Raw genomic sequence first — 113,866 nt, forward strand, 5'->3', positions numbered from 1 at the left:
CGTCGTGCCGTCGTACAGGAGCGCGGTGGTCATCAGGTCTCCTCCGGAAGGGAGTCGGGGTCGGTGAGCGGAGCGGTCATGCGACGAGTTCCCGGCCGCCGGTGAGGCGCAGGAACGCCTCGTCCAGGGTCGGCGGGCGCAGGGTCGCATCCACGATCGGGACGCCGGACGCGTCCAGTTCGCGGACGATGCGGGGGAGGGTCAGGGTCTGGTCGAGGGTGACGACGCCGACCGCCCTGCGGTCCGGGTCGAGGGTCGGCTCGGCTCCGGTGAGCTGGTCGAGGACGACGGCCGCGGCGTGCAGGGCCGCGTCCTCGGCGACCACCACTTCCGCGTAACTGCCGGTCTGCGCCTTGAGTTCGGCGGGGGTGCCCCGGTGGGCGGCGCGGCCCCCGTCGATCAGGACCACGGAGTCGGCGAGCTGGTCGGCCTCCTCGAGGTACTGCGTGGTGAGCAGCACGGTCGTGCCCTGGCCGGTCAGCTCGCGGACCGCGTCCCAGATGGCGTTCCTGCTGTGCGGGTCGAGACCGGTCGTCGGCTCGTCGAGGAAGAGCACGGCGGGCCGGGTGAGCAGGCTCGCCGCGAGGTCGAGGCGGCGCCGCATGCCGCCGGAGTACGTACGGGCCGTGCGGTCGGCCGCCGCCGTGAGGCCGAAGCGGTCGAGCAGTTCGTCGGCGCGGGTACGCGGCAGCCGCAGGAGACGGGCGAACAGGCGCAGGTTCTCGCGCCCGGTGAGCTCGCCGTCGACCGACGCGTACTGCCCGGTGACGCCGATCCGGCGGCGTACGGCCGCGGACTCGGTCAGGACGTCGTGGCCCGCGACACGCGCGGACCCCGCGTCGGGCCGCAGCAGGGTGGTGAGCACCCGGACGGCCGTCGTCTTGCCCGCGCCGTTCGGCCCGAGCAGCCCGCAGACCGTGCCCTCCTCGACGGCGAGATCGAGGCCCCGCAGGGCGTGGACCACCTGGTCCCCTGAGCCGTAACGCTTCTCCAGACCTTCACTAAGTACAGCGTACGTAGAAGTCATGGTGCCACCGTAGCGCACTACGTACGGTGTACGTAACTACGATGGTGGGCGAGGTGATGATCGATGACGGGCCGAGCGGCCGAACCCGAAGTGATCTGGGCGCGCCCCGAGCGCGCGGGACGTGGCCCGAAACCCGCCTACGGCAGGGGTGACATCGCGGCCGCCGCCGTGCGCGTCGCGGACGCGGACGGGATCGACGCGGTGTCGATGCGGCGGGTCGCGGGGGAGCTCGGCCTCGGCACGATGTCGCTCTACAACTACGTGCCGAGGAAGGACGACCTCTACGAGCTGATGGTCGACGCGGTGAGCGCCGAGTACGACCTGTCCGAGCCGACCGGCGACTGGCGCGCCGACCTGCTCGGTGTCGCCCGGCAGGCCCGCGCCCTGATGATCCGGCATCCGTGGATGCCCCGGCTCATGTCACCCGTCTACGGCTACAGTCCCAACGCCCTGCGGTATCTGGAGTACTGCATGGCCTGCCTCGCACCGGTCGACCTGCCGGCCGGGACGAAGATGGAACTCGTCGCGTCCCTCACCGGCGTCGTGACCTTCTATGTCGCCAACGAGATCTCCGCCGCCGAGCGGACCCGTTCGCTGCCCTGGTCGCAGGAGCGGGAGTTCGCCATGCGGACGGCCTACCTGGTGAGCCGGATCTCGACCGGCGAGTATCCGCACCTGGCCGCCGCGTTCACGCAAGGCGCCGAACCCGTCGACATGGAGGCGGCCTTCGAGCGGGCCCTCGCGCGCACACTCGACGGGTTCGTGCCCTCCTGAGTCCGACAGGAGCACTGAGCTTCAGAGCAGCGCGAACTGGCCGCCCGGGCCCTCCTCGTGATGGTCGAGGACCGAGGCCGGCCTGCGAGTGGCCGGCGCCGGCGGCAGGACGCGCGCCCTGAGCAGGTCCGTCGCCGTGATGAGCGAGACGGCGGCAGTCATCAGCTCCTCTTGCTGCGTGCGCAGCTCGGCCAGCAGCGCCAGTACCGTGACGATCTCCAGGAGCTCCGACGTCCACGGCTGCGGCCAGGTCCTGGGGCGGATCCCGGCCAGCGTCCCCGGCTCGGGGGCCGTGGTCCTGCGGGCGAACCACTGCTCGATCACCCGTACCCCGCTGACCTGGAAGTCCCAGGCCTCGGCGGGGACCGGGGAGATGCGGCCGTCGCCGATGAGCAGGGCCTGCTCCTCGCGGTCGTAGAGCAGCTCGGCGAACGGGGTCTCCCCTGCTCGAACGGAGTTGAGAGCTTGGGGACGGTCCGGGAGCGGGGCGCGCACGTACGGGCGGCGGCCGCCGGGAAGTTTGGGCCGGTCGCCGTCGGCGCCGCGGCGCAGCAGCCACAGGATCCGCTCGCCGAGGGCCGTGCCGGAGGCCCAGAGTCCGGCGTCGTCCGGGAGCGGGACCCGCGGCCCCTGCGGGGAGGGCCGCGCCGCAGCGAGGGTCCAGGCGAGCAGGTCCCGCGCCCCGACCTCGTGCCCGAACCGGCCGGACAGCTCGGTGAGCAGACCGGGCGTGACGTTCGGTTCAAGGCCCCCAGGGCGCCGGTACAGCGGGCGGATGCGGCCGGGGCGTCCTGCGGGGGAGCGGCCCTCGGGCAGGATCGCGCAGGCGAGCACCGCGGGTCCGCCCGCCCCGGGCACGAACCCCTGCTCGACGAGGAACAGCTGGCTCTCGTCGGCCACCCGCCACAGTTCCGGGCGGGCCGCGTCGATCAGCCGGTGGTCCGGTATCAGCCACTGCTCGTCGAAGGGGGCGTGCAGCACCCGGACGGGTTCGGGGCAGGGGCCGGCGGCGTGGGTCAGGTCGTCCGTCGCGGTGCGCCGGCCGGGGAGTTGGGCGAGGGCCGTGCGCAGGGTGCGCGCCCGGCTCGGTTCGAGCAGCCTCTCGCGCTCCGCCTCCTCGGCCTTCACGAACGCGGACCAACGGGCCTTCAGGGAGGCCGGGTCCGGGGCCAGTGGCCAGGCGCGACCGAGGCGCAGGGGCGCGACGGACCACGGCATGAGGTCCGCGAGCAGCGGCGCGTCAACAAGGCTTTCGAGGCTGTCGGGCGTCACGTTCGGCATCGTACGACGCGGTCAGTGCGCGTCGAGAGTGACCGTGAACGAGAACCGGTCGCCGCGGTAGTGGATGACGGCGACGTCCAGCGGCCGGCCGTCCTCGTCGTAGGTGATGCCCGTGTAGTGCAGGATCGGGCTGAGCAGCGGGACTTGGAGGAGCCGGGCCGTCTCCGGGTCCGCGAGCCGGGCCTCGACGGTGTCGGTGATCCGGCTGATGCGCACGCCGACGACGTCGCGCAGGACCTTCGTCATCGGCCAGCGCACCAGGTCGGCCAGGTCGACGCGGTCGGCGAGGTCGGCCCTGATGTAGTTGCGGGCGTGGTTCGTGGGCTCGCCGGTCTTCTCGTCGCAGCGCAGCCGGTGGTACGTCGCCACGGTCTCGGCCCCAGGGAAGTGCTCGGCGAGCGCGCCGGGCACCGGCACCGTTCCGTGGTCCAGCAGTTCGGTCGTCATGCCGGACTGCTGGGCCACGATGGCGTCGACCGAACCGAGGAGGCGCACCGGCGCTCCCCGCAGTGCGGCCGGTTCGATGAAGGTGCCGCGCCTGCGGTGCCGGGTGATGAGTCCCTCGTCCTCCAACTCCTTGAGCGCCTGCCGCATGGTCAGGACGCTCACCCCGTAGTGCCCCGCGAGCTGTTCCTCGGTGGGCAGGCGCAGCGGGTCGTCGGGGGAGCGCCCGAGTATCGAGGCGCGCAGGGACTGCGACACCTGATACCAGAGCGGCAGCTTGCGGTTCAGGACGATCGAGTCCGGGGCGAAAGAGGTCACGGGGCTATCCGTATCGGTCGGGCGCGTTCAGTGCAACGGCTCAGTCCGACGTCCTGAAGTGCCGCTCGAGCCCGCTCCACACGTCGTCGTAGCCGCGCTGGAGGTGATCGGCCTGCGCCGCCTGAGCCGTCGCGGTCACCGGCCACCGGGTCTCGAACATGAAGGCGAGCCCGTCATCGACCTTCTGCGGCCTGAGCTCGGCCGCCGACGCCTTGTCGAAGGTCTCACGGTCGGGGCCGTGCGCCGACATCATGTTGTGCAGCGAACCACCGCCCGGAACGAAGCCTTCGGCCTTGGCGTCGTAAGCCCCCTCGATCAGGCCCATGTACTCGCTCATCACGTTCCGGTGGAAGTACGGCGGCCGGAACGTGTCCTCGCCGACCAGCCAGCGCGGCGCGAACACGACGAAGTCCACGCCCGCGAGTCCCGGGGTGTCGCTCGGCGAGGTGAGGACCGTGAAGATCGACGGATCCGGGTGGTCGTAGCTGAGCGACCCGATGACATTGAAACGGCGCAGGTCGTAGACGTACGGGACATGGTTGCCGTGCCAGGCGACGACATCGAGCGGCGAGTGGCCGTACGTGGCGCGCCAGAGGTTTCCGCAGAACTTGTTCACCACCTCCACCGGCCCTTCGGTGTCCTCGTACGCGGCGACGGGGACCATGAAGTCCCGGGCGTTCGCGAGGCCGTTGGCGCCGATCGGGCCCAGGTCGGGCAGGCGGAAGGGGGAACCGTAGTTCTCGCAGACGTAGCCGCGGGCATAGCCGTCGAGGAGTTCGACGCGGAAACGGACCCCGCGCGGGATCAGCGCGACGTGGCCGGGCTCCGCGTGCAGCAGGCCGAACTCGGTGCGCAGCAGCAGCCCGCCGCGCTCCGGGACGATCAGGAGCTCGCCGTCCGCGTCGCTGAACACCCGTTCCGTCATGGAGGAGTTGGCGTGGTAGAGGTGCACGGCCATACCGGTGCGCTGGGTCGCGTCGCCGTTCCCGCCGAGCGTCCACAGGCCCGCCAGGAAGTCCGTGCCGGGGGCCGGCTCGGGCAGCGGGTTCCAGCGCAGCCGGTTCGGGTCGGGGACGGACTCGGTGAAGGGGGCGGTGCGCAGCGCGCCGTTGTCCGCCCGTACGAACGCCGGGTGCGCGGCCGACGGGCGGATCCGGTACAGCCACGAACGCCGGTTGTACGCCCTCGGCTCGGTGAACGCGGTGCCGCTCAGCTGCTCCGCGTACAGACCGAGCGGGGCGCGCTGCGGCGAATTGCGTCCGTGGGGCAGAGCGCCGGGCACCGCCTCCGAGCTGTGCTCGTTGCCGAAGCCCGAGAGGTAGGCAAGTCCCTCGGCGGTCTTCCTCGCGTCACGCATGTCGCTCCCTCGTCCATGATTCCTATGCTTAACCGTAGGATTCCCTTTTTCCTCGCGCAAGAGCACCCCGCGAAGCTGAACAGTCCTCTACTCTCCGGGGCATGCCGTGGACGACGCCGGGACTGCCGTGGACGCGGGTGGCCCTGTACGCCGCCGCGCACCGCGGGGTACTCGTGAGCGCCGGCACCGGGAGCGGGTGACAGCCGTGGACCCCGTGCCCCGCACCGCCTCCCTGCGCCGTGCCCCCGTCCAGCAGCGCAGCGCCGAACGCCTGAGCCGGATACTCGACTCCTGCGCGCAACTGCTCGACGAAGGCGGCTACGAGGAGCTCAGCACCCGGGCCGTGGCGGTCCGCGCCGGGGTGCCCATCGGCTCCGTCTACCGCTTCTTCGGCAACAAGCGCGCCCTCGTCGACGCCCTCGCCGAACGCAACCTCCAGCGCTACGCCGAGCGCGTCGCCGGGCGCCTCACGGAGGTCCCCACGGCCGACTGGCGTGCCGCGATGGACGCCGTCCTCGACGAGTACCTCGCCATGAAGCGCACCGCTCCCGGCTTCTCCCTCGTCGACTTCGGCAACCAGATCCCCGTCGGCGCCGACGCCGGCCCCAACCACCGCCTCACCGACCGCCTCACCGAGCTGCTCGCCGCCCACCTCGATCGCACGCCCGACGACACTCTGCGGCGCACGTTCCTGATCGCCGTCGAATCGGCGGACGCCCTGGTCAGCCTCGCGTTCCGGCTCGACCCGTCGGGCGACGAGAACGTCATCGCGGAGACGCGGGAGCTTCTGCGGGCGTATTTGGCCCGGGCGCTGGACTGATCCGGGGGCCTGTCGGGCTGCGGGCACCGGGGTGCTGAACGTCCCCGCCGGCGCCCTCGCTCGCCACCCAACCCCGTGACCTGGAGTTTTGCGCTTATTGCTCGCACGTCAACATCTTGTTAACGCTGATGTGCGCGCCCTAACGTCTCGCTGACTGCAAGGCCCCGGTGGAAGTTCAAGGGCGAACGTTAGGTATCCACATGTTGACCATCCTCGGCTTCGGCATGATTGCCACCTTCCTGGTGCTGATCATGATGAAGAAGGTGTCGCCGATCGCGGCGCTCGTGCTCATCCCGGCTCTGTTCTGCGTCTTCGTGGGCAAGGGAGCCAAGCTCGGCGACTACGTCGTCGCGGGCATCGGTGACCTCGCGCCCACCGCGGCGATGCTGATGTTTGCCATCGTCTACTTCGGTCTGATGATCGACGTCGGCCTCTTCGACCCGATCGTGCGCGGCATCCTGAAGTTCGCGAAGGCGGACCCGGTCCGCATCGTCGTCGGCACCGCCGTCCTCGCGGCGATCGTCTCCCTCGACGGCGACGGCTCCACCACCTTCATGATCACCGTCTCGGCGATGTACCCGCTGTACAAGCGCCTCAAGATGAGCCTGATCGTGATGACGGGCGTCGCCGCGACCGCCAACGGCGTCATGAACACGCTGCCCTGGGGCGGCCCCACCGCCCGCGCCGCGACCGCGCTGAAGCTCGACGCCAGCGACATCTTCGTGCCGATGATCCCGGCGCTCGCCGTCGGCCTGCTCTTCGTCTTCGCCCTCGCCTACGTCCTCGGCCGCCGCGAGCGCAAGCGCCTCGGCTACCTCTCCCTCGACGAGGTCGCCGAGACTGTCACGGAGAACTCCGACGAGAAGGTGCTCGTGGGCGCCGGCGCCACCGGCGGTAAGGCTTCCGGCTCCGGCAAGCAGTCCTCCGGCGCCGCCGCCGGTACGGGTTCCGGCTCCGCGGCGCCCTCGTACGAGAACGAGGACGGCGAGACCTTCGGGGCCCTCGACCCGAACCGCGCCACCCTGCGCCCCAAGCTCTACTGGTTCAACGCGCTCATGACGGTGACCCTGCTCACCGCGATGATCATGGAGTGGCTGCCGATCCCGGTGCTGTTCATCCTGGGCGCCGCGCTCGCCCTCACGGTGAACTTCCCGCACATGCCCGACCAGAGGGCCCGCCTCGCCGCCCACGCCGAGAACGTCCTGAACGTCTCCGGCATGGTCTTCGCCGCCGCCGTCTTCACCGGCGTCCTCCAGGGCACCGGCATGGTCGACCACATGGCCAAGTGGGTCGTCGGCGGCATCCCCGACTGGATGGGCCCGCACATGGCCCTCGTCACCGGCGTCCTGTCCATCCCGTTCACGTACTTCATGTCGAACGACGGCTTCTACTTCGGCATCCTGCCCGTCCTCGCCGAGGCCGGGAACGCGCACGGCGTCTCCACCCTCGAGATCGCCCGCGCCTCCCTCATCGGCCAGCCGCTGCACATGTCGAGCCCGCTCGTCCCCGCCGTCTTCGTCCTCGTCGGCATGGCCAAGGTCGAGTTCGGCGACCACACGAAATTCACGGTCAAATGGGCCGCGCTCACCGCGCTGGTGATGCTCGGCGCCGGATTCCTCTTCGGGATCCTCTGACCTCGATGAGCCTCACTACAGAGCCCGGCAGGAGAAGCTGGCTGCTCCGCCTCGTCATCGCCTTCAGCTTTGCGCAGGGGGCGGTGTCGATGGCGCGGCCCGCCGTCTCCTACCGGGCTCTCGCGCTCGGCGCGGACGAGCGTGCGATCGGTGTGATCGCGGGTGTGTACGCGCTCCTTCCGCTGTTCGCGGCGGTACCGCTGGGCCGGCGCACCGACCACGGCCGGTGCGCGCCCCTGCTGCCCGTCGGCGTCGTCCTCATCGCCGGCGGCTGCGCGCTCAGCGGCACGGCCGACTCCCTGGCCGCGATGGCCGCGTGGAGCGGGGTGATGGGTCTTGGCCATCTGTCGTTCGTGATCGGCGCGCAGTCGATCGTCGCCCGGCAGTCGGCTCCGGCGGAACAGGACCGCAACTTCGGTCACTTCACGATCGGCGCGTCCCTCGGCCAGCTCGTCGGGCCGATCGCCGCGGGCGCGCTCATCGGCGGGCCCGATCTGGGGGCCACGAGTGCGCTCGCGCTGCTCGTCGCGGCTGCCGTCGCCGCGGTCTCCTTCACCTCGCTGTGGCGCATCGAGCACCCCCGTACGACGACGAGTGCGGCCGCATCCGCCGGGCCACGTGTGCCGGTCGGCCGGATCCTGCGTACCCGGGGTGTGCCCGGCGGCATCTTCATCTCGCTCGCCGTGCTGTCCGCGACGGACATCCTCACGGCGTATCTGCCGGTCGTCGGCGAGCACCGGGGGATCGCGCCGTCCGTCGTCGGTCTGCTGCTGAGCCTGCGGGCTGCCGCCACGATTGCCTGCCGGCTGGTCATGACGCCGATGCTGCGGCGCCTCGGCCGTGCGGCGCTCCTCACGATCACCTGTCTGGTAGGCGGGGTCATGTGTGCGGGGATGGCGCTGCCTGTACCGGTGTGGGCGCTCGCTCTGATGCTTGCCGTGCTCGGGTTCTGCCTGGGCGTCGGACAGCCGCTGTCGATGACCACGGTCGTCCAGGCTGCGCCTGAGGAGGCCCGGTCGACGGCGCTTGCGTTGCGGCTCACCGGTAATCGGCTGGGGCAGGTGGCAGCGCCGGCCGCCGCCGGTCTTGTCGCGGGTGTCGCTGGGGTTGCGGCGCCGTTCCTGATGCTGGGTGTGTTGCTGGTGGGGGCGGCGGGGGTTGGTCTGCGGAGTGGGGGTGGGGGGTCCTCCGGGCGGGGTCTCTTCCCCGAGCCCGCCCCTTCCCGAACCGGGGCTCCGCCCCGGGCCCCGCTCCTCAAACGCCGGAGGGGCTAGCTACGCCCCAGGGCTGCTTGCGCGCGGCCGTGTATGGCCCTGGCCTCCGCCTCCGCCAGGCGTTCGCCTGCCTCGTGGGCGCGGGTGGCCTCGGCCTCGGCAAGCGTTGCTGCCTGGGCCGGGCGGCCCGCCTCCAGGTGGGCCCAGGCCGTGAGATGTCCCGCGTCCGTCGCGCCCGCCAGCAGGGCCAGTGCCTCCTCGGGGCGGCCCCGGCGCACGCCCAACTCGGCCCGGGCCAGCCGTACTTCCTGCTGGGCCTGCCGGTCGCCCTGCGCATCGGCGGTCCGGCCCGCGCGGTCGAGGAGGGCGGCGCAGGACTCCGCGTCACCCGACCGCATCCGTACCCGTGCCAGCGCGGCCAGCGCATACGGCGCGCACCAGCCCGTGTGCGGCTCCGACTCGCGTACGGCGTCCTGCGCGAGGTCGTGCGCCGCGTCGTACTCCTCCAGGAGCAGATGGAGTTCGGCGAGGTTGGCCCGTTCGAAGGCCGCCGCCGTCGGGTCGCCGGAGCGCTCGGCCAGCGCGAGGGCGCGCTCGCCCGTGGCGATGGCCTCCCGCAGCCGACCCGACCGGCGCGCGTGCTCCCGCAGGACGGAGAGGACCGAGCCGAGCAACTGCGGATCCCCGTAGGCCTCCGCGTGCGGCAGCGCACGGTCCGCGACCGGTCTGGCCTGCGCGAAGTGGCCGGCGAGTGCCAGCGACGTGGCTTGCGTGGCGAGCGAACGCGCGAGCAGGCCGCGCTGCTCGGGCCCCGTCACCCGCAGTGCCGCCGCGTGCGCCGCCTCTCCCGCGGTGACGGCTTGCGGGTAGCGCCCGGTGACGAAGCACAGGATCGAGCGGGCGAGATGGTGCGCGGTGGCCGCCTCGGGCGCGGTGCCGGCGGCGGGCGGCGCCGCGTCGAGGAGAGCGAGCCCCTCCTCCGTGGACCGGGTCTTCGCGAGGACCTCGCCGAGCCTGGCCGAGGCAAGGACGCGCCCGTCCGCATCGCCGCGGCGCGTCACGTCGTCGAGTGCCTCGCGCAGCACCCGCGCCGCGTCCTCGTACCGTGCCATGCGGCGCAGTACGGCCGCCCGGTCGATCCTGGCCCGCGCCGACTCGGCGGCGAACGCGTCGAGACGGTCGGTGAGCTGGGCGTAGTAGTGGTCCGCGGTGTCGTTCGCGCACAGGGCGGCGGCCCGCTCGGCGGCCTGCCGGAGGTAGCCGGTGGCGCGCGGGTCGTCGGCGCGCGTCAGATGGGCGGCGAGCGTGTCCACGGCGTCGGGCCTGCGCCGCAGCACGGCCTCCGCGTACGCCGAGTGGAGGAGGCGGCGGCGGGCGGCGGAGAGGCGCTCGTAGCAGGTGAGGCGTACGAGGGGGTGGCGGAAGGTGAGGCCGGGCACGGTGCGCCCGTCGGCGACGACGTCCCGTTCGGCAAGGACCGAGGCGGCGACCGCCGCGTCGGCGCCCGATGTCGCCTCGGCCACGGAGAGCAGCGGGTGCAGCCCGGCGCTCGCGACGTCGAGCACTTCGGCGAGCGACGCGTCCCCGCCGGCCACCGCCACGGCCTCCACGACCCGGCGCGCGCCGGGCCCGAGCCGCGCGAGCCGGGCGGCCACCAACTGCCGTACGCCGTAAGGAGTCTGCGGTTCGAAGCCGTCGCCCCTCGCATCCGCGCCCGCATCCGTCCCGAGCCCGCTGCCGCGTCCGTCCCGGTTCGTCCCGGGTCCGCCCCCACGCCCGCCCGCGTCCGCGCCGAGCCCGACACCACTCCCGCGCCCGCCCGCGCCCAGCCCACCCCCGCGTCCGTCTCCAAATGCGCGTGCCAGTTCCAGGGCGAAGAGGGGGTTGCCCAGTGAGAGGTCCCATACCCGTTCGGGCACGTCGGATCCGGTCGGCAGGCCCAGTGCGTCCGCCGCCAGGGTCAGGCAGGCGTCGCGGCCCAGGCGGGGCAGGTCCACGTGGCGCGCGAGTCGTTGGCGTACGAGGGATTCGAGGCCCGTGCGGCGCGGGTCGGTCTCGGTGAGTTCCTCGGACCGGTACGTCGCCACGAAGCGGACGGGGCCGCGGGCCGTCCGGGCGCGGCGGGCCAGATGGCCGAGCAGCTGGAACGAGCCCGCGTCGGCCGCGTGCAGGTCGTCGAGGACGACCAGGACGGGCGCCGTCTCCGCGAGGTCGCCGAGCAGCCCGGCCGCCGCCCTGAACAGCCGCTCCCGCTCCTCCTCCGGACTGCGCTCCGCTCCCCCGCCCGCCTGCCCCAACGACGGGAGCAGCGAGGCAAGTTCGGGGTACTCGGCACCGGCCCTGGCGCGTTCCGCGGGCGGCCGGTCGGCGAGCCAGCCGTCGAGCGCCTCCACGAATGCGCCGAACGGCGTGTGTCCTTCCGCGTCGTGGCCCGCGCCCCACAGCACGGCGGTGCCCTCGCCGAGAGCGCGTCGTGCCGCCTCGCTCACCAGGCGCGTCTTGCCGAGCCCCGCCTCGCCGCAGATCAGCTGTACGGCGGGCGCGTCCGGCGCGAGCAGCCGGTCGAGGACCGCGTCACGCCCCCGCAGCGGCGCCGGCGCGGGCCCCCGCACCGCGCTCGGCGGCGTGAATCCCGCGGCGGGCCGCGCCACCCGGGACGCCGCTCCGCCCGCGTCGAGTGCGAGCAGATGGAGCCGCTGCGTCTCCGGCCCCGGCCGTACTCCGAGTTCGGAGTCGAGCGCCTCGCGGCACGCGTGGAACTGCCGTACGGCCTGCCGCCGCAGCCCTTGGCGCAGATAGGCGCTCATGAGGAGCTGATGGGCGCGCTCGTCCGCCGGGTTCTCGTCGAGCGCCGACCGGGCCACCGTCCCGGCCTCGTCGGCGGAACCCTCGTCGAGCAGCGCCTCGGCGAGCGCGATCCGCAGCCGCTCGCACACCACGGCGAGCCGTTCGCGCCGCGACTCGGTCCACGGCGCGTACCTGTCCTCCGGCAGCAGTTCCCCCGTGAACGTGCCGAGAGCTGTGGCGAGTTGAGAGGAGGAGCCTGAATCGAGCGCCGCTTCCGTCAGTCGCTCCGCGTGGTCGGCGTCGATCCAGACCGTCCGGGGATCGAGGCGCAGAAGCGTGCCGTCCGCGATGAGGTACGAGGAGGCCGCGCGCGGCGCGAGCTCCGGTTCCAGGGCGCGGCGCGCGGCGTGCAGGGCGACGCGCAGGCTGCCGAGCGCGGCGGACGCGTCGGCGTCGGGCCAGCAGACGTCCATGGCCTGTTCGCGGTGCAGGCTGTGGCCGGGGGAGACCGCGAGGAGTTTGACGAGGGCGCGGGCGCTGGGGCGCGGCCAGCGTTCGGCGAGTTCGGGCCCGCCGTCGCGAGTCACCCGGAACCCGCCGAAAAGGTGCAGGCGCAGCAGCGGAGGAGTGGACTCCGTGCCGTGGTCCGTGCCGTCCGCGCCCATAAGGGCGCACTTTAACCCCCATCTCCGGACACACAGCAGGCCCCCCGAACGGAGTCCGGGAGGCCTGCGGGGTTGAGGTGCCCGTCAGGAGAGCGTGGACACCTTCATCTGGGAGAGGGCGGTGAACTGGTTCAGATAACGACCGCCGAGCAGCTCGGTCATGCGGTCGAAGCCGGTCTCGTCGAAGCCCAGGTTCACGATCTCGTCGACACCGTCACTGTCGAGGTCGCCGGAGAAGTACTCCCGGGCGCCGATGAAGGTGGTGCCGCCCACGTCGGCGGGGTAGTTGTTGCCCGCCTTCAGGACGGACGGGTCCCACAGGTCGAGGCCGCCCTGGACGCCGCCCACGAGGAGGCGCCGACCGCCGGGGCCGGTGAGGAACCCGCCGGTCTCCGTCGACGGCAGCGTGTAGATCGAGTAGTCCTGGCCGTCGGCCGCGTAGGTGCGGAAGGACGCCGTCCCCGCGAGGACGAGTCCCTCGGGTCCGGTGAAGTAGCTGCCTACGCTCCAGGGGCCTCCGGCGATGCCGTGGTGGAGGACCTCACCGGTGCGGCTGTCACGGATCTCGACCACCGCGCGCAGGCTGGAACCGTCCGGCGTGCCCTCCGCCGTCGTCGAGGTGGCGGCGATCCAGGTGTAGACGACCGCGTGACCGCCGGCGTACGGGATCTCCGGCGAGGTGAAGACACCGTGGTTCAGGACGGCTCCGTACAGCTTGCCGTCCACGCTCTCGGCCGGGGCCTTCGGCGCGGCGGTCCAGCGCGGGGTGCCCTTCTTGGCATCGAGTGCGACACCGTCGACCGCGGGTGACTCCTTGTCGAGGGAGCCGGTGTTCGTGTACTGCGCGTACACCCTCCCCTCGCCCACCGCGAGGTCGCCGAAGACGACGCTGCCCGCGCTGTCGGGCGCCCCGTACGTCCACAGCTTCGAACCGTCGCCGCGGTAGGCCCGCAGCTTGTCGGTCGGCACGACGATGTCGGCGCGCTTGTCGCCGTCGAGGTCGGCGACCGTCGCGGAGCGGACGAACTGCCCGTTCCCGTCGATGCGTTCCATGACCTTGCCGGTGCGCCCGTCCAGGACCGCGACGGCCGTGTCGGCGGCCACCACGAAGTCGGCGTGGCCGTCGCCGTTGACGTCGCCCTTCTCGATCCGGTGCACCTGCCCCGGGACGGTGGCCTTCCACAGCAGTTCGGGCTTGCCTGCCGTCAGCGACGGACCCGAGTACGCCCACACGCCGTCGGACTTGCCGCCGACGACCAGGTCGTTCTTCTTGTCGCCGTCGATGTCGGCCGACTGCGCGGACCACAGGTCGCCCTGGAGCGGCAGGATGCCCTGCTGCTTGCCGTTGCCGAGCCCGTAGGTGTGGACGTTCTGGTTCTGGTCGACGGTGCGCACGTGCTGCCCGCCGCCGTCGCGGTAGACCTGGGCGAACATCGGTGAGGCGCCGATGCCCTTCTCCCGCCAGCGCACGTCGCCGCTGCCGGAGAACACGGTGAGCGAGGCGTACTGCCCGCCCCCGGGGTTCTCCGCCGAGTTCATGCCGGTGTCGTCCTGGGCGGTCGTCACGAGGCTGCCGTCGACGACGTCCAGGCTCCACGCGCTCGGGCCGTCATGGCCGTTGTCGGCGGCTCGCTTGACGGTCGAGGACCACAGAAGGGCGGCCGGGTCGGTGCCGTCCACGACCCTGACGGTATTGGCGTTGATCCACAGGTACGGGTCGAGAGTGGACTCGCTGACCACGTACTCGGGCTTCCGGTCGCCCCGCAGGTCACCGATCGTCATGTCGGTGGGCAGCGCGTTGGTCCGTGTGTCGAGCGTGGTCCGCTCGCCCTCGGCCAGGGAGTAGGAGTCGATCTCGTACTTCATGCCGTCGTTCGGGTCGGACTGCTCCAGGGCCACGAGCCGTCCGCGCGCGCTGTCGAGGTGCAGCTGGCGGGAGTAAAGGGCACTGTCGGTCTGCCACTTGACCTTCCCGTCGGCGGTGTCGAGCACAAGGGTGCGCCCGCGGCCCGCCGCCGTGGCGGTCTTGCGCTGGTTGTACGACGCGGCGACCAGGCCGCCGCCGAGATCCTCCAGGGCGCCCCACGCGGTCCCTGCGCGCACCCCCGTGTCGTACGTCCACGTGTCGGTGGGCTTGAGCGCCCCGTCGGCGTACGAGAAGCGGATGCCGGAGACAGTGGCGGTGGCGTCGGCCGGGGAGTTGAGGTTGTAGTACGGCGCGTCCGTCACGACGAGCGTCTTGCCGGCGAGCTTCACGTTGTAGGCGTACGCGTACAGCTTCGACCACAGCGTCTTGCCGGTCTTCCCGTCGAGGACCGTGACGAAGGTGCCGTTGGCGAGGGTGGAGCCGGGCGAGGTGAAGGGGCGGTACGGGTTCACGCCGACGCTCGCCGAGAACACCACGTCGTCGACGCCGTCACCGGTCAGGTCGCCGGTGACGTACCCCTGGTCGGAGGCGGGCGTGAACGGGCTGACCGCGTTGTAGCCCATCACGATGCGCGCCGGGTACGGCTCGGTCTGCCAGGGCCGGGAGTTCTTGACGCCCCAGTCCGCGTACAGCGAGGCGTTGTCGCGCCGCCACAGGGCGGTGCCGTCGGCCTTGCTGCGCTGGACGCTGCCGAGGCTGTGCAGGGTGAAGTAGTCGCCGCCCTTGCCCCCGGCGGGGACGGTCGCTGCCAGACCGCGCACACCCTCCAGCGTGGACTTGGTGGAGATGGTGACGGCGCCGTCGGTGCCGGTGCCTTCGTCGAGGTGGGAGCCGGAACCCTGGTCGTCCGTACCGGAGTCGGAGCCCTTGGTCGCGCCCTGCGGGTCGACCGTCGCGCGGTCGGCCTCCGCGTAGGCGTTGAGCTGGGCGTGGTCGGCCAGCTTCTCGGCCTGGCTGTCGGTCAGCGTGAGAAGGGAGCTGTCGTCGTCGGCGGCGAGGGCGGGCGGCGCGGCGCTCAGCGCCAGACCGGCCGCGACCAGCGCGGAGGCGAGACGCAGAGCCCGCCGGGAGTCATGTCTCATCACTTGGTCCCCTGCGCGATACGGATGGCGGAGTGGTCCTTGAGGACCGGCTCGTCGAAGGAGTACTGAAGGGCGTCGGTGCCGGACTGGTTCTCGATGCCGACGGTGGCGCTCGCGCCGCTGCCCGGCACGGTCAGGTACTGGAGGGTGACGGCGCCGGTGGCCTCGTCGAAGACGGCCTCGAAGGAGACGCGGCCGGAACTTCCGTCCGCGAAGGCGGCGTTGTTCCAGACGACGGCGAACTTCCGGCTGCCGGCGGTGCCCGTGATCGAGGTCTGCACGGTGGACTTCTTGTCCAGGGTCAGGTCGTCCCAGAAGGCGGCGACGGTGCCGTTCGGCCTGTTCACCGACGGGAGCGCGACGTTCTCGTAGTCGCCGAGCCGCGGCTCCATGAAGTTGATCAGGCCGTTCGTGGTGACGCTCGCGCTGGAGTAGGAGACGCCGTACAGCTTCACCGGGAAGGGCAGCGCGATCGTCTTCGCGTCCTCGTCGCCGCTGAGCGCGACCTTGGTGCTGCCGCCGATCCAGGAGTACGCCACCGGGGCGCAGTTGTTGCCGGCGCTGTCGGAGCGGGCGGGCAGCCGGGCCGTCAGCGTCTCGTCGCCGTCCACGGCGAGCTTGCCGCTGTACGTGCCGTTGCACAGGACGGGCGCGGTGGGCGTGGCGGTCAGGGTGTACGAACCTTCAGCCACCTTCGGCAGGTCGAAGCGGCCCGCGGAGTCGGTGGTGACGGTGGCGACCGGGGTGCCGGCGACCTGCACGGTTGCCTTGGCGAGGGGCTTTCCTGTGACGTCGAGGACCGTGCCGGACACGGCGTGCGAGGCGACCGCGGTCAGCGTGAAGTCCTCGGTGACCTGCTCGCCGGTCGTGACGGCGACGCCGGACCTGGCGCCGTCCGCGTATCCGTAACCGCCGAGGGCGAAGTCGTAGGTGCCGGCCGGCAGGGTGAGCCGGTAGGAGCCGTCCGCCGAGGTGGTGACGGTGCGGTTCGAGTCGCCGCCGGAGGCCTTCACCGTGACGCCGGAGAGCGCGGAGCCGGTCGCCTTGTCGGTGACCTTGCCGGTGACGACGGCCGCGGTGTGCGGGGCCTTGTCGACGGACGCGAAGATGTCGAGCTTGCCCTCGCCCCACACGTTGTTCGCGTCGGCGGTGCCGCCGCAGTGGGTGTCGTCCACGTTGCGCGCACCCTCGTCGAGCAGTGCGCGCGTCGCGTCGATGTTGCCGATGAGGGAGGGGGCCGACGACCAGAGCAGCGCGACGGCGCCCGCGACGTGCGGTGTCGCCATCGACGTACCGGAGATGGCCTTGTACGTGTTGCCCGGCCAGGTGGAGCGGACGTTGACGCCCGGGGCCGAGATGTTCGGCTTCATCGAGCCGTCCAGCCTGGAGGGGCCGAAGCCGGAGAAGTCGGCGATCTTGCCGTTGACGTCGTACGCGCCGACGCCGTAGGCCGGTGCCTGCGAGCCGGGTGCGTGGCCGGTCGAGCAGGTCACGCCGTCACCGTCGTTGCCGGAGGCGAACGCCTCGAAGATCCCGGCCGCGTTCCACGCCTCGACGATGTCCTGGTAGAACGTCGTGTCGCCGCCGCCCCACGAGTTGTTCACGATGTCGGGGGCGAGGTCGGGCCGCGGGTTCTGGCCGGTGTGGTCGGTCGGGGCGAGGATCCACTGGCCCGCGGCGAGCAGCGAGGAGTCCGAGCAGGAACTGGACTCGCAGCCCTTGGCGGCGATCCACTTCGCGCCGGGCGCGACACCGACCCCGCCCGCGCCGACCATGGTGCCCATGGTGTGCGTGCCGTGGCCGTTGTTGTCACAGGGCGCCGAGGTGGGGCACTGACCGGTCGGGTCGTACCAGTTGTAGTCGTGCGTGAAGGAGCCGTCGCCGTTGTTGCCGCGGTAGTTGGCCTTCAGCGCGGGGTGGTCGTACTGGACGCCCGAGTCGACGTTCGCGATGACGATGCCCTCGCCGCGGTCGTCGTACTGGTCCCAGACCTGGTCGGCCTTGATGTCCTTGACGCCCCACTCGGGGGTGACCGGGTCCGCGTCGGTGGCCGCGCCGGCCGTCGCGCGCTCCGTGGCGTCCAGCTTGTAATGCTGCTCCTTGACGATCGAGGCGACGTCGGAGCGCTTCGCGAGCTGCGCCACGAGCTTCTTGTCGCCGGTGACCTGGACGGCGTTGACGATCCAGTAGTCCTGGTGCCCGACCCGCTCCTTGTCGAGGAACGACGTCAGCGAGTCCTGGCTCTTGGCGGCTTTGCCGCGCAGGGCGGAGAAGGCGGCCTTGGCGCGCGAGGCGTGGGTGCGCTTGCCGCGGGCCGACGAGAGGTCTGCCTGGTCCTTGAGCACGACGAAGAACGAGGCTTCGCCGCCGTCGTCCACGGCGGCGCGCAGTGCGGAGTCCACCTTGGGCGACGGCGCGGAATCGGCGGCGGCCGCCGCTGAGGGCAGCGGTCCGGTCAGCAGGGCGGCCGCGGTCAGTGCGGCCGCCGCCCACACGGCAGGTCTGCGCCGGGGCGATCGTGACGGGTGCATCGGGGGTGATCCTCCGGGAACTCCGGGAACGGTACGGATGGACCGGACGCTAGAGAGGCGCCGTTACTGAGGAATTACTGGCAGGGTGACGGGCGTCTCTGGCGCCCAAAAACTAACGGCGCTAGTTTGGGGCGCGGACGACTACGCCGTAGCGGACGACTGTGCCGTGGACGCGGCACCCCGGGAGGAACAGCCATGAAGGCCCACGACGGGATGTACATCGGAGGCGAGTGGCGGGTCGCCGCCGGCACGGACACGATCGCGGTGGTCAACCCGGCCGACGAGCAGGTCATCGCGCATGTCCCGGCGGGCGTCGCCGAGGACGTCGACGCCGCCGTGTTCGCCGCCCACGAGGCGTTCCCCGCCTGGGCCGCGACCCCGCCCGCCGAACGCGCCGCGAGGATCGCCGCCCTGCGCGACGTCCTCGTCGCCCGCAAGGACGAGATCGCCGAGACGGTCACCGCCGAACTCGGCGCGCCCCTGCAGTTCTCGCAGATGGTGCACGCCGGCGTGCCGATCCTGGTGGCCGGCTCGTACGCCGAACTCGCCGCCTCGTACGCCTTCGAGGAGAAGGTCGGCAACTCCACCGTCTACGCCGAACCGGTCGGTGTCGTCGGCGCGATCACGCCCTGGAACTACCCGCTCCACCAGATCGTCGCCAAGGTCGCCCCCGCCCTCGCGGCGGGCTGCACCGTCGTGCTCAAGCCCGCCGAGGACACCCCGCTGACCGCCCAGCTCTTCGCCGAGGCCGTCCACGAAGCGGGCATCCCCGCAGGCGTGTTCAACCTCGTCACCGGCCTCGGCCCCGTCGCCGGCCAGGCGCTCGCCGGGCACCCGGGCGTCGACCTGGTCTCCTTCACCGGCTCCACCGCCGTCGGCAAGCAGATCGGCGCCACCGCGGGCGCGGCCGTCAAGCGCGTCGCCCTCGAACTCGGCGGCAAGTCCGCCAACGTCATCCTGCCGAGTGCCGACCTGGCCAAGGCCGTCGGCGTCGGCGTCGCCAACGTCATGGGCAACTCCGGCCAGACGTGCAGCGCCTGGACCCGCATGCTCGTCCACACCTCCCAGTACGACGAGGCGGTCGCGCTCGCCGCCGAGGCCGCCGCCAAGTACGGCGACCGCATCGGCCCGCTCGTCAACGCCAAGCAGCACACACGCGTGCGCGGCTACATCGAGAAGGGCGTCGCCGAGGGCGCCCGCCTCGTCGCCGGCGGCCCCGAGGCCCCGCGCGAGCAGGGCTACTTCGTCAGCCCGACCGTCTTCGCCGACGTCACCCCCGAGATGACCATCGCCCAGGAGGAGATCTTCGGCCCGGTCGTCTCGATCATCCGCTACGAGGACGAGGACGAGGCCCTGCGCATCGCCAACGGCACCGTGTACGGTCTCGCGGGCGCCGTCTGGGCGGCCGACGACGCCGAGGCGGTCGCGTTCGCGCGCCGCATGGACACCGGCCAGGTCGACATCAACGGCGGCCGCTTCAACCCTCTTGCCCCGTTCGGTGGTTACAAGCAGTCCGGCGTCGGCCGCGAGCTGGGCGCGCACGGCCTGTCCGAGTACCTCCAGACCAAGTCCCTCCAGTTCTAGGAGCTCCGCGCCTCATGGTCCGTGCCGCTGTACTGCCCGCCGTCGGCTCTCCCCTGGAGATCACGGAGATCGACCTGCCCGAGCCCGGCCCCGGCCAGGTCCGGGTCAGGCTCACCGCCGCCGGGGTCTGCCACTCCGACCTGTCCCTGACCAACGGCACGATGCGCGTGCCCGTCCCCGCCGTGCTCGGCCACGAGGGCGCCGGCACGGTCGTCTCCGTCGGCGAGGGCGTCACCCATGTCGCACCCGGCGACGGGGTCGTCCTCAACTGGGCGCCCGCGTGCGGAAAGTGCCACGCCTGCTCGCTCGGCGAGGTGTGGCTGTGCGCCGACGCCCTCACCGGCGCGGGCTCGGTGTACGCCCACCGCTCCGACGACGGCAGCGACCTCCACCCCGGCCTGAACGTCGCCGCGTTCGCCGAGGAGACGGTGGTCGCCGCGAACTGCGTCCTGCGCGCCCCCGAAGGCGTCCCCCTCACCGACGCGGCCCTCCTCGGCTGCGCCGTCCTGACCGGATACGGCGCCGTGCACCACTCGGCGCGGGTCCGCGAGGGCGAGACGGTCGCCGTGTTCGGCGTCGGCGGGGTCGGCCTCGCCACGCTCCAGGCGGCCCGGATCGCCGGCGCCTCGAAGATCATCGCGGTGGACGTCTCCCCGGAGAAGGAGGAGCTGGCCCGCAAGGCCGGGGCCACCGACTACGTCGTGGCCTCCGAGACCACCGCACGCGAGATCCGCGGCCTCACCGGCAAGCAGGGTGTGGACGTCGCGGTCGAGTGCGTGGGCCGCGCCGTGACCATCCGTACCGCGTGGGAGTCCACGCGGCGCGGCGGCCGCACCACGGTCGTCGGCATCGGCGGCAAGGACCAGCAGGTCACCTTCAACGCCCTGGAGCTCTTCCACTTCGGCCGCACGCTCTCGGGCTGCGTCTACGGCAACTCCGACCCGGCGAAGGACCTCCCGGTCCTGGCCGAGCACATCCGCGCGGGCCGCCTCGACCTGAGCGCGCTCGTCACCGAACACATCGCCCTCGACGGGATCCCCGCCGCCTTCGACAACATGGTCGCGGGCAAGGGCGGACGGGCGCTGGTCGTCTTCTAGACCCGGTGGGCCCGTGCCCCACGACCCCGGCCGCCCCCGCGCGGCCGGGGCCACGGGGCTGCCCGCACACGGACCGCGCTTTCCCATGCGCAGGCAAAAACTCCTGCTGCGCAACCCGTTGACCCGCGTACCGTCCGGTCAGTATGTTCCCGGGACCGCGGCGCCGCGGACCGTCCCCTCCCCGCAGTCACCGGAGTGTGCACGCATGGACACGGCACCATCCGCTCGTCCCGCAGCCACCGCTTCCCCCGAAGCCGAGACCCGCGCCCGAAGGAAGGTCGCCACCGCCGCCGCGCTCGCCTCGGCCGTCGAGTGGTACGACTACTTCGTCTTCGGCATCGCGGCCGCCCTCGTGCTCGGCGACCTCTATTTCCCCTCCGGCAGCTCGTCGGCGGGCGTGCTCGCCGCCTTCGCGACCTTCGCCGTCGGCTTCCTGGCCCGCCCGCTCGGCGGGGTCATCGCCGGCCAGCTCGGCGACAAGCGCGGCCGCAAGCCCATGCTGGTCCTCGCCCTGACCCTGATGGGCCTCGCCACCACGGGCATCGGCCTGCTCCCCACGTACGACACGATCGGCGTGGCCGCGCCGATCCTCCTCGTCGCCCTGCGGGTCGTGCAGGGCCTCGCCGTCGGCGCCCAGTGGGGCGGCGCGATGCTGATGGCCACCGAGTACGCCCCCGAGGGCAAGCGCGGCCTCTACGGCAGCCTCGTCCAACTCGGCGTCCCCATCGGCGTGGTGACCGCCAACACCGTGTTCCTCGTCGCCGGCGCCCTCACCAGCGACAGCGCCTTCACCGCGTGGGGCTGGCGGCTCCCGTTCCTGGTGGGCCTGCTCGTCCTGGCCCTTGCCTGGTACATCCACGCGAAGGTCGAGGAGACCCCCGAGTTCAAGGCCGCGGAAGCGGAACTGGCGAAGGCGGAGGCGGACCGCTCCCGCTCCCCGCTGCGCAGGATCCTGCGCGAACACCTCGGCACGGTCTTCCTCGCGGGCGGCTCCTTCGCCGTGAACACCGCGACGTTCTACATCATCATCACGGGAGTCCTCGACTACACGACCCGTGAACTCGGCATGGAGCGCGAGGCCGTCCTCACCGTCTCGCTCTGCATCAGCCTCACCCAGCTCGCCCTGATCCCCGCGTCGGCGGCCCTCTCCGACCGCATCGGACGGCTGCGGATCTACGCGCTCGGCGCCGCGGGCCTCGTCGTGTGGGCCGTGCCGATGTTCCTGCTCATCGACACCGGCTCACTGCTCTGGCTGGCCGTGGGCACCTTCGTCACCAGCTGCTTCCTGAGCATCATGTACGGGCCGCAGGCCGCGCTGTTCGCCGAGCTGTTCACCGCCGAGATGCGCTACACGGGAGCCTCGCTCGGCTACCAGATCGCGGCTGTGTTCGGCGGCGGACTCGCGCCGTTCGTGATGGTGCTGCTCCTGGAGGCGACCGGCACGTCGATGGCCGTCTCCGGCTACATCATCGGGCTCGGCGTGATCGCCCTGATCTCCATCAAGGTGCTTGCGGGGCGGGCGGCTGCGCGCTGAGCGTCCCCGCCGCCATCGGCTCCGGCACCGCAGGTGCCGGAGCCGAGGTGCGCAGCCCGGGGAAGGACCGGGCCGCCGCCAGGAAGGCGAATGTCGTCAGGACGAACGGCCAGGTGAACGTGTGCCCGCCCGACGGCGCGAACACCGCCGCCATGGCCGACGTCGCGGCCGTCGCGGTGAACGCGCCCACCACCGCGTACGCCAGAGTGCGCGGACCCGCCTCCAGGAACACCCCGCACAGGGCCAGCGCCACAAGGATCGCGTTGTAGCCCATGGTCCCGTCCGCGATCTGCGCGGTGGGAGCTCCCAGCGCCCACGCGGAGAGGATCCCGACGAGGCTGCCCACGCCCGCCACGGCGGCGGCCCTGCGGCTCGCGACGAGCAGCGCGGCGAGGATGAGCGCGCCGACGTACCACTGCGGCATGAAGAAGATCTCGGCGAAGCCCGTGAAGAACCCGTGCCACAGATCGGAGAAGCCGAGCGAAGTCGGCCCGGTCGCCGCGCTCGTGAGGGCCGCGAGGCCGTCGCCGTGGTGCCAGATCCGCTCGAACCCCGGTGCCGCGGTGGTCATCGCGCTCGCGAGGAGACAGTAGGGGAGCGTCAGCGACGGCAGGTTCCACACGCCGAGCAGATTGACGACGGCCGCGGTGACGACGGTGACGACGACGCAGCCGGCCGCGGCGAGCAGCGCGGTCGACAGATGGCCGGCGCCCAGGAACACCGCGAAACACAGCGCCGTCAGACAGGCGTTGAATCCTTCGAGGCCCGTCGAGACGCGCTCGCGGTCCGCGCCGAGCAGCCGCGAGGTGGCCGTGCCGAGCGCGGTTCCCGCGATCGCGTAGAGCCCGTACTCCCACCCCGCCGCGAACAGTGCCACGGCGAGGAGCGCGCCGGCCGGGACGCTGGACAGAAAGACGACCTGAGCCTGCCCGCGCAGGAGCTGAACGCCGAACTGTCTACAACCCGCTCCCCAATTAAGGGGTGATATGCCAGGAGTTGGGCCGTACTTGGCCTGCCGCATCCCGTGCCCCCGTGTTACGTCCCTGTTTCACCGAGCAGAACGGAGGCACTTTACCGACATCCCCTGAAGTCCGGAAGAACGGGCCTATCGCGGTAGGAAGCCCCCTCCCGGCGCAGAGCCACTGCCTCGATCCCCGGGCGCCGCTAGCGCAGCGCCTCCGCCTCGATCCCCAGGGCGTCCCCGAACGCCTGCTCCCCGGCCGGCGTGACCTTCACGGCCCGCTCCGACCCGATCCGCACGACCCAGCCCGCGTCGAACGCGTGGCTGCACAGGGCCGCGCCCGCCGTCCCCGCGAGATGCGGCCGGCGCTCGGTCCAGTCCAGGCACGCCCGCGCCAGGGGCCGGCGCCCCGACCGGTCGAGCCCGATCCCCAACGCGCCGAACAGGTCCACCCCCTGCGGGGTCAGCGCGAACCCCGTATCCGTGCGCAGGTCCCCGCGCCGGACCAGCGCGTCCGTGACCGCGATACCGAGACGGCCCGCGAGATGGTCGTAACAGGTACGCCCGCGCGCCATCGCGTCCCGCGCGCTCACGGCCTGAAGTGTTCGCGGCCGCTCCCCGCCGTCCGGCGCCGCGTACGCCGCGAGTTCCTCCACGAGCCCCGCCACCCGCGCGTCCGCGAGCCGCACATAGCGGTGGCGCCCCTGCCGCTCCTCGGAGAGGAGGCCGCCCGAGACGAGCTTGCCCAGATGCTCGCTCGCCGTCGACGCCGCGACCCCCGCGTGCCGCGCCAGCTCACCGGCGGTCCACGCCCGCCCGTCGAGCAGGGCGAGCAGACAGGCCGCGCGGGTCTCGTCGGCCATCAGTGCGGCGAGCGCGGCGAGGCGCGGTGCGCCGGGTTCCCTGGACTTCATGGGTCCAGGATGCGCCCGGCACGGTTCGGTGGCCGCCGAAACGTCAGTGCAGCGCTGCGACCTGCTCGTACTGCAGCGTGAGCCCGTCGAGGAGCGCCCGCAGGCCCGTCTCGAAGGCCCGCTCGTCGATCAGCTCCTGGCGGTCGGCGAGCAGGTGCGCCTGGCCGAGGTGGGGGTAGTCGGCGGGGTCGTACGCCGTCTCGTCGTCGACGAAGCCCCCGGCGAAGGAGCCGAGCGCGGAGCCCGTCACGAAGTACCGCATGAGTGCGCCGATCGACGTGGCCTGCGCCGGGGGCCAGCCCGCGTCCACCATCGAGCCGAACACGGCATCGGCGAGCCGGAGTCCCGCGGGCCTGCGCCCGGGCCCCTGGGCGAGCACCGGGACGATGTTGGGGTGCGCGAGCAGAGCCGCCCGGTAGGACACCGCCCAGTCGTGCAGGGCCGTGTGCCAGTCGCGCCCGTCCGCGGCGTCGAACATCGACAGGTCGACCTGCGCGCTCACCGAGTCGGCGACCGCCTCAAGGATCTGGTCCTTGGTGCGGAAGTGGTTGTACAGCGAGGGGCCGCTCACGCCCAGCTCGGCGGCGAGCCGCCGCGTGGAGACGGCCGCGAGGCCCTCGGCGTCGACGAGAGAGAGCGCTGCCGTGACGATGCGGTCTCTGCTCAGGAGGGGCTTGCGCGGTCGGGCCATGCGGCACATAGTAGGGCTGTCAACCAAAAACTAGCAGTGCTAATTTAGTGCTCATTCACTCATGCCTGGGGTGTGGTCCATGAATCTGGAGCTCAGCGAGGAGCAGACGGCTGTCCGTCAGCTCGCCAAGGACTTCGTGGCGCGCGAGATCACCCCGAACGTCGTCGGCTGGGACCGCGCCGAAGAGGTCGACCGCGGCATCGTCAAGAAGCTCGGCGACGTCGGCTTCCTGGGCCTGACCATCGACGAGGAGTACGGCGGCTCGGGCGGCGACCACCTGGCGTACTGCCTGGTCACGGAGGAGCTGGGGCGCGGCGACTCGTCCGTGCGCGGCATCGTCTCCGTCTCGCTGGGCCTGGTCACCAAGACGATCCAGTCCTACGGGACCGAGGAGCAGAAGCGGCAGTGGCTGCCGCGGCTCACGGCCGGCGAGGCCCTGGGCTGCTTCGGACTCACCGAACCCGGCACCGGCTCCGACGCCGGCAGCCTCACCACCCGGGCCGTCCGCGAAGGCGACGACTACGTGATCAACGGCTCCAAGATGTTCATCACGAACGGCACCTGGGCCGACGTCGTCCTCCTCTTCGCCCGCTCCACCGACGCCCCCGGACACAGGGGCGTCACCGCCTTCCTCGTCCCCACGGACACCCCCGGCCTCACCCGCCGCACCATCCACGGCAAGCTCGGCCTGCGCGGCCAGGCCACCGCCGAACTGGTCCTCGAGGACGTCCGCGTGCCCGCCTCCGCGATGCTCGGCCCGGAGGGCAAGGGCTTCTCCGTCGCCATGTCGGCGCTCGCCAAGGGGCGCATGTCGGTGGCCGCGGGCTGCGTCGGCATCGCGCAGGCCGCGCTCGACGCCGCCGTGGGATACGCGGCGGAGCGCGAGCAGTTCGGCAAGTCCATTGCCTCGTACCAGCTGGTGCAGGAGCTGATCAGCGACATATCCGTCGACGTGGACGCCGCGCGCCTGCTGACCTGGCGCGTCGCCGACCTCATCGACCGTGGCGAGGACTTCGCGACCGCCGCCTCCAAGGCCAAGCTCTTCGCCTCCGAGGCCGCGGTGCGCTGCGCGAACAACGCCCTCCAGGTCTTCGGCGGCTACGGCTACATCGACGAGTACCCGGTCGGCAAACTCCTGCGCGACGCCCGCGTCATGACCCTCTACGAGGGCACCAGCCAGATCCAGAAGCTCATCATCGGCCGCGCGCTCACCGGCGTATCGGCCTTCTGAGACCGGGCTGTCGAGTCAGACTTCCGAGTCCGGCTTCTCGGCCCGGCTTCTGAGTACGTTTCTGAGTACGCGAGCGGATGGGGGTGCGCCCCCGTCCGCTCCATGCTGTCGCCCATGAGTGACACACCGGTCAAGCACAGGACCACCAACGCCTTCTACGGACAGGCCGTCGCCTCCTTCGCGCTCGCGCTCGTTGCGACAGCCGTCGGGATCTACCGCATCGAGGCCAGCGGCTGGGTCCGCGGCTTCCTCGCCATCGCCGTCCTCTATCTGACGACCTCCGCGTTCACGCTCGCCAAGGTCATCCGGGACCGTCAGGAGGTCGATCAGGTCGTCAGCCGTATCGACCAGGCCCGCATCGACAAGATCCTCGCCGAGCACGATCCCTTCAAGCCCGTCGCCTGACATACGGAACTAAGCGCTCGCTCACCTCTAGGGGTATGGTGTTCGTCCTGTCCACGGGAGGATGTGAGCGAGCGATGAGCGCGGAGCGGCACGGCCAGAACGAGGCTGCCACGGACGACATGTCCTGGGCCGAGGTCACCCCGGACGCGGCCAGGCGGCTGCTGATCGCCGCCGTCCAGGCGTTCGCGGAGCGCGGCTACCACGCGACCACCACCAGGGACATCGCGAGCCGGGCCGGCATGAGCCCGGCCGCGCTCTACATCCACTACCGGACCAAGGAGGACCTGCTCCTCCGCATCAGCCGCATCGGCCACGAGAAGGCCCTGGAGATCCTCAAGGACGCGGCCGCCGAGGAGGGCACCGCCTCCGAGCGGCTCTCCGAGGCCGTACGGTCCTTCGTCCGCTGGCATGCGGCACGCCATCTGACGGCGCGCGTCGTGCAGTACGAGCTGGACTCGCTCGGCGAGGAGCACCGGCCCGAGATCGTGGCCCTGCGCCGCGAGAGCGACGCGACCGTGCGCGAGATCATCAACGACGGTGTGAAGGCGGGGGAATTCGACGTCCCGGACGTCCCGGGCACCACGCTGGCCGTGCTGTCGCTCTGCATCGACGTGGCGCGCTGGTTCAACACGGAGGGCCGCCGGACGCCCGACGAGGTCGGCGCGCTGTACGCCGACCTCGTCCTGCGGATGGTGGGGGTCCGGGTTTCCTGACCCCGGCGGAGCTCAGAGGTAGTAGCGGGACACCGACTCGGCGACACACACCGGCTTGTCGCCGCCGTCGCGCTCCACGGTGAAGGCGACCGAGACCTGGACGCCGCCGGGCACGTCGTCGACGCCGGTGATCTTCGCGGTGGCGCGCAGCCGGGAGCCGACCGGCACGGGGGCGGGGAAGCGGACCTTGTTCGTCCCGTAGTTCACGCCCATCTTCATGCCGTCGACCTGGATCAGCTGCGGCCCGAAGAGGGGGAGCAGCGACAGGGTCAGATAGCCGTGCGCGATCGTCGTGCCGAACGGCCCGTCCTTGGCGCGCTCGGGGTCGACGTGGATCCACTGGTGGTCACCCGTGGCGTCCGCGAACTGGTCGATCCGCTTTTGCTCGATCTCGACCCAGTCGCTGTACCCCAGCTGCTCGCCCACTGCCGCGCGCAGCTCGTCGACCGTCGCGAAAACCCTCGGCTCTGCCATGTCGTGGCCTCCCATGTATGCACCATGTGCGGATCTCTAAGGCGATGTCTAAGCGCTTGCTCAGCATGCTAGGGCGGGCGACCTCTGTCAACGATTTCAGGGTCCGCCCAGTAGGCTCGGCACAGTGCCCCAGATTTCAGTGAAGATCCACGAACTCACCGTCGGTCAGCTGTCGGCGCGCAGCGGAGCCGCCGTCTCGGCCCTGCACTTCTACGAGGCCAAGGGCCTGATCAGCAGCCGCCGCACGACGGGCAACCAGCGCCGCTACCAGCGCGACACCCTGCGCCGGGTCGCGTTCATCCGCGCCGCGCAGCGCGTCGGCATCCCGCTCGCCACGATCCGTGACGCGCTGTCCGAGCTGCCCGAGGGGCGCACCCCGACCCGCGAGGACTGGGCGCACCTCTCCGAGGCATGGCGCTCCGAACTGGACCAGCGCATCACCCAGCTGGGACGCCTGCGCGACCATCTGACCGACTGCATCGGGTGCGGCTGTCTGTCCCTGGACAACTGTGTGCTCTCGAACCCGGACGACGTGTTCGGTGAACGCCTCACCGGCTCCCGCCTGATGAAGGAGAACCGGGAGGGCGCCTGAGGCGCAGCCGCTCAGCGAGGTGTGGAGACGAGCCCCGACTCGTAGGCGATGATGACCAGTTGGACCCGGTCCCGGGCGCCCAGTTTGGTGAACAGGCGCGCCACGTGCGACTTGGTCGTGGCCACGGTGATGTAGAGCTCGTCCGCGATCTCGCTGTTCGACCGGCCGAGCCCCACCAGTGTCAGGACCTCGCGCTCCCGTTCGGTGATGCCCTCGACCCGCCGCGGTGTGCGGGCGGGCGACGGCTCGGGGCGGCCCACGAAGTCCGCGATGAGACGTCGGGTGATCCCCGGCGCGATGAGCGCGTCCCCGGCCGCGACGACCCGGATCGCGGCGAGGATGTCGTCGAGCGCCATGTCCTTGACCGCGAAACCGCTCGCGCCGGCGCGCAGCGCGCCGTAGACGTGGTCGTCCTCGTCGAAGGTGGTCAGGACGAGCACCCGGGTCGCCCCCGGGCCGGACGTGACCAGGCTCGTGGCCTCGATCCCGTTCATGCCCGGCATCCGGATGTCCATCACGATCACGTCGGGGCTGACCTCCTTCGTCAGCCGGACCGCCTCCTCGCCGTTCGCGGCCTCCCCGACGACCTCCAGGTCGGGGGTGTCGGCGATGAGGACGCGCAGCCCGGAGCGCACGAGCGGCTGGTCGTCGGCGAGCACCACGCGCACGGTCATCGGGCGTCCGCCCCGGCCACGGCGGTGTCCTCCGGCGGTGTGGCCGTCGGCTCCGGCAGCGGCAGCCGCGCCGCCACCCGGAAGCCGCCCCCGGGCACCGGCCCCGCGCTGAACTCCCCGTGCAGCAGCGCCACCCGCTCCCGCATCCCGGTGATCCCGAACCCCACGCCCGACCCCGCGCCCCGCATCCCGCGCCCCTCGTCGACTATCTCCACGGACAGTTCATCCTGCCCGAACCCGACGCTCACGTGGCACCGCCCGGCGCCCGAGTGCCGGACCACGTTGGTCAGCGCCTCCTGCACGATCCGGTACGCCGACAGGTCGATGTCGGGCGGCAGTTGACACCGCTGCCCGCTCCACCGCAGGTCGACCTCGACGCCCGCGTCCGTGGTCGTGGCCGCGAGGCGCTCCAGGTCACCGAGGCCCGGCGCGGGTCCGTACGGCGCCGCCCCCGACTCCGCCGAAGGACCCGACCTGCGCAGCGCGACGAGCGTGCGCCGCAGCCCCGACAGGGTCTCCCTGCTCGTGGCCTCGATGGCGCTCAGGGCGGCCCGCGCCTCCAGCGGCTGTGTCTCGATGACCCGGCTGCCGACACCGGCCTGGATCGCGATGATGCCGATGCTGTGCGCGACCTGGTCGTGCAACTCCCGGGCGATCCGCAGCCGTTCGGCGGTGATCGCCTCGGCGACCTCGTGCGACCGCAGCTCATTCGCGTACCGGCGGCGCTCGCTGCCGAGGAGGCCCACGACGCAGGCGGTGACCAGCGCCAGGAGGGCGATCGTCCCGATCACGATGAGGTCGGGGCCGTGCGTGAAGCCGAGGATCGTCAGGAACTGCGTGAGGAACGTGAGGCAGACGGCGACCACCGACGCCCGCAGGGTGCGCGTCGCGACGACGTACCCGAGCAGGATGTCGACCGCGACGAACGGCACGAACCACACAGGGCCGTGGTACTTGGCCACCGGCGGCAGGAGGGCGGTGACGAGCAGCGTCATGACAAGGGCCGCCATGGGCCTGCGCCGGATCAGGCCGACGAGCAGGACCGCGGCGAGCGCCGAGCCGCAGGCCGGGAGGATGCCGGGCGCCCACGGGTCGGCGCTGACCGCGGGGAGCAGCGCCATGATCGGGTACAGGACGGCCCCGGTCCAGGTCAGGCGGGAGCGGAGCGTCCTGTAAGTGCGCTCGGGCGGCGGGGGTGTCGAGGTGGCGTCCACACAGGGATCGTAGGTGCGCCGCCCGCCCGTGACATGAGCCCACGGGCTTCATCCCACGGGTGCACGGCGCCCCGGGGGAGGCCGCCGACGGGCCGATGCGCGCCCCTCACCTGCACCGGCACCGTTGCCCTCGTGATCGAAGTCAGCGAACTCACCAAGCGGTACGGCGACAAGACCGCCGTCGACCATCTCTCCTTCACCGTGCGGCCCGGGCAGGTCACCGGCTTCCTCGGCCCCAACGGGGCCGGCAAGACGACCACCATGAGGATGCTCCTCGGCCTGGACACGCCCACCGCCGGGACCGCCACCATCGGCGGCGTCCCCTTCCGCACCCACCCGCGCGGCCTGCGCCACGTCGGCGCGCTGCTCGACGCGCAGCAGGTCCACGGCGGGCGCAGCGCCACCGCGCACCTGGCCGCCCTGGCCCGCAGCAACCGCATCCCGGTGAGCCGCGTCGCCGAGGTGCTCGCCGAGGTGGGCCTGACCGAGGCGGCCGGGCGCCGCATCGGCGGGTTCTCGCTCGGCATGAAGCAGCGGCTCGGCATCGCGGCGGCTCTGCTCGGCGACCCTCCTGTCCTGATGTTCGACGAGCCGATCAACGGCATGGACCCGGAGGGCGTGCTCTGGGTACGCGGTCTCTTCCGCCGCCTGGCCGCCGAGGGACGCACCGTCTTCCTCTCCAGTCACCTCATGACGGAGATGGAGAGCACCGCGGACCAGCTCGTCGTGATCGGGCAGGGCCGTCTCATCGCCGCCGAGTCCGTACGGGAGTTCGCGGGGCGCAGCACCCGCTTCAGCGTGCTGGTCGCGACGCCGCAGGCCGGTGAGCTGACGGCCGTCCTCACGGCGGCCGGTGCGTCCGTCGCGCCGCACGGCCCGCCGGAGGCGGCCAGGCTCGCCGTGACCGGGCTGCCCGCCGAGCGGATCGGAGCGCTCGCGTTCGAGCACCGGATCAGGCTGCACGAGCTGACCAACCGGACGGCCTCGCTGGAGGAGGCGTTCATGGAACTCACCGCCGGCAGCGTCGAGTACCTGTCGGGAGACACAGGAAAGGCGGGTCAGGCCCGATGACGAGTCCGACGCCCCGCACCACCGCATCCCTGACGCCTCGCCCCACGACAACCGCGATCGCAGCCGCGGTGGACGAACCGCCCGCCCGCTTCCTCGACCTCGTCGCCGCCGAGTGGATCAAGGTGCGCTCGCTGCGTTCCACGCCCTGGGTGGTCGTCCTGGTCGTGCTGGTCGTGACAGTCGTCGCCGCGGGCCGGGCCCTCGCCGACTACAACAACTTCCCGTCCTACAGCGCCCTCGCGCAGCGGGAGCACTCGTTCTCGCTGGGCGATTCCTTTCCGGCGGAGGGGTATCTGACCCTGATGCTCGCCGCCGTGGCCGTCGGCGCGATCGCCACGGTCAGCGAGTACGGCAGCGGCCTCATCCGCACCACCACCGTGGCGGTCCCCGCGCGCGGCGCGGTGGTCCTCGCCAAGGCCGTCGTGCAGGTCGTCATGTGGACCGTGGTCGGGTCGGTCGTCGCCCTCTGCTCGTTCTTCGCCGCCCAGGCCGTCCTCAGCGGGCGGGACGCCGCGATCCCGATCGGCGACCCCGACGCACTGCGGGCGATCGCGGCGTCCGCGCTGCTCGCCCCGGTGTGCGCGCTCGTCGGCCTCGGCCTGGGCGTCCTGATCCGGCACAGCGCGACCACCGTGGTCGCCGGTTCCTTCGTCCTGCTCCTGCTGCCGGTGTTCTTCTCGTCCCGCAAGCCGCTGTCCGCCGCCTTCGCCAACGGCATGGTGCGCAACGCGTGGCAGCGCCTGGCCACGATCTACGGAGCGCCGGCCGAGGCGTACAACGGGGCCACGGTCAGCGGAAGCTGGACCGTGTACGTGCTCTGGCCGCTGGTCGCGCTCGTCCTGGCGCTGGTCGTCGTACGGCGCCGCGACGTGTGACAGCGTGCACCCGCACCCGGAACCGGCCGTCCAGATGTCTTCACGCGCGGGGGAGTTGGGGATGAATGAGGACATGAAGACATGACGGCACGACGGATCACGGGGACGGGGAGACGCGATGGGACTCGCCATCTGCTCGCTGAAGTACGAGGCCGCACGCTCGGGCCCGCAGAAGATCACCTATGACCGCGACGGCTACCACCTCGTCCGCTTCCCCTACGCGGCGGGCGAGGAGTCGTACGACCCCTGGAAGATGCACGACCCGCCGAAGGGGTCCAAGTACCCGGACACCCACTCGGGTCTGATCCGGCCGAGTCACGACGGATGGGGCACCCTGTCCGCGCTGGTCTTCTGGGAGCCGGACTCCGGACCGCGCGAGTTCAGGGCGCGCTTTGTGCGCGACCCGCTCGCCGCTTCGACCGGCTACGACTCGACCGCCACGACGGACTCCGCGCCGACCGGCGGCGGTCAGTACCGGTCGTACACCTGGCAGATGTTCGTGCACCCGGGAACCCCGCTCGGCCTGAAGATCTCGGTGCGCGGCGCGGGTGACGCGCTGGTCCGTACGCCGCTGGTCCTCGCCGAGTTCAAGCTGGCCGTCCAGACGGACGTGATCACACCGAGCGGCTGAGGCAGGTGAGTGGACCGGGGGTGCGGCTCATGGGCGGCACCCCCGTCGTGCTCACACAGCCGTGCTCGTGCCGATGCGCTCACGCCGAGACAAGGACCCGCGCCCGCCAGGCTCCGGCCAGGGACGCGGGGGTGAGGACGGGGCGCGGCACCACGATGCCGCAGTGGGTGCAGACCGGTCCTGACGACGGTTCGTGCGCCAGGTCGTGCTTCCAGAGGAGCGCCGTGCCGGTGCAGACGGGACAGGCCGTGCCGGGCTCGCGCTCCAGGGCCGCGATCAGTCGCCGCAGGACCTCCGCGAGGGGTCCGGAGGGGTGCACCATCGGGTCGTCGCACCAGGCGACGCCGAAGCCGCCCCAGGTCAGCCGATGCCAGTCGTCGACCGTGCCCGGCCTGCGCAGCCCGTCGTGCTTCTCCTTGCGGCGGCGCTCCGCGAACTGCGTCTCGTACGCGAGCCAGACCGCCCGCGCCTCCTCGAGCTCGTCGAGCGCGGCCGTCAGCCGCGCCGGCTCGGGGGAGCGGTCCTCGGGGTCGAACCCGGCCCGCGAGCACAGGTGGTCCCAGGTCGCACGGTGCCCGTAAGGGGCAAACCGCTCCAGGCACTTGCGCAGCGAGTACCGCCGCAGTGCCAGATCATTGCGCGGGTCGCGCGTTTGTCTCGCCAGACTCCGGAATCCGGCCATCGCCTGCACCTCCGTCACACGTACATGTACTTCGGCGTCGTCGTCGAACGGACGTCGCCGAATAGACGTATCGACACTCGATTCGGATCCATGCCGTTCCATCCGATTTCCGATGGACTCCATCAGCGGCACCCCCTGGGGCCGGTACGCCCCAGGGGGTCTCGTGTGGCGATTCCGAAAAAGTGACGCATGTTCATCTTCAGCCGGGGGTCTACCGCCGGTAACCTCCGGCGCACCATCGTCGGGAGGATCAGGCATGCGACGGCGCACCCCACGAACCACCCAGCACAGAAGCCTCCGCGGAACCCTCAAGCGCACGGCCGCCACAGCGGTGTTCGTCCTCACGGCGGGGTTGCTGTCCCCGGCCGGCGGGGCGTCCGCCGCGGAGCCGCCACCGGCGCCCGACTACTGCGCGGGCCGGTGCGCGGACATCCTGCCGCCCGGCGCGAACGGCAGCGCCACGCTGGCCGAGATTCTCGGCCACCGCGTCTTCGGCACCCAGCCCGCCCACGCCGACGATCAACTCGGCCCCTACGACGCGCTCTCCGCCGGGTATCCGTCCCTGACGGACGACACCCTCACCCAGTTCTTCAACGACTCCTCCTTCGGGGTCCCCGATGGTCAGGTCGGTTCCGTCACGCGCCCCCGCGACGATGTGACGATCACCCGTGACAAGAAGAACGGTGTACCCCACGTCAAAGGTTCCACGCGTTACGGAACAGAGTTCGGCGCCGGCTACGCCGCAGGTCAGGACCGGCTCTGGCTGATCGACCTGTTCCGGCACATCGGCCGCGGGGAGCTCACGTCGTTCGCGGGCGGCGCCCTCGCGAACCAGGGGCTCGAGCAGGAGTTCTGGCCGCAGGCCCCGTACACCGAGCAGGACCTGGAGCGGCAGGTCGAGTACATCAGGACCACGCAGGGCGAGCGCGGCAAGCAGGCCATGGACGACGCGCAGGCCTATATCGACGGGCTCAACGCCTATCGCGAGAAGTCGAAGAACGGCCGCTACTTCCCCGGCGAGTACGTCCTGACCGGCAAGATCGACGCGATCACGAACGTGGGCGAGATCCAGCCGTTCAAGGTGACCGACATGATCGCGCTGGCCTCGGTCGTCGGCGGCCTCTTCGGAGGCGGCGGCGGGGGAGAGGTCGGCCAGGCCCTCTCGCTCCTGTCGGCGCAGCAGAAGTACGGCGTCGAGCGGGGCACCGAGGTCTGGGAGTCCTTCCGCGGGCGCGACGACCCCGAGGCCGTGGCGACCATCCACGACGGCACGAGCTTCCCGTACGGGGCCAAGCCGAAGAACCCGCGAGGGGAGGCGCTGCCCGACAAGGGCACCGTCGAGAGCGAACCGCTCGTCTACGACCGAGAGGGCTCGGCCAAGCCGGCCGAGGCGGGGCGCAGGACCCCCGTCAAGGCACCGGCGAAGCTCAAGCCGCTCCAGGGCATGTACGACAAGGGCGTGCTGCCCGCGGACACGTTCCGGAACTCCGACTCGAAGAAGGGCATGTCCAACGCCCTCCTCGTCTCCGGCAGGCACACCGCGTCCGGCCATCCGGTCGCCGTGTTCGGCCCGCAGACCGGGTACTTCGCCCCGCAGTTGCTGATGATGCAGGAGATCCAGGGCCCGGGCATCAGCGCGCGCGGCGTCTCCTTCGCGGGCGTCGGCATGTACATCCAGCTCGGCCGCGGCCAGGACTACGCCTGGTCGGCGACCTCGGCGGGCCAGGACATCACGGACACGTACGCGGTGGAGCTGTGCGAGCCGGGCGGTGGCACCCCCACCAAGCAGTCCACCAACTACCTGTACCGCGGCACCTGCATGCCCATGGAGAAGCTGGAGAAGAAGAACGCCTGGAAGCCGACCCTCGCCGACTCCACGGCGGCCGGCTCCTACCGGATGCAGGTCTTCCGCACGAAGTACGGCATCGTCACGCACCGCGCGACGGTCGACGGCAAGCCCGTCGCCTACACCTCACTGCGTTCGACGTACCGGCACGAGGCCGACTCCATCATCGGCTTCCAGATGCTGAACGACCCGTCGTACGTGAAGGACGCCGCGACCTTCGAGAAGGCGGCGCAGCACATCAGCTACGCCTTCAACTGGTTCTACGCCGACTCGCGCGACATCGCGTACTACAACAGCGGCGCCAACCCGGTGCGCGCCGACGACGTCGACTCCTCCTTCCCGGTGAAGGCCGAAAAGGCCTACGAGTGGCGGGACTTCGACCCGAAGGACAACACGGCCGCGTACACGCCGCCGTCCGAGCACCCGAACTCCGTCGACCAGGACTACTACGTCTCCTGGAACAACAAGCAGGCCAAGGGGTTCGGTGCCGCCAACTTCAGCCTCGGCGCCGTGCACCGCGCCGATCTGCTCGACGGGCGCGTGAAGCGGCTCGTCGCCGACGGCGGCGTCACCAGGGCCTCGCTCACCCAGGCCATGGAGGAGGCCGCCCTCACGGATCTGCGGGGCGAGCAGGTGCTGCCCGAGATCCTCAAGGTCGTCCGCAGCAAGCCCGTCGACGACCCGGCCCTGAACAAGGCCGTGCAGCAGCTGGAGGCCTGGCGCAAGGGAGGCGCCCAGCGCAACCAGACCGCGGCCGGCTCGCACACCTACGCGCACCCGGATGCCGTACGCATCATGGACGCCTGGTGGCCGCTCCTGGTGAAGGCCGAGTTCGAACCCGGTCTCGGGGGTGACCTGTACGGGGCGCTCACCGGCCGGCTGACCGTCGACGAGTCGCCGTCCGCGGGCCACGGCCCGACCGGCGCGCACGCGGGATCGGCCTTCCAGTACGGCTGGTGGGGCTACGTCGACAAGGACCTGCGTACGGTCCTCGGGCAGCCGGTGAAGGGCAAGCTCGGCGCCGCCTACTGCGGCGGTGGCAAGCTCGACGCCTGCCGCGACGCCCTGCTAGCCACGCTCGCACAGGCCGCGGCCAAGCCCGCCGCCGAGGTCTACCCCGGCGACGACGCGTGCAAGGCCGGCGACCAGTGGTGCTCGGACACGATCATCCACCGGGCGCTCGGCGGCATCACGCACCGCGGGATCCAGTGGCAGAACCGTCCGACGTACCAGCAGGTCGTCGAATTTCCCTCACACCGGCCGTAGTTGACCGCTTCCATGGGGCACGCCCGTGCGCGCCCCATGGAAGGTCAGCCGAGTTCGCGCTCCCGTGTCTCCGGGAGGGCGAGGACGCAGAGCAGGGAGACGACGGCCATCGCGCTGACGTACCAGCCCACCGAGGACGAGCCGAACTCGCCCTGGAGCCGCGTCGCCACGAGCGGTGCCACCGCGCCGCCGAGCACCCCGCCCAGGTTGTACGCGAACGACGCCCCGGAGTAGCGCACGCGCACCCCGAACAGCTCCGGCAGATACGCGCCCATCGGCCCGTACACGACCCCCATGCAGAACAGCGCGCCGCCCAGGGCGAGCGCGATCAGCACGGGCTGCTCGGTGTCCATGAGCGGGAAGAGGACCAGACCCCAGACCACCGCGAGCCCGGCGCCGGCGAGCACCAGCTTGCGGCGCCCGCCCGCGTCGGAACGGGTCGCGGCCAGCCAGGTGCCCGCCGCGAGGAAGAGGCAGGCGACGAGCGAGACCGCGAGCATCGTGTTGCGCGGGACGCCGAGGGTCGTGGTGCCGTAGGCGAGGCAGTACGTGGTCGCCGTGTAGAAGAGCCCGTACGCGACAACCATGCCGCCCGCGCCGAGCAGGATCTCGCGTGGGTGCCGCTTGAAGACCTCCAGCGCAGGCGCCTTGCTCGCCTCCTGCTCCTTCATCACCTTGGCGAACACCGGCGTCTCACTGATCTTCAGCCGCACGAAGAGGCCGACGGCGACCAGCAGGAAGGAGAGCAGGAACGGCACGCGCCAGCCCCAGGAGTGGAACGCCTCGTCGTCGAGCGTCGTCGACAGGATCCAGAAGATGCCGGTCGCCGCGAAGAAGCCGACGGAAGGGCCGAGTTGGGGGAAGGCGGCGAAGAGACCGCGCTTGCCGCGCGGCGCGTGTTCCACGGCGAGCAGCGCGGCCCCGCCCCACTCGCCGCCGAGGCCCACGCCCTGGAGGAAGCGCAGCAGGACGAGCAGCAGCGGCGCCCACACGCCCAAGGTGCCGTACCCGGGCAGCAGGCCGACGCACGCCGTCGACAGGCCCATCAGGAGCAGCGAGGCGACGAGGACGGACTTGCGGCCGACGCGGTCGCCGAAGTGGCCGAACAGGAGCGAGCCGATGGGGCGGGCCGCGAAGGCCACCGCGTACGTGGAGAAGGATGCGAGGGTCGCGTTGAGGGAGGACAGGTTCGGGAAGAACGCCTCGTTGAGGACGAGGGCGGCGGCCGTTCCGTAGACGTAGAAGTCGTAGAACTCGATCGCGGTCCCGATGAAACTGGCGACGGCCACGCGGCGCAGGCTCTCGGGGCTGTCCCCGTCAGAATCCGCGCCGGTGACCGTGTTCTGCCTGGTGGAGTCGTCTTTGAGCACGTACTGCACTGTGGTTGTGCGTGTACATGGCAGTCAATACGCGAAACGGGTCGTCCCGTATCGCGAGACGTCAGGGGCTGCGCCCTACTTGTACGCCAGGTACCGGCCCCGCACCGCCCGGAACGCCGCCAGTTCGCCCTGCCAGGACGCGACCACGTCGTCCGTGGATGCCCCGGCGTCGATCATCGTCCGCACCTGGGTGGACCCGGTGAGCTTGTCGATCCAGTTGTCCGAGCGCCACGCGAAGCCGGCCCAGGACTTCTTCGCCGTCACCAGGAGCGCGATGCCGGTGCGTACGGGGTCGTACGCGGCCCGGTCCCTGACGTGGATCTGCACGCCGCCGATCGTCTTGCCCTGGAACTTGGAGAAGGTCGGCGCGAAGTACGCCTCGCGGAAGTCCACGCCGGGCAGGTGGAGTTCATTGGCGGCGGCCGCCCAGCGCCCGTCGACGTCCTCGGCGCCGAGCAGTTCGAAGGGGCGGGTCGTACCGCGGCCCTCGGAGAGGTTCGTGCCCTCGAACAGGCAGGTGCCCGAGTAGACCAGCGCGGTGTCGGGCGTCGGCATGTTCGGGCTCGGCGGCACCCACGGCAGCCCCGACGCGTCGTAGAAGTCGCGCCGCTTCCAGCCCGTCATCCGGACCGTCTCCAGCTCGACGGGGTGCGCGAGGTACTCGCCGTTGAACAGGCGCGCCAGCTCCGTGACCGTCATCCCGTGGGCCTGGGAGATCTCGCGGCGGCCGACGAACGTCGCGAACTCCTTGTGCAGGACGGGCCCGTAGGCGTTCCGGCCGGTCACCGGGTTCGGGCGGTCGAGCACCACGAACTTCTTGCCCGCGAGCTGCGCGGCCTCCATGCAGTCGTAGAGCGTCCAGATGTATGTGTAGAAGCGCGCTCCCGCGTCCTGGATGTCGAAGACGACCGTGTCGACACCGGACGCGGTGAAGATGTCCGCCAGCGCCTGCCCGCTCTTCAAGTAGGTGTCGTAGACCGGCAGTCCGGTCGCCGGGTCGTCGTAGCGCCCCTCCGAGCCGCCGGCCTGCGCCGTGCCGCGGAAGCCGTGCTCGGGCCCGAACACCGCGGTCAGCCTCACCCGTTCGTCGGCGTGCATCACGTCGACGATGTGCTTGACGTCGCGCGTGACGCCGGTCGGGTTGGTCACGAAGCCGACCTTCTGCCCGGCGAGGATCCGGTATCCGTCGGCCGCGAGGCGCTCGAAACCGGTGCGGAGCCGGCCGCCGTCCTTCTCCGCGGCGAGCGCGGGGGACGCGGCGCCCGCCGTGGCGGCCACCGCGGAGGCGGTGGTGGCGGCGAGCAGGCTCCGTCTGGACACGTTCATGTGGTGACCTCCGTGATCGCGGAAGGTGGCATGTGCACGCACGCTAGCGTGCGCCGCGCCCCCGCGGAACGAAGCCGACCGCCGACACCTCTTCCGTTGAGCTGACCGACTGCTTAGTCTGTGACGGAAAGTCGAGTCAAGGGAGACCGATGGTGGACAGCCTGCACGGCACGGGGGTCGTCGTCACCGGCGCGGGAGGCGGCATCGGAGCCGCGCTCGCCCGCCGCTTCGCCGCTTCGGGAGCGCGCGTCGTCGTGAACGACCTGGACGCGGGGAAGGCCAAGGCGGTCGCGGACGAGATCGGCGCCACGGCGGTGCCGGGCGACGCCTCCGAGATCGTGCCCGAGGCACTGGACGCCCTGGACGGCACCGTGGACGTCTACTGCGCCAACGCGGGGCTCGCCTCCGGCGGCACCGAGGACGCCGACGAGCAGATCTGGGCCGATGCCTGGGACGTCAACGTGATGGCCCACGTCCGCGCCGCGAAGGCCCTGCTGCCCGGCTGGCTGGAGCGCGGCAGCGGCCGCTTCGTCTCCACCGTCTCCGCGGCGGGACTGCTCACGATGGTCGGCGCCGCGCCGTACAGCGTCACCAAGCACGGCGCGTACGCCTTCGCCGAGTGGCTCTCCCTCACCTACCGGCACCGCGGGCTCAAGGTCCACGCGATCTGCCCGCAGGGCGTGCGTACGGACATGCTCACCGCCTCCGGATCGGCCGGGGAGCTCGTCCTCGCGCCGACCGCGATCGAGCCCGAGGACGTCGCCGACGCGCTCTTCGCGGGCATGGAGGAGGACCGCTTCCTGATCCTCCCGCACCCCGAGGTCGCCGGTTACTACGCGGCCAGGGCCGCGACGCCCGACCGCTGGCTGTCGAACATGAACCACATCCAGCAGAAGTGGGAGGCCGCACAGAAGTGAGCTCCTCCATCTACGCGGCCAAGCCATGGCTCGGCCGGCTCTCCGAGGCACAGCGGGCCCCGGTCACCCCGGCCGACTCCGTGCTGCACGCCTTCCGCGCCGCGGTCCGCACCGCTCCCGACCGCACCGCCGTCGCCTACTTCGACGGCCGCCTCAGCTACCGGGAGCTGGACGAGCTCAGCGACTCCGTCGCCGGGCACCTCGCCGCGCGCGGTCTCGGACGCGGCGACCGCGCCGCCCTCATGCTGCAGAACTCGCCGCACTTCGTGATCGGCCTCCTCGCCGCCTACAAGGCGGGCGCCACCGTCGTCCCGGTCAACCCGATGTACAAGTCGGGCGAGGTCACCCACGTCCTGCACGACGCCGACGTCACCGCCCTGATCTGCTCGGACCGGGCCTGGGAGACGTACCTGCGCGAGACCGCCGCGGACTCTCCCGTACGGATCGTGCTCACCGCCTGCGAGCTGGACCTCCAGACGCGGGGCGACGAGCGCGTCCTGAAGTTCGAACGCGTCGAGCCGCAGGCCGAGGACGCCGACGACCTCCTGACGGTCGCCCGCCAGGGCAACGCGGCGCCCGAGGACCGCGACCCGCGCCCGGACGACATCGCGCTCATCAGCTACACCTCCGGCACCAGTGGCACGCCCAAGGGCGCCACGAACCTGCACCGCAACATCACGTACAACGCCGAGCGCCAGCGCACCGGACTCGGCATCCCCGAAGGCGGCACGTACTTCGGGCTCGCGCCGCTCTTCCACATCACCGGCATGGTCTGCGAGCTGGTGTCCTCCTTCGCGAACACGGGCACCCTCGCCCTCGCGTACCGCTTCGAGGCCGGCGTCGTCCTGGACGCGTTCGCCGAGCACCGGCCCGCGTACACCGTGGGTCCCTCCACCGCGTTCATGGCGCTCGCCGCACACCCGGCCGCGACCCGCGAGCACTTCGCGTCCTTCCAGTCGATCTCGTCCGGCGGCGCGCCGGTGCCGCCCGCCCTCGTGGAGAAGTTCCGGGCCGGCTTCGGCCCCTACATCCACAACGGCTACGGCCTCACCGAGTGCACCGCCCCCTGCGCCTCCGTGCCGCCCGGCAAGGAAGCCCCCGTCGACCCCGTCTCCGGCACCCTCGCCGTCGGCGTCCCGGGACCCGAGAGCGTCGTCCGGATCGTGGACGACCTCGGCCAGGAGGTGCCCTTCGGCGAGCAGGGCGAGATAGCCGTCCGTGGCCCCCAGGTCGTGCCCGGCTACTGGAAGCGCCCCGACGCCACCGCCGAGTCCTTCCCGGACGGCGAACTGCGCACCGGAGACATCGGCTTCATGGACGCCGACGGCTGGCTCTACGTCGTCGACCGCAAGAAGGACATGATCAACGCCTCCGGCTTCAAGGTCTGGCCCCGCGAGGTGGAGGACGTCCTCTACACCCACGAGGCCGTGCGCGAGGCCGCCGTCGTGGGCGTCCCCGACCCCTATCGCGGGGAGACGGTCAGGGCGTACGTGAGCCTGCGCCCGGGCGCCTCGGTGGGCCCCGACGACCTGTCCGCCTACTGCAAGGAGCGGCTCGCCGCGTACAAGTACCCACGCGAAGTGGAGATCCTGCCCGAGCTGCCGAAGACGACAAGTGGGAAGATCCTCCGGCGGGAACTGCGTTCCCGTACACAGAACAGCTGATCGCAGGAGAAAGGCAGGTGGCGGCAGTGCCCAGGACGTCGGACGGAGACGGTACGCCCGTCCCTCAGAGGCTGCTCGCCGCCGCCACCCGGCTCTTCGCCGAGCGCGGTTTCGACCGCACCTCGGTCCAGGAGATCGTCGAGGCGGCCGGCGTCACCAAGGGCGCGCTCTACCACTACTTCGGCTCGAAGGACGACCTGCTGCACGAGGTGTACGCGCGCGTACTCCGCCTGCAGCAGGAACGCCTCGACGCGTTCGCGGACGCCGACGCGCCCGTGGAGCAGCGGCTGCGCGACGCCGCGGCCGACGTGGTCGTCACGACCATCGAGAACCTCGACGACGCGTCGATCTTCTTCCGCTCCATGCACCAGCTCGGCCCGGAGAAGAACAAGCAGGTGCGGGCCGAGCGGCGGCGCTACCACGAGCGGTTCAGGGCCCTCATCGAGGAGGGCCAGCAGGCCGGCGTGTTCTCCACGGCCACGCCCGCCGACCTGGTGGTCGACTACCACTTCGGCTCGGTGCACCACCTCTCCACCTGGTACCGCCCGGGCGGCCCGCTCGCCCCGCAGGAAGTCGCGGACCACCTGGCGGACCTGCTGCTGCGCGCACTGCGTCCCTGACGCCGCTCCGCGCTCTGATACACGGCGAAGGGCCCCCGCACTCGAGCCGAGTGCGGGGGCCCTTCGCCGTCACGGGGTCACCGCGTCACAGGTACTTCTTCAGCTCGCGCCGGGCCAGCGAGCGCTGGTGGACCTCGTCCGGGCCGTCCGCGAGGCGCAGGGTGCGCGCTCCCGCCCACAGCTCGGCCAGCGGGAAGTCCTGGCTGACGCCGCCCGCTCCGTGCAGCTGCACGGCCTGGTCGATGATGTCGACGACCGTGCGCGGCGTGGCGATCTTGATGGACTGGATCTCCGTGTGGGCGCCCTTGTTGCCGACGGTGTCCATCAGCCAGGCCGTCTTCAGAACGAGGAGACGCAGCTGCTCCACCGCGACCCGCGCGTCCGCGATCCACTCCTGTACGACGCCCTGCTGGGCCAGCGGCTTGCCGAACGCCGTACGGGCCACGGCCCGCTTGCACATCAGCTCGATGGCCCGCTCGGCCATGCCGATCAGCCGCATGCAGTGGTGGATGCGTCCCGGGCCGAGCCGCGCCTGGGCGATGGCGAAGCCGCCGCCCTCCTCGCCGATCAGGTTGCTCGCGGGGACGCGGACCTGGTCGAAGACGACCTCGGCGTGACCGCCGTGGTAGTGGTCCTCGTACCCGTACACCTGCATGGCGCGCCGGATCTCGAGGCCGGGAGTGTCGCGGGGGACGAGCACCATGGACTGCTGGCGGCGGATGTCGGAGCCGTCGGGGTCCGTCTTGCCCATCACGATGAAGATCTTGCAGTCCGGGTTCATCGCCCCGGAGATGTACCACTTGCGGCCGGTGATGACGTACTCGGAGCCGTCGGCGGAGCGCTCGATGAGCGTGGTGATGTTCGTGGCGTCCGAGGAGGCCACCTCGGGCTCGGTCATCGCGAACGCCGAACGGATCTCACCGGCGAGCAGCGGCTCCAGCCACTGCTTCTTCTGGTGCTCGTCGCCGAACTGGCTCAGCACCTCCATGTTGCCGGTGTCGGGGGCCGCGCAGTTCAGGGCCGTGGGCGCCAACTGCGGGCTGCGGCCGGTGATTTCGGCCAGCGGCGCGTACTGGAGGTTGGTCAGCCCGGCGCCGTACTCGGCGTCGGGCAGGAAGAGGTTCCACAGGCCCTGCCGCCTGGCCTCGGCCTTCAGCTCCTCGACGACGGCCGGGGTGTCCCACGGGGAGGCGAGCTGCGCGCGCTGCTCGTGCGCGACGGCCTCGGCCGGGTACACGTGCTCGTCCATGAAGCCGAGGAGTTTGGCCCGCAGTTCCTCGGTGCGCGCGTCGAATGCGAAGTCCATTGCGGGTCAGCCTTTCTGAAGGGTCGTCAGGCCGTGGTCGATGAAGACGGGCACGAGCTCACCGATGCGGTCGAAGCCGGCGCCGACGGTCTGGCCGAGGGTGTAGCGGTAGTGGATGCCTTCGAGGATCACGGCGAGCTTGAACCACGCGAAGGCCGTGTACCAGGAGACGGCGGACACGTCGCGCCCCGAGCGCGCGGCGTACCGCTCGACGATCTCGGCGGGGGTGGGGTGCCCGGCGGCCGTGGCGGTCGTGGAGATGGGGGAGTCGGCCAGGTCCAGCTTCGCGCTGTACATCACCAGCAGGCCCAGGTCGGTGAGCGGGTCGCCGAGCGTGGACATCTCCCAGTCGAGGACGGCCTTGATCCGGTCGACGCCGTCGGCGTCCTCGTTGATCAGGACGTTGTCGAGGCGGTAGTCGCCGTGCACGACCGTGGGCGCGGGCGAGGTGGGCAGCGAGCGGCCGAGCGCCGCGTGCAGCTCGTCGACGCCTGCCAGCTCGCGGTTCCTGGACGCGTCGAGCTGCTTGCCCCAGCGCCGCAGCTGCCGGTCGAGGAACCCCTCGGGTCGCCCGAAGTCCGCGAGGCCGACCTCGGCGGGGTCCACGGCGTGCAGGTCGACGAGGGTGTCCACGAGGGCGAGCACGGCGGCGCGGGTGCGCTCGGGGCCCAGCTGCGCGAGCTGGTCGGCCGTGCGGTACGGCGTGCCCGCCACGTACTCCATCACGTAGAACGGCGCGCCGAGCACGCTGTCGTCCTCGCACATGAGCAGCGCCTCGGGCACCGGTACGGACGTCGGGTGCAGGGCGCTGATCACCCGATGCTCGCGCTTCATGTCGTGCGCGGTGGCGAGCACATGGCCCAGCGGCGGACGCCGGACCACCCAGGTCGACGAGCCGTCGCCGACGAGGTACGTCAGGTTCGACCGGCCGCCCTCGACGAGACGCCCGGACAGCGGACCGGCCACGAGCCCCGGGCGCTCCCGGTCGAGGTGGCCGCGCAGCTGGTCGAGATCAAGACCTGGGGGGTGGCCGGCGCTCATCGATGTCCTCCGGAGGCAGAGTGAAGCGGTGTCGCGTCACATGATGCCGACCGGTCGGTATGTCGTCCAGGGCGGGGGCTTAATGTGATCCATCTCGTACGCTACTGCCCGCGGCCGGGCGGTGTAGGTGCGTCCGGCGAGAACGTCGGCCGCACCCCGCGCGGCTTGCGCACCGTCAGTGGTCGTCCCAGTGGCCGTCGTGCTGCGCGTGCCGGTGCCCGTCGTGGACGTAGTCGACGTGATCGCCGTGCGTGACGGCCTGATGCCCGCAGTTCTGGCCGTGCTGGTGCTCGTGGCCCTGGTGCGTGGCGTGGGAGCCGGGCTCGCACTCGTCCCAGTGGCCGTTGTGCTCCGCGTGCAGGTGCCCCTCGTGCGCGTAGTCGACGTGGTCGCCGTGCGGGACCGCCACGTGGCCGCAGCCCTCACCGTGGGTGTGCTCGTGGACGGGGTGTTCCTTGTGGAGAGTGGTCATGGATTCAGGCTAGCCGGAAATGCCCGGATCGCTCCGCTATGGAACCCTTGTGCTGTTCCTGTGCCTTTCGCGAGGAGTACGTCGGATGAAGGCGATCAGCTACAGCGGCTACGGCGGTCCCGAGGTACTCGAATACGGGGACGTGCCCGACCCGAAGGTCGGGCCCGACGCCGTCTTGGTGAAGGTCAGGGCGGCGGCGGTGAACCCCGTCGACTGGAAGGCCCGCGAGGGCTACCTCGACCCGGTGCTCGACGCCGTCTTCCCCGTGATCCCCGGCTGGGACGTGTCCGGCGTCGTGGTCCAACCCGGCTCCTCCGTCACCGAGTTCGTCACCGGCGACGAGGTGATCGGGTACGTACGCGAGGACTTCCTCTCCCGCGGGACCTTCGCCGAGTACGTCGCCGCGCCCGTGCGCACCCTGGCCCGCAAGCCCCGGAACCTCACCTACGAGGAGGCCGCAGGGCTGCCGCTCACCGGACTCACCGCCTACCAGGTGCTGACCGGAGCCCTCGCCGTGCAGGAGGGCGACGTGGTGCTCGTCCACGCGGCGGCCGGCGGCGTCGGGTCGATCGCGGTCCAGCTGTGCCGCCACCTCGGCGCCCGCGTCATCGGCACGGCGAGCGAACGCAACCACGACTTCCTGCGGGAGCTGGGCGCCGAACCGATCACGTACGGGGACGGCCTCGCCGAGCGCGTGCGGGCGCTCGCTCCGGAGGGCGTGGACGCCGCGTTCGACACGGTGGGCGGGGAGGCACTGAAGGTGTCCGCGGACCTGCTCGCGCCGGGCGGCCGGCTCGCGTCCATCGCCGACGCCTCGGTCGTCGACCTGGGCGGCCACTACGTCTTCGTGCGCCCCGACGCCGCCGACCTCGCGCGCCTCGTGGACCTCGCGGAACAGGACGTGGTCACGGTGCACGTCGACGAGACGTTCCCGCTGGAGCGGGCCGCCGACGCCCAGCGGCTGAGCGCCGAGGGCCGCACCAGGGGCAAGATCGTGGTCACCGTGCCGTGGACCGACTGACCGGCGGGCAGGAAGCGGCGCGGGCCGCCGTCACACCACCAACGCCGCGGCGAACGCGGCCAGCGCCACCGAGCAGGCCACCGCCACCACGGCCGCGCGCCCGGTCAGAACGGGCGGCCTGGCCTCGTGCAGCGCCAGATCGCGGATCCGGCGGTGCGCCACCGCCAGGAACCCCAGCCACGCCAGGAAGCACAGGGCGGCGCCCAGCACGCCGAGGGTGTCCGCGCCGCCGCTCAGTGTCGTCCTGGCGGCGAGGATCGCGGCCACGGTGCAGGACAGCGTCGTCCGCCGCCAGGCGAGCCGCGTCCGCGCCGGCTGGAGCCCCGGATCGCGCCCGGCCGCTCCTCCGTCGCCCTGTCCGTCGCAGGGCGGTTCGGACGGGCCGCTCACCCCGCCCACCCGGCCAGCACGACCACCACCATCGCGACGGCCACCAGCGCCACGACCACGCTCAACAGCGCCGGGAACCGCGAGACGGGCAGGTCCTCGCCCCGCCGCATCGCCCGCTCGCAGCGCACCCAGTGGCTGACCGCGCGCAGGGAGCACAGGGCGCCCGCCGCGAGCAGCGCGAGCGCGAGCCCGGCCCGCCAGGCCCAGCGCAGGTCCGGCAGGAACTGGTCCACGGCGAACCCGCCGCCGATCAGCGCGAGCGCGGTGCGCAGCCAGGCCAGGAACGTGCGCTCGTTGGCCAGGGAGAAGCGGTAGTCGGGTGTCTCGCCGTCCTCCCGCACCCGCTCGGGCGCGAACCAGAGGCGGACACTGCGTACAAATTCGATCACGGGGCGACCCTATCCGGGCGGCCCGGGCGGGCCCGCGGTCCCTGCGCGGTAGGCCCGCAGCCGCTCGTACGCGTCGAGCCCGTCCGGCACCCACGGCCACTCGGGAAGCCGCCGCTCCAGCTCCTCGTCGGTGAGGAAGTCGTGCCAGGCGACCTCCTCGGCCTGCGGGTCCACGGGCAGCTCGCAGCGCACCTCGTACAGGTACGACCACCAGGTGCGGCCCGCCCCGCCGTCGTACAGGAACTTGAACAGCGGCTCGGGGCGCGGCAGCCCGGACACGCCGAGTTCCTCCTCCGCCTCGCGCAGGGCAGCGTCGTCGTAGGACTCGCCGGCGCCCACGACGCCGCCGACGAACATGTCGTAGAGGGACGGGAACACCAGCTTCGTCGGGGTGCGGCGGTGCACGAAGATCCGGCCGGCGGAGTCCCTGGCCTGGATGAACACGCACCGGTGGCGCAGTCCGCGTGCGTAGGCCTCGCCGCGCGGGGCCTGCCCGACCACCCGGTCGTGCTCGTCGACGATGTCGAGGACCTCCGCCGCCGGATCCGGGGCGGCAGCGGCTTCAGCGGCGTTCGTGGGATCGGTGGGAGGGGTCATACGCCCATGACATCAGAATCTGGAAGACCCCGGCGGCTCAGACCCCGACCCCCGCCCGGTCCCCCTCCCGAGGGCCCGCGGTCGGCATCGCCGGATGCATCCCGAGCAGCACGATCCCCGAAACGATCGCCGTGAGCCCGGTCGCCTGCCAGGCGAGCGCCCCGGCATCCGTGCGCAGTTGGTCGCCCATGAAGCCGACCCCGCACGCGATGCCCGCAAGCGGCTGCGCCGCCGTCAGCGCGGGCAGCGACATCCGCAGCGGCGCCATCTCGAAGGCGCTCTGCACCAGGATCAGGCCCGTGACGCCCAGCACCAGGACCCCGTACGGCTGCCAGCTGGTGAACAACCCGGCCCAGCCGCCCGACGAGAACAGCTGCCCGCTCATCCGCGTCAGCGCGTCCTGCACCCCGTAGAGGAGCCCGGCCGCCACGCCGAGGAGGACCGGGGCCGCGCTCATCCGTGACTTCTTCGCGTACGCCGTGAGCAGCAGCGCGCCGCCCACCATCACGCCGATGATCAGCCAGCGCCGCAGCGGGTCGGTGACCGCGTCCCCGCTGCGTGGCTCGCCCGCCACGATGAAGGCCGTCACCCCGCCCGCGAGCAGGGCCAGGCCCGCCCAGCCCTGTTTGCCCAGCGGCTGGCGGGTCTGGTGGCGCGAGAGGGCGAGCGCGAACAGGAGGTTGGTCGCGAGCAGCGGCTCGACGAGGGAGATCTCCCCGTTGCCCAGCGCGATCGCGCCGAGCACCATGCCGCACACCATGAAACCTATGCCGCCCAGCCAGCGAGGCACCCGAACGAGGTCGAGGAGCAGGCGCGGCGACAGGAAGTCGCTCAGCGGGGCATGCTGCGCCGCGTTCTGCTGGAGCACGAATCCGATGCCCAGACAGAAGGCCGCGGAGACGGCGAGAACGAGTACGAGAACCGACACGCTGCGCACCTCGAGAATGCAGGTATCAAGATCGGCCGTGGGCGGGTCGTTGCACGGGTGTATGGCCGACGATAGCGCCCCGCGGCACCGGCTGCCCCGCGAGTGACCCGGTCGGCGAGGTTGACGCCGCCGACCCCCGTGCCCAAGATCTGACCCACCGGTAACTTTCGAGAGGGACGGACCCCAATGACGACGTACGACGCGGACGTGATCGTGATCGGGGCGGGCCTCGCCGGGCTCGCGGCGGTGGCGGAACTCGTGGACGCGGGCCGCAAGGTGATCCTGCTGGACCAGGAACCGGAGCAGTCCATCGGCGGTCAGGCGCACTGGTCCTTCGGCGGTCTCTTCTTCGTCGACTCGCCCGAGCAGCGCCGCCTGCGGATCAAGGACAGCCACGCGCTCGCGCTCCAGGACTGGATGGGCACCGCCGGCTTCGACCGTGCCGAGGACCACTGGCCGCGCAAGTGGGCCGAGGCGTACGTCGACTTCGCCGCGGGCGAGAAGCGGTCCTGGCTGCACCGGCAGGGCGTCCGGTTCTTCCCCGTGGTCGGCTGGGCGGAGCGAGGCGGCTACGACGCGAACGGGCACGGGAACTCGGTGCCCCGCTTCCACATCACCTGGGGGACAGGCCCCGGCCTCGTCGCCCCCTTCGAGCGCCGCGTCAGGGAGGGCGTGGCGCGCGGTCTCGTACAGCTGAAGTTCCGGCACCGGGTGACCGGCCTGTCCCGCAGCGCCGGCGCCGTCGACACCGTCAGCGGCGAGATCCTCGAACCCTCGTCCATCGAGCGCGGCCAGGGCAGCAGCCGTACGGTCACGGGCTCCTTCGAGCTCAAGGCGCAGGCGGTGATCGTCACCTCCGGCGGCATCGGCGGAAACCACGACCTGGTCCGCGCGAACTGGCCCGAGCGCCTCGGCACCCCGCCCGAGAAGATGCTCTCCGGCGTGCCCGCGCACGTCGACGGCCTGATGCTCGGGATAGCGGAGGACGCGGGCGCGCACCTCATCAACCGCGACCGCATGTGGCACTACACCGAGGGCATCGAGAACTGGAACCCCATCTGGGACAAGCACGGCATCCGCATCCTGCCGGGCCCGTCCTCGCTCTGGCTCGACGCGCGCGGCGAGCGCCTGCCCGTGCCGCTCTTCCCCGGCTTCGACACCCTCGGCACCCTCGACCACATCATGAAGACCGGGTACGGCTACACGTGGTTCGTGCTCAACCAGCGCATCATCGGCAAGGAGTTCACCCTCAGCGGCTCCGAGCAGAACCCCGACCTCACCGGGAAGTCCGTGCGCGGCGTCCTCGACCGGGCCCGCGCCGACGTACCGGCGCCCGTCAAGGCCTTCATGGACAACGGCGCCGACTTCGTCGTCGAGAAGAACCTCCCCGCCCTGGTGCGCGGCATGAACGCCCTGGCTGAGAAGTCATCGGGTCCGCTGATCGACGAGGCCGCACTGCGCCGCACCCTCGTCGCCCGCGACCGCGAGATCGTCAACCCCTTCACCAAGGACCTCCAGGTGACCGCCATCCGCGGCACCCGCAAGTTCCTCGGCGACCGCCTCATCCGCACCGCGGCCCCGCACCGCATCCTCGACCCGAAGGCGGGCCCGCTGGTCGCCGTGCGCCTCAACATCCTCACCCGCAAGTCGCTCGGCGGCCTGGAGACCGACCTGTCCTCGCGCGTCCTGACCGACGGCGGTGAGCCCCTGCCGGGCGTGTACGCCGCGGGGGAGGCGGCCGGGTTCGGCGGCGGGGGCGTGCACGGCTACCGCTCCCTCGAAGGGACCTTCCTCGGCGGCTGCCTCTTCTCGGGCCGCACGGCGGGCCGCGCCGCGGCCGCCGCGACCGGCTGAATCTCGCCTTGACAGCACCCCGGACGCTTCTTTGCGGTCCGGGGTGCTGTCTCGTGTCACCAGCGCAACAGCCCAGGTGAGAAAGGGAATTGGCGGATCGCGAGGGCGAACTCGGAGGATTGTGAAACGAGTTGGTGAAGGTCGACCCTTGGTCCGCCCTTGACTCGGAGCGCCCCGTACCGCTTTGCTGTGCGTGATCACCTCAAGCAAGCCGCGTCGTAGAGGACTTCCTGCGGTGCCCCCACCCCCGCCACCACTCGGGCGTGCCCGCAAGCGGGCCGCTGCCCCGTTCGACTCCGCGCTCGACGACAGCGGCCTCGTGGCCGCCCGCGCGGCCCTCGCTCAGGGGCGCTGGACCGAGGTCAGGGAACTGATCTCGGCCACCGGCGACGACTGGGACCGCCGCGGCCATCGCGTCGTCGTCCTCGCCGAGGAACCCACGACCACCGCCTGGGTCAGGGACTGGCGGCTCGCCGAACCCGAGTCGGCCGACGCCGCCGTCCTGCTCGCCCTCGCCGCCGTGCAGCGCGCCCGTACCGGCAAGTCGCGACCCGAAAAGGCCCGCGACGCCTGCCGCGCCGCCGCCGCCCTCGCGCCCGCCGACCCCACTCCCTGGCTCGGACTCCTGCTCCTGGAACGGGACATGGGCCGCGAGGAGGACGTCGTCCGCCTCTTCGACGAGATCCGCCACCGCCACCCCGAGCACCACCACGCCCACCACCTGATGGTCGCCAGGCTCGCCGAACGCCGCCCCGACGCGGGCCAGGACCCGCTCCACGAGGTCTACGACTTCGCGTCCTGGGCCGCCGAACAGGCCGGCCCCGGATCACCGCTGGCCGTCCTCCCCGTCGTCGCGCACGCCGAGCGCTACCGCGTCCTCGCCGCCGCCGGCAGTGAATCGCCCGACCCCAAGGCGTCCGGACACTGGACGGGCCGCCGCGCCCGCCTCGTGATGAAGACCGCCTTCGACTGGTGGCTCGAATGGGGCTCTCCGGAGCGCCCCGCTCATCCGCGCGGCCGCGTCGACCTGAACTTCCTCGCCCACGCCAAGTCCTGCGAGGGCAGGCCCGCGGAGGCCGCCGCTCTGTTCCACCGCATCGGCCGGCACGCCACCGCGGCCCCCTGGTCGTACCCGGACCGGGATCCGCACGAAGCGTTCAGCGCAGCGCGCCGCGCCGCGCTCGGCACGGCATAGGACGACGCCCCCAGGCGTCCCCGGACACCCGCACCAGCAGCGCTCATCCACAGGGAAGGGACAACCCCGCCATGACGACGGGCAGTTCGAGCACGAGCGACACGGCACCACCCCCCGCGTCCGACGCGGGGATCAACACCTTCAAGGGACAGGAGAGCGCTCTGCGCGCCGGCCGCCTCGGCACGGCGGGCCTGCTGCTCTCCGTGCTGGCCGCGACGGGCCCGCTCATGGTGGTCGCCGGCGTCATGCCCACCACGTTCGCCGTGATGGGCGTCGTCGGGCAGCCGCTGCTCTTCCTCATCCTGGGCGTCGTCCTCGCCCTCTTCAGCGTGGGCTACGCCGAGATGAGCCGGCACGTCCACAACGCCGGCGCCTTCTACGCGTACATATCCCGCGGCCTCGGCCCGACCGCCGGTGCGGGCGCCGCCCTGGTCGCGCTCGTCGCCTACAGCGTCCTCCAGGTCGGCATCTACGGGATGTTCGGCTTCGAGGTGTCCAACCTCCTCGCCACCTACCTCGACCTCAGCATCGCCTGGTGGATCCCGGCGCTGGTCGCCGTGCTCGCCGTCGGCGCGCTCGCCCTGCTGAAGATCGACGTGAACGCGCGCGTGCTCGGCGTACTCCTGCTCGTGGAGGTCGCGCTCGTCGTCATCTTCGACATCGCGGCGATCGGCGACCCGGCCAAGGAGGGCCTGTCGCTGCACGCCTTCAACCCGGACACCCTCACCGGCGCGGGCGTCGGCACCGCCCTGTGCTTCTGCATCGCCGCCTTCACCGGCTTCGAGCAGGCGCCCGTGTACGCGGAGGAGACCAGCCGCCCGCACATCCTCGTGCCGCGCGTGATGTTCATGGCGGTCGGCTTCGTCGCCGTCTTCTTCGCCATCAGCTCCTGGGCGCTCACCGTCGCCGCGGGACCCTCCGCGATCATCCCGACCGCGCAGAAACAGAGCGCGGGCCTGATGTTCTTCCTGACGGAGAGCAGGCTCGGCGGCACGTTCACGGACATCGTCCATGTCCTGTTCGTCACCGGCATGTTCGCGGCGCTCCTCAGCTTCCACAACGTCGTGTCGCGCTACGCCTTCGCCATGGGCCGCGAGGGACTGCTGCCCGCCGCCTTCGGCCGCACCAACAGCTCCAGCGGCGCGCCCGGCACCGGCTCCCTGCTCCAGACCGCCCTCTCCCTGATCATCGTCGTGGCCTTCGCGGTCACCGACGACGGCAAGGCGGGCGACCCGACGGCGCCCGTGCTCAAGCTCTTCACCTGGGGCGGCAACGTCGGCGCCCTCGGCATCATCCTGCTGATGGCCACCGCCTCGCTGGCCGTGATCGTCTTCTTCGTCAGGCGCGGCGCCGCGGGCGCTCAGATCTGGCGCCTGATCGCGTCGGGGATCGCCGGGATCGCGCTGCTCGTCATCGCCTTCTACACGGTCAAGGACTTCGACGTCCTCGTCGGCTCGGGTCCCGGCTCCTCCCTCAACTGGGTGCTGCCCGGCATCATCGCGCTGGCCGCCGTCATCGGCTTCGTCCACGGCGTCGTCCTGCGCGGGCGGAACCCCGAGGCACACGCCAGGATCGGTCTCGGCAACGAGGCGTTCCAGCTGGAGAAGGCCGCCGGCGTGCCCGCCCAGAAGTGACAGAACGCTGACGAACACCCGTGGCCTCTGGCCCCCAGGGGCCACGGGTGCTCGAATCAGTGTGTGAACCCGGAAGAACCCGTACCGCCCGAGCGGGACGAGGAGCATGGCTCGCCCGTCGGCCGCCGCCTCGTCCTTGGCATGCTCGGACTCGGCGCCCTCGGCGTCGCCGCCGCGCCCACTCTCCAGCGCGGCCTCGAATCCTTCCTCGGCAGCGCCGCGGACAAGGACCCCACCGGCCTGACTGACCTCCTCCCGAACGGCGGCGGCTTCCGCTACTACTCGGTCGCCTCCTCCGTCCCGCACAGATCTGCCGCCGACTACCGCCTCACCGTCGACGGCCTCGTCGACCGGCCCACCACCTACACGCTCCCCGCGCTGCGGGCGCTCCCGCAGACCCGCCTCGTGCGCGACGTCCAGTGCGTCACCGGGTGGCGCGTGCCGGAAACCCCCTTCGAGGGCGTACGCCTCTCCAGCATCCTCGACGCGGCCGGGGTCCGGCCGTCCGCCAAGGCGCTGCGGCTGACCTGTTTCGACGGCACGTACAGCGAGAGCCTCACCCTGTCTCAGGCCCGTCGCGCCGATGTGCTCGTCGCCCTGCGCATGCAGGACAAGCCCCTCGGCCACACCCACGGCGGGCCCGTCCGGCTCTACGTCGGCCCCATGTACTTCTACAAGTCGGCGAAATGGCTGTCCGGCATCACCGTCACCGACCGCGTCGAACCCGGTTACTGGGAAGAGCGCGGCTACGACGTGGACGCGTGGGTCGGCCGCTCGAACGGACGCGACGATGAACCCACCCAGTGAACTCACGGCGCGCGTAAGGCGCTTCACCCGCACCGAGACCTGGGTCCACCGGTCCACGGCGGCCCTCATGGGCCTGTGCATCCTGACGGCGGCCTGCCTGTACGTGCCCCAGTTCGCGGAGCTCGTCGGCCGCCGAGAACTCGTGGTCAGGCTCCACGAGTGGTCCGGTCTCCTGCTGCCCGCGCCCTACCTCGCCGGCCTCGCGTCCCGCGCCTTCCGCGCCGACCTGCGCCGCCTGAACCGCTTCGTCCCGCACGACCGCACCTGGCTGCGCTCCGCCCTGCGCCGCTCGGGCCCCAGGCCCGCGGGCAAGTTCAACGCGGGCCAGAAGCTGTACGCGGGCTGGCTCGGGGGAGCGGTCCTGGTGATGCTCGGCACGGGCCTGCTCATGTGGTTCACCCTCCCCCAAGCTCTCGGCTTCGCTCGAGCAGGGGGGACCCCCATCGCGCCGCTGACCTGGCGCACCGGCAGCACCTTCGTGCACGACTGGCTGTCCCTCGCCCTCGGCATCGTGGTCGCCGGGCACATCGCGAAGGCGTGGGCGGACCCCGAGGCGCGCCTCGGGATGCGGACCGGGTTCGTGGGGAGGGAGTGGGCCGAGCGCGAACACGGCGAGTGGCTGCCTTGAAGGCGCCGCGTCACGCGCCCGCGCCGAAGTCCAGCAGGACCTTGCACGCCCGCGCGCGGTCCGCGGCCAGCACGAACGCCGACTCCGCTTCCGCCACCGGGACCACCGCGCTGATCAGCTCAGCCAGCCCCGGCCGCTCGGCGAGCAGGCGCAGCGCGTCGTCGAACTCCGTGTCGAAGCGGAACGCCCCGCGCAGCTCGATCTCCCGGCTGACCACGAGGTTCCCCGCGAACGGGCTCTGCCCCGGCGGCAGCATCCCGAGCTGTACGACCACACCGCCGCGCCGCACATGGCGCAGGCAGCTGTCGAGCCCGGCGGCCACGCCCGAAGCCTCGACGGCCGCGTGGGCCTCGTCGGGCCAGCCCTCGTCGGCCGGGTCGTCCGCGCGTACGAGGGTGTCGGCGCCGGCGAGTTCCGCGTACCGGAGAGCTTCGGGGAGGAGATCGGTGGCGGTCACGTGGGCCGCCCCGGCCGCCTTGGCCGCGGCGACGACGAGGCAGCCGATGGGGCCCGCGCCGGTCACGAGCACGTGCCGGCCCGCGACCGGTCCCGCCCGGCGCACCGCGTGCAGCGCCACCGCGAGGGGCTCGGCGAGGGCGGCCCGGTCGAGCGGGAGCCCGGCCGGTACGGCCCTCAACTGGCCGGCGGGGACGGCGATCCGCGCGGCGAATCCGCCCTGGACGTGCGGGGTGCGGGCCGCGCTGCCGAGGTAGCGGGTGTCGCGGCACACATTGCGCCGCCCGTCGACGCACTCGGGGCAGGTCCCGCAGGGGGTGGCGGGGTGCACGGCGACGGCCGTGCCGGGCGCGGGGCCGGTGGCACCGTCCCCGTACGAGACGACCGTGCCCACGACCTCGTGGCCGAGCAGCATGGGTTCCTGGAGCCGGAAGTCGCCGACGCCGCCGTGGCGCCAGTAGTGCAGGTCAGAGCCGCACACCCCGCCGTAGCGGACGGCGACCAGCGCCTGACCCGGGCCGGGTTCGGGGAAGGGGAGTTCGTCGACGCGCAGATCTCCCGCGCCGTGGATCACGCAGCCCAGCATCAGGTCTCCTCCAGCCATGAGGTCTTCTAGAGAACGCTCGTCATGCCGCCGTCGACGTAGAGGATCTGCCCGCTGACGAAGTCGGACGCGGGTGAGGCCAGGAACAGGGTGGCGCCGACGAGGTCGTCGGTGCGGCCCCAGCGGCCGGCCGGGGTCCTGCGGCGGACCCAGGCGCTGAACTCCTCGTCGCGGACGAGCGGTTCGGTCAGCTCGGTCTCGATGTAGCCGGGGCCGAGCCCGTTGACCTGGACCCCGGAAGGGCCCCAGTCGGCGCACATGCCCTTGGTGAGCATCTTCAGGGCGCCCTTGGTGGCGGCGTAGGGCGCGATGCCGGGCCGCACGACCTCGCTCTGCAGCGAGCAGATGTTGATGATCTTTCCGTGGCCGCGTTCGACCATGCCGCGGGCCGCCTCACGGCCCACCAGGAACGCGCTCGTCAGATTGGTGTCGATCACCCGGTGCCAGTCGGCGTCGGTGAACTCCAGGAGCGGGGCGCGCAGTTGCATGCCCGCGTTGTTGACGAGGATGTCGAGCGGACCCACCCGCTCCTCGACCCCGGCGACTCCGGCGGCCACGGACGGTCCGTCCGTGACGTCGAACGCCGCGGTGTGGACCGGGCTGTTTCCCGTCTGCCGGGACAGCCGCTCGGCCGCGTCCGCGAGGGCGGACTCGTCGCGTCCGTTGAGGACGACGGTCGCGCCGGCCTCCAGGAGGCCGCGGGCCAGGGCGAACCCGATCCCGCGGCTGGAACCGGTCACCAGGGCCGTGCGGCCGCTGATGTCGAAGAGGGGGTGGGTCATGGCTCGGTACTCCCGTCGCTAAATGACCAGGGACAGCAGCAGGACCAGGCCACCGGCGACGACCGAGATGATCGTCTCCATGACGGACCAGGTCTTGATGGTCTGCCCGACGTTCAGGCCGAAGTACTCCTTCACCAGCCAGAAGCCCGCGTCGTTCACGTGGCTGAAGAAGAGCGAGCCGGCGCCGATCGCGAGGACCAGCAGTGCCGTGTGCGCGGTCGACATGTCGGCCGCGAGTGGCGCCACGAGGCCGGCCGCCGAGATGGTCGCGACGGTGGCGGAGCCCGTGGCGAGGCGTATGACCACCGCGATCAGCCAGGCGAGCAGCAGGGCCGGGATCGACCAGTCCTTGGAGATGTCGAGGACCATCTGGCCCACGCCGGAGTCGATGAGGGTCTGCTTGAAGCCGCCGCCCGCGCCGACGATGAGGAGGACACCCGCGATCGGGGCGAGCGACTTCTCGACGGTGGAGGACAGCCGGTCCTTGGTGAACCCGGCCGCGCGGCCCAGCGTGAACATACCGACGATCACGGCGGCGAGCAGGGCGATCAGCGGCGAGCCGATGACGTCGAAGACGCGCTGCACGGTGTGCTCGGGCTTGTCCACGACGATGTCGACGAGCGCCTTGGCGAGCATCAGGACGACGGGGAGCAGGATCGTGGCGACGGCCGCGCGGAAGCTCGGACGCTTCTCCAGGTCGTCGGTGGCCCGCGCCGGGGTCATCTTGTCCGGGGCCTGGACGTCCACCCAGCGGGCGGCGACCTTCGAGAACAGCGGACCCGCGATGATCACCGTCGGGATGGCGATGAGGACACCCAGGGCGAGCGTGACGCCGAGGTTGGCGCCGACGGCGTCGATCGCGACGAGCGGGCCGGGGTGCGGCGGGATCAGGCCGTGCATGACCGACAGGCCGGCGAGGGCCGGGATGCCGATGCGCATCAGCGAGTAGTTGCCGCGCTTGGCGACCATCAGGACGACCGGGATCAGCAGCACGATGCCGACCTCGAAGAACAGCGGCAGACCGATCACCGAGGCGATCAGGACCATCGCCCACGGCATGGCGCGCCCGCCCGCCTTGGCGAGGATCGTGTCGACGATCTGGTCGGCGCCGCCGGAGTCGGCGAGCAGCTTGCCCAGGATCGCGCCGAGCGCGATCAGTACACCCACACCGGCCACGGTGGAACCAAGGCCCGCGGTGAAGCTGACGATGGTCTTGTCGAGGGGGGCGCCCGCGAAGGCTCCCAGGGCCAGAGAACCGATGGTCAGCGCCAGGAAGGCGTGGACCCGGAACTTCGTGATGAGCAGAACGATGACAGCGATGCCCGCGAGGACGGCGATCCCCAGCTGGGCGTGGCCCGCCGAGGTGATCGGTTCGACGGCATCCGCTGCCAGCGTCTCGACGCTGAGACTGGTCACGGCTTTTCCTTGGTGATGGTGGGGACTTCTGGGCTACTTCAGCGCAGGGCGCTGAGGGGACGGGGACTGTCCCTCGAGGTCGGCGAGGGCCACGACGGCCCGCTCCGTGATCTCCTCGGGGCTGCCCGACACATCGACGTCGACGCCCGCCTCGTCCGCCGCGAGCGGCTGGAGCGTGGCGAACTGCGAGTCCAGCAGGGCCGTGGGCATGAAGTGGCCCTGGCGGTGCGACATCCGGTCCTCGATGAGGGCGCGGTCACCCGTGAGGTGGACGAACACGACTCCGGGGGCCTCGGCCCTGAGCCGGTCGCGATAGCTCCGCTTGAGGGCGGAGCTGCTGACGACGCCGCCGAGTCCCGCCCGGCCGTGCGCCCAGGCGCCGATGGCGTCGAGCCACGGCCACCGGTCGTCGTCGGTCAGGGGGGTGCCGGCCGACATTTTGGCGATGTTCGCCGGCGGGTGGAAGTCGTCGCCCTCGGCGTACGGAACGCCGAGCCTGTCTGCGAGCAGGGGGCCGATCGTGGTCTTGCCGGTCCCTGCCACGCCCATGACTACGACGACGTGGGGGGTGCGTCGTGTCTTCATCGCGTCCTCGCTGTCTTCTTCGACATCGCTGTGTCACGCCACTGAAACCTAAATGGTCGGACAAATTCAAGAGACTGTGACGTAAAAGTCTGACTTTTTATTCCGTCAGCCCGCCTCGTACGCTGACGTCATGACCACACAGGGCCGGGGGCTGCACGCCCACGTACTGGAGAACCTCGGCCCCGCCATCACCGCGGGGGAGTACCCACCGGGCAGCGTGCTGCGCACGGACGAACTGGCCCAGCGCTACGAGGTGTCGCGCTCGGTCATGCGGGAGGCCGTACGGGTGCTCGAGTCGATGCACCTCGTGGAGTCCCGGCGCCGGGTCGGCGTGACCGTACGGCCCACGCAGGAGTGGAACGTCTACGACCCGCAGGTCATCCGCTGGCGGCTGGCCGGCGCGGACCGGCCGCGGCAGCTGCGCTCCCTCACGGTGCTGCGTTCCGCGGTCGAGCCGGTCGCGGCCGGGCTCGCCGCGACCCACGCCACGGCCGAGCAGTGCGCGGCGCTCACCGAGTGCGCGCTCGGCATGGTCGCCACGTCACGCGGCCATCAGCTGGAGGCGTACCTCGTCCACGACATCGAGTTCCATCGGGTCGTCCTGAACGCGTCGGGCAACGAGATGTTCGCCCGGCTCGGTGACGTGGTCGCGGAGGTCCTCGCGGGCCGCACGCACCACCAGGTGATGTTCGAGGACCCGGACCCGGCGGCCGTGTCGCTGCATGTGCACGTCGCCGAGGCCGTCCGGGAGGGGGACGCGATCCGCGCGGAGGCGCTCACGCGCGAGATCGCGGTGGGCGCGCTCCAGGAACTGGACATCCTCGCGCCCTGATTGCAGGGCCGGGCCCTACTCGATGAAGTCGCCGTCCACGTACACCCAGGCGCCGTCGAGCCGTATGAACCGGCTGCGCTCGTGAAGCGAGCCGGGCCGCCCGCCGTCGGTGTAGCGGGCCCGGAAGGTCACGGTGCCGGTGGTGTGGAAGGCCGACCCCTCACTCGTCCCCAGGATCTCCAGACCGGTCCACTTCATCCCCGGCTCGAAGGTGATGGCCGGGGGCCGGGTGGCCGGGTGCCAGGTCCGCAGCAGATACGCGGCGTCCTTGACGGTGAAGGCGCAGTAGCGGGACCGCATCAGGGCCTCGGCGGTGGGCGCGTTCGCCCCTCCGGAGTGATACCGGCCGCAACAGGCGTCGTACGCGGAGGGGAGCCCGCAGGGGCAGGTGGGGGCGGGGCGTGACATACGGACGATTCAACCAGCTCCGCAGCCGATCACCCGGCCCCCACCCCTGTCACCGCGTCACGGTCAGTGCCGCGCCCCGCGTGCGGTCCGACGAGGGTCCCGTCTCGATCGAGAACTCGCCGGGCTCCACGGCGAGGTCCAGGCCGCGGGTGACCGAGGCGAGCACCTCGGCGTCGAGGGCGAACACGGCCTCGGCGCTCCCGCCGGGCGTCAGGTCGAGCCGTACGAACCCGCGCAGCTCCCGCGCCCGCGGCCACGACGTACCGCCCGACACCCGGCGCACATACAGCTGCACCGTCTCGCGCACGGGCCGCGTCCCGGTGTTGGTCACGGTGACGGAGCAGGTGGTGCCGGGTTCATCGGCCCTGACTTCGGAGCGTGCCAGGCGGGGTGCCCGGTACTCGACCGTGGAGTAGGACAGGCCGTGGCCGAATGGGTGCCGCGCGGTGGCGCTCTGGTCCACATAGCCGCAGTAGCCGTGGTCCTTGGCGTTGTAGAACACCGGCAGCTGCGCGGCGGAGCGCGGCACCGACACGGGGAGCCGGCCCGTCGGCGACGCGGCCCCGAACAGCACGTCGGCCACCGCCCGTCCGCCCCACGGCCCCGGATACCAGGCGCACAGCACGCCCCTCGCCTTCCCCGTGAGGTCGGGCAGCGCGTGCGGGCGGCCCTGGACCAGGACCACGACGACCGGGGTGCCCGTCGCCGCCACCGCGTCGAGCAGCGCCGACTGCCCGTCCGGCAGGCGCAGATCGGCCAAGTCGACGCCTTCGCCGCAGGTCATGCCTACCGGGTTCCCCGAGGAGACGACGGCCGCCCCGTTGGCCTCGAAGCGTGTGTCGCCCTCGCGGGCGCTCGACCCGCCGAGGACGAGCACGGCCACCTCGGCCGACGCGGCCAGAGCGACCGCCTCCGGTACGCCGGACAGGTCGCCGCCGACGAGCTCGCACCCGCGCGCGTACGTCACTTCGGCACCGGGCGCGGCCCCCGCCCGGATCCCGTCGAGCACGGTGACACCCGAGCCGGGCCGCTGCGGCGCGGTGTAGTCACCGATCTGGCCGGGAACGGAGTCCGCGCCGGGACCCATGACCGCGATGCGGCGCAGGGAAGGGCCGAGTGGCAGTGTCACCCCGTCGTGCTCCAGGAGCACGATCGACTCCCGGGCCACGCGCTCGCTCAACTCCCGTATACCGGAAGGCTGTTCAGATTTCCCGACGTACGGCCGCTCGAAGAGGCCGAGCCGGAACTTGAGCGCGAGGACGCGCTCCACCGCTGTGTCCACGGTCTCTTCCGCGACGAGCCCCCGCTCGACGGCCTCGCCCAGTCGCGGGAAGCAGTCGTCCCACAGGCTCAGATCCGTGCCCGCCGCCAGGGCGAGCGCGCCCGCCGCCGCGGGATCGCCCGCCAGTCGCGTCAGCCGGTCGAGCGCGCCCCCGTCGGCCATCACGATGCCGTCGAACCCCCAGCGCTCCCGCAGGAGTTCGGCCAGGAGATACCGGCTCGCGGCGCACGGCAGACCGTCGAACTCGTTGTACGCCGCCATCACGCCCGCGGCGCCCGCACGGACCCCCGCCCGCGCCGCCGCCAGATGGATCTCGTGCAGCTCGCGGACGCCGAGCTCGGTGGCCGCGCTGTTGCGCCCGCCCACCGAGGAACCCTGGCCCGCGAAGTGCTTCAGCACCACCCCGACCCCGGCCCGCCGCATGCCCCGTACGAGCGCCTCGGTGAAGCGGGCCGCCAGATACGGGTCCTCGCCGAAGCACTCCTCGGCCCGGCCCCAGCGCGGATCGCGCACGAGGTCGAGCGCCGACACCAGGGCCAGATGGCCACCCCTGGCCCGCAGTTCGGCCGCCGCCGCGGCCGCAGCCTCCTCGTAGAGGTCCGGGTCCCAGGTCGATCCGACGGCCAGGTTCACCGGCAGGACGGTGCCGTCGAGCGCCTGGTGGCCGTGCGGGACCTCCTCGACCAGCAGCACGGGGATGCCGAGCCGCGTCTGTTCGACGATGTGCCGCTGTACCGCGTCTGCGACACCCGCCGCGTCCGCCGCCGTGATCCCGTCGGCGAAGGTCACCCCGGACCACGGATCCGCGCGCTGGAGCCCGTACAGGGCACCCATGCCGTCGTACGCGGCGACCTCGGAGCGGAACGCGTCCGTCAGCCGATGGCCCGAGCCGGCGCGCTGGTACGCGTGCCAGCCGTACATCCGCTGGTTGAGCTGTCCGACCTTCTCGGTGAGCGTCATCCGGCCGAGCAGATCCCGCACGCGCTCGCGCACCGGGGCCGCCGGGTCGCGGTACAGCGGCTCGCTCACCGCAGTTCCAGGACGTGCACGCCGTACGGGTCCAGTGCGACGTCCGTGACGGGCTCGCCCGTCCCCGCGTCGTGCAGCGTCCCGGAGGCCTGCGGGCGCACCGTCATCTCCTGCCCGGACTGGCTCACCAGCCACACGAACCGCCGCCCGTCCTCGTGGACCAGCACGTCGGCCGACACATACGGGCTCTCGACCGTCACGGGCCGTGCCACACCGGCGACCTCGGCGAGCGCCGCGTACAGCCGGTGCGTCTGCTCCGGGTTGACGTGCGCCGTGCGGGCGGCCATGTGCTCCAGCGGATACGTCGCGAGGACGGTGCGGCCGAGGCCCGTGGCCCGCGAGAGGAGGGCCGGGCGGCCGTGCGCGTCGACGGCGACGACCTCCGCGTCGCGCGCCTCGACCGGCAGGTACGCCCGGCTGTCCTCGTTGCCCGCGACCGGGAAGCGCAGGGTCTCACCGGCCCTGATGCCCCCGAAGTCCGTCGTGAACGTCATCTCCAGGACGTCGTCCTCGATCGGCTCGGCCACCCCGTACGACAGCTGCATCTCGACGCCGAACAGCCCGTCCAGGTCGTCGAACCACGGCCCGCGCGTCCCAGGGTGCTCGCCCGAGCAGAACGACAGGTAGACCGTGGCTCCCTCGGTGGCCCGCCGTGCCAGTGCGCGCCGGGTGCGGGTCGTCAACTGCCTTGTCGCGGGGAGGAGATAGAGCTGCGCGTCCTCGCTGAGGCCGTCCGCCTCCCGGGTGAGGCCCACCGCCAGGTCCGCGGCGCGCGCCGCGACGTACCCCTGGTGGAGCGAGGTGAAGATGAGCGGGCGGTCGGCGGGGCGGCTGTACGGGTAGCCGCGCTCCAGGAACGCGGGCACGACGAGCGCGGCCCCGGCGTCCGAGCGGCGGCAGCGCGTGAAGTCGACCTGCTCCAGCACCTTCGCGAACGCGGCGAGTTCGACGAGCGGGGCCTTCGGGGCGCCCGTGCTGTCCGTGATGCCGAAGTGCATCTCGAAGGGGTGGTGGTCGTAGGGGGACCGGTCCCACAGGTCGTCGTAGTCCGTGTTGTTCCAGGCGACCCAGCCCGTCGCGCCGCCCAGCAGTGAGTTGTGCAGGGTCTGGCGGTAGTACACGCCCGCGTTCTCGGCCGACACCGTGTCCGTCGACAGGCCGAACTCCTCCAGGACCACCGGCTGCCCGGTGACGGCCGCGAGCTCGCACTCGAACGCGGCACGGTAGTGCTGGCGCGGCCGGTCCGTGTCGGAGCGGTAGACGTGCGGGCCCACGAAATCGACGTACTCGGCGGTGTCCCGCAGCGAGAAACCGTTGTCGCGGCCCGTCACCTCGATGCCCCACGCGCCGTCGCCCAGGGAGACGGGCTGGGTGCCGCCGGCCGCGCGCACGGCGTTGCACATGGCCTGCGCCCACGCCGTGACGACGTCACTGGAGGGCGGGTCGACCTGGTAGATCCGCCCGTAGCCCGGCATCTCGTTGGTGATCAGCCAGCCCGTGACGGCCGGGTGGTCCTTGAAGCGGCGCGTCATCTGCGACACGAACCACGCCTGGCGGCCGACCATCCACACGTCCTCGTAGAGGTCGCGGCCCCCGCGCCAGGCCGGATCCCAGTTCTCGCCGGACATGTGGCCGACGATGAACGTCGGCACGGTGCCCATGCCCGCCTCGGTGTGCGCGTCGAGGAAGTCGCGGAAGCGCTCGCACAACTCCTCGTCGATCCGGTGCGGTTCGGGGTGGAAGTCGGGCCAGTAGAAGAACGAGCGGGTCATGTTCAGGCCGTGCTCGCGCAGCACCGCCAGTTCCTCGCGCACCGTCTTCGGGTCGTAGTCGCGCCACATCAGGGGACCGCCGGTGCGGGACCAGAAGTTGGCGCCGAGCCAGGGCCGGACGGCGGAGTCGTGGGTGAGGTGGGCGCTGTGGCGTCGCATGGTGGTACCTAGCTCCGTTGAAATGCGGGATCTGTCAAGGGGGTTGCGGGGCCGGTCGACTCGCGGACGACCAGGTGCGGGCGCCCTTCGAGGGGTGTCTCGGGGACGTCCTCGCCGCACCGGGCGAGCAGCACGCGCGCGGCGGCCGCACCGACCCGCTGCACCTGCTGGTCGACGGTCGTCAGGCGCGGGTGCAGCCAGCGGCCGAGCGGGAGGTTGTCGTAGCCGATGACGGACAGGTCCCGGGGCACGGCGAGGCCGGCCCGCTGGGCGGTGCCGATGCCGCACACGGCCATCGAGTCGTTGGCGTACACGATCGCGGTGGGCCGCTCGGTGCGCCCGATGAGCTCCTCGGTCGCGGCGACGGCGGCCCCCTCCGAGAAGTCGGTGCTCAGGACGGCGACGGGCCGGAGCCCGGCGAGTTCGAGTGTCTCCTCGAAGACCGTGCGGCGCAGCCGGGTGTGCTGGAGGTCGGCGGGCCCGCAGACGTACGCGATGCGCCGGTGGCCGAGCCCGAGCAGGTGGTCGACCGCCTCGTGGACGCCCGACCCCTGGTTGCCGAGGCCGACGGTCGGCACGGTGGCCTCCGGGTCGGGTGCGCCGAGCAGCACCGACGGAAGCCCGAGGCGGCGCAGCAGGGCCGGGCGCGGGTCGTCGGCCCGCGCGTCCGTGAGGACGGCCCCGTCGACCCGGCCCTCCGCGGCGAGCCGCTCGTACAGCGCGCTCTCCTCGTCGACACCGGCGACCAAGTGCAGCAGCAGACCGTAGCCGCGCGGCGCCAACTCTCCCTCTATGCCGGTGATCAGCTCACTGAAGTGCGGGTCGGCCCCGAGCACGTTGGTGGGCCTGCGCACGACGAGCGCGAGCGTACGGGTACGGGCGCTGCGCAGCGCCGCCGCCGACGCGCTCGGCGACCAGCCGAGCTCCGCCGCCGCGTCGAGGATCCGCCGCCTGGTCGGCTCGGCGAGGCGCCCCTTGTCGTTGAACGCCTGCGACACCGCCGCCGTCGACACACCGGCCGCGGCCGCCACCGCCTTGATGGTCGGCCGGCTTCCGGTACGGGCCTTGCTCACATCTTCACCGCCCCACTGACGAGTGCCTGCTGCATCCGCTTCTGGAGCACCGTATAGACGATCCACACCGGTACGAGGGTGAGGACGGTCCCCGCGGTCAGGACCCCGTAGTCCGTGCCGGTGATGGACTTCAGCGTGGGCAGCGCCACTTGGACCGTGCGCTGAGCGGGGTCAGGGCCGATGATCACGAGCGAGTACAGGTACTCGTTCCAGAACGTCAGGAAGTTCAGGAGCAGCACGGTCGCGATGCCGGGCAGGCACATCGGCGTGTACACGTGCCGGAGCACCGCGAAGGTCGAGGCGCCGTCCATGCGGGCCGCCTCCTCCATCTCCCTGGGGATGGTCCGCATGAACTGGACCAGGATCACCACCGAGAGCGGCATCGCCGTGGCCGGCAGGAACAGGATCATGAACGTGCGGGTGTGGAACAGGCCGGTGGCCGCGGCGAGCAGGAACGTCGGGAAGAGCGCCGCGAACGTCGGGATCAGGAACCCCAGCGAGAAGACACTCTCGACCACGGAGGCGAGCCGGCCCGTCGAGCGGGCCAGCGCGAACGCCGCGGGGATCGCGAGCGCGAGCGTCAGGACGAGCGAGAACACCGTCACCAGGGCCGAGTTGACGACCGCGAGCCCAAGGTCGGCGCTGTGGAAGGCGGTAGTGAAGTTGCCGAGGCCGAACGCCGACGGCAGCGCGAACGGACTGGCGAAGATCTCCTCGTTCGTCTTGAACGCCGAGGCGACGAAGTAGTACAGGGGGATGACCAGGAGCACCGCGTACAGCCAGACGAGGATGTGCGCGGGCAGCCAGGACCTGCCGAGGCGGCTGTGCTTGGCGGACTTCATGGCGACGGCTCCGATCAGTGGTTCTGGCGGAACGCGCGCCGGATGGCGAGCAGTCCGACGAGCCCGGTGAGGAAGAGGAAGACACCGACGGTCTGGCTGTAGCCGAGGTCGGCCGCGATGAACGCCTTCTGGTAGACGAGGAACGACAGCGTTGTCGACGAACTGCCCGGGCCGCCCTGCGTCAGCAGCAGCACATGCTGCGCCGAGCCGAACAGCGTCCACAGGAACTGGAGCATCGTCACGACGCCCACATAGTCCTTGATCACCGGGAAGTGGATGCGCCACATGGTCCGCCAGTGCCCGGCCCCGTCGAGCTGTGCGGCCTCGCCCAGCTCGTCCGGCACACTGCCGAGCCGCGCCGCGAACAGCACCGCCGTGAACCCGATCCCGGCCCAGATGTCCAGCGCGATCAGACACGCGAGGGCGGTCGACGGCGAGGCGAGCCACGCGTCGGCGAGCGAGCCGAGACCGACCGCCTTCAGGCCGCCGTTGACCAGACCGTCGGGGGAGAGGGCCGCGTAGAAGACCATGGCCTTCGCCGGGGTCGAGATCAGCCCGGGGATGAACAGCAGATACCGGATGACCTTGTGGCCGGGCGGCTTCTGCGCGACGTAGTAGCCCAGCATGTACGCGCACACCACCATCACGGGGATGGCGACGACGAGCTGGATCGCCGTGTTGCTCACCGCGTCCCAGAACACCGGGTCGTCGAAGACCGTGCGCACGTTGTCGAACCCGGCGAACGACACCGGCTGCAGCATGCCCGGCCAGTGCAGCGCCGCCACCACGAAGATGGCGACCAGCGGGCCGACCATGAACACGAGGTACCAGACGAGCGCGGGCAGCGCGAGGATCGTGCCGCCCTGGCGGCGCGGCCGCCGGGCGGTGTCCGGGGAAGGCGGGGTGGGGCGGCGGACCGCGGTCTCGCCCGCTGTCGACGTCATCGTCGTCATGAGCAACTCCCTTACGGATGAGGAGAGATGGGGGCGGGCGGTCAGACGCCGCGGTACGCGGCCTCGAGTACCGAGCGGACCTTGGCCGCGCTCGTGCCGCGCGTGAAGGACGTACTCGTCGCCGTGATCAGCGGCTGCGTAGCGGCCGGCGGGACGAACAGGTCGGGCAGCAGGACCTGGCCCACATCGCCGCCGAGCCCTTGCGCCGCCGCCACCAGCGGGAAGTCCGAACTGACCGCGTCGGACCGCAGCGCCATGTCGCGCCCGGCCTCCTTGATGAAGCGGGAGACGGTGTCCGCGCGGTACATGAACCGCAGGAACTTCTCGACGGCGTCGATCTTCTTCGTGCCGTTCGGGCTGATCCAGAAGCCGATCAGCGTGTACGTGCGCAGGATCGTCGGCTTGTCGTGCGCGGCCCCTGGCGCCAGCGGCCAGCCACCCACGTCCGTGTGGCGTGCCACCGGCTCCGGAACCTTCGCGAGCGCCGACGACATCGCCGACTGCATCGCCGCGGCCTGCGTGTTGAACTGTGTGGTCATCGAATCCGAGGTGAGGCCCTGGGCCTTGTCGGCAAACACCCCGGCGTCGCGCAGCTCGACGAAGTAGTCGATCCCCTGTCGCGCGCCCCGGCTGCCGAAGTCCCCGGTCGCGTAGACGTGCCTGGCCTCGTCCTCGGTCAGGAACGTCTGGATGATCTGCGCGAGCAGCTTCTGCCCGGTCCAGTCGTTGCCGCCGACGGTCACCGGCGCGATGTTCTTCCTGCGCAACTTCCGTGCGGCGGCGATGAGCTGGTCCCCGGTGGCGGGGATCTCGCCGACCCCCGCCTTGTCGAGCAGCGCCCGGTTGAAGGCGACCGGCCAGTTCGTGGCGAAGTACGGGAACGCGCGCAGCCGTCCCTTGCCGTCGGTCCACGCGTCCAGGGCCACGGGCAGCACGCGCTCGCGCAGCCCCCAGTCGTCCAGGTAGCCCTTCACGTCCACGGTGGCGCCGACATCGGTCCAGGCCAGCGTCTTGTCGTAGAGGTTCACCATGACGACGTCCGGCTCCTTGCGGGCCAGTCGCGAGGTCTCGTAGACCTGAGCGAGGTCGTCGCCGTTGACGAGGTTGCGCACCTTGAGGCCGGTCTCCTTGCGGAACCGGTCCAGGGCCGAGAGATAGGTGGGGGAGCCGGGGGCCGTGGTGCCGAGCTGGCTGTGCACCACGAGCGTGTCGGGGTCGTCGTCGGCAGCGGCGAGGGCGGAGCAGCCGGACAGGGCGGAAGCGGCGGCGAGCGCGCCACCGGCGGCGAGGAATCCGCGCCGACTCATCGTCGAGGGCACAGGGGGCACAGCGGTATGTCTCCAACCGGGAGTGGTTAATCGATATACCTGTGGGAGGTGCGAGCACCGTAAGGGGCGGCAGGGGAACGGTCAACCCCTCGTTGCACAGGGTGAAATGGGGCCGCCGCAGGCCCGTGCATACCTGGCGGAAAGGGCCCGTGTCAGGCCTGTTCGGCCCGGAATGCCGCTGGTGTCACGCCCGTGTGCTGCTGGAAGTACTTCGAGAAGTTCGCCGAGTCGCCGACGCCGACGGCCACGCCGATGCGGCCCACCGGCAGGTCCGTGTGGGCGAGCAGGCGTTTCGCCTCCAGGGTCACCCGGCGGTCGATGAACGCCTTCGGGGTCTGGCCCGTCGCCGCCCGCACCGCGCGGACGAGGGTGCGCCGGGAGTAGCCGAGCTCGTCCGCGTACGCGCTCACGCTGTGGTTCGTGGTGAAGCCCTGCTCGACCGCCGTGCGGAAGCGGCTGAACGTCGTGTCCGGCTGCGGCCTGCACTCGTCCGCCGCCGCCTGCGCCGACACATGGGCGACCCGCAGCATGAAGGCCGTCAGGGAGTGCCGCAGGACCGATGTGTGCAGGCTGAGCGGGAGTGTCGCCGTGTCCAGGTACTCGCGCTGGAGTTGGTCCAACGAGGCGTCCAGGGCGGCGAGCTGGGCCTCGTCGGGGTGGAGCAGGGGCGGCCGGTCGTAGCGGTACAGGCCTGTCGCCTCGACGATCGCGCGCGGCAGGAAGCCGGGCTGCATGGTGAGCGCGGTGCCGACGTAGCGCTCGCCCGTGGAGAAGCCGTGCACCTGGCCGGGCCGGATCCACAGGATGTCGCCGGCGCCGACCTCGTACTCCGTGAAGTCGATCATGTGGTGGACCGGGCCCTCGCGGAAGAAGAGCAGGACGTGGAAGTCGATCCGGTGCACGCGGCGCGACAGGCCGACCCCGCCCGCCCAGGGACCCTCCGTGCCCATCGGGCCGATCTGTATCCCGACCCCGGACACGCTGGCGCTCGGGTCGAAGGGATACGTACGGATGTGCTCCGCGGCTCCCATATGTGCGCTCGGATGTGCGCCGCCCTGCTCCGTCATCCACTTTCCTCGACTCGAACCGGCTCGGACTCTGGTACGTGTCCCATTTTCACCGAACGCTGGCACGGGGGCACCTGCCGCGCCAAAAGTATGACCTTTAGATTCTTAGGTAGCTCGACCAGGGCTTTAGTCCCGGTCGGGTGGTGCCTTTCGGTACCTCGGATGCCATACGGATGCGAAGGAAGTCGTACAGATGAGCACGCAGACACCGGACGCCCTCGGCCCCTTCGAGTGGAGTGACCTCGACCGGCGTGCCGTCGACACCGCGCGCCTGCTCGCGGCCGACGCCGTGCAGCAGGTCGGCAACGGCCACCCCGGCACGGCGATGAGCCTGGCCCCCGCCGCGTACACCCTCTTCCAGAAGGTCATGCGGCACGACCCGGCCGACCCCGAGTGGACCGGCCGCGACCGCTTCGTCCTCTCTCCGGGCCACACCAGCCTCACCCTCTACACGCAGCTCTTCCTCTCCGGCTACGAGCTGGAGCTCGACGACCTGAAGGCGTTCCGCACCCACGGCTCGAAGACGCCCGGCCACCCCGAGTACGGCCACACCGCCGGGGTCGAGACGACGACCGGCCCGCTCGGCCAGGGCGTCGCCAACGCCGTCGGCATGGCGATGGCCGCCCGCTACGAGCGCGGCCTCTTCGACCCCGAGGCCCCCGAGGGCGAGTCCCCCTTCGACCACACCATCTGGGCGATCGTCTCCGACGGCGACCTGGAGGAGGGCATCTCCGCCGAGGCGTCCTCCCTCGCCGGCCACCAGAAGCTCGGCAACCTCGTCTTCGTCTACGACGACAACCACATCTCCATCGAGGGCGACACCGCCACCGCGTTCTCCGAGGACGTCCTCAAGCGCTACGAGGCCTACGGCTGGCACGTCCAGCGCGTCGAGCCCAAGGCCGACGGCGACACCGACGTGCACGCCCTGTACGAGGCCCTGGCCGCGGCGAAGGCCGACACCGGCCGCCCGTCCATCATCGCGATGCGCACGATCATCGCCTGGCCCGCCCCGAACGCGCAGAACACCGAGGCGTCCCACGGCTCCGCGCTCGGCGCCGAGGAGATCGCCGCCACCAAGCGCGTCCTCGGCTTCGACCCGGAGCGGACCTTCGAGGTCGCCGACGACGTCATCACCCACACTCGCGGAGCCCTCGACCGCGGCGCCGACGCGCACGCCGAGTGGGACAAGCGGCTCGGCGAGTGGCGCACGGCCGAGCCCGAGCGCTCCGCCCTCCTCGACCGCATCGTCGCCGGCCGTCTCCCCGAGGGCTGGGAGCAGGCGCTCCCGTCCTTCGACGAGGGCACGAAGGTCGCGACGCGGGCCGCGTCCGGCAAGGTTCTCCAGGCGCTCGGCCCGGTCATCCCGGAGCTGTGGGGCGGCTCGGCCGACCTCGCGGGCTCGAACAACACGACGATCGACAAGGCCAGTTCGTTCCTGCCGAAGGGCAACCCGCTGCCGGAGGCCGACCCGTACGGCCGCACGATCCACTTCGGCATCCGCGAGCACTCGATGGCCGCCGAGATGAACGGCATCGCGCTGCACGGCAACACCCGCATCTACGGCGGCACCTTCCTCGTCTTCTCGGACTACATGCGCAACGCCGTCCGTCTGTCCGCGCTGATGCAGCTCCCCGTCACGTACGTGTGGACCCACGACTCCATCGGCCTGGGCGAGGACGGTCCCACGCATCAGCCCGTCGAGCACCTCGCCTCCCTGCGCGCCATCCCGGGTCTGAACATCGTCCGCCCGGCCGACGCCAACGAGACCGCCGTCGCCTGGCGCGAGATCCTGCGCCGCGGCACCACGAAGCCCGCCCCGCACGGCCTCGCGCTGACCCGCCAGGGCGTGCCCACGTACGAGCTCGACGAGCAGGCGGCGAAGGGCGGTTACGTCCTGCGTGAGGCGTCCACCGCGACGCCCGACCTCATCCTGATCGCGACCGGCTCCGAGGTGCACCTCGCCGTGGCCGCCCGCGAGCAGCTGGAGGCCGAGGGGATCGGCACGCGCGTCGTGTCGATGCCGTCCGTCGAGTGGTTCGAGGAGCAGTCGCAGGACTACAAGGACAGCGTCCTGCCCTCGTCCGTGAAGGCGCGCGTCGCCGTCGAGGCCGGCATCGGCCTGACCTGGTACCGCTACGTCGGCGACGCCGGCCGCATCGTCTCCCTGGAGCACTTCGGCGCCTCCGCCGACGCCGCCACGCTCTTCGCCGAGTACGGCTTCACCGCCGACAACATCGCCGCCATGGCGCGCGAGTCCCTCACCGCCGCCCGCGCCTGACCCGTACGCACCCGGACACCCGAAAGAAGATGAAGAACATGAGCAACGCCGACTCCACCGTCACGCCCCTCAAGTCCCTTGCCGGCGAAGGCGTTTCCATCTGGCTGGACGACCTGTCCCGCAAGCGCATCGAGTCCGGCAACCTCGCCGAACTGATCGAGAACAGCCACGTCGTGGGCGTCACGACGAACCCCTCGATCTTCCAGGCGGCCATCGGCTCCGGTGAGGGTTACGAGGAGCAGCTCGCCGACCTCGCCACCCGCGGCGTCACCGTCGACGAGGCGGTCCGCATGATGACCACCGCCGACGTCCGCGCCGCCGCCGACATCCTGCGCCCCGTGTACGACGCGACGCAGGGCCGCGACGGCCGCGTCTCCATCGAGGTCGACCCGCGCCTCGCCCACGACACCGTGGCCACCGTCGCCGAGGCCAAGCAGCTGTCCTGGCTGGTCGACCGCCCGAATGTCATGATCAAGATTCCGGCGACGAAGGCGGGCCTCCCGGCCATCACCGAGGTCATCGGCCTCGGCATCAGCGTCAACGTCACCCTGATCTTCTCCCTCGACCGCTACAAGGCCGTCATGGACGCCTACCTCGCGGGCCTGGAGAAGGCGCAGGCCGCGGGCATCGACCTGGCGGGCATCCACTCCGTCGCCTCCTTCTTCGTCTCGCGCGTCGACGCCGAGATCGACAAGCGCCTCGACCAGGTCGGCACCGACGTGGCCGAGTCCCTCAAGGGCAGGGCCGCCCTCGCCAACGCCCGTCTCGCGTACGAGGCGTACGAAGAGGTCTTCGCCTCCGAGCGGGCGAGCAAGCTGGAGGCCGCCGGCGCCAACAAGCAGCGCCCGCTGTGGGCCTCCACCGGCGTCAAGGACCCCGCGTACAAGGACACCCTGTACGTCGACGAGCTCGTCGCCCCGGGCACGGTCAACACCATGCCGGAGGCCACCCTGAAGGCCACCGCCGACCACGGCGTGATCACCGGCGACACGGTGACGGGCGGCTACGAGCAGGCGCGCGCCGACCTCAAGGCCGTCGACGCGCTCGGCATCTCCTACGACGAGGTCGTGCAGCAGCTGGAGGACGAGGGCGTCGCCAAGTTCGACGTGGCGTGGAACGACCTGCTCGGCACGGTCGCCGGCCGCCTCGCCGACAAGGAGGCGCAGGCCAAGTGAGCACCACTGCTTGGCAGAACCCGCTGAGGGACCCCCGCGACCGCCGCCTGCCGCGCATCGCGGGCCCCTCCGGCCTCGTCATCTTCGGCGTCACGGGCGACCTGTCCCGCAAGAAGCTGATGCCGGCGGTATACGACCTCGCCAACCGCGGACTGCTGCCGCCGGGCTTCTCGCTCGTCGGCTTCGCCCGCCGCGACTGGGAGGACCAGGACTTCGCCCAGGTCGTCCACGACGCGGTGCGCGAGCACTCCCGCACCGAGTTCCGCGAGGAGGTCTGGCAGCAGCTCGCCGAGGGCATGCGCTTCATCCCCGGCGACTTCGACGACGACACGGCGTTCAAGCAGCTGCGCGAGGCCGTCGACGACCTCGACGAGAAGCGCGGCACCAGCGGCAACTACGCCTTCTACCTCTCCGTGCCGCCGAAGTTCTTCCCGCAGGTCGTGCAGCAGCTCAAGAAGCACGGCCTCGCCGACGGACCTGAGGGCTCCTGGCGCCGCGCCGTCATCGAGAAGCCGTTCGGCCACGACCTGGCCAGCGCCCGCGAACTCAACGCGATCGTGCACGACGTCTTCGCCCCCGACCAGGTCTTCCGCATCGACCACTACCTCGGCAAGGAGACCGTCCAGAACATCCTGGCCCTCCGCTTCGCCAACCAGATGTATGAACCCATCTGGAACCGGAGTTACGTCGACCACGTGCAGATCACGATGGCCGAGGACATCGGCATCGGCGGCCGCGCCGGCTACTACGACGGCATCGGCGCCGCCCGCGACGTCATCCAGAACCACCTCCTCCAGCTCATGGCGCTGACCGCCATGGAGGAGCCGGCCTCCTTCGACGCCGAGTCGCTCCTCACGGAGAAGCTCAAGGTCCTCAAGTCGGTGCGGCTGCCCGAGAACCTCGGCGAGCACACCGTCCGCGCCCAGTACGCGCCCGGCTGGCAGGGCGGCGAGAAGGTCCCCGGCTACCTCCAGGAAGACGGCATCGACCCCAAGTCGAAGACCGACACCTACGCGGCCATCAAGCTGTCGGTCGACAACCGCCGCTGGGCGGGCGTCCCGTTCTACCTGCGCACCGGCAAGCGCCTCGGCCGCCGCGTCACCGAGATCGCCGTCGTCTTCCAGCGCGCCCCGCACTCCCCGTTCGACTCCACCGCCACGGAGGAACTCGGCCAGAACGCCGTGGTCATCCGGGTCCAGCCCGACGAGGGCATGACCGTACGCTTCGGCTCGAAGGTGCCGGGTACGTCGATGGAGATCCGGGACGTGTCGATGGACTTCGCCTACGGCGAGTCCTTCACCGAGTCCAGCCCGGAGGCGTACGAACGGCTCATCCTGGACGTCCTGCTCGGCGACGCCAACCTCTTCCCCCGCACGGAGGAGGTGGAGGAGTCCTGGAAGATCCTCGACCCGATCGAGGGCCACTGGGACACCCACGGCCGGCCCGCGCAGTACGCCTCGGGAAGCTGGGGCCCGAAGGAAGCGGACGAGATGCTCGCACGAGACGGACGGAGCTGGCGCAGGCCATGAAGATCGACCTCACCGACACGACGGCAAGCAAGGTCAACAAGGCTTTGGTGCAGGGCCGCAGGGCGATTGGCACCCCGGCCGTGGGCATGGTCCTCACGATGGTCATCGTGACCGACGAGGAGAACGCCTACGACTCCATCAAGGCCGCCGAGGAGGCCTCCCGCGAGCACCCCTCGCGCACCCTCGTCGTGATCAAGCGGCACGCCCGCTCGCCCCGCGACCGCCAGGGCAACCGCCTCGACGCCGAGGTCAGGGTCGGCGCGGACGCCGGCACCGGCGAGACCGTCCTGCTGCGCCTGTACGGCGAGGTCGGCCAGCACGCCGACTCCGTCGTCCTGCCGCTGCTGCTCCCGGACGCCCCCGTCGTCGTCTGGTGGCCCGTCGACGCCCCCGAGGTTCCCGCCAAGGACCCCCTGGGTGCGCTCGCCCAGCGCCGCATCACCGACACGTACGCCGTCGAGGACCCGCTGTCCGCGCTGGCCGCCCGCGCCGCCTCGTACGCCCCCGGCGACACCGACCTCGCCTGGACCCGCCTCACGCCGTGGCGCTCCATGCTCGCCGCCGCCCTCGACCAGGCCGGCGCCGAGATCATCTCGGCGGCCGTCGAGAGCGAGGCCGAGAACCCCAGCGCCGAGCTGCTCGCCCGCTGGCTGGGCGTCCGCCTCGGAGTGCCCGTCGAGCGCGTCACCACCGCGGGCCCGGTCGTCACGGCCGTCCGCCTCGGCACGGCCGGCGGCGAGATCCGCATCGACCGTCCCGAGGGCCCCCTCGCGCAGCTCACCCTGCCCGGCCAGCCGCAGCGCACCCTGGCCCTCAAGGTCCGCACCACCTCCGAGCTGATCGCCGAAGAACTCCGCCGCCTCGACGCGGACGAGATGTACGCCGTCGCCCTGCGCGGCGACGGCACCAAGGAGCGCGTTCAACATGCCTGACACCACCCCGCACCTCACGGTCCGCCCCCAGTGGACGGCCCTTTCGGACCACCGCGCGAAGCAGCGCCAGGTCCATCTGCGGGATCTGTTCACCACCGACCCGGACCGCGCCGCGCGCTACACGGTCCAGGTCGGCGACCTGCACATCGACTACTCCAAGCACCTGATCACGGACGAGACGCTCGCCCTGCTCCAGGAACTGGCCGTTGCCACCGACGTGTTCGGGCAGCGCGACGCCATGTTCCGCGGCGAGAAGATCAACACGACGGAGGACCGCGCCGTGCTGCACACGGCGTTGCGGGCCCCGCGTGACGCGGTGATCGAGGTCGACGGTGAGAACGTCGGCCCCGAGGTCCACGCCGTGCTGGACAAGATGGCCGCCTTCGCGGACAGGGTCCGTTCGGGCGAGTGGACGGGCCACACCGGCAAGCGGATCAAGAACGTCGTGAACATCGGCATCGGCGGCTCCGACCTCGGTCCCGCGATGGCGTACGAGGTGCTCCGCTCCTTCACGGACCGGGACCTGACGCTCCGATTCGTGTCGAACGTGGACGGTGCGGACCTGCACGAGGCCGTGCGGGATCTCGACCCGGCCGAGACGCTGTTCATCATCGCCTCGAAGACGTTCACCACCATCGAGACGATCACCAACGCGACCTCCGCGCGCAGCTGGCTGCTCGACGCGCTCGGCGACGACTCCGCGGTCGCGAAGCACTTTGTCGCCCTGTCGACGAACGCCGAGAAGGTGGCCGACTTCGGCATCGACACGGCCAACATGTTCGAGTTCTGGGACTGGGTCGGCGGCCGCTACTCGTACGACTCGGCCATCGGCCTCTCGCTGATGATCGCGATCGGCCCGGACGCGTTCCGCGAGATGCTCGACGGGTTCCACCTCGTCGACGAGCACTTCCGCACGGCCCCCGCCGAGGCGAACGCCCCTCTCCTGATGGGCCTTCTGGGCATCTGGTACGGCAACTTCCACGGCGCCCAGTCGCACGCGGTCCTGCCGTACTCGCACTACCTGTCCAAGTTCACCGCGTACCTCCAGCAGCTCGACATGGAGTCCAACGGCAAGTCCGTGGACCGCGAGGGCCGCCCGGTGGACTGGCAGACGGGCCCCGTCGTCTGGGGCACCCCCGGCACCAACGGGCAGCACGCCTACTACCAGCTCATCCACCAGGGCACGAAGCTCATCCCGGCCGACCTGATCGGCTTCGCCCGCCCGGTCGGCGAGCTCTCGGCTCAACTGGCCGACCAGCACGACCTGTTGATGGCCAACCTGTTCGCGCAGGGCCAGGCCCTCGCCTTCGGCAAGACCGCCGACGAGGTCCGAGCCGAAGGCGTCCCCGAGGCGCAGGTGCCCCACCGCACCTTCAAGGGAAACCACCCCACGACCACCGTCCTGGCGAAGGAACTCACCCCCTCCGTCCTGGGCCAGCTCATCGCCCTCTACGAGCACAAGGTGTTCGTCCAGGGCGCCGTCTGGAACATCGACTCCTTCGACCAGTGGGGCGTCGAGCTCGGCAAGGTCCTCGCCAAGCGCGTCGAACCCGCCCTCACCGAGGGCGTCGACGTCCCCGGCCTCGATGCCTCCACCCAGGCGCTCGTCGCCACGTACCGCACGCTCCGGAAGAAGTGAAGACAGACATGACCGCGATACAGCTCGGACTCATCGGCCTCGGCAAGATGGGCGGCAACATGCGCGAGCGCATCCGCCGCGCAGGCCACACCGTCATCGGATACGACCGCAACCCCGACCTCGCCGACGTCAGCAGCCTCGCCGAGCTCGTCGAGCAGCTCGAAGGCCCGCGCGTGGTCTGGGTGATGGTCCCCGCGGGCGCCGCCACCCAGTCCACGATCGACGAGCTCAAGGAACTGCTCTCGCCCGGCGACATCGTCGTGGACGGCGGCAACTCCCGCTGGACCGACGACGAGAAGCACGCCGCCGAGCTCGCCACCAAGGGCATCGGCTTCGTCGATGCCGGTGTCTCGGGCGGTGTCTGGGGCCTGGAGAACGGCTACGCCCTCATGGTCGGCGGCGACAAGGAGCACATCGCCCGCGTCCAGCCGGTCTTCGACGCCCTCAAGCCCGAAGGCGACTTCGGCTATGTCCATGCCGGCAAGGTCGGCGCCGGGCACTTCTCCAAGATGGTTCACAACGGCATCGAGTACGCCATGATGCAGGCCTACGCCGAGGGCTGGGAGCTCCTGGAGAAGGTCGACTCCGTCACCGATGTGCGTGAGGTCTTCCGCTCCTGGCAGGAGGGCACGGTCATCCGTTCCTGGCTGCTCGACCTGGCGGTCAACGCGCTGGACGACGACGAGCACCTGGAGAAGCTGCGCGGCTTCGCCGCCGACTCCGGTGAGGGCCGCTGGACCGTCGAGGCGGCCATCGACAACGCGGTGCCGCTGCCCGCGATCACCGCTTCCCTCTTCGCGCGCTTCGCCTCGCGCCAGGACGACTCGCCGCAGATGAAGATGATCGCCGCCCTGCGCAATCAGTTCGGCGGCCACGCCGTCGAGAAGAAGTAATTCAGAAGGAGACGACAGCCATGGGCGACCTCCTGCTGGTCCGCCACGGCGAAACGGAGTGGAGCCTGTCCGGACAGCACACCAGCTGGACGGACAAGCCCCTCACTCAGCACGGCGAGGAACAGGCCAAGTCCCTCGCCCCGCTCCTCGCCGGACGTCCGTACGCCCTCGTCCTCACCAGCCCGCTCGGCCGCGCGGTCCGCACCGCCGACCTCGCGGGCCTGAGCGGGGCCAGGACCGAGGCGGATCTCCATGAGTGGCACTACGGCGCCTACGAAGGCGTCACCACCCGTGAGATCCACCGCACCCGCCCCGACTGGGACCTGTGGACCCAGGGCGTCCCGCAGGGTCCCGAAGGCGGGCCCGGCGAGTCCCCGGGAGCCGTGGGCGAGCGGGCCGACCGCGTCCTGGCCCGCGTGGCACCCGCGCTCGCCGAGGGCGATGTGGTCCTCGTGGCCCACGCCCACGTCCTGCGCGTGCTCACGGCCCGCCGCCTGGGCCTCGCCCCGGCGGACGGCCGGCTGTTCCAGCTGGCGACCGGGACGGTGAGCCGCCTTTCGACGGAACACGGGCGACCGGTGATCGCGGAGTGGAACGTGCGGGCGCCCGGACACGAGTGAGCCGAGTGAACGCGGGGTCTTGACAAGGGGATTGGTCCATACCAGCTTGGTGGTCGCGCCTCGCGCGCCGCTGGTGTCCGGTCCAATCCCCTTGCCCCCACCGGGAGTTCATGTGTTCTCCAGACGCAAGAGACGCTCCGCAAGGCCCCGCCTCCTCGCCCTCATCGGATCCGCCGCACTGGCCGTGGCCGGTGCGGTCGCCCTCCCCACCACCGCACAGGCGGCGAACGTGCTGTCCAACGCGGGCTTCGAAAGCGGCAGCACGAGCCCGTGGACCTGCTCCGGCGGGCTCGGCTCGGTCGTGTCGAGCCCGGTCCACGGCGGCACCAAAGCCCTGTCCGGCGCGGCCAGTTCCAGTGACAACGCGAAGTGCAGCCAGACCGTCTCCGTCCAGCCGAACACCGCGTACACCCTCTCCGGCTGGGTGCGCGGCAACTACGTCTACCTCGGCGTGGACGGCGGCGCCTCGACCTGGACGCAGTCCCCGACGGCCTACAGTCAACTCACGGTGCAGTTCACGACCGGCGCCTCCCAGACCAGCGCCACCATCTACACCCAGGGCTGGTACGCGCAGGGCACCTACTACGCCGACGACATCAGCCTCGACGGGCCCGGCGGCGGGGGCGGCGACACCCAGGCGCCCACCGCCCCGACGGCCCTGAAGTCCACCGGCAAGACCTCGACGAGCGTCTCCCTGTCCTGGACCGGGGCGAGCGACAACGTCGGAGTCACCGGCTACGACATCTACAGCGGCGGCAGTAACAAGCTCCTGACGGTCTCCGGCACGAGCGCCACCGTCAGCGGCCTCGCCCCGAGCACCGCGTACGCCTTCACGGTCAAGGCCCATGACGCGGCCGGCAACGCCTCGGCCGCCTCCAACTCGGTCTCCGTGACGACCGATCAGGGCTCCGGCGGCGGCACCGGATTCAAGCAGGCGGCCCCGTACTTCTACACCGGCTGGGGTGACCCGCCGAGCCCGGCCACGGTCATGAACGCGACCGGCGTCAAGTGGTTCACGATGGCGTTCATCCTCTCCTCCGGCGGCTGCAACCCCGCGTGGGACGGTCAGCGCGCCCTCACCGGCGGCCAGGACCAGACCGCGATCAACGCCATCCGCTCCGCTGGCGGCGATGTCGTCCCGTCCATCGGTGGCTGGAGCGGCAACAAGCTCGGCCCCAACTGCTCGACCCCCGAAGCCCTCGCGGGCGCCTACCAGAAGGTCATCGACGCGTACGGGCTCAAGGCCATCGACGTCGACATCGAGAACTCCGACGAGTTCGAGAACGAAGCCGTCCAGGACCGCATCCTGGGCGCCCTGAAGATCGTCAAGGCCAACAACCCGGGCCTGCGCACGATCCTCACCTTCGGCACCTCGACGACCGGACCGACGTACTACGGCAACCGGCTCATCGAGCAGTCCAAGGCCCTGAACGCGGACATCGACGTCTTCACGATCATGCCGTTCGACTTCGGCGGCGGCTCCGACATGTACGGCAACACCGTGAACGCCGCCGAGGGCCTCAAGACCAAGCTCAAGTCGGTCTTCGGCTGGGACGACACGACGGCGTACGCGCACATCGGCATCTCCGGCATGAACGGCATCAGCGACCAGGCGGAGACCACGACGCCGGCGATCTGGACCCAGGTCAAGGACTGGTCCAACAGCCACCACATCGCACGCCTCGCCTTCTGGTCGGTCAACCGCGACCGGCCGTGCGCGGGCGGGGGAGTGGCGGAGAACTGCTCCGGCATCAGCCAGGACAACTGGCAGTTCACGAAGATCACCGCCGGCTTCACCGGCTGACCACGCGCGCACCGATCAGGCAGGCCCCCGGGATTTCCGGGGGCCTTGCCGTTGCCCGAAAGCTCCGAAAGACCGGAAAGCTCCGAAAGCTCTGGAGGCTCCGAAAGATCATCAACTCCGTTGTGGGCGAGGGGACTTACGCGCGAGGCGCATCGAGCGTACAGTCCGGGCCACCTCGTTTAGTTACGTAACTTTACTGGCGCCTCCCTCCCGTGTGAGGAGCTCCATGTGAACGTGCCTCCATCCACGCCTGTCGTCCTCGCCCTCGATTTCGGCGGTACCAAGACGGCCCTGACCGTCGCAGACCGGCACGGCACCCGGTTGCACGACCTCACCGTCGAGACCGCGGCGGAGCACGGCGCACAGGCAGGCCTCAAAAGGGCCGTGGGCGCCGCCCGCATCCTTCTCGACGGTCGCGAACCCGTCGCCGTCGGGGTGTCCACCATCGGCATCCCCGGTGCCGACGGTGTCGCCCTCTCCCCGAACATCCCCGGCTGGGAAGACCTCGCACTGGGACGTGAACTCGCCCTGGAATTCCCGGAGTCCGAGCTGCGCCTGGCCACCGACGTGAAGGCCGCGGCCCGCTACGAGTGCGATGCCGGAGCGTTGAAGGACTGCGACCCGGGCCTGTACGTCAACCTCGGCACCGGCCTCGCCGTCGCGATCGTGGCCGGCGGCACGGTCCTGACCGGACGGCACGGCGCGTCCGGCGAGATCGGCTACAACCTGCGGGCACCCGCCGATGTCGGCCTGGCCTCCGGAGACCGGATCCCGCTGGAGGACGTCGTCAGCGGCAAGGCCCTCAGTCAGGCCGCGCAGGCGCAAGGATCTACCGAACTCACCGGGCACATCGGTGAGTTCATCGACGAGCTGGCCTTCCACCTCGTCAACCTCGCCATCGCCGTCGATCCCGAGCGGATCGTCGTCGGCGGCGGCATGGTCCGCTCCTGGGAGGCGCTGCACGACGGGCTGCGCCACGCCCTGGACGCGGCCGTGCCCTATCCGCCCCAGCTCGTACCCGCAGCGCATCCGTACGACGCGCCCCTGCTCGGGGCACTCGCGCTGGCCGTCGAGGCCGCGCGCACCGGAACCTGACGCACCCGGCCCACGAAGGGACTGGCAGGACATGAGGCCCACGCGCATCCTCGCCGCAGCGGTCATCGGCGCGCTCGCCGTGACGGCGACGGCCTGTTCGGAGACCAAGCACAAAGGCGACTCCGACGGCAACAACGCCACACAGAGCAGCGGCCCGAAGAAGAAGGGCGGCACGGTCACCATCGCCAACACGGCGGGGCAGACCTGGACCTGCAACTTCAATCCGTTCAACCCGGCCGTCTACAACACGTCCATCGGCTTCGTCTACGAACCCCTGATCTACGTCAATACGCTCAAGGACGCGGCCGAGACGCCGATGCTCGCCAAGAGCTACAAGTGGAACGCCGACAAGACGCAGATCGACTTCACGGTCCGCTCCGGCGTGAAGTGGAACGACGGCAAGCCGTTCACCGCCAAGGACGTCGCGTTCACCTTCAACCTCATGAAGCGCGTCCCGTCCACCGACCTGTACGCGCTCTGGACCACGGCCGGACTCCAGTCGGCCACCGCCTCCGGCGGCAAGGTCACCCTGAAGTTCGAGAAGGCGGCGCAGCCCTACTTCTACGCCTTCGCCCACCAGGTCGCCATCGTGCCCGAGCACGTCTTCGGCACCGGCGCGGCCGCCGCCCACCCCGACACCTGGGTGGACAAGAAGCCCGTCGGCACCGGCCCCTTCGAGGTCAACCCCTGCTCGCCGAACAACATCCAGTACACGGCCAACCCCGACTACTGGCAGCCGGGCAAGCCGTACATCCAGAAGGTCGAGTACCCGGCCTACCTCGACAACGGCCCCGCCAACCTCGACCTCGCCAACGGCAAGGCGCAGTGGGGGAGTCAGTTCATCCCCGGCATCAAGCAGTTCTACCTGGACAAGTCGGCCGACAACCACACCTGGTCGCCGCCGGTCCTCAACGTCGGCATGTACCCGAACCTCGACCCGTCCCACAAGATGACCAGCAATCTCAAGGTCCGGCAGGCGATCTCGTACGCCATCGACCGCGAGAAGGTCTCCAAGATCGGTGTCGGCGGGCAGGAACCGGCCGCGAACCAGTCGGGCATCGTGACGCCGACGTTCGACAAGTACTACGACAAGGCGGCCGTGGAAAAGGCCGGCTTCGACAAGCCGGACCCGGCCCGCGCGAAGAAGCTTCTCGGCGAGCTCGGCTATTCCCCGTCCAAGCCGCTCAAGCTCAAGATCATCACGATCACCGGCTACACCGACTGGGACGCCTCGCTCAACGTCATCAAGCAGAACCTGAAGGCCGTCGGCATCGACCTCACCGTCCAGGACCTCGCGCAGCAGACCATGGTCGGCAAGCTCTACACCGGCGACTACGACCTGGCGTACTACAACCAGCAGACCAGCGGCCCGACCCCGTACTACGAGCTGCGCCAGATGCTGCACTCCGCGAACACCGCGCCGCTCGGCAAGAACGCCACCAGCAACTATCAGCGCTACAAGAACCCGAAGGTCGACCAGCTGCTCAACGACTACGCGTCGGCGAACGAGACGAAGCAGGTCGAGATCGTCAAGCAGGTCGCCCAGTACATGATCGACGACGTCCCGGTGATCCCCGTCGTGGAGGCGGTCGACTGGTTCCAGTACAACACCAAGGACATCGCCGGCTGGCCCACCGAGGACAACCCCTACGCCCAGCCCGCGGCCTACAACTTCCCCGACACGGGCCAGGTGCTCACCCACCTGTACTCCAAGTCGGCCCAGTAGGCGGTGACTTGTGCGCTTCATACTGCGTCGCCTGGGGTTCTTCCTGCTGACGCTCTGGGCGGCCCTCACCCTGAACTTCTTCATCCCGCGCTTCATGCCGGGCGACCCCGTCGACGCGCTCGTCGTGCGCACCCGCGGCCGGGTCTCCCGGGACGCGCTCGAACAGATGCTGACGTCGTTCGGCTTCAAGCCCGACCAGAACGTGGCGGTCCAGTACTTCGACTATCTGGGCCACATGTTCACCGGCAACTGGGGCCGTTCCATCGGCCAGACGCTGGGCGAGCCGGTCACCAAGCTGATCGGCGGCGCCCTGCCCTGGACCCTCGGCCTCGTCGGCATCACCACGGTCCTCGCCTTCGTGCTCGGCACACTCATCGGCACGGTCTCGGGCTGGCGCCGCGGCGGCGCCCTCGACGCGATCCTCCCGCCGATCTTCGTGATCACGTCGGCGCTGCCGTACTTCTGGGTGGGCCTGCTGCTGATCCTGGTCTTCTCGCAGGGCACCGGCGGCTGGCTCCCCGCCAACTTCAACTACGACACCACGATCGTGCCCGGCTTCTCCCCGGGCTTCGTCGGGAGCGTGCTCTCCCACGCCGTACTCCCGGCGGCGACGCTGCTCATCACCACGATCGGCGGCTGGATCCTCACCATGCGCAACAACATGATCACGACCCTGGCCGAGGACTACGTCCGGATGGCCCGCGCGAAGGGCCTCGGGTCCCGCCGCATCATGTACGGCTACGCGGCCCGCAACGCGATCCTGCCCAACCTGGCCGGCTTCGCCATGTCGCTCGGCTTCGTCATCTCGGGCGCGATCCTCATCGAGTACGTCTTCAACTACCCCGGGATCGGCTACCTCCTCTACAACGCCGTCCAGAACGTCGACTACCCGCTGATGCAGGCCCTGTTCATGCTCTTCACCGTCGCGGTGCTGGTGGCGCTGCTGGCCGTGGACATCGCGACCGTGTGGCTCGATCCACGAGCCAGGGCGAAGGGGTGAGCGCCCGATGACCACCACCGCCATCACCGCCCCACCTCCCGAGAAGGCCTCCGCCCGCACCCGGGCGGGAGGCGGCCTGTGGAGGGCGGTCCGCGGCAACCGCAAGGCCATGGCCGGTGCGGTGATCCTGCTGATCTTCACCGTCGTCGCCGCGTTCCCGGGCCTGTTCACCTCCGTCGACCACCCCGACGAGGCGAACTTCGCCCCGCGCCTCGCCCCGTCCACCGCCCATCTCCTCGGCACGACGGCGCTCGGCCAGGACATCTACTCCCAACTCATCCACGGCACCCGGGAATCACTGGTCATCGCCGTCGTGGCCGGCGCGCTCGCCACCGTCCTGTCCGTGATCATCGGCGTCTCCGCCGCGTACCTCGGAGGCATCGCCGACGACCTCCTGTCCCTGCTGACGAACGTCGTCCTCGTCATCCCCGCGTTCCCCCTGGTGATCATCCTCGCCAAGTACGCCGGCAAGGGCTCGCTCACCGTGATCCTCGCCGTCCTCGTCCTCACCGGCTGGTCCTACGGCGCCAACCAACTGCGCGCCCAGGCCCTGTCGTTGCGCAACCGGGACTTCCTGGAATCGGCCCGGGTGCGCGGCGAGCGACGCTCGTACATCATCGCCTTCGAAGTCCTGCCGACGATGACGTCCCTGATCGTCGCCAACTTCCTCGGCGCCGCGCTCTATTCGGTCCTGAGTGCTGCCGGCCTGCAGTTCCTCGGCCTCGGCGACCCGAACTCGCAGAGCTGGGGCACGATGCTCTACTGGGCCCAGAACCAGCAGGCCCTGCAGACCGGCACTCCGCTGTGGTCCATCGCCCCCGGCCTCTGCGTCGCCCTGCTCGGCGTCGCGTTCGCCCTCGTCAACTACGCCTTCGACGAGATCGGCAACCCGGCCCTGCGTCCCGTACGAAGGAGGCGCAAAGGTGCCTGAACCCCTGCTGAGTGTCACCGACCTGACCGTCGTCTACGACACCGCGCGCGGCCCGGTCACGGCCGTCGACCACGTCGAACTCGTCGTCGAAAAAGGGCAGTTCACTGCCGTCGTCGGCGAATCCGGCTGCGGCAAGTCCACCCTGATGTTCGCCGTCGCGCAGCTGCTCAACCCGCCCGCCCGCATCGCCGGCGGCGCTGTCCGCTTCCGCGGCGAGAACCTCGTCACCCTCGGCGAACGCGAACTCAACGCCCTGCGCTGGCGCGACTACTCCGTCGTCCTGCAGTCCGCCATGAACGCCCTGAACCCGGTGGCCACCCTCGCCGCCCAGTACAAGGACGCCATGGCGGCGCACGGCACCTACACCCACGAGGAGATCCGCGCCCGCTCCACCGAGGTCCTCGACCTCGTCGGCATCGACCCGGTCCATCTGCACAGCTACCCGCACCAGCTGTCCGGCGGCATGCGCCAGCGCGCCATGATCGCCATGGCGCTGCTGCTCACCCCGGACCTGGTCATCATGGACGAACCGACCTCGGCGCTCGACGTCGTCGCCCAGCGCTCTCTCATGGTCCAGATCAAGCAACTCCAGCAACTCCTCGGCTTCGCCGTGGTGTTCGTCACCCACGACATGTCCCTCGTCAGCCACTTCTCCGACCAGCTCCTCGTCATGTACGCGGGCCAGGTCGTCGAGCAGGGCCCCACCCGCACCGTCTTCGACCACCCCTCCCACCCCTACAGCCGCGGGCTCCTCGAAGCGTTCCCCTCGATCCGCGGCCCCCGCGTCCCCCTGAAGGGCATCCCCGGCAGCCCGCCCGACCTCGCCGCGCCGCCCGCGGGCTGCCGCTTCAACCCGCGCTGCCCCCTCGTCCACGAGCAGTGCCACGACACCGAGCCCGCCCTGTACGAAGTCGGCGCGGCCCGCTCCCGCTGCCTGCTGCACCTCACGGAGGCCGTCTCATGAGCCCTCTGCTCGAAACGATCGGCCTCACCCGCCACTTCAAGGTCGGCACCGGGCTCACCCGCCGCGTCCTGCACGCCGTCGACGACGTCGACCTCACCATCGGCGCACGCGAGATCGTCGCCCTCGTCGGCGAGAGCGGCAGCGGCAAGTCCACACTCGCCCGCCTCGTAGCCCAGGTCCACAAGCCCACCAGCGGCGAAATCCGGTACGAGGGACAGCCGCTGACCGCCCAGCGCGGCCGCAAGGCGAAGCTCGCGTACCGCGGCGACGTCCCGATGGTCTTCCAGGACCCCTTCGCCTCCCTCAACCCCGCCTACCGCGTCTCCCACGGCATCCTGCGCGGTCTCAAGCTGCACCGCCCCGAACTGAGCGGCGCCGAGCGCCAGGCAGAGGCCGAGCGCGTCGTCGAAGCGGTCGGCCTCACCCCCGCCGCCGACGTCCTGTCCCGCTTCCCGTACGAACTCTCCGGCGGCCAGCGCCAGCGCATCGGCTTCGCCCAGGCACTCGCCCACCGCCCCAAACTGATCCTCGCCGACGAACCCGTCTCCATGCTCGACGTCTCCATCCGCATCGGCCTGCTCAACGTCATGGCCGACCTGCGCGAGACCGAGGGCGTCTCCATCCTCTACATCACCCACGACATCGCCGGCGCCCGCTACCTCTCCGACCGGATCGCCGTCATGTACGGCGGCCACGTCGTCGAGACCGGCCCCACCGAGGACGTCCTCTCCCACCCCCGCCACCCCTACACCGAGCTGCTCCTGTCCGCCGTCCCCGACCCGCGCGCCCCCCTCGACGTCGACGCGGCCGCCGCCAGGACCGACCCGCCCGTCGTCATCGACCCCACCCCCAGCTGTCGCTTCCGCACCCGCTGCCCGCTCGCCGTCGACGCGTGCCACCACGTCACCCCGCGCCTGCAGCCGGTCGCCGAGGGGCACACGGCGGCCTGCCACGTCACGGCCCCGCCCGAGGGCGCCCAGTGACCACACCCCCCTGGAACCGCCTGCGCCTGCGCAGCAACAACGAATGGCTGCTCCTCGAACGCCTGCGCCTCGAAGGCCCCGCCTCCCGCGCCCAACTCGCCCGCGACAGCGGCCTGTCCAAGCCCACCGTCTCCTCCGCCCTCGCCGCCCTGGAACGCGCCGGCCTGGTCCGCGAGGCCGGCACCCACGCCCAGAGCCGGGGACGCGTCGCCGTCCTCTACGAACCCGACCCGCGCGCCGGACACGTCCTCGGCATCGACATCGGCCGCGCCCGCCTGCGCACGGCGGTGGCCGACCTGACGGGCGCGATCGTCTCCCGTACGGAGGTACGCAACCGCGGCCGCAGCGCGGGAGCGGTCGCCGACGCCGCCGTCACCTGCGCCGAACAGGCCCTCGAGGACGCCGGGCTGAGCCAGGCCGACATCGTGCACACCGCCGTGGGCACCCCCGGAGTCTTCGACCGCCACACCGGCCGGGTCCGCTACGCCGTCAACCTGCCCGGCTGGGGCCGCCCCGGCCTCATCGAGCGCATGCGCGACCGCCTCGGCACCCCGCTCTCCGTCCACAACGACGCCAACCTCGCCGCGCTCGGCGAATACACCTTCGGCGCGGGCGCCGACAGCCACCTCTTCGTCTACGTCCTGATCGGCACCGGCCTCGGCATGGGCGTCGTCGCCGACGGCGAACTGTTCCTCGGCGCACACGGCGCCGCGGGCGAGATCGGCTTCCTGCCGCTGGACGGCGTACCGGCGTCGGGGGCGGCACCCCGGCGCGGCATGCTGGAGGACGCGGTCTCCGCCGACGCCGTCGTCCGCGCCGCCCGCACCCTGGGCATGACCGGCCCGCTCACCGCCAAGCGCGTCTTCGACGCCGCCCGTACCGGCGACACCGCCGCCCTCGCCGCCGTACGCCAGGAAGGCGAGCGCCTCGCCCTCGCCGTCGCCTCCGTGACCGCCGTCCTCGACCCCGATCTGGTGGTCCTCGGCGGCGGCGTCGGCCGGGGCGCGGACCTCCTGCTCGCCACGGTCGGCGAGACCCTGCACCGCCTCACCCCGCTGCGCCCCCGCGTCGAACCCAGCAGGACAGGAGCGGACGCGGTGCTTCTCGGAGCGACCACCACGGCCCTGCGCGCGGCCAGGCCGCTGCTCTTCGAGCGCCTGACGGGGAGAGGGCCTGCGAGAGTTCCGGAAACGCAAAAGACCCCAGGTGAACTGGGGTCTTAGCTGGTGTCCGAGGGGGGACTTGAACCCCCACGCCCGATAAAGGGCACTAGCACCTCAAGCTAGCGCGTCTGCCATTCCGCCACCCGGACAAGGTGTCTGTCTTCGCGGGGTGTTCCCCGCGGCGACAGAGAGAACATTACCAGGCCCGAAGGGGTGCCAGATCCCGCCACCCGTCCGCTGTGAACGGCGGATGACGACACCCGCCCGCCCTTGGGCCGCGGCTCCCGGAGAGAGAGGATGAGGGGGACCACCAGCAACGACAGTGGGAGGAACAGGCGTGAGCGAGTCGAGCACGGGCAGGACGGTCTCGGGCGAGGACGAGGTCGTCGACCTCTGTCGTGAGCTGATCCAGATCGACACCAGCAACTACGGCGACCACTCCGGTCCCGGCGAGCGCAAGGCCGCCGAGTACGTGGCGGAGAAGCTCGCCGAGGTGGGCCTCGAGCCCAAGATCTTCGAGTCGCACCCGGGCAGGGCCTCGACGGTCGCCCGCATCCAGGGCGAGGACCCCTCGCGGCCCGCGCTCCTGATCCACGGCCACACCGACGTCGTACCGGCCAACGCGGCGGACTGGACCCACCACCCGTTCTCCGGCGAGATCGCCGACGGCTGCGTCTGGGGCCGCGGCGCCGTCGACATGAAGGACATGGACGCGATGACCCTCGCGGTCGTCCGCGACCGGCTGCGCAGCGGCCGCAAGCCCCCGCGCGACATCGTCCTGGCCTTCCTCGCCGACGAGGAGGCGGGCGGCACGTACGGCGCGCGGCACCTCGTCGACAAGCACCCGGACCTCTTCGAGGGGTGCACGGAGGCGATCAGCGAGGTCGGCGGGTTCTCCTTCACCGTCAACGAGAAGCTGCGGCTCTACCTCGTCGAGACGGCCCAGAAGGGCATGCACTGGATGAAGCTGACCGTGGACGGCACGGCCGGCCACGGTTCGATGATCCACAAGGACAACGCGATCACCGAGCTGTCCGAGGCCGTCGGTCGCCTGGGGCGCCACAAGTTCCCGGTGCGGGTCACCAAGACGCTGCGGCACTTCCTCGACGAGCTCGGCGACGCGCTCGGCACCGAGCTCGACCCGGAGAACATGGACGAGACGCTCGCCAAGCTCGGCGGCATCGCCAAGCTGATCGGCGCCTCGCTGCAGAACACCGCCAACCCGACCCAGCTCGGCGCCGGCTACAAGGTGAACGTGATCCCCGGGCAGGCCACCGCGCACATCGACGGCCGGTATCTGCCGGGCTACGAGGAGGAGTTCCTCGCCGACCTCGACCGCATCCTCGGCCCGAACGTCCAGCGCGAGGACGTGCACGCGGACAAGGCCCTGGAGACCACCTTCGACGGCGCGCTCGTCGACGCCATGCAGACGGCTCTCCAGGCCGAGGACCCGATCGCCCGCGCGGTGCCGTACATGCTCTCCGCCGGCACCGACGCCAAGTCCTTCGACGACCTCGGCATCCGCGGGTTCGGCTTCGCTCCGCTGAAGCTGCCGCCGGAGCTGGATTTCGCGGGCATGTTCCACGGCGTTGACGAGCGGGTTCCGGTCGACGGTCTCAAGTTCGGTGTGCGTGTGCTCGACCGGTTCATCGACGCGTCCTGACCCGACGGGCCCGCGCCGCCGGATATTCGGCCGCGCGTACTACTGGACTGAGAAGAGTGAAAGGAAACATAGGCTCGTAGCCTCATCAGCCCCTCCTCGTTACAGGGGGTGCAGTCCGCGGCTGGGACTGCATTGCCAACAAGGAGGAATAATGATCAAGAAGGTCGTCGCTGCTGCGGCTGCCACGGGTGGTCTCGTGCTCGCTGGTGCGGGCATCGCCGCTGCCGACTCCGGTGCTCAGGGTGCCGCCGTGAAGTCTCCCGGTGTCATCTCGGGCAACGTCATCCAGGTTCCGGTCCACATCCCGGTGAACGCCTGTGGCAACACGGTGTCCGTGATCGGGCTGCTGAACCCCGCCTTCGGCAACGCCTGCGTCAACAAGTGACGTTGTTGTGCATCGCCCCTTGAGGGCCTGAGTCCATCGGCCCCGGAGTGCGCGCCATGCGCTCCGGGGCCGATTGGGCATTCCGCGCACGCGTATGGATGCCCGTGCGCATTCTGCAAGGCATAAGGCAGGTTAAAGCTATGCGACAGGTCACTCGCAAAGGCCTGATCACCGTGGCGGCCGCGACCGGCGTACTCGCCGTGTCCGGTGGCTACGCCCACGCCGACTCCGGTGCCGAGGGGGGCTCGTCGGGATCGCCCGGTGTCCTTTCCGGCAACACGATCCAGCTCCCCGTGGACATCCCGGTCAACGCGTGCGGCAACACCGTGAACGTCGTCGGGCTGCTCAACCCCGCGGCGGGCAACGACTGTGCCAACACGTCGAAGCCGGGAGGCGGCCACCCCGGTGGGAGCCACCACCACCACGGCGGCGGCGCCACGGCCGAGGGGGGCACGAGCGATTCGCCCGGTGTCGGCTCCGGCAACCACGTGCAGGTCCCGGTCCACGTGCCGGTCAACGCCTGCGGCAACAGCGTCTCGGTCATCGGGCTGCTCAACCCCGCGGGGGGCAACGACTGTGTGAACTCGCCGGGAGGCGAGCCGACGACCCCGCCGACCAAGCCTCCGACGAGGAACGTGCCGGGCACGCCCCACCACCCCGTCACGCCGTCGAAGCCGAGCCACCCCGTCACCCCGAACCACCCGGGGACGCAGACGGTCACCCAGCCCGAGGGTTCGGAGCAGCTCGCCGAGACCGGTAGCTCGATGCCGCTGGGTACCGTACTGCCGGCCAGCGCGGGCGCCCTGCTCGCGGGCGCGCTCCTCTACCGGCGGGCGCGGGCAGGCGTGTGACCGCCGCGTGACACGGCGTGACTGAGCAGGTGCGGAGCGGAGCGGGCCCAGCACTGACGGGGCCCGCTCCGCTCACTCACCACGTGGCGCGCAGCTGGCGGATGATCCGCCGGCGCAACCGCACCCTGCGGCTGCCGTCGCGCAACAGGCTCAGGCGGTCCAACTCCCAGTGTCCGTACTCGGCGTGGTCGGTCAGCAGGCGTGTGGCGTCCTTGCGGGAGACCCCGCGCGGGACGTACACGTCGACAAATTCGTATTCCGGCATCGCATCTATTGTGCGGGCACGGGCCGTGTACGGATAGCGTCTGCACTATGTCTGATGCTGCGCAGCCCACCGCTGCCGAGGTACGCGCCGCCGCCGAGGCGGTCAAGGCTGCGCTCGACCGCCACCTGGCGGCTGTCGAGCGCAGGTCGGGTGAGGACGATCCGGCCGTCTATGAAGCGTTCAACGAACTGGCCGCGGCGGCCGAGGAGTACGACGAGCTCCTCTACGACCGCTACGACGAGGTCACCCCCTTCGAGATTCCCGGTACGGAGGACTCGCTGCCCCCGTACACCGGCCCCGAGGAACCGAACGCCCTGAGCGTGCTCATCCGCCGCGACTACGCCGTGGTGGAGCCGCAGCGACTGCTCGCGCAGGCCCAGCGGGTCGCCGACGTGGAGGCCGACTCGGACCTCGTCGACGGGGCCGCGGCGGCCGTCGGGACCATCGGGAACAGCGTGCACGCTGCTCTCGGTGTCCTCTTCGGAGAGTTCGAACCCGACGAAATCGCCTCCCGGCACAAGGAGTTCGGCTTGGAGGAGGGCGACTCCACACTGTGGGTGACGGCCTCGGACGAACCGGCTGAGCCGGGGGAGTGGCTGGACGCGCCGTTCGATCAGGCCGATCCGCAGCGGGTCGTCTGCCGCTTCGACGTGAGCTCCGTCTTCGACGACGAGCTGGACGGCGACCTCGCCGACGACGGGCCCGACGCGGCCGCGGGCGCGACGGAGGACGAGCTGGAACCGACCTGACGCGGTCCGCACACGCGGGCCGGTGACGGTGTGAGCGAGTGAGCGGGAGGGGCGGGCGGACTTCGGTCCGCCCGCCCCTCCCGCTTGCCGCTGTGTGCCTACTGCGCCGTAGGGACCTGCGCGCGCAGCAGGGTCTGCAGACGCGTCGTACGCGGCTTGGCCGGGACCTCGGCCACGGCGCGCGGGAGGGCCGCGTCAGCGCCGTGCACCACCGAGAGATGCCGCTCACCGCGGCCGAACGCCGTGTACACCCACGGGCGGCTCAGGGCCTGCGTCGCGTCGCCCGGCAGCACGACCACCGCCGCGGGCCACCGCCGTCCCACCGCCTGGTGCGCGGTCAGCGCCCACCCGTGCCGCAGGGTCCGCTCCACCGCGTCCTGCGGTACGACGACCGGGGTCCCGGCGCAGTCCAGGTGCAGGCCCTCCGCGTCGGCCCGCACGACCCGGCCGGACACGGTGCGGCCAGGGGCCGGTGCGTACGCGACCCGGTCGTCCGGGTCGAAGCCGCCGAAGCGGCCGGGGCCGGGGTTGAGACGCTCCTTGAGGGCCGCGTTCAGCGCGCGCGTCCCGGCGGCGCCCCCGTGGCCCGGGGTGATGACCTGGGTCTGATCGGAGGGCACACCGATCGCGCGCGGCACCGAGTCGGCGACCAGCTGTACGGCACGGTGGATCGCCTCGGCGGCGTCGCGCACCGGCACGATCACCACCTCCTTGCCGGGGGCCTCCACCTGGTTCAGCTCGCCCACGCCGATGCCGGAGACCAGCTCGCCGACCGGGCCGGGGTCCGGGGTGCGGGAGGAGATCTGAGGGCACACGCGGGCCGCGAGGAGGTCCGCGAAGACCCGGCCGGGGCCCGCGGACCACAGGACGGACGGGTCGCCGCTGAGGACGAGCCGCGCGCCGTCCGGGAGCGACTCGGCGAGCATCGCGGCCGTCTCCACGTCCAGCTGCGGCGCGTCCAGGACGACCAGGAGGTCCACCGCGAGCGCGCCGTCCCGGTCCCGGCCCGGGCCCTCGGCGCCGGACAGCAGGCCGGACACGGTGACCGCCGTGCCCTCCGGGGCGCCGGGGCCGAAGTGCTCGGCGAGGCGGCGCCGCCCGTCGACGGTGTGCGCCGCGGCGCACACGCGCAGGCCGAGGCGGGCCGCGGCCTGGACGAGCGCGGCGGGTTCGGCGCGGGCCGCCTCGGCGCCCGTGTGCAGGACGAGGCCGTGTCCGGCGGACGCCCTGATCAGCTCGGCGGTGGAACCGGACGCGGCCGCCGCGGCAGGCTCCCAGTCCGCGAGGGCCTGTGAACTGTCTTCCTTGGAGAGGGAGTTGACCAGCCGGGCGAGCCCGTCGGCGAGGCTCTCCTCGGCGAGCGCGTACCGCTCGAGGCCGACGAGCACCCGGACCGGCCGCTCGGTTTCCTCACCGTCCTCAGAGCCGTCCTCCGAGCCGTCCTCGGCCCCGTCCTCCGCGGCGGTCTTCCGGGCGCTCTCCGGGGCGCGGTCCGGACCTCCGGGCGGCTCTTCCAGCGCGTCCTGGAATACGAGCGCGTCGCCCTCCGCGATGGCGCTCTGCACCGCCTCGTCCGGATCGGGCACGGCGCGCTTGCCCAGCGCCTGAGCGAGCAGCGGCGCGTCCAGGGCGGTGTGCCCCGCGACCGCGGCCTGTTCCAGCAGCCATACCGTGACGGCGCGGCCCCTGCGCTCGTCGTCGGGGCCGCACTCGGCGCCGAGCAGCGCGCGGGCGAAGCCGTCCGCCTGTTCGGGGCGCACGCCAGGGATCCGCAGAAGCTGCCAGGGGTCGTCCCGGAGCGCGCTGTCCGCGCCCTCGCCGAGCGTCGCGGCGGCGGGAGCCGCGAGCGAGACGGGGGCGCCGCCCTCGGTCAGGACGGCCCGCACGGCGTCGACGGCCGCCACGGCCGGTTCGGCAGGCCCCGCGGGCGCGGCGGCCGGCGCACGGCGGACGGGCTCGGCGACGACCTTGCGGGGAGCCGGTGCCGGCTCGCTGAACACGGCGGCGGGCCGCTCACCGCTCTCGACGGCCCGGACCGCGGCGAGGAGGTCGGCGGCCGTACCGCTCAGCTTCCCCCCGGCCGCGATGGGCCCTTCCTTGGCCGCCTTCCGCTGGGCGATCCGCTCCTGCAACTCACGCTGCGCGGCGATCTCGGCGGCGGCCTCGGACGGGCCTTCGTCCTTGCCTTCGGCGGTGGCTCCGTCCTGATCCGTGGCGGCGCCGGAGCCCTCGTCCGTCTCGTCCGGATCAGGTGTGCCGGTCCCTGCCTCGGGGCCGGTCTCCTCGGGGCCGGTGGCCTCCGCGCCTTGCCCGGCGCGGGGCGCGTCGGTGTCGGCCGGGCCCGGGTGGCCCTCCGCGGCAGCGGGCTCCGTACTCACAGCGTGCTCCAGTCCTGATCGGGATATCGGTGCACGGGCGCCGACACATCGTCGAGCGCCTGGCAGATCTCGTCAGGAAGACTAAGGGCCTCCACTGACAATGCCGCCGTGAGCTGCTGCGAGTTGCGCGCGCCGATGATGGGGGCGGCCACGCCCGGCCGGTCGCGGACCCATGCGAGGGCGACCTGGAGCGGCGTCACCGCGAGGCCGTCCGCCGCCGTGATGACCGCGTCGACGATGCGGGTCGCGGCGTCGTCGAGGTACGGCGCGACGAAGGGCGCCATGTGGTCGGACGCTCCCCGCGAGTCGGCGGGCGTGGCCTTGCGGTACTTGCCCGTGAGGACCCCGCGGCCGAGCGGCGACGACGGGAGCAGGCCGATGCCGAGGTCGAGCGCGGCCGGCAGCACTTCCCGTTCGACCCCGCGCTGGAGCAGCGAGTACTCCATCTGCGTACTGGCGAGCCGGGTGCGTATACCCGGTGCGGCGAGCTGCCACGTGCCGGCCTTGGCCAGCTGCCAGCCGCAGAAGTTGGAGACGCCCGCGTACCGGGCGCGGCCGCTGCTCACGGCGATGTCGAGGGCCTGGAGCGTCTCGTCGAGCGGGGTGGCCGTATCGAAGGCGTGGACCTGCCACAGGTCGACGTAGTCCGTGCCGAGGCGGGCGAGGGACGCGTCGAGGGCGGCGAGGAGATGGCCGCGAGAGCCGTCGAAGCGGCGGTCCGGGTCGGGCACGCTGCCCGCCTTCGTCGAGATGACCAGATCGCGCCGCGGCACGAGGCCCTCGACGAGCTGCCCGAGCAGATACTCGGCCTCCCCGCCCCCGTAGACATCGGCCGTGTCGACGAGTGTGCCGCCCGCTTCCCAGAAGGTCTTCAACAGGTCCGCGGCGTCGTGCTCGTCGGTGTCGCGGCCCCATGTGAGGGTGCCGAGCCCGATCCGGGACACTCGCAGGCCGGTGCGGCCGAGATGCCTCTGCTCCATGGGCGCTGAGATTACTGGCCGGAAGTCGGTTATTGGGGGCCTGTGGACAACCGGCCTGCGCCGACCGCCGAACCGGCGCGCTAGGGTGCCCGGACAAAGGACGTTACTGAGCAGTAAGGGGATCGGCCATGGAGCTCGGCATCAACCTCGGCTACTGGGGCGCCGGAATGGACGCGGACAACCTGGCCGTCGCGCGGGAGGCCGACAAGCTCGGCTACGCCGTCTGCTGGGCCGCGGAGGCCTACGGCTCGGACGCGCCCACGGTGCTCTCCTACGTCGCCGCGCAGACCGAGCGCATCGACATCGGCTCCGCGATCATGCAGATCCCCGCCCGCCAGCCCGCGATGACCGCGATGACGGCCGCGACCCTCGACTCCCTGTCCGGCGGCCGCTTCCGCCTCGGCCTCGGCGTCTCGGGCCCGCAGGTCTCCGAGGGCTGGTACGGCGTGAAGTTCGACAAGCCGCTCGCCCGCACCCGCGAGTACGTCGACATCGTGCGCCGCGCGATGAGCCGCGAGCGGCTGTCGTACGAGGGCGAGCACTGGACGCTGCCGCTGCCGGACGGCCCGGGCAAGCCGCTCAGGCTGACCGTGCACCCCGAGCGCGAGCGCATCCCGCTCTACATCGCGGCGATCGGGCCGAAGAACCTGGAGCAGACCGGCGAGATCGCCGACGGCGCCCTGCTGATCTTCCCGGCCGCCGAGCACCTGGAGGAGACCGCCCTGACGCACCTGCGGGCGGGGCGCGAGAAGGCCGGCAGGACGCTGGAGGGCTTCGACGTCGTCCCGACGCTGCCCCTGGCGCTCGGCGCCGACAAGGACGTGCCCGCGCTCGCCGACATGTTCCGCCCGTACACCGCCCTGTACGTCGGCGGCATGGGCAGCCGGAAGCAGAACTTCTACAACCAGCTCGCCCAGCGCATGGGCTACGAGAAGGAAGCCGCCGAGATCCAGGACAAGTACCTGGGCGGCGACAAGGAGGGTGCGGGGGCCGCGGTGCCGCACCAGCTGATCGACTCGACGACGCTGCTCGGCTCCGTGGAGCGGATCGCCGAGCGGATGCAGGCCTACGCGGCTGCCGGGGTGACGACGCTGACGCTGGCCCCCGCCGGCTTCACGCTCGACGAGCGGATCGCGGCCCTGCGGGCCGGCACCGAGGCCCTGGAGCGGGCCGGACTGGCGTAACCGCGGAAGAGGAAGTTCTGCGGCCGTGGTGGGGGCTCGGGGGTCTTCCCCGCCACGGCCGTCACGGGTAACAACGCCTCATCGGGCACCTGGTTACGCCCAAGGACCCTCTCCCGGGGCCCTTCCTTCGGCCGACTGGCCCCATACAGCTGTTGCCCGGTCCGGCATGCCGTATTTGACTCGTTTCGGCGGAACCATGCACGGAACGCGCGGCGCGCACGGAGGTGCCAGAGATGCTGTCGGCCAAGAGCCTGTTCCAGGAGATCCTCGACGACGACGAGTCCTTCCGGCTCTTCTGCTCCATCGCGGCGAGCGGGGAGTCGCAGGGAGGCTGGGAGAACGGCCGTATCGCCGCGCTCGTCCCCGCCGGCGAGCGTGACCTCGCGCCCAAGGTGGCGCGGCACGGTGCCGACGAGGACAAACACGGGCGGATCTTCAACGCCCTGATGAAGAAGCGCGGCCTGAAACCCGTGGACGTCCCGCCGGAGACCGACTACACGATGCTCCTGGAGAAGCACGGCATCGGCCTCGCGCACCAGCAGCTCAAGGCCGACGAACCGCTCACCGTGCGGGACATCGTCACGTATCTCGCCCACAGCCGGGTCACCGAGCAGCGGGCCTCCGAGCAGATGGACCTGCTGCGCAAGCACTTCGCGGACGACCCCGACATCGGCCGCGCGGTGAAGATGATCTCGGCCGACGAGGACAACCACCTCGCGTACTGCCACGAGGAGCTGCTGCGCTTCGCGTACGCGGGCCACGGCCGCGACATCCAGCGCATCCTGCGCGAGTGCGCCCTGGAGGAGATCCGCGTCTACCGCGACGTCAGCCTCGCCGTGATGGACCACATGGGGCACATCCTGCGCTGGCCGAAGCCCAAGGCGGCCCTGCTCGCGGCGGGCATCCACGCCATGTACGCGTACGAACGCCTGGTCGGCTGGCGGCGGATGGTGTCCCTGGAGATGCCGGTGCGGCGCAACGCGCTGGGCGGGCCCGCGACGAGCGCGGTCGAGTTCGCGTAGGCCCCCGCGAGGTGTGCGCTACAGCCAGCCGCGCCGCTTGAACGTGCGGAACAGCAGAAGCTCCAGGCAGACCATCACGAGGATCACCAGCGGATAGGACCACGTCCAGTGCAGCTCCGGCATGTGGTCGAAGTTCATGCCGTAGACGCCCGCGATCAGCGTCGGGACCGCGACCATGGCGGCGTACGCCGAGATCTTCCGCATGTCGTCGTTCTGCCGCACGCCCATCTGTGCCAGATGTGCCGCCAGGATGTCCGAGACGAGCCGGTCCAGGGCGTCCACGGACTCGTTGACGCGCAGGAGGTGGTCGCTGACGTCGCGGAAGAACGGCCGCGCCGAGTCGTTCACGAAGGGCACGGTGCCCACGAACTGACCGGTTCCGGAAAGCCGGGCGAGCGGGAGCAACAGCGGGCCCGTGGCCCGGCGGAACTCCAGGATCTGGCGCTTGAACGTGTAGATCCTGGACGCCGTGTTGCGCGAGCCGCCCCCCTCCGGCGAGAACACCTCCGCCTCCAGCTCCTCCATGTCGGTCTGGAGCTCGGTCGCGACCTCCAGGTAGTGGTCGACGGTCGCGTCGGCGATCGAGTACAGGACCGCGGTGGGGCCGTGCCGCAGCACTTCGGGATCGCCTTCGAGCCGCTTGCGTACGACCTTCAGGGGCGCGCCCTCTCCGTGCCGGACGGTGACCACGAAGGAGTCGCCCATGAAGAGCATGACCTCACCGGAGGAGACCTTGTCGCTGTCCGGCTCGTACACGACCGGCTTGAGCACCACGAACACCGAGTCGTCGTACACCTCCAGCTTCGGCCGCTGATGCGCCTTGAGCGCGTCCTCGACGGCCAGCGGATGCAGCCCGAACGCCTCGCTGACCCGCGCGAACTCGTCCTCCGCCGGCTCGTGCAGTCCGATCCAGACGAAGGAGTGGCCCTCGGCCCTGGCCTCGGCGAGCGCGTTGGAGAAGTCCGCGGGCCCCTCGGTCCTGCGCCCGTCGCGATAGATGCCGCAGTCGACGATCACGCTTCGTATTCTTCCCAGGGGGAGACCGTGCCGCATGTCGCACTGGGCCTAGGCTGGCCCGCATGCCCACGCTGATTCTCGTCCGGCACGGACGCTCCACCGCCAACACCGCGGGCCTGCTCGCCGGGTGGACCCCCGGTGTGTCCCTCGACGAGCGCGGCGCCGCGCAGGCCGCCGCGCTGCCGGGGCGGCTGGCCGCGGTGCCCCTCGCCGAGATCGTCACCAGCCCGCTCCAGCGCTGTCAGGAGACCCTGGCCCCGCTCCTCGCCGCCCGCCCGGAACTCACCCCGCACACCGAGGACCGCATCGGCGAGTGCCACTACGGCGACTGGTCGGGCCGCAAGCTCGCCGAGCTCGTCGACGACCCGCTGATGGAGGTCGTGCAGCAGCACCCGTCGGCCGCCGCGTTTCCTGGCGGCGAGTCCATGCGGGCCATGCAGCACCGGGCCGCGGAGGCCGTCCGCGAGTGGAACGCGCGCGTGGAGCGCGACCACGGCCCCGACGCCGCCTATCTGATGTGCTCGCACGGCGACATCATCAAGTCGCTCGTCGCGGACGCCATAGGGCTTCATCTGGACCTCTTCCAGCGCATCTCCGTGGAGCCCTGCTCCGTCACCGCGATCCGTTACACCCGGCTCCGCCCCTATCTCGTACGCCTCGGCGACACCGGCGACTTCGCGTCGCTCGCCCCGCGCGAGAAGCCGGCCGAGGGGGACGCACCGGTCGGGGGCGGTGCGGGCGCCCCGTGATCGTCCGCCGCAGTAGGGTGAAGCCGTCGCAGTAACTGCAGTTGTTGCCGCGCCCGATCAAGCGGTCGGTCCCAGCAGTCGATTCCAATGGAGACAGGACGTGTCCCGTCAGGTGTTCCTCTACGACCCCCCGGAGCGCTTCGTGGCCGGCACGGTCGGGCTCCCCGGGCGCCGCACCTTCTTCCTCCAGGCCTCGGACGGCGCCCGTGTGACGAGTGTGGCCCTGGAGAAGACCCAGGTCGCCGCGCTGGCCGAGCGCATGGACGAGCTCCTCGACGAGGTCGTGCGCCGCAGCGGCGGGAACGCGCCGGTGCCCGCCGTCGTGCCCACGGAGATCCACGACACCGCGCCCCTGGAGTCGCCCGTCGACGAGGAGTTCCGGGTCGGCACGATGGCCCTCGCCTGGGACGGCGACGAGGAGCGGATGATCGTCGAGGCGCAGGCGCTCGTCGAGCTCGACGCGGACTCCGACGAGGACCTCGCGGAGGCCGAGGAACGGCTGCTCCAGGACGAGGAGAACGGCCCCCCGATGCTGCGGGTCCGGCTCACCGGCGTACAGGCGCGCGCGTTCGCCAAGCGCGCCCTGGACGTCGTGAACGCCGGGCGTCCGCCCTGCCCCCTGTGCAGTCTGCCGCTCGACCCGGAGGGACACGTATGCCCGCGTCAGAACGGATACCGGCGAGGAGCGTGACCGTCTCGGACACGGACCTCCTCACCAGGGGCGAGCTGGCGGTCCAGGGGCGCATCCGCGAGGCGTCGAACGCGGTGCTCCTGTGCACGGTCACCCACGAGGGCCGCGAGGCGTCCTGCGTGTACAAGCCCGTCGCCGGTGAGCGCCCCCTGTGGGACTTCCCCGACGGCAATCTCGCCCGGCGCGAGGTCGCCGCCTACGAGGTGTCCCAGGCCCTCGGCTGGAGCCTCGTACCGGCGACCGTCCTGCGCGACGGGCCCTACGGCGAAGGCATGTGCCAGCTGTGGATCGACCAGCCCGACGCGCCCGCCGAGGGCGGTGAGCTGCTCGCTCTCGTGGAGGGCGAGGAGCCGGGCGACGGCTGGAAGGCCGTCGGGTTCGCGGAGGTCGGCGAGGGGCGCACCGCGCTGCTCGTGCACTCCGACGACGTACGGCTGCGGCGCCTCGCCGTGCTCGACGCGGTGATCAACAACGGCGACCGCAAGGGCGGCCACCTGCTCGTCGACGCCGAAGGGCGCCTGTTCGGCATCGACCACGGCGTCTCCTTCAACACCGAGGACAAGCTGCGCACGCTCCTGTGGGGCTGGGCGGGGGAGCCCCTGACCGGGGAGGCGACCGAGGCCCTCAAGACGCTCACGGGCGCTCTGGGGACCGGGGAACCCCTCGCGCTGCGGCTCGCGGAGCTGATCACCGAGGCCGAGCTGGACGCCGTACGCGCACGGGTCGGCGCGATGCTCACGACCGGGAAGCACCGGGAGCCGAGCGGGGAGTGGCCCGCCATCCCCTGGCCGCCCGTCTGAGCCCACCCTTGTGAGCCCCGCGGTCCGAGCTGTCCGGGGGCGCATGTCAGTGGCTGCGGCTACGTTCGAAGAGACTCTCAGGGGATCCCTGGAACGGAGGCCACGCCGTGAAACTGATCGTCGAGGACCGGATCGACCGGCCCGTGAAGGACGTGTTCAACTCCATCGTGAGCCCGGAGGGGCTGTCCAGTTTCTTCACGGCTGACGCCTCCGCCCCGATGATCCCCAACACCACGGTGACCTGGCGTTTCGGCCATGTCGACGCGACGTTCGACGTCGAGGTCGGGCCCGTGGAGACGGACCGGCTGATCTCGTGGAGCTGGCCCGGGGGAGACGTGACCATCGAGCTGGAGCGGGCCGACGACGGCGCGGCCACCCTTCTCACGATCACCGAGCAGCCCATGGGCCAGAGCCTGGAGGGCGCCGCGCGGGCCGTCGGGCAGACCCAGGGGTGGACATACTTCGTGACGGGGCTCAGAGCCCATCTGCTGCACGGCATCCGCCACTTCGGACTCTCGGGATCCATCCGTGCCACCGTCGAGGCCTGACATGGCACCCCGGCGGACCGCAAGAGGGCCTTCCCGGCCATCGGACCAGGTCCGGTTCGTATGCGGAAGCTCCGTCCGGTTAGGCTCAGGGCATGCATGCCTGGCCCGCTTCTGAGGTCCCCGTCCTGCCTGGCAAGGGCCGCGACCTGAGGATCCACGACACCGCGACCGATGGCCTCGTCACCCTCGAGCCCGGTCCCGTCGCCCGTATCTACGTCTGCGGGATCACCCCGTACGACGCGACCCATATGGGTCACGCGGCGACCTACAACGCGTTCGACCTCGTTCAGCGCGTGTGGCTCGACACCAAGCGGCAGGTTCATTACGTCCAGAACGTGACGGACGTCGACGATCCGCTGCTCGAGCGCGCGATCCGTGACGGCGTCGACTGGACCGGACTCGCGGAGCGCGAGACCGCCCTCTTCCGCGAGGACATGACCGCCCTGCGGATGCTGCCGCCGCAGCACTACATCGGAGCCGTCGAGGCGATACCCGGCATCGTGCCGCTCGTCGAACGGCTCCGGGACATGGGCGCCGCCTACGAACTCGAGGGCGACGTCTACTTCTCCGTCGAGTCAGACCCCCACTTCGGCCAGGTCTCCCGCCTGGACGCCGCGGCGATGCGGCTGCTGTCCGCCGAGCGCGGCGGCGACCCGGACCGCCCGGGCAAGAAGAACCCGCTCGACCCGATGCTGTGGATGGCCGCCCGCGAGGGCGAGCCCAGCTGGGACGGCGGCTCGCTGGGCCAGGGGCGTCCCGGCTGGCACATCGAATGTGTCGCCATCGCCCTCGACCACCTCGGCATGGGCTTCGACGTCCAGGGCGGAGGGTCCGATCTGGCCTTTCCGCACCACGAGATGGGCGCCTCGCACGCGCAGGTGCTCACCGGCGAGTTCCCGATGGCCAAGGCGTACGTCCACGCCGGCATGGTCGCGCTCGACGGCGAGAAGATGTCCAAGTCCAAGGGCAACCTCGTCTTCGTCTCGAAGCTGCGGCGCGACGGGATCGACCCGGCCGCGATCCGCCTCGCGCTCCTCGCGCACCACTACCGGGCCGACTGGGAGTGGACCGACCAGGTCCTGAGCGACGCTGTCGAGCGGCTCGGCCGGTGGCGTGCCGCCGTCTCCCGGCCCGACGGACCGTCCGCCGCGGCGCTCGTCGAGGAGATCCGCGAGGCACTGTCGAGCGACCTCGACGCACCGGCGGCGCTGCTCGCCGTGGACCGCTGGGCCGCCCTTCAGGCGGAGCAGGGCGGTACGGACGAGGGGGCGCCCGGCGTGGTGTCCCGCGCGGTCGACGCCCTGCTCGGAGTGGCGCTCTAGACACCAGGTCCCGGGCCCGGCCCCGGGACACAAACAACCTCAACCGCCCTCGGACTCCACGGAGTTCGGGGGCGGTCACCTTTGCCCCGGGCCACGGCGGTCGCACAGCGAAAGGGCGGTGCACACCGCGTGTGCACCGCCCCTGCTGAGCCGTTGTCGCCCTACTCCGGCGAGTCCTCGGAGGAATCGTCCCCGGAGTCCGAGGACGTGTCCGTGTCACCCGTCCCGCCGGGGGTGTCCGTGCCCGGATCGGGGCGCTGGGGCCGCGGCGGCCGGGTGCGCTCGCTCGGGGTGTCCCGCAGGTACGACGCCGTGTCGCCGCCGTCCGTCGCGTGGCCGGCCGGACCGCCCGGAGGGCCGCCCCCGTCCCTGCGCCGCAGATAGCGCTCGAACTCACGGGCGATCGCCTCGCCGGACGCCTCGGGAAGCTCCGCGGTGTCCCGGGCCTCCTCCAGCGACTGCACGTACTCGGCGACCTCGCTGTCCTCCGCCGCCAGCTGGTCCACGCCCAGCTGCCACGCCCGGGAGTCCTCGGCCAGCTCGCCCAGCGGGATACGCAGGTCGATCAGGTCCTCCAGCCGGTTGAGCAGCGCCAGCGTCGCCTTCGGGTTCGGCGGCTGCGACACGTAGTGCGGCACCGCCGCCCACAGGGAGACCGCGGGGACGCCCGCGTGTGTGCAGGCCTCCTGGAGGATGCCGACGATGCCCGTCGGACCCTCGTACTTGGTCTCCTCCAGGTCCATGGTGCGCGCCAGGTCCGCGTCGGACGTGACGCCGCTGACCGGCACGGGCCGTGTGTGCGGGGTGTCACCGAGCAGCGCGCCCAGGATGACGACCAGCTCGACGCCCAGTTCGTGCGCGAACCCGAGCAGCTCGTTGCAGAACGAACGCCACCGCATCGACGGCTCGATGCCCCGGACCAGGACCAGGTCGCGCGGCTTGTCGCCGCCGACCCTGACCACGGAGAGCCGGGTCGTCGGCCAGGTGATCTTGCGCACGCCGCCGTCGAGCCACACCGTCGGCCGATTGACCTGGAAGTCGTAGTAGTCCTCGGCGTCGAGCGCCGCGAACACCTCGCCCTTCCACTCCTTGTCGAGATGCGCGACCGCGGCGGAGGCGGCGTCACCGGCATCGTTCCAGCCTTCGAACGCGGCCACCATGACCGGGTCGACCAGCTCGGGAACCCCCTCGAGCTCGATCACCCAGCGCCTCCTTCCGACGTTCCCCCAGTGCCCCGATGGCCTGGGGGGACCCCCATCGCGTACCTGCCCACCTTACGGCGTCCGCGAGGGCCATCCGCAGCCCCCTTGTACGGGGGAGTGACCGGATCACTGCCCCACGATCGGCCCTCGCACTCCCCCTTCACGCCCGTAGCGGAACCCGTGTCAGAGCGTCGAGCGCAGCCACTGCTCCACGCTCGCGATGTGCACCGTCGCCCACGACCGGGCCGCCTCCGCGTCACCGTCGCGCAGCGCCGCCAGGATCGCCCGGTGCTCGTGCAGGGTCCGGCTGACCGCGTCCTCCTGCGTCAGGCCACGCCAGACGCGGGCCCGGGTCGTCGGGCCGGACAGGCCGTCGAGGAGCGAGCACAGGACCGAGTTGCCCGAGCTCTGCACGATGCCGCGGTGGAACTCCAGGTCGGAGGCGACGAGTTCCTCCACCGAGGGTGCGGGGCCGAGCGCGTCCAGCTGGGCCGCGAGCGCGTCGAGCCGCGCCTCGTCGATCCGGGTCGCGGCCATCGCGGTCGCGGCCGGCTCCAGGATGCGGCGCACCGCGAGGAATTCGAGGACGGTGTCGTCGCGGTGGAAGTCGACGACGAAACTCAGGGCTTCGAGGAGGAGTTGGGGGTCGAGGCTCGTGACGTAGGTCCCGTCGCCCTGCCGCACGTCGAGGATGCGGATGAGGGACAGGGCGCGGACGGCCTCGCGCAGGGAGTTGCGGGAGAGGCCGAGGTCGGCGGCGAGTTCGCTCTCTTTCGGGAGGCGGTCGCCCGGGCGCAGGGCGCCGGAGACGATCATGCCTTTGATCTTCTCGATGGCCTCGTCGGTGACGGCCATGGTGGCCTCCCTGTCCTAGGTCGGAGCGCCACCGTCTGGAGCGCCGATACCTCCGATGTATCGGCCCATTATGTGGGTAGTCAGGGGGCGCGCGGTGCCGGTGCCGGCGTACTCGTACCGGCACCGCGCCCGGACGTCAGCCCGCGGCGCCCGCCTGGGCCTGCGCGGCCGCCCGGTACATGCGGCGCAGGCGCACCACGCCCAGGTCGTGCTGGTAGAGGTTCTCGCGCTGGTCGGCGTCCGCCGGCATGGCCTCCAGCATCACGCGGTCCTGCTCCAGTACCTCCCAGTGGCGCTCCTCGATGAGGGTCTTGTAGAGGAAGCGCCAGGTGTCGCGCTGCCAGCCCTCGACCCGGCGGTAGCGCCAGAAGAAGACACCGCAGCGCTGCTCGTCGACCGGGCAGACCATGCCGACGATCCCGAACGGGCCGCCGGGACCGGCCGACGGCGGGTACGGAATCGACAGGTCGACCCAGTCGATGCCGGTGTGGCACAGCTCGACCCAGTCGAAGTTGACGCCCCGCTGGTCGGTCTTCTCGAAGAAGTAGCCCCGGTCGGTCTCCCGGATGCGGAACTTGGCGGTGGTGTCACCGTCGTACATGGTGTGCGAGTCGTGGTGCAGGAAGGCGCCGTGCATCGGGTCGAGGAGGTTCTCGACGGCGTAGCGCCACGGCACCTCCCACTCCGCATAGCACAGGATCGCGTCGGTGCCGGGGTCGGTGAGCGGCTCGGGGAGCGTCAACTCGGCCGTTTCCGGGTGCTGTTCGTCGCCGAAGTAGGCGAGGATCGCGCCGCCGACCTCGCGCACGGGCAGCGACCTGACGAGCTTCTTGCCCTCCAGGTTGCAGCCGGGCAGGCCGGGCACCGAGGAGACGGTGCCGTCCCCCTCGACCTCGACGCCGTGGTACCAGCACGCCACCCGGTCGCCGAGGTGTTTGCCGAGCGACAGGGGCGCGCCGCGGTGCGGGCAGCGGTCCGCGAGCATGGACAGCGTGCCGTCGGAGCGGCGGAACAGGAGCCACTGCTCGCCGAGCGCGGTCACCTTGCGCATGGCGCCGGGCGCGACGAACGAGGACGGCACGACGGGGTGCCACTGGTTGCGCAGGCCCGTCGCATAGATGTGATCGGCGGTGGAAGCTGCCGAAGCGGTCGTCGTGGCGGTCATCAGGTCACGCTCCCAGTCGGTGCATCTCGGCGCGGAACGAGTCCTCGGTCCACGGGGCGCCGTCGGGGGCGTGGACCTGACGGGCATTCAGCCCGCTGATGACATCGGCGAGTTCGTGGCCGTCCTTGGTGAAGACCTCTTCGAGGGTGGCGGCCAGCTTGTACTCGTAGGGGGTGGGTTCGTGCGTACGGGACTGGTGGACGTCCAGGTACGGCCAGGTGGTGGTCACACGTGCCTCCAGGGAAGGGGTTACAGGTCGAGGGCCAGGCGGCCGGAGGCGCAGCGCGAGACGCAGATCATCATCGAGGCGCCCGCGGCCCGCTCGGCATCGGAGAGCAGGAAGTCGCGGTGGTCGGGCGTGCCGTCGAGCACCCGGGTCTCGCAGGACCCGCAGATCCCGTCGCGGCAGGAGCTGGCCACATCCAGGCCTGCCGCCTCCGCCGCCTCCAGGATCGACGTATCGGCGCCGACCGTGAGGGTGAGCCCGGAGGTGCGGCACTCGACCTCGAAGCCCTCGTCGTCCGCGGAGCGCTCGACGACCGGGGCCGCGAACCGCTCGACGCGCAGCCGGTCCGCCGGGCAGAGGGCCTCGACGGCGGCGAGCAACGGCTCGGGCCCGCAGCAGTAGACGAGCGTCCCGTCCGGCAGCCCGGCGAGAGTGGACGCGAGGTCGATGTGGCCCTGCTCGTCCTGCGGCACCACCGTCAGATCACCGCCCAGCGCGGTGAGCTCGTCGACGAAGGCCATCGACGCACGGCTGCGACCGCCGTACACCATGCGCCACGCGGCACCCCGACGCACGGCCTCGCGGGCCATCGCGAGGATCGGCGTCACACCGATGCCGCCCGCGACGAAGACGTAGCCCGGCGCGTCCTGAAGCGCGAAGTGGTTGCGCGGCGCCGACACCGTGACCCGCCCGCCGGGGCGCAGCTTCGTGTGCACATGGCGCGAACCCCCGCGTGAGGACGGTTCGTTGAGGACACCGATGCGGTACGACGCCGGGGCGCGCGGGTCCGAGCACAGGCTGTACTGGCGGACCTGCCCGCCCACGTGGACGTCGAGGTGCGCGCCGGGCTCCCACGCGGGCAGGGGCTTGCCGTCCGGGTGGGTCAGTTCGACGGACAGGACGCCGTCGGCCTCCCAGGTCATGCGGTGTACGAGGAGGTCCAGGAGGGTCTCGTCGGTTGCGGTCATGGCTGCGGGGCCTCCCTACGCGGTGGGGATCTTCACGGGCGGGGTGAACGGGTTCTTCATCGGGCCGAGCGACGCGAGGTCGACCTCGACGAGCGTCGGCCCCTCGGAGGCGACGGCCTCGGAAATGACGGGCTCGGCGTGCTCGGCGGCTGCGATCCGCAGATACGGCAACCCGCAGGCCCGGGCGAGGAGTTCGAAGTCGGGCGTGGCGAGGTCGACGCCGGAGCGGCGGTCGCTGTGCCGGTCCTGCATGTTGCGCAGGACGCCGTAGCCGCCGTCGTTGAACACGACGAGGGTGAGGCGCGGGCGCTCCTGGGCGAGGGTGAGCAGTTCACCGAGGTGCACGGCCAGCCCGCCGTCACCGGCGATGACGACCGTGGGCGCGTCGGGCCTCGCGAGCGCGGCCCCGATGCCCATGCCGAGGCCCTGCCCGATGCCGCCGCCGCGCGGGAAGACGTTGTCGCGCGGGTCGTACATGTCGAGGAGCCGGTTGCCCCAGCTGCTCGACGGGATGGTGACGTCGCGGGCGACGACGGCCTCGCGCGGGAGCGCGGCCCGGATCGCGTCGCAGATGGCGGCCTGCGGGCCGATGTTGTCGTGCAGGGTGGCGCGCACGTCGTCGCGGACAGCGGTGACCCGCGCCGTCCAGCCGGGCTCGGCGGGCTTCGCGTACGGGAGGAGCCGCTCCAGTACGTCGGCGGCGTCGCCGTGGAGCGCGTGCCGGGCCGGGTACACGCGGCCGAGCGCGGCCGCGTCCAGGTCGATCTGGATGTGGGCGGCGGGGAGCTCGAGGCCGTAGTCGGCTGTCTCGTTGGACCGGAAGTGGGTGCCGATCGTGAGCAGCACGTCGGCGTCGGCGAGCAGGGCGCGTCCGGCCGGCGTCGTCGCGAAGTTGCCGACGACCTGCGGGTGGTCCTCGGGGACGGCGCCACGGCCGGAGTTCGACGTCAGGAGAGCGGCGCCGGTCGCGGCGAGCAGGTCCGCGAGCTGGGTACGGGCGCGCGTGGCACCGCCACCGGCCCAGATCACCGGGCGCTCGGCCGAGGCCAGCAGGGCGCCCGCGGCGGCGAGTTCGTCGTCGCCGGGCGCGGGCGCGGCGGCCTCCGTGAACTCCTCGACGGCGGTGTCGGTCTGGGCCGCGTACTGGAGGTCGACCGGCCACTCCACGCTCGTGGGGCCGCCCGGCGCGGTGAGCGCGGCACGGGCCGCCTCGCGCAGGATGCGGCCCGCCGCGTCGGCGGACGGCACGGTCGCGGCGTACTTGGAGACCGCCGTCAGCATGCCCAGCTGGTCCTTGGTCTCGTGGATGAAACCGCGCCCGCTGCCCAGGAACTCCGACTCGACCTGCCCGGTGATGTGCAGGACGGACGTGCCGGACGCCAGCGACTCGATCAGGGAGCCGGCCGCGTTGCCCGCGCCCGTCCCGGTCGAGGTGAGGGCGCAGCCGAGCGTGCCGCGGGCCCTGCCGTAGGCGTCGGCCGCGTTGACGGCGGACGCCTCGTGGCGCACGGGCACGAACCGCAGCTCGCGGTCGACGGCCTCGACGAGCGGCAGGTTGTGCACGCTGACGATCCCGAAGACCGTGTCGATGCCCAGTTCCCGCAGAACGGCGACGAGGAGATCGCCTCCGGTGTCGTAACGCATGGTGGTCTCCTCAGAGGATGGAGCGGCCGACTCCGCCGCAGACGTCGATGCTGGTTCCGGTGATGTACGAGGCACGCGGCGAGAGCAGCGCGACGATCGCGTACGCGACCTCCTCGGCCCGGCCGAGCCGGCCGAGCGCGATCCCGCGGTCGGCGGCGAGCTCCGCCTGCCAGTCCTCGTAGGAGAGCCCGGACTCCGCGGCGGCGTGCCGGCGGGTCCACTGGCCGGTGTCGACGAGGCCGAGGCAGACCGAGTTGACGCGGATCCCCTCGGGGGCGAGCTCGGTGGCGAGGGACTTGGAGAGGTTGAGGATGCCGGCGCGGGCGGCGCTCGTCGTGATCAGCCGGGTCTCGGGCTGCTTGGCGAGGACGGCGTTGACGTTCACGACGGACGCGGCGTCCGAGGCGGCGAGGTGTGGGCGGGCGGCGTGCAGCGGGTTGAGGACGCCGGAGAACTTCAGCTCCAGCTCGTCACGCCAGTCCTCGGCGGTCGACTCGTCGAGGCTCTTCATGCGGGACTGGCCCGCGTTGTTGACGAGCCCGTCGAGGCCCCCGAAGGTGTCGGCGGCATGCCGGACGAAGTCCCGTACGGCCGTCGCGTCCCGCACGTCGCAGACGCCGGTCAGGAGGCGGTCGCTGCCGAGGCGCGCCGCCGCCTTCGCGAGGCGGTCGGCGTCACGGCCGCAGGTCGCGACGCGCGCGCCCTCGTCGAGAAGGGCGCGGACCGTGGCCAGGCCGACGCCCGAGCTGCCGCCGGTGACCAGGACGGTCCGGTCGGCGAGGCCCAGATCCATAACTCTGTGCTCCTGTGGGTCAGTTCATCGTGAAGCCGCCGTTGACGGCGATCACTTGTCCGGTGAGATAGCGGGACTCCTCGCCGAGCAGGAAGGCGACGAGACCGATGAGGTCGCCGGGCTCCTGCGGCCGCGAGATGGCCCGGCCCGAGCGGTACAGCTCGTGCCGTTCCTCGGGCACGGTCTCGGTGGCCTCGCACTCGGTGAGGCCGGGCGCGACCGCGTTGACGGTGATGCCCTTGTCGCCGAGTTCCCTGGCCATCGCGCGGGTCAGCGCGATGACCGCGCCCTTCGAGGCGATGTAGTGGGCGAGGCGGGGCGAGCCGTAGAGCGCGGCGTCCGACGCGACGTTCACGATCCGGCCCGGCGAGCCGAAGAGCGGGTACAGGGCCTTGGACACCAGCCAGGGGCTGCGGGCGTTGACCGTCATCAGGCGGTCCCACACCTCGACGTCGATGTCCTGGAACTCCTTGCCGCCGACGCCGTTGGCGAGAGCCGCGTTGTTGACCAGGCCGTACAACGGACCCAGATCCCTTACGCGACCGGCGAGTTCGTCGACCGATTCGGGATCGGCCACGTCGCAGCGCACGAAGTGGGCGTCGAGCCCGTCACTTCGCAGCCCCTCGACCGCGTGGGTTCCGCGCTCGGTGTCGAGCTCGGCGACCACGACGCGGAAGCCGTCCTCGGCGGCCCGGCGGGCCATGGCCAGTCCCAGGCCACGGCCCGCCCCGGTGACGACGACGGTGCCGGCGCCCCCTGAGGGGTCAGTCACGGGTGACACCGTGCATCGGCGAGTGCTCCGGGTACGTCGGGACCTGCGGCTTCTGTGTGCCGATGACGACGCAGAACAGGGCGTCGGTGTCGCCCTCGTTCTTCAGGGACCGGGCCACGCCCGCCGGGACGACGATCATGTCGCGGTAGCCGAGGGTGCGGTACTCGACCTCGTCGGCGCCGCGGTGGATACCGACGCGGACCTGGCCCTCCAGGACGAAGAAGGCCTCCTCGACGTCGTGGTGGGTGTGCTCGGGGCCCTCGGCGCCGGGCGGGAGCAGCATGTTGGAGAAGGTGAAGCCGCCGGACGGGAGGATCCGCGAGTCGTTCTCGTGGTTGCCCGTGGCGCCGGAGCCGACGTAGCGGATCTGGCCGCGGCGGTACTGCGGGCCCGCCTTCTCCTGGAAGGAGAGCGTGTTGAAGTCCGCGACACGGGACTCCTTGGTGGCGATGAGCGAGTCGGTGTACTTGCCGAGGTCGCTGCCGTTGTCGTAGTCGGTGGTGGTCAGAGGCATGGCTGGACTCCTACTCGGGGATGCGGGCGGTGATGCGGAGGTGGGACAGGACCCACGCGTCGAAGCGCGCGGGCTGTTCCTGGTTGGCCAGGTGACCGGCGTCCTTGACGATCACGTAGGCGGTCTTGTGGAGGGCGCCGGCGAGGACCTGCGAGGCCTCGACGCCGGTGACCTGGTCCTGGTCGCCGCACAGGACCAGCGCGGGCGCGGCGATCCCGGGCAGTTCGGGCCGCAGGTCGGCACAGGCCATGGACTCGGCGGCATAGGCGTAGCCGGGCAGCCGCACGGACGAGGCCATGGTGTCGACGACGCGCTGTACGAGTTCCTCGGGCGCCCCGCCGGACACGAGCCGCGGCCCGCGCTTCTCGGCGAAGGCACGAGGTCCGAGCTCGGCCAGCTCGGCTGCCCGCGCCCGCATGCCCTCGGCCTTGGCGGGGTCCGTGCCGGAGCCCGCGCTGGAGTCGGCGACGACGAGGGACTCGACCAGATCCGGGTGGCGGGCCGCGAGCCGCAGCGCGATCACCCCGCCCCAGGAGACACCGAGGACGTGCGCGCGTCCGCCGCGCTCCCGGATGACCTCGGCCGCCGCGTCCGCGAACCCGTCCAGGTCCAACGGCCCCTTTGGATCCGGCGACCTGGCGTAGCCGGGCGCGTCCCAGGCCACGACCCGCGCGTACGCGGACAGCTCGGCGAGCTGCGGGGCGAACGCCGCCGACGAGGAGCCGATGCCGTGCAGGCACAGCAGCAGGGGGCCGTGGTCGCCCGCCTCCTCGACATGGACGGCGCTCACAGGATCTGGCCCGTCCGCCCGGCCAGCGCCGCCAGGCTGCGCAGCACCGCGTACGGCACGACCTGGCTGGTCGCGGGGTTGCCCGGGTCCGGCAGGTGCGCGACGTCGAAGCGGTACGCGCCGTGCGCGCCGGACGCCTCGACGACGTGCCGGGTGTGGCGGGCGCCGGGGTCGGCGACGACCCGGACCCGCACAGCGTCCAGGTCGCCGACGGCGAGGGCGACCGAGGCGGCCACGTTCGTCGACTTGGGGAACTTCACGGGGATGTCGCGCGCCGTGCCGGACATGACCTCGACGGGCCCGGTCGCCGTCCGCAGCTTGGACAGCAACTCCTCGTCCATCCACGGCTGTTCGAGGGTGGACGGCAGCTTGGTGGTGGTGAGCCGCACCTCGTCGAGGGGGCCGAGGGAGCGCACCGCCTGGAGGAGGTCGAGCCCGCCGACGGCGCCGCCGGTGAAGTACACCCGCCCGGGGCCCGCCGCGAGCAGCCGCTTGGACAGCTCGTCGTCGGTCAGCGCCCCGGTCGACGCGACGAGCAGGTCGGTGCCGGAGGCGAGGACCCGCTCACCCCACTCCCGCACGACACCCTGCCCGGCCGCCTCGACGATCAGGTCGCAGTACTCCAGGGCCTCGTCGAAGGTCCGCTGGGGCGCGGGCGCCGTGTCGCCGAGGGGGCGGTTGTCGATGATGCACGTCAACTCGGCGCCGGAGACCTGCTGTTCGGCGAGCGCGGTGCCGACGACTCGGCCGATCGCGCCCCAGCCGACGAGGCCCACCTTGCGTACCGTGCTCATGCGTTGACCTCCTGGGAGACGGATGTGTGCGGGCCGGGGTCCGGGGAGCCGGCCATGTGACAGCGGATCTCCTTCGACGGCGGGCCCGCCGTGCCCCACAGGTCGGACAGCTCGGGCACGCGCCGCCACACCCGCGCGATCCAGGCGTCCTCGACGATCTGCGCGACCTCGGACGTGTACTCGCACACGAGGCCGGACGGGTCGGTGAAGTAGGAGAAGGTGTTGTTGCCGGGGCCGTGGCGGCCCGGTCCCCACTGCGGGTCGATGCCGTGGTGCTTGAGCCGGCCGAGCCCCCGCATGAAGTGGTCGACCGAACTCATCTCGTACGCCACGTGGTTGAGGGAAGCCCACTCGGCCTGGTTGAACGCGATGCAGTGGTGGTCGGCGTTGCAGCGCAGGAACGCCATCTGGTGCTCGGACCAGTCGGAGACGCGCAGGCCGAGGACGTCGCAGTAGAACGCGACGGAGGCGTCGATGTCGGCGGTGTTCAGGACGGCGTGTGTGACGCCGACGGGGACGGCGGCGTCCCTGCCGCGCGGCGCGACCGCCTCGACCTGCGCGCTGATCTCCACGAGTCGCTGCTCGGGGTCGGTGAAGCGCAGGCCGTAGCCGCCGCCCACCTGGTCGAGCGGTCCGGGGCCGAAGACCGGGGTGATCCCGCGGGCCTCCAGGCGCCGGGCCGCCTCGTCGACCTCGGCGGGCGTGGCGACGGCGAACGCGAGCCGGCCGAGCCCCGTGCGGTCCGCGCGGGTGAGATGCAGGACGTGGTGCTCCTCGCCGGTGCCGCGCAGCCAGGCCGCCGCGCCGCGCTCCGCCTCGACGGTCCGCAGGCCCCAGACCTCCTCGTAGAAGTCGGCGGCCTCGGTGAAGGCGGGGGTGAGCAGCTCGACGTAGCGCAGGGAGCGCAGGCGGGCGACGGGCCCTGGCGATGGGTGGGGCATGAGTGTCTCCAGACGACGGGGCGGTCAGTTGGCCCAGGGCAGGGGCGCGTCCGAAGTGCCCCAGTACAGGGACTTCTGACGCTGGTAGGCGCGGATGGCGTCGCGGCCCTTCTCCGTACCGAGACCGCTGTCCTTCATCCCGCTGAACGGGGTGGACGCGCTGAACTGCTTGTACGTGTTGATCCAGACCGTCCCCGCCTCGATCCGGCGGGCCAGGCGCCACGCGGCCCGGTGGTCACGGGTCCAGATCCCGCAGGCGAGCCCGTAGACGGAGTCGTTGGCCTGGCGGACCAGGTCGTCCTCGTCGTCATAGGGCAGGGCGACCAGGACGGGCCCGAAGATCTCCTCCTGGCAGGTACGTGAGGTGTTGGAGAGCCCGTCGAGGACGGTGGGCAGGTAGTACGCGCCGTCGCGGTACGTGTCGCCCTCGGGCGCCCGGCCGCCGCACAGCACCCGGGCGCCCTCGGAGCGGGCCAGATCGACATAGGCGGCGACGGAGTCCCGGTGCCGGTGGTGGACCAGCGGCCCGACCTGGGTGCCGGGGTCCGTGCCGGGACCGACGCGCAACTTGCTCACCCGTTCGACGAGTTCGCCGACGAAGCTGTCGTAGATCTCGCGTGCGACGAAGAGCCGCGATCCGGCGATGCAGGACTGGCCGCTGGACGAGAAGATCCCGAACATCACGCCCGCCAGTGCCTGCTCGACGTCCGCGTCCGCGCGCACGATCGTCGGCGACTTGCCGCCGAGTTCGAGCGAGGCGGGGATCAGCTTCGAGGCCGCCACCGCCGCGATGG

Annotated in this window: 104 protein-coding genes and 1 tRNA gene (2 of these 105 running past the window's edge); 51 read left to right on the forward strand and 54 right to left on the reverse strand. The window is 71.4% G+C overall.

From position 1 onward, the window contains the following. Both OG698_RS35260 and OG698_RS35265 read right to left on the reverse strand, forming a co-directional pair. Window positions 1-33, reverse strand: partial view of an ABC transporter permease gene (locus tag OG698_RS35260; RefSeq protein ID WP_406107845.1) — the beginning only. Its footprint begins 753 nt before the window's first position; only the first 33 of its 786 coding nucleotides appear in the window; its start codon is at window positions 31-33; its stop codon lies beyond the left edge, outside the window. Between the two features lie 43 nt (window positions 34-76). Next, a complete protein-coding gene (locus OG698_RS35265; RefSeq protein ID WP_406107847.1) occupies window positions 77-1,027 on the reverse strand; it encodes an ATP-binding cassette domain-containing protein in 951 nt (316 codons plus the stop codon). Between the two features lie 63 nt (window positions 1,028-1,090). On the opposite strand from OG698_RS35265, the gene OG698_RS35270 reads away from it, so the two are divergent. Further along, window positions 1,091-1,801: a TetR/AcrR family transcriptional regulator gene (locus OG698_RS35270; protein WP_399970498.1), complete on the forward strand. Its 711-nt coding sequence runs from the start codon at window positions 1,091-1,093 to the stop codon at window positions 1,799-1,801. 21 nt (window positions 1,802-1,822) lie between these two features. Here the strand turns inward: OG698_RS35270 and OG698_RS35275 are convergent, their stop codons facing one another. From OG698_RS35275 to hmgA, 3 genes are read right to left on the reverse strand one after another with little or no spacing between them, the layout of a single operon-like run. Continuing rightward, entirely contained in the window at window positions 1,823-3,082 is a 1,260-nt protein-coding gene (locus OG698_RS35275) for a type ISP restriction/modification enzyme (protein WP_406107849.1), read from the reverse strand. A gap of 12 nt (window positions 3,083-3,094) precedes the next feature. Continuing rightward, a complete protein-coding gene (locus OG698_RS35280) occupies window positions 3,095-3,844 on the reverse strand; it encodes a GntR family transcriptional regulator (RefSeq protein ID WP_399970502.1) in 750 nt (249 codons plus the stop codon). 40 nt (window positions 3,845-3,884) lie between these two features. Further along, window positions 3,885-5,201: a homogentisate 1,2-dioxygenase gene (gene hmgA / locus OG698_RS35285; protein WP_406107851.1), complete on the reverse strand. Its 1,317-nt coding sequence runs from the start codon at window positions 5,199-5,201 to the stop codon at window positions 3,885-3,887. A 205-nt stretch (window positions 5,202-5,406) separates the two neighbouring features. Here hmgA and OG698_RS35290 point away from each other — a divergent pair, with 205 nt between their 5' ends. From OG698_RS35290 to OG698_RS35300, 3 genes are all read left to right on the forward strand, one after another. Next, window positions 5,407-6,021 carry a TetR family transcriptional regulator gene (locus OG698_RS35290; protein ID WP_406107853.1) on the forward strand — a complete coding sequence of 205 codons (615 nt, stop codon included), beginning with the start codon at window positions 5,407-5,409 and terminating at the stop codon, window positions 6,019-6,021. A gap of 200 nt (window positions 6,022-6,221) precedes the next feature. Continuing rightward, window positions 6,222-7,655: a CitMHS family transporter gene (locus OG698_RS35295; RefSeq protein WP_406107855.1), complete on the forward strand. Its 1,434-nt coding sequence runs from the start codon at window positions 6,222-6,224 to the stop codon at window positions 7,653-7,655. Window positions 7,656-7,660: 5 nt separating this feature from the next. Beyond that, on the forward strand, window positions 7,661-8,929 hold the full coding sequence (locus OG698_RS35300; RefSeq protein WP_406107857.1) for an MFS transporter: 1,269 nt from the start codon (window positions 7,661-7,663) through the stop codon (window positions 8,927-8,929). Here the strand turns inward: OG698_RS35300 and OG698_RS35305 are convergent. The 3 genes from OG698_RS35305 to OG698_RS35315 all read right to left on the reverse strand — a co-directional run bounded on the left by OG698_RS35305 (window position 8,926) and on the right by OG698_RS35315 (window position 17,861). Then, entirely contained in the window at window positions 8,926-12,321 is a 3,396-nt protein-coding gene (locus tag OG698_RS35305; protein WP_406107858.1) for an ATP-binding protein, read from the reverse strand. The genes OG698_RS35300 and OG698_RS35305 overlap by 4 nt on opposite strands. 84 nt (window positions 12,322-12,405) lie before the next feature. Beyond that, on the reverse strand, window positions 12,406-15,330 hold the full coding sequence (locus tag OG698_RS35310; RefSeq protein WP_406107860.1) for an FG-GAP repeat domain-containing protein: 2,925 nt from the start codon (window positions 15,328-15,330) through the stop codon (window positions 12,406-12,408). Then, window positions 15,330-17,861: a S8 family serine peptidase gene (locus OG698_RS35315; protein WP_406107861.1), complete on the reverse strand. Its 2,532-nt coding sequence runs from the start codon at window positions 17,859-17,861 to the stop codon at window positions 15,330-15,332. Before OG698_RS35315 ends, OG698_RS35310 begins: the two co-directional genes overlap by 1 nt. Window positions 17,862-18,056: 195 nt before the next feature. On the opposite strand from OG698_RS35315, the gene OG698_RS35320 reads away from it, so the two are divergent. The 3 genes from OG698_RS35320 to OG698_RS35330 all read left to right on the forward strand — a co-directional run bounded on the left by OG698_RS35320 (window position 18,057) and on the right by OG698_RS35330 (window position 22,076). After that, window positions 18,057-19,445, forward strand: coding sequence for an aldehyde dehydrogenase family protein (locus OG698_RS35320; RefSeq protein WP_406107862.1), 1,389 nt, complete (start codon window positions 18,057-18,059; stop codon window positions 19,443-19,445). A gap of 14 nt (window positions 19,446-19,459) precedes the next feature. Further along, window positions 19,460-20,542: a Zn-dependent alcohol dehydrogenase gene (locus OG698_RS35325; RefSeq protein ID WP_100598118.1), complete on the forward strand. Its 1,083-nt coding sequence runs from the start codon at window positions 19,460-19,462 to the stop codon at window positions 20,540-20,542. Between the two features lie 205 nt (window positions 20,543-20,747). Further along, window positions 20,748-22,076, forward strand: a complete 1,329-nt coding sequence (locus OG698_RS35330) for an MFS transporter (RefSeq protein ID WP_116502961.1) — start codon at window positions 20,748-20,750, stop codon at window positions 22,074-22,076. Here OG698_RS35330 and OG698_RS35335 read toward each other — a convergent pair. From OG698_RS35335 to OG698_RS35345, 3 genes are all read right to left on the reverse strand, one after another. Continuing rightward, window positions 22,042-23,097, reverse strand: coding sequence for an urea transporter (locus OG698_RS35335; RefSeq protein WP_406107864.1), 1,056 nt, complete (start codon window positions 23,095-23,097; stop codon window positions 22,042-22,044). The genes OG698_RS35330 and OG698_RS35335 overlap by 35 nt on opposite strands. Before the next feature lie 143 nt (window positions 23,098-23,240). Next, window positions 23,241-23,951: an ArsR/SmtB family transcription factor gene (locus OG698_RS35340; protein WP_406107866.1), complete on the reverse strand. Its 711-nt coding sequence runs from the start codon at window positions 23,949-23,951 to the stop codon at window positions 23,241-23,243. 43 nt (window positions 23,952-23,994) lie between these two features. Further along, window positions 23,995-24,642 (reverse strand): TetR/AcrR family transcriptional regulator, encoded by a 648-nt coding sequence (locus OG698_RS35345; protein WP_406107868.1) that lies wholly within the window; start codon window positions 24,640-24,642, stop codon window positions 23,995-23,997. A 79-nt stretch (window positions 24,643-24,721) separates the two neighbouring features. Here OG698_RS35345 and OG698_RS35350 point away from each other — a divergent pair, with 79 nt between their 5' ends. The 3 genes from OG698_RS35350 (at window position 24,722) to OG698_RS35360 (ending at window position 26,991) form a co-directional block, all read left to right on the forward strand. Continuing rightward, window positions 24,722-25,873 carry an acyl-CoA dehydrogenase family protein gene (locus tag OG698_RS35350; RefSeq protein WP_406107869.1) on the forward strand — a complete coding sequence of 384 codons (1,152 nt, stop codon included), beginning with the start codon at window positions 24,722-24,724 and terminating at the stop codon, window positions 25,871-25,873. 114 nt (window positions 25,874-25,987) lie between these two features. After that, a complete protein-coding gene (locus OG698_RS35355) occupies window positions 25,988-26,278 on the forward strand; it encodes a YiaA/YiaB family inner membrane protein (protein WP_375986794.1) in 291 nt (96 codons plus the stop codon). Between the two features lie 74 nt (window positions 26,279-26,352). Further along, window positions 26,353-26,991: a TetR/AcrR family transcriptional regulator gene (locus OG698_RS35360; protein ID WP_383092823.1), complete on the forward strand. Its 639-nt coding sequence runs from the start codon at window positions 26,353-26,355 to the stop codon at window positions 26,989-26,991. A 12-nt stretch (window positions 26,992-27,003) separates the two neighbouring features. On the opposite strand, the gene OG698_RS35365 is transcribed toward OG698_RS35360, so the two are convergent. Next, entirely contained in the window at window positions 27,004-27,465 is a 462-nt protein-coding gene (locus OG698_RS35365; RefSeq protein WP_406107872.1) for a MaoC family dehydratase, read from the reverse strand. 124 nt (window positions 27,466-27,589) lie between these two features. Here OG698_RS35365 and soxR point away from each other — a divergent pair, with 124 nt between their 5' ends. Next, a complete protein-coding gene (gene soxR / locus OG698_RS35370) occupies window positions 27,590-28,057 on the forward strand; it encodes a redox-sensitive transcriptional activator SoxR (protein WP_406107873.1) in 468 nt (155 codons plus the stop codon). Between the two features lie 11 nt (window positions 28,058-28,068). On the opposite strand, the gene OG698_RS35375 is transcribed toward soxR, so the two are convergent. Then, window positions 28,069-28,731, reverse strand: a complete 663-nt coding sequence (locus OG698_RS35375; RefSeq protein ID WP_406107875.1) for a response regulator — start codon at window positions 28,729-28,731, stop codon at window positions 28,069-28,071. Continuing rightward, on the reverse strand, window positions 28,728-29,945 hold the full coding sequence (locus tag OG698_RS35380) for a sensor histidine kinase (RefSeq protein ID WP_406107877.1): 1,218 nt from the start codon (window positions 29,943-29,945) through the stop codon (window positions 28,728-28,730). Before OG698_RS35380 ends, OG698_RS35375 begins: the two co-directional genes overlap by 4 nt. A gap of 132 nt (window positions 29,946-30,077) precedes the next feature. On the opposite strand from OG698_RS35380, the gene OG698_RS35385 reads away from it, so the two are divergent. From OG698_RS35385 to OG698_RS35395, 3 genes are all read left to right on the forward strand, one after another. Then, a complete protein-coding gene (locus tag OG698_RS35385) occupies window positions 30,078-31,016 on the forward strand; it encodes an ABC transporter ATP-binding protein (RefSeq protein ID WP_406107879.1) in 939 nt (312 codons plus the stop codon). Continuing rightward, window positions 31,013-31,891 (forward strand): ABC transporter permease, encoded by an 879-nt coding sequence (locus tag OG698_RS35390; RefSeq protein WP_406107881.1) that lies wholly within the window; start codon window positions 31,013-31,015, stop codon window positions 31,889-31,891. The genes OG698_RS35385 and OG698_RS35390 overlap by 4 nt, the downstream gene beginning before the upstream one ends. Window positions 31,892-32,009: 118 nt before the next feature. Beyond that, entirely contained in the window at window positions 32,010-32,522 is a 513-nt protein-coding gene (locus OG698_RS35395) for a hypothetical protein (protein WP_406107883.1), read from the forward strand. 79 nt (window positions 32,523-32,601) lie between these two features. Here the strand turns inward: OG698_RS35395 and OG698_RS35400 are convergent, their stop codons facing one another. Continuing rightward, window positions 32,602-33,204 (reverse strand): hypothetical protein, encoded by a 603-nt coding sequence (locus OG698_RS35400; RefSeq protein WP_406111479.1) that lies wholly within the window; start codon window positions 33,202-33,204, stop codon window positions 32,602-32,604. A 256-nt stretch (window positions 33,205-33,460) separates the two neighbouring features. Here OG698_RS35400 and OG698_RS35405 point away from each other — a divergent pair, with 256 nt between their 5' ends. Then, window positions 33,461-36,316, forward strand: a complete 2,856-nt coding sequence (locus OG698_RS35405) for a penicillin acylase family protein (protein ID WP_406107884.1) — start codon at window positions 33,461-33,463, stop codon at window positions 36,314-36,316. A 44-nt stretch (window positions 36,317-36,360) separates the two neighbouring features. Here the strand turns inward: OG698_RS35405 and OG698_RS35410 are convergent, their stop codons facing one another. Together OG698_RS35410 and OG698_RS35415 are read right to left on the reverse strand one after the other, a co-directional pair. Continuing rightward, window positions 36,361-37,686 (reverse strand): MFS transporter, encoded by a 1,326-nt coding sequence (locus OG698_RS35410; protein WP_234374723.1) that lies wholly within the window; start codon window positions 37,684-37,686, stop codon window positions 36,361-36,363. A gap of 84 nt (window positions 37,687-37,770) precedes the next feature. Continuing rightward, a complete protein-coding gene (locus tag OG698_RS35415) occupies window positions 37,771-39,021 on the reverse strand; it encodes an exo-beta-N-acetylmuramidase NamZ domain-containing protein (protein ID WP_406107886.1) in 1,251 nt (416 codons plus the stop codon). A gap of 149 nt (window positions 39,022-39,170) precedes the next feature. Between OG698_RS35415 and OG698_RS35420 the strand changes: the two genes are divergently transcribed. From OG698_RS35420 to OG698_RS35430, 3 genes are read left to right on the forward strand one after another with little or no spacing between them, the layout of a single operon-like run. Then, complete coding sequence (locus tag OG698_RS35420; protein WP_329574864.1) at window positions 39,171-39,938, forward strand: SDR family oxidoreductase; 768 nt, start codon at window positions 39,171-39,173, stop codon at window positions 39,936-39,938. After that, the gene (locus OG698_RS35425; RefSeq protein ID WP_406107888.1) at window positions 39,935-41,602 is read left to right on the forward strand and encodes a class I adenylate-forming enzyme family protein; all 1,668 of its coding nucleotides are present in this window, start codon (window positions 39,935-39,937) and stop codon (window positions 41,600-41,602) included. The genes OG698_RS35420 and OG698_RS35425 overlap by 4 nt, the downstream gene beginning before the upstream one ends. Before the next feature lie 26 nt (window positions 41,603-41,628). After that, window positions 41,629-42,222 (forward strand): TetR/AcrR family transcriptional regulator, encoded by a 594-nt coding sequence (locus OG698_RS35430; RefSeq protein WP_399970953.1) that lies wholly within the window; start codon window positions 41,629-41,631, stop codon window positions 42,220-42,222. A gap of 85 nt (window positions 42,223-42,307) precedes the next feature. Here the strand turns inward: OG698_RS35430 and OG698_RS35435 are convergent, their stop codons facing one another. From OG698_RS35435 to OG698_RS35445, 3 genes are all read right to left on the reverse strand, one after another. Next, a complete protein-coding gene (locus OG698_RS35435) occupies window positions 42,308-43,528 on the reverse strand; it encodes an acyl-CoA dehydrogenase family protein (protein ID WP_406107890.1) in 1,221 nt (406 codons plus the stop codon). 6 nt (window positions 43,529-43,534) lie between these two features. Then, window positions 43,535-44,569 carry a phosphotransferase family protein gene (locus tag OG698_RS35440; protein ID WP_399970555.1) on the reverse strand — a complete coding sequence of 345 codons (1,035 nt, stop codon included), beginning with the start codon at window positions 44,567-44,569 and terminating at the stop codon, window positions 43,535-43,537. Between the two features lie 175 nt (window positions 44,570-44,744). Further along, complete coding sequence (locus tag OG698_RS35445; RefSeq protein ID WP_406107891.1) at window positions 44,745-45,041, reverse strand: hypothetical protein; 297 nt, start codon at window positions 45,039-45,041, stop codon at window positions 44,745-44,747. An 85-nt stretch (window positions 45,042-45,126) separates the two neighbouring features. On the opposite strand from OG698_RS35445, the gene OG698_RS35450 reads away from it, so the two are divergent. Further along, entirely contained in the window at window positions 45,127-46,062 is a 936-nt protein-coding gene (locus OG698_RS35450) for an NADP-dependent oxidoreductase (RefSeq protein WP_406107893.1), read from the forward strand. A gap of 30 nt (window positions 46,063-46,092) precedes the next feature. On the opposite strand, the gene OG698_RS35455 is transcribed toward OG698_RS35450, so the two are convergent. The 4 genes from OG698_RS35455 to OG698_RS35470 are packed head-to-tail and all read right to left on the reverse strand — an operon-like array spanning window position 46,093 to window position 48,366. Then, a complete protein-coding gene (locus OG698_RS35455; RefSeq protein WP_406107895.1) occupies window positions 46,093-46,452 on the reverse strand; it encodes a DUF202 domain-containing protein in 360 nt (119 codons plus the stop codon). Continuing rightward, window positions 46,449-46,841, reverse strand: a complete 393-nt coding sequence (locus OG698_RS35460) for a YidH family protein (RefSeq protein ID WP_100598136.1) — start codon at window positions 46,839-46,841, stop codon at window positions 46,449-46,451. Before OG698_RS35460 ends, OG698_RS35455 begins: the two co-directional genes overlap by 4 nt. 9 nt (window positions 46,842-46,850) lie before the next feature. Then, window positions 46,851-47,438, reverse strand: coding sequence for an NUDIX hydrolase (locus OG698_RS35465; RefSeq protein WP_406107897.1), 588 nt, complete (start codon window positions 47,436-47,438; stop codon window positions 46,851-46,853). A gap of 37 nt (window positions 47,439-47,475) precedes the next feature. Further along, window positions 47,476-48,366, reverse strand: coding sequence for a DMT family transporter (locus OG698_RS35470; RefSeq protein ID WP_399970565.1), 891 nt, complete (start codon window positions 48,364-48,366; stop codon window positions 47,476-47,478). A gap of 186 nt (window positions 48,367-48,552) precedes the next feature. Here OG698_RS35470 and OG698_RS35475 point away from each other — a divergent pair, with 186 nt between their 5' ends. The 5 genes from OG698_RS35475 to OG698_RS35495 all read left to right on the forward strand — a co-directional run bounded on the left by OG698_RS35475 (window position 48,553) and on the right by OG698_RS35495 (window position 54,484). Further along, a complete protein-coding gene (locus tag OG698_RS35475; RefSeq protein ID WP_406107899.1) occupies window positions 48,553-50,220 on the forward strand; it encodes an FAD-binding dehydrogenase in 1,668 nt (555 codons plus the stop codon). Window positions 50,221-50,455: 235 nt separating this feature from the next. Next, window positions 50,456-51,415 (forward strand): hypothetical protein, encoded by a 960-nt coding sequence (locus tag OG698_RS35480; RefSeq protein WP_406107900.1) that lies wholly within the window; start codon window positions 50,456-50,458, stop codon window positions 51,413-51,415. Between the two features lie 71 nt (window positions 51,416-51,486). Then, on the forward strand, window positions 51,487-53,049 hold the full coding sequence (locus OG698_RS35485; protein WP_406107902.1) for an APC family permease: 1,563 nt from the start codon (window positions 51,487-51,489) through the stop codon (window positions 53,047-53,049). A gap of 141 nt (window positions 53,050-53,190) precedes the next feature. Beyond that, the gene (locus OG698_RS35490) at window positions 53,191-53,856 is read left to right on the forward strand and encodes a molybdopterin-dependent oxidoreductase (RefSeq protein ID WP_406111481.1); all 666 of its coding nucleotides are present in this window, start codon (window positions 53,191-53,193) and stop codon (window positions 53,854-53,856) included. Continuing rightward, the gene (locus OG698_RS35495) at window positions 53,840-54,484 is read left to right on the forward strand and encodes a cytochrome b/b6 domain-containing protein (protein WP_406107904.1); all 645 of its coding nucleotides are present in this window, start codon (window positions 53,840-53,842) and stop codon (window positions 54,482-54,484) included. The genes OG698_RS35490 and OG698_RS35495 overlap by 17 nt, the downstream gene beginning before the upstream one ends. A gap of 10 nt (window positions 54,485-54,494) precedes the next feature. Here OG698_RS35495 and OG698_RS35500 read toward each other — a convergent pair whose 3' ends face one another. From OG698_RS35500 to OG698_RS35515, 4 genes are read right to left on the reverse strand one after another with little or no spacing between them, the layout of a single operon-like run. After that, complete coding sequence (locus OG698_RS35500; RefSeq protein ID WP_406111483.1) at window positions 54,495-55,526, reverse strand: L-idonate 5-dehydrogenase; 1,032 nt, start codon at window positions 55,524-55,526, stop codon at window positions 54,495-54,497. Window positions 55,527-55,552: 26 nt separating this feature from the next. Continuing rightward, window positions 55,553-56,326: an SDR family oxidoreductase gene (locus OG698_RS35505; protein WP_406107906.1), complete on the reverse strand. Its 774-nt coding sequence runs from the start codon at window positions 56,324-56,326 to the stop codon at window positions 55,553-55,555. 18 nt (window positions 56,327-56,344) lie between these two features. After that, the gene (locus OG698_RS35510; RefSeq protein WP_399970575.1) at window positions 56,345-57,742 is read right to left on the reverse strand and encodes a gluconate:H+ symporter; all 1,398 of its coding nucleotides are present in this window, start codon (window positions 57,740-57,742) and stop codon (window positions 56,345-56,347) included. Window positions 57,743-57,775: 33 nt separating this feature from the next. Then, the gene (locus OG698_RS35515; protein ID WP_406107907.1) at window positions 57,776-58,327 is read right to left on the reverse strand and encodes a gluconokinase; all 552 of its coding nucleotides are present in this window, start codon (window positions 58,325-58,327) and stop codon (window positions 57,776-57,778) included. 130 nt (window positions 58,328-58,457) lie between these two features. On the opposite strand from OG698_RS35515, the gene OG698_RS35520 reads away from it, so the two are divergent. Beyond that, window positions 58,458-59,159 (forward strand): FadR/GntR family transcriptional regulator, encoded by a 702-nt coding sequence (locus OG698_RS35520; RefSeq protein ID WP_100598147.1) that lies wholly within the window; start codon window positions 58,458-58,460, stop codon window positions 59,157-59,159. 15 nt (window positions 59,160-59,174) lie between these two features. Here OG698_RS35520 and OG698_RS35525 read toward each other — a convergent pair whose 3' ends face one another. The 8 genes from OG698_RS35525 to OG698_RS35560 all read right to left on the reverse strand — a co-directional run bounded on the left by OG698_RS35525 (window position 59,175) and on the right by OG698_RS35560 (window position 69,072). Then, a complete protein-coding gene (locus OG698_RS35525) occupies window positions 59,175-59,567 on the reverse strand; it encodes a YchJ family protein (RefSeq protein ID WP_406107909.1) in 393 nt (130 codons plus the stop codon). Window positions 59,568-59,616: 49 nt separating this feature from the next. Continuing rightward, window positions 59,617-61,878: a glycoside hydrolase family 3 N-terminal domain-containing protein gene (locus OG698_RS35530; RefSeq protein ID WP_406107911.1), complete on the reverse strand. Its 2,262-nt coding sequence runs from the start codon at window positions 61,876-61,878 to the stop codon at window positions 59,617-59,619. Continuing rightward, complete coding sequence (locus OG698_RS35535) at window positions 61,875-63,809, reverse strand: cellulase family glycosylhydrolase (RefSeq protein WP_406107913.1); 1,935 nt, start codon at window positions 63,807-63,809, stop codon at window positions 61,875-61,877. The genes OG698_RS35530 and OG698_RS35535 overlap by 4 nt, the downstream gene beginning before the upstream one ends. A gap of 8 nt (window positions 63,810-63,817) precedes the next feature. Next, entirely contained in the window at window positions 63,818-64,882 is a 1,065-nt protein-coding gene (locus tag OG698_RS35540; protein WP_406107915.1) for a LacI family DNA-binding transcriptional regulator, read from the reverse strand. Beyond that, on the reverse strand, window positions 64,879-65,724 hold the full coding sequence (locus tag OG698_RS35545) for a carbohydrate ABC transporter permease (protein ID WP_406107917.1): 846 nt from the start codon (window positions 65,722-65,724) through the stop codon (window positions 64,879-64,881). The genes OG698_RS35540 and OG698_RS35545 overlap by 4 nt, the downstream gene beginning before the upstream one ends. 14 nt (window positions 65,725-65,738) lie before the next feature. Continuing rightward, a complete protein-coding gene (locus OG698_RS35550) occupies window positions 65,739-66,677 on the reverse strand; it encodes a carbohydrate ABC transporter permease (protein ID WP_406107919.1) in 939 nt (312 codons plus the stop codon). A gap of 41 nt (window positions 66,678-66,718) precedes the next feature. Then, window positions 66,719-67,996, reverse strand: a complete 1,278-nt coding sequence (locus OG698_RS35555) for an ABC transporter substrate-binding protein (RefSeq protein WP_406111485.1) — start codon at window positions 67,994-67,996, stop codon at window positions 66,719-66,721. A gap of 161 nt (window positions 67,997-68,157) precedes the next feature. Next, the gene (locus tag OG698_RS35560; protein ID WP_406107921.1) at window positions 68,158-69,072 is read right to left on the reverse strand and encodes an AraC family transcriptional regulator; all 915 of its coding nucleotides are present in this window, start codon (window positions 69,070-69,072) and stop codon (window positions 68,158-68,160) included. Between the two features lie 193 nt (window positions 69,073-69,265). Here OG698_RS35560 and tkt point away from each other — a divergent pair, with 193 nt between their 5' ends. The 15 genes from tkt (at window position 69,266) to OG698_RS35635 (ending at window position 87,864) form a co-directional block, all read left to right on the forward strand. Beyond that, window positions 69,266-71,350 carry a transketolase gene (tkt, locus tag OG698_RS35565; RefSeq protein WP_406107923.1) on the forward strand — a complete coding sequence of 695 codons (2,085 nt, stop codon included), beginning with the start codon at window positions 69,266-69,268 and terminating at the stop codon, window positions 71,348-71,350. A 38-nt stretch (window positions 71,351-71,388) separates the two neighbouring features. Next, window positions 71,389-72,525, forward strand: a complete 1,137-nt coding sequence (gene tal, locus OG698_RS35570) for a transaldolase (protein ID WP_406107925.1) — start codon at window positions 71,389-71,391, stop codon at window positions 72,523-72,525. Further along, window positions 72,522-74,054, forward strand: a complete 1,533-nt coding sequence (gene zwf / locus OG698_RS35575) for a glucose-6-phosphate dehydrogenase (RefSeq protein WP_406107927.1) — start codon at window positions 72,522-72,524, stop codon at window positions 74,052-74,054. The genes tal and zwf overlap by 4 nt, the downstream gene beginning before the upstream one ends. Continuing rightward, window positions 74,051-74,986 (forward strand): glucose-6-phosphate dehydrogenase assembly protein OpcA, encoded by a 936-nt coding sequence (gene opcA, locus OG698_RS35580; RefSeq protein WP_406107928.1) that lies wholly within the window; start codon window positions 74,051-74,053, stop codon window positions 74,984-74,986. Before zwf ends, opcA begins: the two co-directional genes overlap by 4 nt. Beyond that, on the forward strand, window positions 74,979-76,625 hold the full coding sequence (pgi, locus tag OG698_RS35585) for a glucose-6-phosphate isomerase (protein ID WP_406107930.1): 1,647 nt from the start codon (window positions 74,979-74,981) through the stop codon (window positions 76,623-76,625). The genes opcA and pgi overlap by 8 nt, the downstream gene beginning before the upstream one ends. A 17-nt stretch (window positions 76,626-76,642) precedes the next feature. Further along, entirely contained in the window at window positions 76,643-77,518 is an 876-nt protein-coding gene (gene gnd / locus OG698_RS35590; protein WP_405485245.1) for a phosphogluconate dehydrogenase (NAD(+)-dependent, decarboxylating), read from the forward strand. A 20-nt stretch (window positions 77,519-77,538) separates the two neighbouring features. Further along, window positions 77,539-78,138, forward strand: a complete 600-nt coding sequence (locus tag OG698_RS35595) for a histidine phosphatase family protein (protein WP_116503018.1) — start codon at window positions 77,539-77,541, stop codon at window positions 78,136-78,138. A 112-nt stretch (window positions 78,139-78,250) separates the two neighbouring features. Next, window positions 78,251-79,942 carry a carbohydrate binding domain-containing protein gene (locus tag OG698_RS35600; protein WP_406107931.1) on the forward strand — a complete coding sequence of 564 codons (1,692 nt, stop codon included), beginning with the start codon at window positions 78,251-78,253 and terminating at the stop codon, window positions 79,940-79,942. 228 nt (window positions 79,943-80,170) lie between these two features. Beyond that, on the forward strand, window positions 80,171-81,037 hold the full coding sequence (locus OG698_RS35605) for an ROK family protein (protein ID WP_406107933.1): 867 nt from the start codon (window positions 80,171-80,173) through the stop codon (window positions 81,035-81,037). A 31-nt stretch (window positions 81,038-81,068) separates the two neighbouring features. After that, window positions 81,069-82,763, forward strand: coding sequence for an ABC transporter substrate-binding protein (locus tag OG698_RS35610; RefSeq protein ID WP_406107935.1), 1,695 nt, complete (start codon window positions 81,069-81,071; stop codon window positions 82,761-82,763). 10 nt (window positions 82,764-82,773) lie between these two features. Next, window positions 82,774-83,763: an ABC transporter permease gene (locus tag OG698_RS35615; protein WP_406107937.1), complete on the forward strand. Its 990-nt coding sequence runs from the start codon at window positions 82,774-82,776 to the stop codon at window positions 83,761-83,763. 7 nt (window positions 83,764-83,770) lie between these two features. Further along, on the forward strand, window positions 83,771-84,694 hold the full coding sequence (locus tag OG698_RS35620; RefSeq protein WP_406107939.1) for an ABC transporter permease: 924 nt from the start codon (window positions 83,771-83,773) through the stop codon (window positions 84,692-84,694). Further along, entirely contained in the window at window positions 84,687-85,658 is a 972-nt protein-coding gene (locus OG698_RS35625; RefSeq protein ID WP_406107941.1) for an ABC transporter ATP-binding protein, read from the forward strand. The genes OG698_RS35620 and OG698_RS35625 overlap by 8 nt, the downstream gene beginning before the upstream one ends. Then, window positions 85,655-86,641, forward strand: coding sequence for an ABC transporter ATP-binding protein (locus OG698_RS35630; RefSeq protein ID WP_406107942.1), 987 nt, complete (start codon window positions 85,655-85,657; stop codon window positions 86,639-86,641). The genes OG698_RS35625 and OG698_RS35630 overlap by 4 nt, the downstream gene beginning before the upstream one ends. Further along, complete coding sequence (locus tag OG698_RS35635; protein WP_406107944.1) at window positions 86,638-87,864, forward strand: ROK family protein; 1,227 nt, start codon at window positions 86,638-86,640, stop codon at window positions 87,862-87,864. Before OG698_RS35630 ends, OG698_RS35635 begins: the two co-directional genes overlap by 4 nt. Window position 87,865: 1 nt before the next feature. Here the strand turns inward: OG698_RS35635 and OG698_RS35640 are convergent. Continuing rightward, window positions 87,866-87,953, reverse strand: a tRNA-Leu gene (locus tag OG698_RS35640). Window positions 87,954-88,141: 188 nt separating this feature from the next. On the opposite strand from OG698_RS35640, the gene OG698_RS35645 reads away from it, so the two are divergent. The 3 genes from OG698_RS35645 (at window position 88,142) to OG698_RS35655 (ending at window position 90,703) form a co-directional block, all read left to right on the forward strand. Beyond that, the gene (locus OG698_RS35645; protein ID WP_199842116.1) at window positions 88,142-89,467 is read left to right on the forward strand and encodes a M20/M25/M40 family metallo-hydrolase; all 1,326 of its coding nucleotides are present in this window, start codon (window positions 88,142-88,144) and stop codon (window positions 89,465-89,467) included. A 151-nt stretch (window positions 89,468-89,618) separates the two neighbouring features. Further along, complete coding sequence (chpH, locus tag OG698_RS35650; RefSeq protein WP_406107946.1) at window positions 89,619-89,852, forward strand: chaplin ChpH; 234 nt, start codon at window positions 89,619-89,621, stop codon at window positions 89,850-89,852. Window positions 89,853-89,992: 140 nt separating this feature from the next. Next, complete coding sequence (locus tag OG698_RS35655; protein ID WP_406107948.1) at window positions 89,993-90,703, forward strand: chaplin; 711 nt, start codon at window positions 89,993-89,995, stop codon at window positions 90,701-90,703. 76 nt (window positions 90,704-90,779) lie between these two features. On the opposite strand, the gene OG698_RS35660 is transcribed toward OG698_RS35655, so the two are convergent. Beyond that, on the reverse strand, window positions 90,780-90,968 hold the full coding sequence (locus OG698_RS35660; RefSeq protein WP_067429589.1) for a DUF5703 family protein: 189 nt from the start codon (window positions 90,966-90,968) through the stop codon (window positions 90,780-90,782). Between the two features lie 47 nt (window positions 90,969-91,015). Between OG698_RS35660 and OG698_RS35665 the strand changes: the two genes are divergently transcribed. Next, window positions 91,016-91,717, forward strand: a complete 702-nt coding sequence (locus tag OG698_RS35665) for a hypothetical protein (RefSeq protein WP_399970624.1) — start codon at window positions 91,016-91,018, stop codon at window positions 91,715-91,717. Window positions 91,718-91,815: 98 nt separating this feature from the next. On the opposite strand, the gene OG698_RS35670 is transcribed toward OG698_RS35665, so the two are convergent. Beyond that, window positions 91,816-94,095: a helix-hairpin-helix domain-containing protein gene (locus OG698_RS35670; RefSeq protein WP_406107949.1), complete on the reverse strand. Its 2,280-nt coding sequence runs from the start codon at window positions 94,093-94,095 to the stop codon at window positions 91,816-91,818. Further along, a complete protein-coding gene (locus OG698_RS35675) occupies window positions 94,092-95,075 on the reverse strand; it encodes an aldo/keto reductase (RefSeq protein WP_326776571.1) in 984 nt (327 codons plus the stop codon). Before OG698_RS35675 ends, OG698_RS35670 begins: the two co-directional genes overlap by 4 nt. Before the next feature lie 128 nt (window positions 95,076-95,203). Here OG698_RS35675 and OG698_RS35680 point away from each other — a divergent pair, with 128 nt between their 5' ends. After that, window positions 95,204-96,259, forward strand: a complete 1,056-nt coding sequence (locus tag OG698_RS35680; protein WP_406107951.1) for an LLM class F420-dependent oxidoreductase — start codon at window positions 95,204-95,206, stop codon at window positions 96,257-96,259. Between the two features lie 233 nt (window positions 96,260-96,492). Then, the gene (locus OG698_RS35685) at window positions 96,493-97,281 is read left to right on the forward strand and encodes a ferritin-like domain-containing protein (RefSeq protein ID WP_406107953.1); all 789 of its coding nucleotides are present in this window, start codon (window positions 96,493-96,495) and stop codon (window positions 97,279-97,281) included. Between the two features lie 18 nt (window positions 97,282-97,299). On the opposite strand, the gene corA is transcribed toward OG698_RS35685, so the two are convergent. Beyond that, window positions 97,300-98,298 (reverse strand): magnesium/cobalt transporter CorA, encoded by a 999-nt coding sequence (gene corA / locus OG698_RS35690; RefSeq protein ID WP_406107955.1) that lies wholly within the window; start codon window positions 98,296-98,298, stop codon window positions 97,300-97,302. Between the two features lie 62 nt (window positions 98,299-98,360). Between corA and OG698_RS35695 the strand changes: the two genes are divergently transcribed. The 5 genes from OG698_RS35695 to mshC all read left to right on the forward strand — a co-directional run bounded on the left by OG698_RS35695 (window position 98,361) and on the right by mshC (window position 102,408). Further along, window positions 98,361-99,047 carry a histidine phosphatase family protein gene (locus tag OG698_RS35695; protein WP_406107957.1) on the forward strand — a complete coding sequence of 229 codons (687 nt, stop codon included), beginning with the start codon at window positions 98,361-98,363 and terminating at the stop codon, window positions 99,045-99,047. 100 nt (window positions 99,048-99,147) lie between these two features. Further along, window positions 99,148-99,738, forward strand: coding sequence for a DUF3090 domain-containing protein (locus OG698_RS35700; RefSeq protein WP_399970634.1), 591 nt, complete (start codon window positions 99,148-99,150; stop codon window positions 99,736-99,738). Then, window positions 99,702-100,538 carry an SCO1664 family protein gene (locus tag OG698_RS35705; RefSeq protein WP_406107959.1) on the forward strand — a complete coding sequence of 279 codons (837 nt, stop codon included), beginning with the start codon at window positions 99,702-99,704 and terminating at the stop codon, window positions 100,536-100,538. The genes OG698_RS35700 and OG698_RS35705 overlap by 37 nt, the downstream gene beginning before the upstream one ends. Before the next feature lie 107 nt (window positions 100,539-100,645). Next, entirely contained in the window at window positions 100,646-101,086 is a 441-nt protein-coding gene (locus tag OG698_RS35710; RefSeq protein WP_384250425.1) for an SRPBCC domain-containing protein, read from the forward strand. Window positions 101,087-101,178: 92 nt separating this feature from the next. Beyond that, window positions 101,179-102,408 (forward strand): cysteine--1-D-myo-inosityl 2-amino-2-deoxy-alpha-D-glucopyranoside ligase, encoded by a 1,230-nt coding sequence (gene mshC / locus OG698_RS35715; protein WP_399970638.1) that lies wholly within the window; start codon window positions 101,179-101,181, stop codon window positions 102,406-102,408. Window positions 102,409-102,569: 161 nt separating this feature from the next. Here the strand turns inward: mshC and OG698_RS35720 are convergent, their stop codons facing one another. From OG698_RS35720 to OG698_RS35780, 13 genes are all read right to left on the reverse strand, one after another. Further along, the gene (locus tag OG698_RS35720; protein WP_100599062.1) at window positions 102,570-103,610 is read right to left on the reverse strand and encodes a PAC2 family protein; all 1,041 of its coding nucleotides are present in this window, start codon (window positions 103,608-103,610) and stop codon (window positions 102,570-102,572) included. 183 nt (window positions 103,611-103,793) lie between these two features. Then, on the reverse strand, window positions 103,794-104,465 hold the full coding sequence (locus OG698_RS35725; protein ID WP_100599061.1) for a FadR/GntR family transcriptional regulator: 672 nt from the start codon (window positions 104,463-104,465) through the stop codon (window positions 103,794-103,796). Between the two features lie 136 nt (window positions 104,466-104,601). Then, complete coding sequence (locus OG698_RS35730; protein ID WP_384250409.1) at window positions 104,602-105,630, reverse strand: Rieske 2Fe-2S domain-containing protein; 1,029 nt, start codon at window positions 105,628-105,630, stop codon at window positions 104,602-104,604. A gap of 4 nt (window positions 105,631-105,634) precedes the next feature. Then, on the reverse strand, window positions 105,635-105,859 hold the full coding sequence (locus tag OG698_RS35735; RefSeq protein ID WP_399970643.1) for a recombinase-like helix-turn-helix domain-containing protein: 225 nt from the start codon (window positions 105,857-105,859) through the stop codon (window positions 105,635-105,637). Between the two features lie 20 nt (window positions 105,860-105,879). Next, the gene (locus OG698_RS35740; protein ID WP_406107962.1) at window positions 105,880-106,824 is read right to left on the reverse strand and encodes a PDR/VanB family oxidoreductase; all 945 of its coding nucleotides are present in this window, start codon (window positions 106,822-106,824) and stop codon (window positions 105,880-105,882) included. Window positions 106,825-106,839: 15 nt separating this feature from the next. Beyond that, entirely contained in the window at window positions 106,840-108,468 is a 1,629-nt protein-coding gene (locus OG698_RS35745; RefSeq protein WP_406107964.1) for a thiamine pyrophosphate-binding protein, read from the reverse strand. Window positions 108,469-108,478: 10 nt separating this feature from the next. After that, a complete protein-coding gene (locus OG698_RS35750) occupies window positions 108,479-109,261 on the reverse strand; it encodes an SDR family oxidoreductase (RefSeq protein ID WP_406107966.1) in 783 nt (260 codons plus the stop codon). A gap of 19 nt (window positions 109,262-109,280) precedes the next feature. Next, window positions 109,281-110,033, reverse strand: a complete 753-nt coding sequence (locus OG698_RS35755; RefSeq protein WP_406107968.1) for an SDR family oxidoreductase — start codon at window positions 110,031-110,033, stop codon at window positions 109,281-109,283. Next, complete coding sequence (locus OG698_RS35760) at window positions 110,026-110,547, reverse strand: cupin domain-containing protein (RefSeq protein ID WP_100599053.1); 522 nt, start codon at window positions 110,545-110,547, stop codon at window positions 110,026-110,028. The genes OG698_RS35755 and OG698_RS35760 overlap by 8 nt, the downstream gene beginning before the upstream one ends. Before the next feature lie 10 nt (window positions 110,548-110,557). Beyond that, window positions 110,558-111,337 (reverse strand): alpha/beta fold hydrolase, encoded by a 780-nt coding sequence (locus tag OG698_RS35765; protein ID WP_406107970.1) that lies wholly within the window; start codon window positions 111,335-111,337, stop codon window positions 110,558-110,560. Continuing rightward, entirely contained in the window at window positions 111,334-112,131 is a 798-nt protein-coding gene (locus OG698_RS35770) for an aspartate dehydrogenase domain-containing protein (protein WP_406107972.1), read from the reverse strand. Before OG698_RS35770 ends, OG698_RS35765 begins: the two co-directional genes overlap by 4 nt. Further along, window positions 112,128-113,072 carry a VOC family protein gene (locus OG698_RS35775; RefSeq protein ID WP_406107974.1) on the reverse strand — a complete coding sequence of 315 codons (945 nt, stop codon included), beginning with the start codon at window positions 113,070-113,072 and terminating at the stop codon, window positions 112,128-112,130. The genes OG698_RS35770 and OG698_RS35775 overlap by 4 nt, the downstream gene beginning before the upstream one ends. A gap of 24 nt (window positions 113,073-113,096) precedes the next feature. Further along, a protein-coding gene (locus OG698_RS35780) for an aldehyde dehydrogenase (protein ID WP_406107976.1) crosses the window boundary here: on the reverse strand, window positions 113,097-113,866 show its 3' portion. Its footprint extends 715 nt past the window's final position; 770 of the gene's 1,485 nt are visible here — the last part of the coding sequence; its start codon lies beyond the right edge, outside the window; its stop codon occupies window positions 113,097-113,099.

The organism is Streptomyces sp. NBC_01003 (assembly GCF_045162695.1).
Lineage (GTDB): Bacteria > Actinomycetota > Actinomycetes > Streptomycetales > Streptomycetaceae > Streptomyces.

What these genes read in the sequence shown, in the direction of transcription:
- OG698_RS35535 (WP_406107913.1), bottom strand. Translation starts at nt 63,809, where the DNA reads ATGCGACGCCACAGCGCCCACCTCACCCACGACTCCGCCGTCCGGCCC.
- OG698_RS35300 (WP_406107857.1), top strand. Translation starts at nt 7,661, where the DNA reads ATGAGCCTCACTACAGAGCCCGGCAGGAGAAGCTGGCTGCTCCGCCTC.
- OG698_RS35485 (WP_406107902.1), top strand. Translation starts at nt 51,487, where the DNA reads ATGACGACGGGCAGTTCGAGCACGAGCGACACGGCACCACCCCCCGCG.
- OG698_RS35775 (WP_406107974.1), bottom strand. Translation starts at nt 113,072, where the DNA reads ATGCCCCACCCATCGCCAGGGCCCGTCGCCCGCCTGCGCTCCCTGCGC.
- OG698_RS35740 (WP_406107962.1), bottom strand. Translation starts at nt 106,824, where the DNA reads ATGACCGCAACCGACGAGACCCTCCTGGACCTCCTCGTACACCGCATG.
- OG698_RS35440 (WP_399970555.1), bottom strand. Translation starts at nt 44,569, where the DNA reads ATGAGCGCCGGCCACCCCCCAGGTCTTGATCTCGACCAGCTGCGCGGC.
- OG698_RS35695 (WP_406107957.1), top strand. Translation starts at nt 98,361, where the DNA reads ATGCCCACGCTGATTCTCGTCCGGCACGGACGCTCCACCGCCAACACC.
- OG698_RS35745 (WP_406107964.1), bottom strand. Translation starts at nt 108,468, where the DNA reads ATGCGTTACGACACCGGAGGCGATCTCCTCGTCGCCGTTCTGCGGGAA.
- OG698_RS35770 (WP_406107972.1), bottom strand. Translation starts at nt 112,131, where the DNA reads ATGAGCACGGTACGCAAGGTGGGCCTCGTCGGCTGGGGCGCGATCGGC.
- OG698_RS35335 (WP_406107864.1), bottom strand. Translation starts at nt 23,097, where the DNA reads ATGCGGCAGGCCAAGTACGGCCCAACTCCTGGCATATCACCCCTTAAT.
- OG698_RS35515 (WP_406107907.1), bottom strand. Translation starts at nt 58,327, where the DNA reads ATGAAGACACGACGCACCCCCCACGTCGTCGTAGTCATGGGCGTGGCA.
- mshC (WP_399970638.1), top strand. Translation starts at nt 101,179, where the DNA reads ATGCATGCCTGGCCCGCTTCTGAGGTCCCCGTCCTGCCTGGCAAGGGC.
- OG698_RS35270 (WP_399970498.1), top strand. Translation starts at nt 1,091, where the DNA reads ATGACGGGCCGAGCGGCCGAACCCGAAGTGATCTGGGCGCGCCCCGAG.
- chpH (WP_406107946.1), top strand. Translation starts at nt 89,619, where the DNA reads ATGATCAAGAAGGTCGTCGCTGCTGCGGCTGCCACGGGTGGTCTCGTG.
- OG698_RS35310 (WP_406107860.1), bottom strand. Translation starts at nt 15,330, where the DNA reads ATGAGACATGACTCCCGGCGGGCTCTGCGTCTCGCCTCCGCGCTGGTC.
- OG698_RS35305 (WP_406107858.1), bottom strand. Translation starts at nt 12,321, where the DNA reads ATGGGCGCGGACGGCACGGACCACGGCACGGAGTCCACTCCTCCGCTG.
- OG698_RS35415 (WP_406107886.1), bottom strand. Translation starts at nt 39,021, where the DNA reads ATGAACGTGTCCAGACGGAGCCTGCTCGCCGCCACCACCGCCTCCGCG.
- OG698_RS35665 (WP_399970624.1), top strand. Translation starts at nt 91,016, where the DNA reads ATGTCTGATGCTGCGCAGCCCACCGCTGCCGAGGTACGCGCCGCCGCC.
- OG698_RS35315 (WP_406107861.1), bottom strand. Translation starts at nt 17,861, where the DNA reads ATGCACCCGTCACGATCGCCCCGGCGCAGACCTGCCGTGTGGGCGGCG.
- OG698_RS35630 (WP_406107942.1), top strand. Translation starts at nt 85,655, where the DNA reads ATGAGCCCTCTGCTCGAAACGATCGGCCTCACCCGCCACTTCAAGGTC.
- OG698_RS35465 (WP_406107897.1), bottom strand. Translation starts at nt 47,438, where the DNA reads ATGACCCCTCCCACCGATCCCACGAACGCCGCTGAAGCCGCTGCCGCC.
- OG698_RS35295 (WP_406107855.1), top strand. Translation starts at nt 6,222, where the DNA reads ATGTTGACCATCCTCGGCTTCGGCATGATTGCCACCTTCCTGGTGCTG.
- tkt (WP_406107923.1), top strand. Translation starts at nt 69,266, where the DNA reads ATGAGCACGCAGACACCGGACGCCCTCGGCCCCTTCGAGTGGAGTGAC.
- OG698_RS35685 (WP_406107953.1), top strand. Translation starts at nt 96,493, where the DNA reads ATGCTGTCGGCCAAGAGCCTGTTCCAGGAGATCCTCGACGACGACGAG.
- OG698_RS35320 (WP_406107862.1), top strand. Translation starts at nt 18,057, where the DNA reads ATGAAGGCCCACGACGGGATGTACATCGGAGGCGAGTGGCGGGTCGCC.
- OG698_RS35655 (WP_406107948.1), top strand. Translation starts at nt 89,993, where the DNA reads ATGCGACAGGTCACTCGCAAAGGCCTGATCACCGTGGCGGCCGCGACC.
- OG698_RS35265 (WP_406107847.1), bottom strand. Translation starts at nt 1,027, where the DNA reads ATGACTTCTACGTACGCTGTACTTAGTGAAGGTCTGGAGAAGCGTTAC.
- OG698_RS35345 (WP_406107868.1), bottom strand. Translation starts at nt 24,642, where the DNA reads ATGGCCCGACCGCGCAAGCCCCTCCTGAGCAGAGACCGCATCGTCACG.
- OG698_RS35500 (WP_406111483.1), bottom strand. Translation starts at nt 55,526, where the DNA reads ATGCTGGGCTGCGTGATCCACGGCGCGGGAGATCTGCGCGTCGACGAA.
- OG698_RS35725 (WP_100599061.1), bottom strand. Translation starts at nt 104,465, where the DNA reads ATGGCCGTCACCGACGAGGCCATCGAGAAGATCAAAGGCATGATCGTC.
- OG698_RS35350 (WP_406107869.1), top strand. Translation starts at nt 24,722, where the DNA reads ATGAATCTGGAGCTCAGCGAGGAGCAGACGGCTGTCCGTCAGCTCGCC.
- OG698_RS35520 (WP_100598147.1), top strand. Translation starts at nt 58,458, where the DNA reads ATGACCACACAGGGCCGGGGGCTGCACGCCCACGTACTGGAGAACCTC.
- OG698_RS35435 (WP_406107890.1), bottom strand. Translation starts at nt 43,528, where the DNA reads ATGGACTTCGCATTCGACGCGCGCACCGAGGAACTGCGGGCCAAACTC.
- hmgA (WP_406107851.1), bottom strand. Translation starts at nt 5,201, where the DNA reads ATGCGTGACGCGAGGAAGACCGCCGAGGGACTTGCCTACCTCTCGGGC.
- OG698_RS35595 (WP_116503018.1), top strand. Translation starts at nt 77,539, where the DNA reads ATGGGCGACCTCCTGCTGGTCCGCCACGGCGAAACGGAGTGGAGCCTG.
- OG698_RS35355 (WP_375986794.1), top strand. Translation starts at nt 25,988, where the DNA reads ATGAGTGACACACCGGTCAAGCACAGGACCACCAACGCCTTCTACGGA.
- OG698_RS35275 (WP_406107849.1), bottom strand. Translation starts at nt 3,082, where the DNA reads ATGCCGAACGTGACGCCCGACAGCCTCGAAAGCCTTGTTGACGCGCCG.
- OG698_RS35550 (WP_406107919.1), bottom strand. Translation starts at nt 66,677, where the DNA reads ATGACGACGATGACGTCGACAGCGGGCGAGACCGCGGTCCGCCGCCCC.
- OG698_RS35560 (WP_406107921.1), bottom strand. Translation starts at nt 69,072, where the DNA reads ATGACGGAGCAGGGCGGCGCACATCCGAGCGCACATATGGGAGCCGCG.
- OG698_RS35545 (WP_406107917.1), bottom strand. Translation starts at nt 65,724, where the DNA reads ATGAAGTCCGCCAAGCACAGCCGCCTCGGCAGGTCCTGGCTGCCCGCG.
- OG698_RS35375 (WP_406107875.1), bottom strand. Translation starts at nt 28,731, where the DNA reads ATGACCGTGCGCGTGGTGCTCGCCGACGACCAGCCGCTCGTGCGCTCC.
- pgi (WP_406107930.1), top strand. Translation starts at nt 74,979, where the DNA reads ATGCCTGACACCACCCCGCACCTCACGGTCCGCCCCCAGTGGACGGCC.
- OG698_RS35445 (WP_406107891.1), bottom strand. Translation starts at nt 45,041, where the DNA reads ATGACCACTCTCCACAAGGAACACCCCGTCCACGAGCACACCCACGGT.
- OG698_RS35680 (WP_406107951.1), top strand. Translation starts at nt 95,204, where the DNA reads ATGGAGCTCGGCATCAACCTCGGCTACTGGGGCGCCGGAATGGACGCG.
- OG698_RS35340 (WP_406107866.1), bottom strand. Translation starts at nt 23,951, where the DNA reads ATGAAGTCCAGGGAACCCGGCGCACCGCGCCTCGCCGCGCTCGCCGCA.
- OG698_RS35420 (WP_329574864.1), top strand. Translation starts at nt 39,171, where the DNA reads ATGGTGGACAGCCTGCACGGCACGGGGGTCGTCGTCACCGGCGCGGGA.
- OG698_RS35395 (WP_406107883.1), top strand. Translation starts at nt 32,010, where the DNA reads ATGGGACTCGCCATCTGCTCGCTGAAGTACGAGGCCGCACGCTCGGGC.
- OG698_RS35360 (WP_383092823.1), top strand. Translation starts at nt 26,353, where the DNA reads ATGAGCGCGGAGCGGCACGGCCAGAACGAGGCTGCCACGGACGACATG.
- tal (WP_406107925.1), top strand. Translation starts at nt 71,389, where the DNA reads ATGAGCAACGCCGACTCCACCGTCACGCCCCTCAAGTCCCTTGCCGGC.
- OG698_RS35400 (WP_406111479.1), bottom strand. Translation starts at nt 33,204, where the DNA reads ATGGCCGGATTCCGGAGTCTGGCGAGACAAACGCGCGACCCGCGCAAT.
- OG698_RS35505 (WP_406107906.1), bottom strand. Translation starts at nt 56,326, where the DNA reads ATGACCCACCCCCTCTTCGACATCAGCGGCCGCACGGCCCTGGTGACC.
- OG698_RS35330 (WP_116502961.1), top strand. Translation starts at nt 20,748, where the DNA reads ATGGACACGGCACCATCCGCTCGTCCCGCAGCCACCGCTTCCCCCGAA.
- OG698_RS35450 (WP_406107893.1), top strand. Translation starts at nt 45,127, where the DNA reads ATGAAGGCGATCAGCTACAGCGGCTACGGCGGTCCCGAGGTACTCGAA.
- OG698_RS35490 (WP_406111481.1), top strand. Translation starts at nt 53,191, where the DNA reads ATGCTCGGACTCGGCGCCCTCGGCGTCGCCGCCGCGCCCACTCTCCAG.
- OG698_RS35730 (WP_384250409.1), bottom strand. Translation starts at nt 105,630, where the DNA reads ATGACCGCCACGACGACCGCTTCGGCAGCTTCCACCGCCGATCACATC.
- OG698_RS35705 (WP_406107959.1), top strand. Translation starts at nt 99,702, where the DNA reads ATGCCCGCGTCAGAACGGATACCGGCGAGGAGCGTGACCGTCTCGGAC.
- OG698_RS35660 (WP_067429589.1), bottom strand. Translation starts at nt 90,968, where the DNA reads ATGCCGGAATACGAATTTGTCGACGTGTACGTCCCGCGCGGGGTCTCC.
- OG698_RS35610 (WP_406107935.1), top strand. Translation starts at nt 81,069, where the DNA reads ATGAGGCCCACGCGCATCCTCGCCGCAGCGGTCATCGGCGCGCTCGCC.
- OG698_RS35750 (WP_406107966.1), bottom strand. Translation starts at nt 109,261, where the DNA reads ATGGATCTGGGCCTCGCCGACCGGACCGTCCTGGTCACCGGCGGCAGC.
- opcA (WP_406107928.1), top strand. Translation starts at nt 74,051, where the DNA reads ATGAAGATCGACCTCACCGACACGACGGCAAGCAAGGTCAACAAGGCT.
- OG698_RS35760 (WP_100599053.1), bottom strand. Translation starts at nt 110,547, where the DNA reads ATGCCTCTGACCACCACCGACTACGACAACGGCAGCGACCTCGGCAAG.
- OG698_RS35525 (WP_406107909.1), bottom strand. Translation starts at nt 59,567, where the DNA reads ATGTCACGCCCCGCCCCCACCTGCCCCTGCGGGCTCCCCTCCGCGTAC.
- OG698_RS35365 (WP_406107872.1), bottom strand. Translation starts at nt 27,465, where the DNA reads ATGGCAGAGCCGAGGGTTTTCGCGACGGTCGACGAGCTGCGCGCGGCA.
- OG698_RS35675 (WP_326776571.1), bottom strand. Translation starts at nt 95,075, where the DNA reads ATGGAGCAGAGGCATCTCGGCCGCACCGGCCTGCGAGTGTCCCGGATC.
- OG698_RS35325 (WP_100598118.1), top strand. Translation starts at nt 19,460, where the DNA reads ATGGTCCGTGCCGCTGTACTGCCCGCCGTCGGCTCTCCCCTGGAGATC.
- OG698_RS35405 (WP_406107884.1), top strand. Translation starts at nt 33,461, where the DNA reads ATGCGACGGCGCACCCCACGAACCACCCAGCACAGAAGCCTCCGCGGA.
- OG698_RS35390 (WP_406107881.1), top strand. Translation starts at nt 31,013, where the DNA reads ATGACGAGTCCGACGCCCCGCACCACCGCATCCCTGACGCCTCGCCCC.
- OG698_RS35475 (WP_406107899.1), top strand. Translation starts at nt 48,553, where the DNA reads ATGACGACGTACGACGCGGACGTGATCGTGATCGGGGCGGGCCTCGCC.
- OG698_RS35495 (WP_406107904.1), top strand. Translation starts at nt 53,840, where the DNA reads ATGAACCCACCCAGTGAACTCACGGCGCGCGTAAGGCGCTTCACCCGC.
- OG698_RS35620 (WP_406107939.1), top strand. Translation starts at nt 83,771, where the DNA reads ATGACCACCACCGCCATCACCGCCCCACCTCCCGAGAAGGCCTCCGCC.